Genomic DNA, 115,343 nt, shown 5'->3' with positions numbered 1-115,343 from the left:
GCCTCGGTGCTGATATCCTGAATATCCATGACGGTCCGGTCGATCTGCGGCGAGGCGACGAACGAACCGGTCTTGCGCTTGCGCACGATCATTCCCCGCTCGACCAGCGCGGTAAGAGCCTTGCTGACAGTCATCCGGGAGCAGCGATATTGCACGACGAGATCATGCTCGATGGGAATGCGGTGACCCGGCGGCCAATCACCGCTCATGATCTTGGTCTCAATATCCTTGAAAATCTTGTGGTGGATCGACACCAAGATGGCACCTCAAAATGCAGCAGAAACAAAAAGGAACGCCCTAGGTCATCGGCGGCCTACCCAGAAAGCTTCGCGCGTCTGTGCCGCGCTTTCAAGCGCGACCATCCGGCACAAATTTTGCCTTCCATGACTTTTGCGTTGACACTCCGGCTGTGGATATATCTATTTGTATAGTCAAATACGGGGCAAAGAAACCCGCCGGACAAAACTAAGTGACAAGTGGGAACATTGGCTCTTCTGCGGGAAGGGCAAAAACTGGAGAAAGATTATGAAGGCAAACTCGCTGTTTAAAGGCCTTGCTGCAGCCGCGCTCCTGTTCGGGGCTTCCTTGTCCGCCCACGCCGAAGATACGCTGGCGAGCGTCAAAGCGGCGGGAACACTCAAGGTTGGAACGGAAACGGCGTTCGCCCCATTCGACTTCATCGACGCTGGAGAACATGCCGGGCTGAATGTCGACCTGTTCGCTGAGATCGGCAAGGAACTGGGCGTTAGCATCGAATGGGTGACGCTTCCGTGGGAAGGGGTTCTGCCGGGGCTCGAAGCTGGAAAATTCGATATGGTCGCGGGGCCGGCGACCATCACCAAGGCTCGCCTGGAGCGCTATCGCTTCACACCCCCGATTGCCGAGGCAACCGTCGCGATTTTAAAGAAGGCGGGCGATACGACAATCAGCAAGCCGGAAGATATTGCTGGCAAGGCTATTGGTTCCGGCAAGGCAACCGCGCAGCTTGCCCAACTCAGCGCCTTCTCGGAGACCCTCCCGTCCAAGGTTGATATTCGGGAATATCCTGCTTTCACTGAGTCCTATGCCGATCTCGCGGCGGGCCGTATCGTCGGTGTCGCGAATTCGCTTCCGAACATCGCCTTTGTCGCCAGCCAGCGTAAGGACACGTTCGAAGTCGTTCTGCCGGCATTTGGTCAGAAGTCCTATTTCGGTTTCATCGGTCTCAAGGATGCCGGCCATGCTCCATTGATGGATGCGATCGATGCAGCCCTTCTGAAAATGAAGGCCGATGGCCGTCTGGCGGAATTGCAGAAGAAGTGGTTCGGAGCAAGCTTTGACACACCGGATTCTGTAAAAGACCCAGCGTTCTGATCAATCGTACGAGAACGACTGATGCGCCCGGCTTGTGCGGGGCGCATTCAACTCGCATTTCCGCGTGACCGCAAGCGGCGAACCTCAGTCCATGTCTATAAAACTCTTCGAACTGCTTCTACGTGCGTCGATCTACACCGTCGGCATTAGCATGGCGTCCATCCTCATCGGTTTCGCCATTGCCATCGGCCTGTCCGGAGCATTGTTGTCCCCGAAGAGGTTCTTCAAAGTTCCCGCTCAAATATTCATCAGCTTTTTCCGCGGTGTACCCCTGCTCGTGCAGTTGCTGCTTATCTATAACCTGCTGCCGGCGATCGGTGTCAACGTGCCGAGCATCGTTGCAGCCCTGGTGGGACTGTCCCTCTGCACGGCTGCCTATCAGGCGGAGAACCTTCGGGGCGGATTTGCCAGCGTGCCGCGCGGTCTGATCGAGTCGGCGGAGATGGTCGGATTGACGTCGGGTCAGATTTTTCGCCGCATAAAAGTTCCAATCGCGTTGCGGCTGACGTTTCCAGCACTCGTCAATGAGGCCATTCTCATCCTCAAGGCGTCTTCGCTCGTTTCGGTGGTTGGTATCGTCGAACTGACACGCATGGCGCAAGACCTAGCGGGCAGCACATTCCTCCCTCTCGAGATTTTTGCCTCGGCCGGCTTGATCTATTTCGTGATCAACTGGGGCGTGGCGCAGGCTGCAAGCATGATCGAGCGGACGCTCCCGGGAGTGCCTCGATGACCTTCGACACCCAGATAATCCTCGAGCAACTGCCTGCCATCGTGCGCGGTGCTGGCGTCACAATCGCCATCTGGATTTTTGGCACAGTGGCTGCCGGGCTCCTTGGCTTCGTCGTCGCGGTCGCAAGGCGCTACGGCGGTTTGGCGCTTGACAGATCCCTCGGTGTGATCGTCGGTATTCTGCGGGGGACGCCGTTCCTGATCCAGATATTTCTCCTTTATTACGGCGGTCCGCTTATCGGCCTGTCGCTGGATCCGGTGCCAGCTGGCCTTCTGGGCCTGTCTATCTACGGAGCGGCATATTTCAGCGAGATTTTTCGCTCGGGCTTCGCGGCCGTTCCCAAAGGACACATCGAGGCCGCTGAATGCGTGGGGCTTTCGCAGGCGCAGATTATAAGACGCATATTATTGCCTGAGATGACGATGCTCGTCCTGCCGCCCTCCGTAAATATGGCCGTCATTCTCATGAAGGAGACGGCGATCCTGTCGATTATCACCGTTCCGGAACTCACCCTTACCGTCAGCGCGATCGGTTCCCAGCAATATGCCTTCGTCGAATCTTTGTTCCTATTGGCGCTCTTCTATTGGGCGCTTGTGGAAATCACCAGCAAGGTCGGGCACTTGGCTGAAACAAAACTGTCTAGATTCAGGTTTTTCAACGTATGAGCATTCCAGCGATCGCAGTCAGAAGTCTCGTGAAAAAGTATGGTGACGCCTCCGTTCTCCACGGCATCGATCTCGACATACCTCAAGGACAGGTCTCGTGCCTGATCGGTCCGTCCGGTTCAGGCAAGAGCACCCTGCTACGATGCATGGCTTTCCTCGAAGAGGCCACGCATGGAACGATTACCATCAATGGCGAGGTGTTGGGTTTCACGGAAAGCGCTCAAGGCGTTCGCGAACGCCTGCCGGCTGAGACCAATCGAACTATCCGATCTCAAATCGGAATGGTTTTCCAGCAGTTCAATCTTTGGCCCCACATGACGGCTTTGGGAAATGTCAGCGAAGCATTGAAGACGGTTTACAAAATGAATCGGAAGGAGGCCGAAAAGCGCGCAATGGCGCAGTTGATGAAAGTCGGCCTCGAAAGTCGCGCGGGGCATTACCCCGCCCAGCTATCTGGAGGACAGCAGCAACGCGTCGCCATAGCGCGCGCTCTGGCGCTCAAACCGAAGATCATGCTCTTCGACGAGCCGACGTCGTCGCTCGATCCCGAACTTACCGGCGAAGTCCTGAACGTCATGCGTGATCTCGCCGCCGAGGGAATGACGATGGTCGTTGTATCCCATGAGATCGGCTTTGCCGCCACGGTCGGACAGCAAATCAGTTTTCTGGATCACGGCAGGCTGTTGTTCAGCGGGAGCCCGGAGGATGTGTTTCGTAAGCCGCGAAACGCGAGGCTGGAACAATTCCTCGACACTTATCTCGATCGAGGCACGTCAATGCTGCTATAGCAGACTCCAACGTCGCATCGTTGAGATGCGCAGCTTTGCCGCCTAAAAGCGGGTCAGAAGAATTGTCCCCGCAGCCTTTATCCCAGCATTGCGGGGTCTGACGCGCTGCTGTCACAACTGGCTTTTGCCAAATCGCTGTTTATTCCTTCCTAGCGACGAATATGCGGCCGATGGCATTGAGCGGAAGTTGAGCAGCTAGAATGGCTGTCGAACCGGTATGGTCGTAGTCGGGAGCGACCTCGACGAGGTCAATACCAACAATCTCGCCCCGCTTGGCCAAGCCGGCAATCAGTTCCAGCACCTCATAGTAAATGAAACCACCATGGCTTGGTGTTCCAGTTCCCGGGGCGATCGAAGGATCGAAGCCGTCGATATCGATCGAAAGATAATAGCGTTTTCCGGCTGGAATCCGGTCCACCACTCCTTCCACGCCAAGCTTGCGGATTTACCGCACGGAAAGGATGTCCGATCCATTGGCGCGGGCGTAATCATAACCCTCCTTGGCTGTCGAGGAGACATTGCGGATGCCGAGCTGTGACATGCCCGTGTGCGGGTCTTCGGCAAGATGCTCGGCTGGAGAGGGCGCGAGGGAGCTGGCGGAAACCCGTCGCCCGCTCGGCATAGTCTTCCAGCATTTTCACCTCTGGCGGGCGTACTGGCGGATGCGACCAATCTCGGGCCGAAGCGAATGGCGGGCGCATCCAAGGGGTCAGCGCTCACCAGATCGGCTGGATGCGCACCTTCCACGCCCGATCCGAGACATATCGTGCTGCGCAAGCGTCTATTACCGATGCACACACCCGGCATCCGCATTCCCGCCTTTGGGGCAACGGCACGACATCTTCGTCAGATGGCCAATTCTTCCGAGTAAGCGACCGAGCCGCAAAGCGCGGCGACATCAATTTGCATTACGGCAGTGAACCCGGATCGAAATTCTATAGCCATCTGTCAGATCAGTACGGCTACTTCAGCATTTTGCCCATCAGTCCGACCGAAAGCGAGGCGGCCTATGTGCTCGATGGGCTATTCGATCAGGACACGGTCCTCGACATCCATGAACACTTTACCGATACGGGCGGCGCGAGTGATCACATCTTCGGGCTGTTCGCCCTGATCGGCAAGCGGTTCGCACCGCGACTGCGCAATCTCAAAGATCGGAAGTTCCACACGTTCGAGAAGGGCGACGCATTTCCGGCACTGTCGAACCACATCGGGGCGCCGATCAACACCACCCTGATTCTCGACCATTGGGACGATCTGCTCCATCTGGCGGCGTCGATCATGACGCGGTCCGTGGTGCCGTCTACGATCCTGAAGAAGCTGTCCGCATCTCCAAGCCATCTCGCAAGGGCGCTGCGAGAACTCGGCCGTATCGAGCGGTCGCTGTTCATGATCGAATGGTACTCAAGTCCGGCATTGCGGCGGCGCTGCCAGGCCGGCCTCAACAAGGGCGAGGCCGCGCATAGGCTCAAGCGCGCTGTCTTTTTCCACGAGCGTGGCGAAATCCGTGATCGCTCGTTCGAAAGCCAAGCATTCCGCGCCTCTGGGCTCAATCTCGTCGTCAGCGCGATCGTGCATTGGAAACGGTCTATCTTGACCGCGCGGTCACACAGCTGAAAAGCAGGCCGAGACATTCCAGATACTCTGTTGAAGCACATCTCGCCACTCAGTTGGGAACATATCAACCTTACCGGCATCTACACCTGGGATGCGGAACATCAGATGCCGAGCGGATTTCGATCGCTCCGCCTTCCAGCTGGGCTACGGCGCGTCGCATAAGTTCCCGCTTCGTCCGCCCTTAGCGTACGATTTCGCACTCCTCTTGTTCCGCCCCCTTGTCGCTCCACGGGCCTGATCGCAAGTTCTTGGTTCGATTTCCCTCACCCAAGATTCCGAACAAGTCCTTTGAAAAGGCGATCCGGCCTGACCCCGCTCCGCTCTGCGCGACCTCACTGTGGGCACGAAGCAGAGCTCTCGGGGACTCGATTTAGCCGAATTGTGTCCCGGCGCCTGCGATTGCGGTCAGGTAGTTATTTTGCCAATGTTACAAAATCTTCCACCTGCGAGCGGATCGCGATCTCTGTTGGCAGCCGCTCCATGGAGCTTGCGCCGTAGAAGCCGTGGCAGCCTTTCGTGCGTGCCAGCACATAGTGCGCATCCGCCGGTGAAGATATCGGCCCACCGTGGCAGAGCACGATGACATCGCTGCGCACCGTCCGGGCGGCGTCGGACCATGTGTCGATCCTTTCGATGCAGTCGTCGAGGCTGAGCACGATCTCCGCACCGATCGAACCGCCCGTGGTCAGGCCAAGATGGCAGACCACGACATCGGCACCGGCTTCAGTCATCGCCACAGCATCAGCGCTGGAGAAGACATAGGGCGTGGTCAGCATGTCCTTGGCATGGGCGCGGGCGATTATATCGACCTCGTGATGGAAGCCCATGCCGGTTTCCTCCAGATTGGCGCGGAAGGTGCCGTCGATCAGGCCGACGGTCGGGAAATTCTGGATGCCGGCAAAACCAAGCGCTCTCAGTTCGTCGAGGAAGCGGTCGGCCAGCATGAAGGGGTCGGTGCCGTTGACGCCTGCAAGCACCGGCGTATGGCGGACGACGGGCAGAACCTCGCGCGCCATGTCCTTGACGATGTCATTGGCGTTGCCATAGGCGAGCAGGCCGGCGAGCGAGCCGCGCCCGGCCATGCGATAGCGGCCGGAATTGTAGATGACGATCAGGTCGATGCGGCCTGCCTCCTCGGCTTTGGCCGAAATGCCGGTTCCGGCTCCACCGCCGATAATCGGTTTGCCGGCGGCGATCTTGTCGCGCAGTCTTGCGAGTATTGTCTGGCGGTCTGGTCTGCTCATGCATTTATCCTCAGGCGGCGATGGCACGGAAATTCTCGGCGAGCGCCGAGGCGAAGGCGGGGTCATTGATATGGGCGTCGATCTCGATCAGCTGCCGGTTGGGGGCGGGCTTCCAGCCGCTGCGGACGGCCGCGAAAAGGCCGGCGTCGGCCTCCGGGTCGTGGAATGCCTGACCGGGTGCGTCTAGGGCCGACACACCGCCGAGCGGCAGCAGGAAGCGGACCGGGCCTTCCATTCTGTTCAGGCGCTCGACGATGAAAGCGCCGATCTTGCGGTTTTCTTCCGGCGTGGTCCGCATCAGCGTGACATTGGCATTGTGCACCTGCAGCCGCCGCTCGCGGAACTGCACCGGCACCGTGTCGCGCGCGCCGAAATTGACCATGTCGACGGCGCCGACCGAGCCGACATAGGGCAATCTGGTGCGGATTGCCGCGCCGAAACGGTCCTGCGTTGCCGGGAAGACTCCCCCGACGAGAAGGTCCGGCACTTCGGTCGTTGTCACATCGATGAGCCCCGAAACCAGCCGTGAATCGGCAAGCTTTTCCATCGATTGTCCGCCGATGCCGGTCGCGTGGAAGACATAGATCTCGTGGCTGTCCTCGAGGGCGGCGCGGACCTGCGTCACACAGGCCGTGGTTACGCCGAACATCGTCATTCCGAGTCCGGGCTTGTCGCTCGCGGCGTCTTCCACGGTATTCATCGCCATGCCGGCCGCGGCATGAGCGGCGTTGCCGATCACCTTGCGCGAGATGGCGTTGAGACCTGCGACATCGACGACCGAATACATCATGGCGAGATCGTTCGGCCCGACATAGGGTGCGGTATTGCCCGAGGCGACGGTCGACACCATGAGCTTCGGAACGCCGATCGGTAGGGAACGCATCGCAGCGGTAACGAGGGCGGTGTTGCCGGTACCGCCCAGCCCGAGCACCGCGCCTATATCCATACGGGTCGCAAGGAACGCGGTCAGCGCCTCAGACATTGCGGAAACCGCGGCTCCGCGGTCGTTCTGGCCGAGGACGGCGGGAGCGCCGTCCGGGTGATGCGACGCAACCTCAGCCGCGGAAATGTCGGCAAGCGCGCGAGCCCCTTGTGTGCCGACGTCCACGAGCAAGGCCTCCCCGCCGGCCGCCCGGATGGCCTCTTTTGCGTAGGCGAGCTCCTCACCCTTCGTGTCGCAAGTGCCGACAACGTAGACCTTTTTCATGTGCTCCTCCCGGGCTCGATTACGAAATTCTGAATTTCATTTTGCATATTGTATATTTTTTGCAATATTGCATACTCTTTCTCAGGAAGCCAGACGGAAATCGACCATGAACGCGCCGCGCCATCTCACGCTTCGTGAGCGGATCTATGAGGAAATCGTACGCCTGATCGTCGCCGGCGACCTGCCGAGCGGCGCGCCGATCGACGAGAAGGAGCTGACGGAGAAGCTGCAGGTCAGCCGCACGCCGTTCCGCGAGGCGATCGGTACGCTGGCGAAAGAGGGCCTGATCGAGATCAAGCCCTATCGCGGTTTTTTCGTGCGCAGCTTCACGCGCAAGGAGATCGACGACCTCTATGAATTGCGCAAGACGCTCGAATGCTTTGCCGTCGAACTTGCCGTTCCCCGGATGAGCGACCGCGACATTGCCGGTCTCGAGAAGGTCCTGGACGCTGCAGTGGAGGCCCTGCGCCGCCGCGATATGGAGACTTACGGTCTGCGCGACCGCGAATTCCACGAGACGATTGCCGAGCGTTCGGAAAATGCGGCGCTGATCGAAACGCTCTCGCGGCTCGCGCTGCAGATCCAGATCTGCCGCACCATCGCCAATGAAAGCCAGGAATTCGCCGAGCGTGCCGCGCAGGAGCGTGACGACATCCTCAAGGCGCTGCGTGCCCGCGATGCCGCTGCGGCCGCCGCGCTGATGTGCACGCATATCAGCGACGTGCAGTCCGCCGTGCTCGCCCGCCTCCCGAAGGGAATGGCGGAGCGGTGAGGGAACAATAGCCGGCGGGATGGAGGTCCCGGCCGGTCATGTGGGGAGGTGCCGGCCAACGGTGCCCGAAAAGGAGGAGAAGGTCATGAATATCATTACAAGGGCCGTGGCGGCCGCGGCATTTCTCGCCGCCGGTGCGGAAGTGCGCGCCGAAACCCTGCGCATGTGGGGGCCGGAGCAGATCACCGAGCCGCTGATCGCAGAACTGTGGAACGGCATCAAAGCCGATTTCGAAGCCAAGAATCCCGGCGTCACCGTCGAGTTCATCCCGCCGACCGGCACGATCAGCAACGGCGCGGTGCAAGCGGCCCTTCAATCCGATGTCGGCCCCGATGTCGTGCTGACCAATTCGGGCATCGGCCGCATCACCGTGGTCAAGAATGCCAAGCAGATCAGTCCGCTCACCGCCTATTACGAACAGCGCGGCTGGAAGGACAAGATCTATCCCTGGCTCTATGAGGAGCTGAAGGGCCAGTATGCCGGCGAGATCTACGAGGTGCCGGACGGCCTCGATGCACTCGGCATCTGGTACCACAAGGACATGTTCGCCGAGAACGGCTGGACGATTCCGGCCACCTGGAAGGACTTCGTCGTTCTGTTGAAGACGATCCAGGACAAGGGCATCCAGCCGCTGGCGGTCGGTCCGCGCACGCCCGGCAGTGCGGGCCATCTCTTCGGCAACATGCTTCAGTCGGCAAGCGGCACGCTCAATGTCGGCAAGGCGCTGCGCGGGGAACTCGCCTGGGACGATCCGGCCATGGTGGTCGGTGCGGTCCGGCTACGCGAACTCGTCGATGCCGGCTTCATCAAGAAGGAAATGGCGGGGCTCGATCTCGATGGCGCGTCGCGTCTCTGGTTCAACAAGCGCGCCGCCATGTTTGTGGCCGGCCCCTGGTTTACCGCCAATGCGCGCAAAGCCGGTTATGACCTAAACAATGCCGGTTATCTGCCCATGCCGTCGGATATTGCCGGCGAAGCCAAGCCCACGGGCGGTGTCGGCTGGAGCTGGCTGATCCCCTCCAATTCCAAGCAGCCTGAGCTCGCGCTCAAATGGATCGACTTCATGCTGTCGGACGACGTGATGAAGAAGCGGGCGCAGCACGCGGCCAGCACCATGCTCTATCCGCGCGCGCTCAACGACATCCAGCCCTCGACGCCTGTTCTCAAAGAGATCTTCGCGGCAGCCCCCAACGGCGTCGGCTACAATCCGAGCGTCTACCTGCCCGCCGATGTCACCGATACCTATTTCCAGGTGATCCAGGGTCTGGTGTCGGCGCAGATTTCGGGCGAGGACGGCATGAAGCAGATCCAGGGCAAGATGGCGGCGGTCCGCTAATCGCGGGCCGGTGCTGGTGACGGGAGTGGCAAGCGTGGCGGGAGTGCAGGCCTTGGACAATATCGCCGGCCGCGCGGCAGCAACCGCGCCGCGCAGGAAGTGGGGATTGGTCCCCGCCGGCCACGACAATACCGGAACGGCCTTCTGGCTCATGGCGCCGGCGATTGCGGTCTATGGCATCTTCACGCTTTTCCCGATCGCTGTCACCTTCTGGCTGAGCTTCACAGACTCCGCGGGCTTCAACACGCCGGCCAATTTCGTCGGTATGGAAAACTATCGCAAGGCCGCGCAGGACCCGATCGTCTGGCAGGCGCTGTGGCAGACCATCATCTGGCTGCTCTTTCACGCGGTGCTGGCGGGTGGCTTGGGTCTCGGGCTCGCGCTTGCCATCGCGCGGCTCAAGCGCAGCCAGGTTTTGTTCCGCACCGCTTTCTTCCTGCCGCATCTCGTGTCGCTTGCGGTGGTCGGCGTCATCTGGGCCAACATCTACGATCCCTTCTTCGGCCTTTTGAACACCGGCCTGACCGAAATCGGGCTCGGCAACTGGACGCAGGGCTGGCTCTCCGATCCCGCACTCGTCCTGTTCTCGGTCAACGTCGCGAGTTCGTGGCAGGGCTTCGGGCTCTATATGCTGCTCTTCATCGCGGGCCTGCAGGATATCGACCCAGCCCTCTATGACGCCGCCGAGGTCGACGGCGCCAATAGCTGGCAGAAGCTCATTCATGTGACGCTGCCGGGCCTGCGCGAAGTGATGACCTTCGTCATGTCGCTCGCCATGATCAATGGCCTCAAGGGTTTCGCCACGGTCTTCGTGATGACCAATGGCGGCCCCTTCTATCAGAGCGAACTGATCACGACCTACATCTACCGGCTCGCCTTCCAGGCGCAGGACCACGGGCTTGCCGCGGTGCTCTGCATCCTGCTCAGCCTGTTTGCGATCACCATCACCGTTGTGTTCAACCGCTGGCGCGCGAGGATGGCCCGATGAGCATGCGCAATCGTGAATGGCCGGTCGCGCTGGCTCTCGTTCCCATCCTTGTTCTCGTCTTGGCACCCTTCGCCTGGCTGCTTGTTTCGAGCCTCAAGAGCGAAGCTGAAATCGGCCGCGCGGATCCCTTCGAATGGCCGGCCGAGCTGATGTGGAAAAACTATCTCGATGCCTGGAAAATCGGCGGGTTCGGCGAACTGGTGGGCAACAGTTTCCTCAATGTCGTGGGCGTGGTGATCCTTATGCTCGTTACCTGCGCACCTGCCGGCTATGCACTGTCAAAAATCCGCTTTCCGGGGCGGGAATGGATATTCTATGCGCTGATCTTTGGCATGACGATCCCGATCCAGGCCACCGTCATTCCGCTCTATCAGGTGCTCTCGGGGCTCGGCCTCGTCAATTCGCTCGCGGGCATCGTCCTCGCCCAGGTGAGCAACGGCGTTCCCTTCGGCATCTTCCTGATGCGCAGTTTCTTCACAAATGTTCCGGACGAACTGGTCGAGGCGGCGCGGATCGATGGCGCTTCGCATTTCCAGATCCTCACCAAGATCTTCCTGCCGATCTCGACGCCTGCCGTCATGGCGCTCATCATCATCTCGGCGCTCTCGACCTGGAACGATTTCTTTCTGCCGCTGATCGTGCTGATCAGCCCCGACGTGCAGACGATCCCGCTCGGGCTCGTCCGTTTCGCCGGCACCTATGCCTCGGAGTACCGGCTGGTCTTTTCCGGCACGGTCATCTCCTTCCTGCCCATCATCCTGCTCTACATCCTGACCCAGCGCCGGTTCACCGAAGGACTGACGCAGGGCGCCATCAAGGGTTGACCATGCCGCATCATATCCAGCGCGAGATCCGCTATAATTTCGAATACGAAAACCGCGTCAAGGCCTGCTTCATCGGGGCGGGCGGGCACGCCTATCGCAACGTCTATCCCGCGCTCCGCTATGCGCCGGTGGAACTGACCGGCATCTGCGACCTCGATATCGGCCGCGCCGGTAAATTCGCAAAACTTTTCGGCGCCGAACGCGCCTATTCCGATCACCGCGAGATGCTGGAGAAGGAAAAGCCCGATCTCGTCTTCCTCGTCACATCCTATCATCCGGACGGACGCGTCCAAGCGACGGACCTTGCTATGGAGGCATTGTCCGCCGGCGCGCATGTCTGGATGGAGAAGCCGACGGCCGCCAGCCTTGCGGAGATCGAGGCGCTTCAGGCGGCCAGCGCCAAGGCGGGCCGCATGGTCATGACCGGGCTCAAGAAGACCTTCTTCCCGACGATCGAAAAGTTGCGCGATCTCATTGGCTCACCCAATTTCGGCGCGCTCACCTCGATCAATGTCCGTTATCCTCAGAGCCTGCCGCCGCTTGCCGAGCGCGGCGACCTCGTGAAGATGCAGAGCTTCCTCGACCACATCTATCACCCCGCCGCGATCCTCAATTTTCTCGGTGGCAGGATCGAACGCGTGAGCTACGAATGGGAGGGCCGCTCCGGGGCGACTGTCACCAATGTAAAATTCCAGTCCGGCGCGATCGGCACGCTGCACTTCGCCGCCGGCCAGTCGGGTGGCAGTTTATTCGAGCGGGTCGAGGTCATCGGCGAAGGCGCCAATGCAGTGGTCGAGAATGGCAGCAAGCTCACCTATTTCCGCCGCGCCGACCTGCCGTCCTATGGCCGCGCCGCAAGTTTCATCCAGCCGGACGACAATGCCGCGCTGGTTTTCGAGCCCGAGCATTCGCTGGGTCAGCTCTACAACAACAATCTCTTCTATCTCGGCTATGTCGGCGAAATCCTCCACCTGACCGATGCCATTCTCGCCGGCGAGCGGATCACCAAGGGCACGCTCGAGGTCGCGGCCGAGATCATGAAACTCTTCGAATTCTACCGGCATACCGACGCCGGTGTGGTGACCACGCTTTGACGCCGGAGGCCGACTCGATGCCGCAGAACGATCCCGTTTCCAAGAAGCTCGCTGGTCAGATCGTCCCGACCGCCTGGGGCGAACTCAACTGGAAGATCACCGACGAAGCCGTGCCCGGCGCCGAAATGACCTTCGGCACCTGCCGGATCAATCCCGGCGAGCGTAACGGGCTCCATTCCCATCCTGACTGCGAGGAAGTTCTCTATGTCGTATCGGGTCGCTGCGAGCATAAGCTCGGGGACGAGATGCACCTGCTCGAGCCGGGCGATGCCATCCGTATCCCCCGCAAGGTCCGGCATTGGGCGAAGTGCCTCGGCTCGGAGCCGCTCTTCGCCCTGATCTTCTTCTCGTCCGGCAAGCGGACCGCGATCAGCCATGAGGAAGAGGGGAGTTCGATTTCTTGAGGTGAGGATTCATTGCGCATAATTCACCGGACTCGCGGCCGAAGAATCTGGCAGGGATGGTTCAAATCCCACCAACGCTTTCAACAAGTCACGAGCAAAGAAAGGCAGATCCGAATAAGGGGGTTGTCGGTTCGAATCTCATCAAGACCCTCCACCTGGAATCCTCGCCCAACTCATTTCTTCGGGACGGCTTTCGGTTTCGGTTGATACAGACGCCGTTTGACGTTCGAGCGTAGAGCGTTGCGGAGATCCTTGTCCGCTATCGAAAGGTCAAACCATTCCGGATCAAAATAGCCTCCGCACCAACGAATAGTACATATTCGGGATCTTCCTCGTCGGCGATGATCTCCAGGAACCGCTCATATCCCGACACGCCACCAACATCTTCCGGCGGTCGCGCCCGTTCGCCGGCGACGCAGCTCCCGTGTTTGGGCGTAGCAGCGAGCGTCAAGAACTCCTCAACCGCGACGGTGTGCCGCCAGCCATCCCCGAAATCATAATGGTAGCTGAAGACGGCACCTTGCTCGGAGTCCCGCAAGCGAACCCGCTCTGATCGAAGACTCGAGGATCGTCATCGGAGGGGTTAAAGCAGACTGCCCTGTTCCACCGGCTCTCCGGATTTCGACACGATCGTCGATCCGGACGGTGTGCGTGAGGAAATGATCAGCGCGTCATTCGCTAACGGCTTGGCCAGTTCCTTGGCCTCATCCCAGGGTGCCCGCATCCAGGTGTCGGTCTCTTCCTTCGTCAGCAGCAGGACGGGAATGGCCTTCTCATGGATCGGCTTCACCAGGCTGTTGAGATCCGTGGTCAAAAACCCATAGAGATCGTCGGTCGTCAGGCCGTCCTTGACCTTTCGAACACTCTGCCATTGCGGCACGTGGATGCCCGGCAAGAACATCAGCGACTTTCCCTCGTCGCGTGCAAACCAGGCATTGGGCACCTTGCCGCCCTCCTCCTGGCTGGCCGGATCCGGTTCCGCGAAACTGGTGACCGGGACGAGGCATCTGTTTTCGACGCCGAGCCATCGCTTCCAGTGCGGAAAACTGAGCTTGCGCACATTGGTCGTACCGCGGTCGGCCTCCATGCGGATCAGCTCTTCGAGATCGAATGGCTTGCCCTTGGCTGCAAGTTTGTCGGCTTTTGCTTTGGCGGCCTTCTCGAGCGTGAAGCGCGGGGAGGGCAGTCCCCAGCGCGCATGGACCAGTTGTTTCTTCCCGTCGGCGGTATTGCGGACGATCGGCCCCATCTGGTCGGGGTTCATCTGGTAGGCCGGCATCAGGTTGATCAGGCTTTCGGCGTCCTAGGCCCACTTCGCGACCCAGTTCCTGTCTTCCATGCGATTAAAGGTGGCACATGCTAGATATCTACTCCGCCGAGCTCGAATGGACGACAATCTAGCGTAGGGCGCTGATTTCGCTAGTCGAGCCGGAAGACGTCGGCATTGTCCTGGCGTTCTCGCAAACCCTTGTAGGACGGATGGCGAAGCTTACCGTCCGTCGTCCAGGCGCGAAACTCGATCTCGGCGATCAGGGTCGGTTCGACCCAGACAATATCGGCACGTCCGGAATAAGGCAGGGGCGGCTGCTTTCGCCTCCAGCGCAGCTTGTCCAGCATCTTCCGCAACCTGATGGCCTCGGCTTCCTTGAAGCCCGTGCCGACGCTACCGGCGTGGACGAGATCGCCTCCGCGATAGGCAGCAAGCACCAACGAGCCAAAGCCGGTAGGGGATGCCGATGACACCTCATAGCCGACGATGAAGAAAGCCTGGCTCTGGACGCATTTGACTTTCACCCAATCCCCGGTCCGGCCGGAACGATAGGGCCGATCGAGGTGCTTGCCGACGATGCCTTCCAGGCCGAGGCGGCAGTGCTCAAGCAAGACGGCTGGTTCGGCGTCGAGTGTTTCCGATAGGCGAATGGCACTGTCTTTGCTGGTCAACGTGTCATCGAGGAGATGCCGGCGCGATCGGTATTCGACACCGCGCAGATCGTGTCCGTCGAAATAGATGAGATCGAAAGCGTAGAAGATGGCGCCGGAGGCCCGGTTGCCAGCTTGTCTGCCGGATGCGCCGAGCGATTGCTGCAGCGGCCCGAAATCCGGCCGCCCCTCTTCGTCGAGCACCACGGCCTCGCCATCGATGATCATCGTCGCCGGCCCGAGCGCTTGGGCGGCCTCTACGATCGCCGGAAACCGGTGTGTCCAGTCATGGCCGCCGCGGGTGAGGATCCGGATACCCTGCGGCTCGATGTGAACAGCGAGGCGATAGCCATCCCATTTCAGCTCCCAGCTCCACTCGTCTCCCGTCGGCGGATGGGCCTTCAATTGCGCCAGCGCGGGCTCGACCCGCTCTGGCATGGGATCGAAAGGGAGCTGTGGCTGGGCCGGATTGCGCTTCCTGCGCGGCCGCGACCGGATCGGGGCCTCGGTATCACGAAGGAGGGGTTTTGATCTCGGAGGCTTCTCCATGGCGGCAGTCCAGCAGAAAAGTCTTAAAGACACTGTGAGATATCGATTTTTTCCCCGCAATCCACGCCGGAGAGGTGCGGGCGCTACGAAAAAAACTCAGAGTTCAAACTGCCGACCGGGCGGGGCGACGAGTTTGCCCATGGTGGCGGAACAGATCCGCGGGATAGAGCGAAGCAAGTTGCAACCCCGCGCGACATATTCGTGCCTGACCTTCACATCGATACGCTGAAGGTGAAGAGCAGGAATTTTCATTGATATTCAGTTGGAAAGCGGGTCGCTGGTTCACACCCTTTCAACACTGGTCCAAAGCTGGCCCGGGCGGATGTCGGGATCGGCTCAACGCTCCTACTTGTCGGCCTCGGCGGCTCGGCAGCGTTCGATCTGTCGCTCGATGAGACTTCTGAACTTTTTCAGCGACGAGATCTGAATATCAACCCGACTTATTTTGTCCTGAAGGCTTTGCTGGATCTTCTCGTGATCTGCCGATCCCTCCGTCAGGGGCGATCGACCGTCACCTCTAATGATCGACCGCCCGAGCGCGCCGGGCGGCCGATGATGATCTTCGTTACAGAGTGATGTTGATATATTCCGAGCCAGCAGCGCCCACGCCCTTGTAAGCGGTCACCTCGATTTCAACGCGGAAATCCGGGCTGCCGAGTGGCGGGCAGGTGACCGTCCTGCCCCGTGGGCGGCGACGGAAGCAACACGTCCTCCCTTCTTCATTGCAGCGATCGAAGCTGAGAGGGTTTGATGGGATTGTTACTGATTGAGTTCGAGTTGCGCCTGTTCTTCCGTCGGCACGCTTGGCCGATCGTAGTCAGCGACGATAGTGTCACGCCCCAACCGGGGCACCAGCCGTTTGAATGGATACACCCGAAGTCCTGATGCCGCATCGAAAACATCCGCCGTCACCATGCCGGTCTTTCTAGGTCAGGACTGAGCCGGTTCCTGCCGCTGCTTTCTCTTACCAGCAGCTCGTAACGCAATAATAGGGGTTTAGAGGTTTCCTTCTCCTCTCGCATCAGGCGAAGCAAGGTTTGTGCCCCTAAAAATCCGAGCTGCCTGCGCGGTACGGAAATCGTGGTCAGCGGCGGACTGAAGGCTTCACCGACCGGGTGATTGTCGAAGCCGATAAAAGCGATTTGTTCCGGTATTTCTATCCCGCTTTCCTTGGCCACCTGGATGGCGCCGAAGGCAAGTTCGTCACTGGCGCATAAGATGGCATCGGGCAGATGTCGTCTGCTGAGGATGCTCCGCATGGCCTCGCGTCCGGCGGAAATATCGAAGGAGGCGAGATGTTGCACCTCACTGTGTTCATGGAGGCCCGCTTGGCGCATCGCGTTTCGATAGCCTTGCGCGCGGGCGGAAAAAATCGAGCTCTGCTCCGGCCCCGCCAAGTGAACGATGCGGTTGCGGCCGAGAAAAAGGAGATACTGCGTCGCTTCAACTGCCGCCTTCTCATTGTCGATGCCGACGAAGGCAATCGCCGGGTTTGCGACAGGCCTGGAGATCGCGACGATCCTGCGAGTGTATTGCGGAAGCTCTCCCAGCTCGGATGGCAGGCGGCCGTTGAGAAGGATGAGACCATCGGCGGTTCCGGTCATCAGCTGCCGGGCAAGTGCAACTTCCCTTTCTTCGCTTCCTTTCGTGCTCCCGACGATGACGCCGATATTGTGTTCTTCGAGAGCCTCTTCGATCCCCAGTATGACGTCCGGATGGGAGAAAGCGGCAATGTTCGGAACAATGACGAGGATCTGGTTGGCTTTTCGGGATCGGAGCATGCGAGCATTATGGTTCGCAACGTAACCGCTCTCCTTGGCGATCTCTGCAATTCGCGCACGCGTTTGTGGAGTCACAGCAGGCGATCCCGAGAGGGCCCGACTGACGGTGGACGGATTGACGCCAGCGAGCCGGGCGATATCAACGATCGTAATGCTCGCCTTGGCTCTTGCCGCCTGTCCTTTGGCTTTTGGGAGGGTCACAGGCAGTCAGTGTCGCTGTTTGAAAGGACGTAACCGTTTCCCTGGTCGGCTCGTAACCTCATTCAGGCTCCTCCTGAGCCTCGTCGAGATAAGGCGCGATGATCAGGTCACTCACAACAGACGCGTATCTCACCCGTTCCTCGGCATTCAGACCCTCGTCCGTAATGATGCGGTTGATCCTTTCGATCGGGATCGTACGATAAATCGCCCTGCTACCGAACCGGCTGCTGTCGATCAAAAGCGTCGTTTCAACCGACGCGTTGATCATAGCGCGTTGTAGCTGCACCAGTTCCAGTGACGTGTCGCTTGCACACTCGGTGTCGACCGCTTGCGAGGATAGGAACAGATGATCGCAACGCAGTTCGCGAACGAAATTGATCGCCGTTTCCCCGAGCAGCGAATAGGCGCCCGGACGACAGATGCCACCCGGTACCACGAGCTTGATATGGTCTTTGTTCACAAGGACATCCGCAACATGTACATCGTTCGTCACGACCGTCAGCGGCGTCGTCAGTTCGGCGATGACATAGGCGAACTGATGCAGGGTCGAGCGTGAATCGATGAAAATGCTCTGCTCCGGCTGGAGGAGCTTTGCGGCTGCCACCGCGATGGCGCGTTTTTCCTCGACGGCCGTCTGACGCGCTTCATCGACGAGCTGCTCAAAGGTCGTGCTGCGACGAACGCGCACGGCTCCTCCATGCGTTCTCCTCACGACACCCTGAGATGCCAGGAAATCGAGATCGCGGCGGATAGTCGAGATGGAGGTGTTGAGGCGCTTGGCGAGATCCTGGCTCGAGGCGACCTGGTTTGAGGAAAACCATTCCATGATTTTCTCGCGCCGCTCGGCGGGCAAAAAGTCTTCCGATTGCGGTGTTTCCGTCTCAGCCAAGAGCAGACCCTCTTTCTTTCTCAATGGAGCGCGACCTTACAGAAACAGCAGGGAAACTGAAAGCAGGGGCGATCGACCGCCACCTCTAATCGTCGACCGCCCGAGCGCGCCGGGCGGCCGATGATGATCTCGTTACAGAGTGACGTTGATATATTCCGAGCCGGCAGCGCCCACGCCCTTGTAGGCGGTCACCTCGATTTCAACGCGGAAATCCGGACCGCCGAGTGGCGGGCAGGTGACCGTGCTGCAAGGGTCGATGCCTCGGAACTTTTCGCCCACATAGGCCATAACGGCGGGAGCATCGGCAACGTTCGGAATGACGACGCGCGAACGCACGACGTCGGCAAGAGTTGCGCCAACCGCTGCAAGGGCGCCCTCGATATTATGGAAGCACTGCTTGGCCTGTTCGACCGGGTCGGTCGACATCTCGCGGGTCTTGTAATTGCGTCCGGCGGTGTTGGACACAAACACCCAGTTGTCGACAGCGACAACGCGCGAATAGCTTTCCTTTTCCTCATAGAGGCTGCCGGATTTGACTTTGGTCACCTTTACCATGGGTAAGATCCTTCCTTTGTGGGATTAAACGATCAGGCGGTTGCCGCCCGATGAGGTTTTTGCTCGGCGCCGAGGCGGTAGATCCGTTCGGCAAATTCGGCCGTGATGCGCTCTTGCTTGATGTCGCGGCGAATGGCCTCCAGGGACCGGCCGGAGGGCTCGCCGTAACCGCCGCCGCCGGGGGTCACCAGCTCGACCACCTGTCCCGCCTTCAACTGCACGGTTCCCGGCAGGTTCTGCTGGCCGTTTCCGAAATCAAAATGCGAACCGGTGGCCTGCAGACCGCCTTCAAGTCCCCAGGGATAGACTGACAGCCGTCCACCCTCGACGCTGAACCGGCAATCGGCTTCGATGCGATAGACGCGCCGCAGCCCCATGCCGCCGCGCCATGTGCCGGCCCCTGCCGAGCCGTTGACGAGTTCATAACGCAGGAGCGTCAGAGGATATTCCAGCTCGAGCGCTTCGACCGGAAGGTTGGACGTATTCGTCATGTGGACATGGACGCCGCTCAGCCCGTCTGCCGTTGGACGCGCCCCGCCACCGCCGCCGATGGTCTCGAGATAGACCCAGAGCGAACCATCTTCACGTGTGCCAGTGAAGAGAGCCCCGGTGCAGGCACCATTGCCTGCGGCCGTCACCCTGCCGGGCAGAGCTTTCGCCAGTGCGCCCTGGACAAGGTCGGCAACGCGTTGGCAAGCGGCGATACGTCCGTCGACAGCTGCAGGGTGCTTGCAGTTGAGCAGCGATCCGTGTGGCGCCTCCACGCTGATCGGCCGCGACAGACCGGCGTTCGGCAGGATGGTCGGGTCGATGACCGCCTTGACGGCATAGTAGCAGGTCGCCAGCAGGGCCGTGTAAATGACGTTCAGCCCGGCGGGGACCTGCGGCGGCGCGTCGAAGGCGATGTGCATCGCATCGCCACTGATGGCGATGTCCACCTTGAGCTCCATGATATCGGAGAACTGGTTGCTGTCGAAGTAGTCCGTGAAGCTGTAGACACCGTCGGGAATGGCGGCGATGCCGGCGCGCATCTTGCGCTCTGCATAGTCCTGGAGGGCGTCGCCGGCCGCCAGAACGAGATCCGCGCCGTATTTCGTGCAGAGATCCTGCATGCGCTGGACACAGAGCCGGTTGGCTGACATCTGGGCGCGCAGGTCCGACAACCGCTCGTGCGGGACCTGGCAGTTCAGCAGGAACATGTCCTGCAGATCCTTCTGCAACTGGCCTTGGCGATAGAGCCGCACGGGCGGGATGCGCAGACCTTCCTGATAGATATGGGCATGGCCGCGGTCGGCGAAGTCGGCATGGTGAGCGGTGTTGACGGCCCATCCAACCATCGTCTCGCCATGAAAGATGGGTTCTGCGAGTACGATATCCGGCAGATGCGTTGCGCCGCCCTCGTAGGCGTCGTTGCCCATGAACACGTCGCCCGGCTTGATATCGTCGGCGGCGAAGCGCTTGTTGATATGCGGGATAATGCCGATGAAGCTGCCGAGGTGCATCGGAATGTGCTCGGCCTGGCACAGGGTGTTTCCGTGCCGGTCGAAGAGGGCGGTCGAGCAATCGCGCCGCTCCTTGATGTTGGTCGAGTAGCTGGCACGCACCAGCGCCTCGCCCATCTCCTCGACGATCGATGTCAACGCGCTGCCGATGACTTCCACGGTGATCGGATCGATCTTGCTCATGCCCGTGTCTCCAGAATGAGGTTGAGATAGGGGTCGACTGTCGCCTGCGTGTCCGGGAGGATGACGGTGGTGGTGTCCATCTGCTCGACGATCGCCGGACCGGCAATGCGGTTGCCTGGTTTCAGTTTTTCACGGGCATAGACAGGGCAGGGCAGGAAATCTTTGGCCTCATCCATATAGACCTGCCGGGAGCCGATGACGGCGCCGTCACAGGACGGGCCAGCATCCGGCAATGAGGCGAGCTCGGCCTTGTTGACGACACCGGCCGCCTCGAGCCGCAACGTCACGATCTGGATCGCCTCGCCCTCGGCGATGAAGCCGAAGCGCTGCAGATGGGCCTGCTCGAAGCCCTTGACCAGCGCGGCAAGGGTATCCGGGCCCACCGTGCCCGCGGGTACAGAGACCTGCAGTTCATAGTTCTGGCCGACATAACGCATGTCGGCGGTCCGATTGACGACACGCCGCCCGGCCTCGATGTCTTCCTGATCAAACCAGGCTCCGGCCTGGGCTTCGAGCGCTTGGAAACCGCTGATCATCGGCTCGACGGCGTTCTCATCGACCTTCATCAGGCGAGAGATGGCGAAATCGGAACGCAGATCGGTCAAAAGCAGGCCAAGGGCGCAGAGCGTGCCGGGCGTGAGCGGCACGATGATGCAGCTCATGTCGAGTTCCTTGGCGAGCCGAGCAGCGTGAAGAGGCCCCGCGCCGCCGAATGCCATCAGCGCGTAGTCGCGCGGATCATGGCCGCGTTGCACGCTGATCAGACGGATCGCCTTTGCCATGTTCGCCGTGACGACGGAAATGATACCCTGTGCCGTCTCCATCAGGCCAAGGCCGAGCTGATCGGCCAGGCGCTGCACGGCCTCGATCGCGAGATCGCGCCGGACCTTCATGCGTCCGCCGAGGATTTCGACCGGATTGAGGGTCTGCAGGACGATGTTCGCATCGGTGACGGTCGCCTCCGTATTGCCGCGTCCGTAGCAGACCGGTCCGGGATCTGCCCCTGCCGAGCGCGGACCGACCTTCAAAAGGCCGCCGCTGTCGACAAAGGCGATCGAGCCGCCGCCGGCCCCGACGGTGTGGATGTCCAGCATCGGCGCCTTGATCGGATAGCCATGTACGTTGGCCTCTCCGGTAAGCTTGCAGATGCCGCCCTGCAGCAGCGCCACGTCGCTCGACGTTCCGCCGACGTCAAAGGTGATGATATTGTCGAAGCCGGCCAGTCGTCCGACCGCTTGGGCCGCCACGACGCCGGTGCTCGGGCCGGAAAGGACGGTGCGGACCGGAAGCTGCGCGGCCATGTCAAAGCCGATGACGCCGCCGTTCGACTGGGTCAGCTGCGGGGCGACTGGCACGCCGAGCTCGCTCAAGCGCAGTTTGAGCCTGTCGATATAGCGCTGCATCACCGGACCAAGATAGGCATTCACGACCGTCGTCGACATGCGCTCGTATTCGCGAAACTCCGGTGCCACCTGATGCGAGGCACTGACGAAGACATCAGGCATTTCTTCGCGGAGGATGTCGACTACGCGCTGCTCGTGGGCGCTGTTTAAGAAGCCATAGAGGAAACAAACCGCGATTGCCTTGACGTCCTCCTCGGCGAGCGTACGCACGGCCGCGCGCAGCTTTTCCTCGTCGAGCGAGCGATCCGTCGAGCCATCGCATTTGAGACGTTCGGGAACTTCCTGCCGGCGGTCGCGGCTGACGAGGGTTTCCGGTTTCTCGGCGTTCATGTCGTAGAGGCTGGGGCGCTTCTGGCGACCAATCTCCAACAGGTCGCGGAAGCCATCGGTGGTGATCAGCCCGGTTGCGACGCCTTTCAGCTCGATCAGGGCGTTCGTGGCAACGGTGGTTCCGTGACCGAGAAAGGCCACATGTGCCGCGGTGCTGCCGACGGTCGCGAGCCCCTCCGAGACGCCGCTTGCAATTCCGCGTGAAGGATCGTCCGGTGTCGACGGTACCTTCCAGATGTCGAGCTTGCCGGTTTCGTCGTCGAACAGGCAGACGTCGGTGAACGTGCCTCCGGAATCAACTCCAATTCTCAATGCCATGTCTTCACCCTCTGTGGCCAAGGTTTTAGCGAGCGGATCAGGCTGCCTTGGTCTTCTTGAAACGATCGAAACGGAATGGCGCGGGATCAACGCAGGGCCGCGCGCCGGTGACGATGTCGGCCATCAGCTTTCCGGCACCGGGACCGATGCCGAACCCATGTCCGGAGAAGCCGCTGGAAATGAAGAAGCCGGGAATGCCGCCGACCGGAGAGATGACCGGAACCGCATCCGGCGTCACGTCGATCAAGCCGGCCCAGCTCTGCGTGATCCGGCTCTCGGCAAAGGCCGGAAATGCCTTGACCAGATGTGCAAGGCCCTCCCGGTTGAAGCGCTCGAAAGGTACGGGATCGAGAATACGCACCTGTTCGAAAGGCGTGATCTCGTCTGGAGCCCAGTTGCCGGGGGTCCGCCACTCTTCGATGAACCGATTGCCCACCCGAAGTTTCAGCTCGCGCCAGCTCTTGATAAGGGTTGGCACGAAGTCGGCAAACAGGCGGAAGCTGTCAGGCACGATGGGCGCGATATTGGCGTTGCGCATGGCAATCGAAAAACTGCCGTCCAATCGTCGTCGGAAAGAGAAATTGTCCGCGCCGACCGGCAGCTCGGGCACGCCTTCTACCGAGGTGGCCCGTGCCACGGAACCGAGGATCTTCAGCTGCGGAAAATCAATACCCATGTTTCCGCTGAAGAGCCGCGACCAGGCGCCGCCAGCCAGGATGACGGAGGAGCAGGCGATGCGTCCGCGTTCCGTGATCACGCCGCTGACCATGCCTGCCGAGCGTTCGATGGCCCGGACCGCACAGCCCGTCATCACGTGGGCACCAGCGCGGATGGCGCCGCGGGCAATCGCCGGCGCTGCCTTAAACGGTTCGGCACGGCCGTCGGTGGAGGTATGCAGGGCGGCAGTGAACCCTCCGGTCATGCCGGGCAGGTGCTGGCCCAATTCTTCGCTTCTAAGCAGTCTGGAATCGAGGCCGAAATCGCGCGCATGCACCAGCCAGGCCTCATATTCGGCCTCCTGGCGCGCGTTGCGGCAAAGATAGGCGATGCCGGTCTGCCGGAACCCGGTTTCCTCGCCGGTGCGCGCGTTCATACCCTTCCACAGAGAAAGGCTTTGGATGGCAAGAGGCAGTTCGGAGGGGTCACGACCCATCTGCCGCACCCAGCCCCAGTTGCGGCCCGACTGTTCGCCCGCGATGAGCCCTTTTTCGCAAACCGCAACGGATACACCGCGTTCGGCCAGCTCCAGCGCCGTCGAGACGCCGACGATTCCGCCGCCGATGACGACGACATCCACCTTTGCGGGCAGGGCCTGCGTGGAGGGGACGGCGTCGGGAATGATACGTGACATGGTTCTATCTCGCCGGCATTGATCAGAGCATGTCTTCGAGTCGGCAATTCACCAGCATCTCAGCCATTGCTGCATTGTTGGGAAGCTCGATTGCGGTGCGCACGAGCGAGGCCAGGGTTTCCGGCTGGATCATCTCATCAGGGATGACCTTGTTCGTGTAGGCGCTCATTTCGGTGCGCACGAAGCTCGGGCATATCGCTGTTGCTCGCACCCCCTTTTCCCAGGCGACATGGCGAGTCGTATGGGTCAGCCCCATCAGCGCGAACTTGGTCATGTTGTAGCCGACGAAGGCGTTTCTGACGCGCTTTCCGGACAGCGAGACGACGTTGATGATACGTCCGGCGCCCGTCGCTTCGAGGTGGGGCATGCAAAGACGGGTGAGGCGCAGTGGCGCTTTTACATTGACGGCCCAGAGCCGGTCGAGCGCCTCGTCGTTGTCGTCCATGAGCGACACGCGCTCGCCGAGGCCGGCATTGTTGACGAGTGCGTCAATCCTTTGAAATTTCGCGGCAGCAGCTGCCACCCATTGCTCTGCCGTTGCCGGATCGTAGGCATCGAAATGGGCATAGTGCAGCCGATCGTTTTCCGGGCCGAGCTGCGCCTCCAGCGCCTTGACGTCGCGGGCGCCGAGGCTGAGCCGATAACCATGTTCGACGAGTTCGCGGGCGATTGCGAGCCCAATGCCGCGGCTCGCCCCTGAAATCAGCGCCACGCGTGAGTGATGTTCTGGTGTCATTGTCCATTCCCCCTGGCGTGACTGCCCGGTCGCGCATTCGTTTGCATTGACGGTAAGCGGGCTTTTCATTTCTGACAAGCCGGAATTTGGTAGAAATCTCAAAAAAGCTTCAAAAACTTCCATCCAAGAAAAGTTTCTCCCGAAATACAAACGTATGCTTGACGGAGTTTGGCGCTTTGTGCCTTAATAATTCAAAATATGCGCATAAGCGCTCAAAAACTACGGGAACGGGCTCTCCGGCAATGGAGGGCAGAAATCGCAGATCGGATCGCGGTATGCCGGGTAGGGAAATTCTGAAAATCGACAATCTTTCCGTCGCCTTCAAGACGGGCGAGGGCCTGCGCGCCGCGGTCAACGGCGTGTCACTTTCGCTGACATCCGGTGAAATTCTGGGCCTCGTCGGCGAAAGCGGCAGCGGGAAAACCATCCTGTCGCTGGCTGCGATGGGCCTCCTGCCGCGCAATGCGGTCGTGACGAGCGGACGTGTCGACTTCGCCGGCGCGAATTTGTTGACAGCGCGGCCCGACGTTCTGCGAAAGCTGCGCGGCAAGCGCATCTCGATGATCTTTCAGGATCCGATGGCGTCTCTCGACCCGGTGTTTTCCTGCGGAAGCCAGATCATTGAGGCGATCCTGCTGCACGAGCGGGTGAACCGCCGGCAGGCAGGCGAACGTGCCCGCGATCTGCTGGCCCGAGTCGGGATCTCCGATCCGGCGCGCTGCATGCGCTCCTATCCTCACGAACTCTCGGGCGGACAGTGCCAGCGTGTCATGATCGCCATGGCGGTCGCCTGCAAGCCGGATGTCATCATCGCCGATGAGCCGACGACAGCCCTTGACGTTACGGTACAGAAGCAGGTGCTTGGTCTGCTGCGCAGCCTCAATCAGGAAATCGGCGCCGCCATTCTGCTCATCACGCATGATCTTGGGGTCATCTACGAGGTCGCTGACCGCGTTGCCGTCATCTACCGAGGTGATCTCATGGAGGAGGCCACTACAGGCGATCTCTTTGTGTCGCCGCGCAGCGCGTACACCAAGGCGCTGATCGCCTCGATGCCGTCTGTCTCCGCACCGAAGAGCCGTCTGCCCGTGATTGGCAGGGATGACCGCGGTGCGATCTCAAGTATCGTCGAGGCCCGATCGGCACCTAGGGTGCGACCTGCGTCGGAGCCGGAAGGCGCGACGCTACTCGACATCCGGAACCTGACAAAGACCTTCTGGACTCGTGAGAGCGCCCTTTCAGCGCCGCAGGCATTTAGCGCCGTCGACGACGTCAGTCTCGCGATCCAGGCCCGCTCGACGCTCGGTCTTGTCGGTGAATCGGGCTGCGGAAAATCGACCTTGTCTCGGCTCGTCATGCGTTTGATGGAACCGGACAGCGGCTCCATCGAATTTGAGGGTCGCGATCTCGTCTCGCTTGACCGCGATCGATTGCGTGCAGCGCGCCGCGACTTCGCCCTGGTGTTCCAGAACCCTTATGGCTCTCTCAATCCGCGACAGACGGTGACCGACCTTGTCGCCGCGCCGATCGACATCCACGAGAAAGGACGCGATCGTGAGGCAACGGTCGCGAAGCTCCTCGACGCCGTCGGTTTGCCCCGCGACGCCATGCGCCGTTATCCTCACGAGTTCTCGGGTGGCCAACGTCAGCGCATTGTCATCGCCCGCGCTCTTGCCCTCAACCCGAAGCTTTTGATTTGCGACGAGGCCGTCTCGGCACTGGATGTGTCCGTTCAGGCGCAAGTCCTCAACCTGCTGCAGGATCTGCAGGACGAATTCGACCTGACTTACCTGTTCATCTCGCATGACATGTCCGTAGTCCGCCACGTCAGCGACACGATCGCAGTGATGCAGAAAGGCAAGATCGTCGAAACCGGCCCTGCCGCAGACGTTTTCGACAATCCCAAGGCTGAATACACCCGTACGCTTCTCAGCGCCGTGCCGAAGATCGGCACCGTGCAGCTAACCGCTCTGGAGGCGCGTTGATGGAGACCCTATCGACCTTTGTCATCACGCTGGGATCAAGGCTCATTACGGCGCTGGTCCAGCTATGGGTCATCGCGACCCTCGTATTTTCCATCATGTACATCATGCCAGGCGATCCGGTTCTGTTGCTGCTGGGGCCAGAGAGCAATCCCTCACCAGAAACAGTTGCCGCGATGCGTCAGCAGCTGGGCCTCGACCAGCCCGTCCTGTCCCAATATCTCAAATGGCTCGGCAATGCCGCCACCGGCGATCTCGGCAACTCTCTCGATGGCGTTCCGGTCGTCGAGTACGTGACCTCCAGCCTTCCCAAGACCACTGAGCTTGCCAGTGCTGCGATCGTCCTTGCGGCCATCATCGGCGTGCCGGTCGGCATTGCGGCCGCCCTGCGACGCGGTCGTTTTCTCGACGGTCTTTTGACGTCGCTCTCGACACTCGGCATTTCAGTGCCTGTCTATATTCTCGGGTCGCTTCTTATTCTGCTGCTGAGCCTCAAGCTCGGATGGCTTCCTTCGAGCGGCTACACCGACATTTCCCGAAACGCCTTCCTGCATTTTCAGAAGCTGACCTTACCGGCAGTTACTCTCGGCCTCGGGCTCGCCGCTTCGATCGCCCGCATGACGCGCTCTTCGATGTTAGAGATCCTGGGTCGTGATTTTGTGCGGTCTCTGCGGGCGAGGGGAATGCGCGAACGCCGCGTGATCTGGCTTCACGTCCTTCGCAATGCGGCGATCCCGATCGTCACGATCATCGGTCTGCAACTTGGCAACCTGATGGGTGGCACAGTCCTGGTCGAGGCCCTCTTCAACTGGCCGGGATTGAGCACTCTTCTCGTCACGGCCGTTTCGAACCGCAACTATCCCTTGGTCCAGGGAAGTATCCTGACCATCGCGGCACTGTTCATCCTGATTAATCTGTGCGTCGACATCCTCTACAGCCTGCTCGATCCACGCATCCGCCGGAAACGCGCATGAAGACGACCTTTCTTTTTCGCCGACCGCTCGTTGCCTCCAGTCTGCTTGTCGTGACGGCGGTACTCACGATTGCACTGGCCGGGCCTCTTCTCGCCCCGCACGATCCGCTTGCCATCAACCAGAACGCGGTCAACCAGGCGAGTTCGACGCAATACCTGCTCGGCACCGACGAGTTCGGCCGCGATATCTTATCGCGTCTCCTTGTCGGCATCCGTCCGACGATCCTGGTGGCGGTCATCTCTACCATCATCGCCGCGATTGGCGGCACGGCTTGCGGCATCGTCGGCGCCTACAGCCGGCCGGTATTCGCCTTCTTCATCATGCGCGGCGTCGATATCATGCTGAGCTTCCCGGCAATCCTGCTGGCTTTGCTGGCCGTCGGCTTCTGGCGCAGCGGCGTCGTGAGCCTCAGTGTTGTCATCGGCATCATCTTCATCCCGCAGTTTGCGCGCGTTGCGCAATCGGCGGCCCTCCAGGTGATCAGGCAGGAATTCGTCGAAGCCGAGCACGCCATGGGCGCGCGATATCTTCGCGTCGTCTTGCGGGCGATCCTGCCCAATATTCTATCGCCACTGGTTGTTCAGGCAACATTGACGATCGCCGCGGCGATCCTGCTCGAATCCGGCCTGAGTTTTCTCGGTCTCGGCATCGTGCCACCCGAACCATCATGGGGGCAGATGATCGGGACGGCGCGCGGCTATCTCAGCCAGAATCCCATGTATGTTGTCTGGCCCTCCGTGTGCCTCGCGCTCACTGTTCTCGCCATCAACGTCCTCGGCGATGCGCTTCGTGACCATCTCGATCCGAGACTTCGCGAAAACTGACAATCTTCAACAAAGAAAGGGAACATCATGAAGAGAATTCTCCAAATGGCTCTCGCTGCGAGCCTTCTGGGTCTGACCGCGACCAGTGCGCTCGCAGGCGGCACCCTCTACTTCGGCCTTTCGGGAGAGCCGTCGACCCTCGATACAGTAATCCAGCCCGGTACATCCGGCCGCACAGTCAAGCTGGCGATCCATCGCGGACTTGTAAATTATGGTGTCGACGGAAAGATCACACCGGAGCTTGCCGAAAGCTACGACGTCAGCCCCGACGCAAAGGAATTCACCTTCCATCTGCGAAAGGCCACCTTCCATGATGGTTCTCCCGTAACCGCTGCCGATGTGAAAGCCTCTCTGGAGAGAATTCTCGACCCTAAGGGAAAAGCCGCCTTCCGCAACGAGCTTTCGATCACTTCTAAGATCGAAACGCCGGACGAAAAGACCGTGGAGCTGACCCTTTCGAGCCCATCGGTTGCGCTCGTCGACTATCTTGCACTGCCAGAATCCGTCATCGTGCCGGCGGCGTGGCTCGCAAAGAATGCCGATAATCCGACCGCCTCGCCGATCGGTGCCGGCCCCTTTAAATTCGCCGGCTGGACGCGCGGGCGAGAGATCGTCGTCGAAAAATATGACGGCTACTACAAGCCCGGCAAACCGGATTTGGACGAGGTCCACTACGTCTTCTACAGCGATGAGAATACGCGCGTGAACGCGCTGAAATCGGGAGACGTCGACATCATCGACTATGTTCCGGCCAAGGACGCTGCCGATCTTGAAAAAGGGCCTGACACGGAGCTTTTGAGGAACACCGGTCCCTTCATGGGACTGCAGTTCAATACGAAGTTCGAACCGTTTTCGAAGCCGGAAGTTCGCCAGGCGATCGCCTATGCCGTCGACCGCAGTGTGATCATCAATACCGCCTTCAACGGCCTGGGCAGCCCGATTTACGGTATCGCCATTCCGAAAGGTTACATGGGCTATTCCGAAGCCAAGGCAAACTATTTCTCGCATGACATCGAGAAGGCCAAGGCACTGCTTGCCAAGGCCGGATACCCAAACGGCTTCGAGGCGCGACTGCTCGCGTCGTCGCAATACAGTTTCCATCAGAATACGGCGGTCGCCATTCAGTCCGAGCTTGCAAAAATCGGCATCAAGGTAAACCTTGACCTCCCGGACTGGGCGAGCCGCATGGCCAAGGCGACTGCTGCTGATTACGATTTTACTGTGCTCGGCAGCCTTGGCGAGATTACCGATGCCGACTGGCTGAGCAATTACTATTACGGCGGCGACAAGCTCGTCCGGACCAACAATTCCCCGTACTTCAACGATCCGCAGATCAACGAACTGCTCGACAAAGGCAGGGCAACCATAAACAAGGACGAGAGGGCGAAAGTCTACGATGCCTTCGTCGACAGAGCGCTCGAATTGTCGCCGCTCGTCTACTTCATGTGGCGCGAACAGAACTACGCCGTCAGGAAGGGCGTGACCGGTTTTACCAACATGCCCGGCTTCCTGACATTCCAGTCAGGTCTCAGCATCGAGAACACCAAGATTGAATGATAGGAAAGGCTGCCGGACGCGATAGGCGTTCGGCAGCTCCGCATCTGCGGCGGTGCATCACGATCGATGTACGTTGTGGGAGAATAACGTTTCCCGAGAAGGGTGGCGGGTGACTGAGATCATCTCCGCACATGCTCCGACTACAATTCTCTAACCCAGAGGCGTCGCAGGTTCGAAACTTATCAGTGGGCCGCCGGCACGGAGTTTTCACTGAAAATTATCGGTCGCCACAGGGGCAGCGGTTCGATTCCTTTCAAGGCGATCAATTCAGCAAGGCAGCTTTCAGTCCGAGCCGGGCAATGTGGCCAGTCGACTCGCGAGCGCCGGGTGCGTGTTTTCCAAGAGACAAAGCCCCGCGATGCGACGGTGGTGTCGTGATAACGCTGCAGCAAGGCGGTACTATTGCCTAATGCTGTCTAATCGCGCCAAGTCGAACTAACGCATACCCCGCGCCTCCAATTTGAATTAAAAGGTCTGCTCTCATTTCCCCGTCGGTGACGACCTTGATTTTGGTCCATTTGTCTATCTTGGTATCGAGTGGGAGAGGCAAGCCTTCGCGCAGCAAGAGGGTAAGCTCAGGTGCTCTTTCCGACTTATAGATGCAAATCCTCATCGCACGGCGCTCTAACTGCACAGATTTGTGACAGTTATATTGCAGTGCGTTATTAACTATTGCAATGCCACAAAAACTTTCTCCGCAAATGTCGCCTTGCGGAGGAGAAAAGCCCTGACTGAGTCATTTGTTGTCTATGGGCATCGGGCTTAGGATCTATCCCGATCGAAGAAAGCGCACGGCGGCGATGTTTGCAATCAGCGCAGGCAAAAGCGCGGCCACAAAACGGAGATCGCAACGTTGTCAAGCTGAGCTGCGCCGGCAGTGCCGAGACCGGTAATTTATCCGGGGTCGAAACGGGTTGTTAGGCTTGAGCAGTCCATCAGTGTCGCTTTGTCCGGAGAGAAGGCAATGGCAGTGGAATGGACGATTACGATCGAGGGCAGGAATGAATTCGGCGACATCTGCCGGAAAGAGGTCCGCATCGACAAGAGCTGGGAACGTCTGTTTGACGGCGACATCGGCTTGTCGATCGATGACGGCAAGAAGATCATGGCGGCGTTGCAGAGCGCGGCCGTAAACCATGAGGCGGAAACCTATTCCCTTTTTCGTCGGGTCTGTCCAGATTGCCACACGTTCCGGCCAGTTAAGGATTATACGAGGCGCCGGATCCGAACTGTTTTTGGGACGGTGGAAGTGCGCAATCCCCGCTGGATGCTGTGCCGGGATTGCAATCCGGGTATGGTCGTTGGGTTCGCGCCGCTGAAGGAGTTCTGCGCAGATCGGGCAACGCCCGAACTGATGGAACTGACAGCGCGGATAGGAAGCATGATGCCGTACAGGCAGGCAGCGAAGATGCTGGCCGAGTTCTTGCCCGTCGAGCCGACCGAGAGGCATGCAACCGTGCGCAAGCGCACCATCAGGATCGGTGAGCGGTTGGACGCGGCAGATGCAGGAGAAGAACGTCGCGCAAGGAGTCAAGCGAACGAACGACGCCAGCTTGAAATGCAGTTGCCCGGTGATCGCCGCAAAGAGTTCGTCATTAGTATCGACACAGCGCATGTTCGCAGCGCCGATCCCAATCAGCTCGAAGCTTCGAGCTCGTCGTGGCCAGATGTGGTCGCGGCGGTCGGGGCGAAAGGGGCGGACGCTATTTCGTTACTGGCAGCACCGACCAATCGGCGATCCGGGACCGAGCGCTCTACACTCTCCAGCGAGAAGGGTATTGCGGCTTTGGCGACGTCACCGTGATCTCGGATGGCGCTGAAATTCTGAAACGCCTGCCACGCGCCATGCCGAAGCCTACCACCCACATCATTGACTGGTTCCACATCGCCATGAAGATCCACCCCATGCAGCAAATCGCCGATCACATCGTTCGATCCGATTCGGGCCTTTTTGACGCGCTCCCCTCCATCGACAAGGACATCAGAGCTGTGAAGTGGCGTCTGTGGCACGGACACGTCGATCGCGCAATCCGCGACCTGGAACGGCTTTTGACGAAACTGAAGGATTGGCAAGGAGAATGCCCGCTTTCGGTTGTACGGCTTCATAGCCTGGGTTCTCAGATCCTGACCTATGTCCATTCAAATCGCGGTGCGATTGTCAATTATGGCAAGCGCTATCGGGCCGGCCTTCGCGTCGCCTCGACCCGAGCCGAGTCGGCCGTGAACTCACTCGTCGGCAAGCGGATGGTCAAGAAACAACAAATGCGCTGGTCCTCCAAGGGTGCCCACCTGCTAATGCAGGTCCGCACGGCAGATCTAAACGGCGAGCTTCGCGATCGACTGCGTGCACAATTCAGGCAGCCAGAGCCGAACGTGCCACCACTCTTCAAACCCAAACCACCCCTCCTGCGCGCCGCTTAACCCCATTGAAGTTACCGGTCTCGCATGAAAACCCTTTGGTCACGGGTGCCTCCCGCACTGCAGTTATTGCAAGTGTTCCGTGCTGCCACCGGCCGCCAAATGCGCAGAAGCCCCGACGGCGGCATCACCATCAAATCGGCCGTGGCTGTCTTTGGTTGATAAAGGCCGCGTACGATTTCGCACTCCTCTTGTTCCGCCCCCAATGTTCATGGGCCGACTTGCCAGCTCTCTGTTTCTGTCACATATGAGCAAAACAAGCCTCAAATGTGCATCAAACAGGAGTTCACATGGCTCGCCGTCCCCTTCAGCGCGTGCAAGCAGCCCTCGTCGCACGACGTTTCTACGTCCATAATCACAGCAAATCACAGATTGCGGATGAACTCGGGATCTCCCGGTTTAAAGTCGCGCGTCTGATTGACACCGCCATCGATGAGGGGATTATCAAATTCGTCATCAACGACCAGGGCGGTCTTAATACGGAATTGGCAGAAGCTGTCCGCCATAAATTCGGGCTCAAAGCAGTGCTCGTTCTTGACGGTCCAGACCTGCCTGCGAGTGCCCTGGTCGAGCCGATAGGACTGCTCGCGGCGGAACTCCTCGAGGAGACCCTTGTCGATGGACAGCTTCTAGGCGTCGCATGGGGAAGAACACTTGCTGCGACCGCTCGGGCGTTGACACAGCTTCCCAAGGTTGACGTCATACAGGCGGCAGGAAGTCCAAACGGGCTAGAATACTCCCAAAATCCGGTCGAACTCGTTCACCGTTTTGCGCGTGCGAGCGGCGGTGTCGCCTATCCCGTATACGGGCCGATGTGGGCGGAAGATCTGCAGCTTATAAGAAAGTTGCGGGAGGAGTCTTCAATCTCCGCGGTTGTTTCCCGATACGACAACATCGACGTTCTCGTTGTGGGCATCGGATCGTGGAACCCTGCGGAATCTTGCCTCTGTTCGGGCTTTCCGGATGCTTGGCGAGAAGCTGCGCTTTCCAATGGCGTATGCGCCGATCTCTGCGCGACGTTGATCGACTTCAATGGCAACGCCGTTGCGAATATGCTTGACGACATGGGTCTGAGCATAAGCACCCAACAGCTACGCAAAATTCCGGAAGTGATCGGAATCGGTGGCGGCGAAGAAAAAGCAGAGGCGATTGCTGCGGTTCTTCGAGGGGGCTGGCTTCGGGTCTTGGTGACCGACGCCGGGGTGGCGAGGAAGCTGATTTCCTGAGATTTTTCGGCATAGTCTGGGATTTTTGCAACGCAACATGAAGCCCAGGCAGAAAACGTAAATGCCACTTACCGCTCAAATGAGCACAGCAGTGCTCACTTGACGATCTTGTGAAGCTATTTTATGTGTTTCTCAACAACTAGGGAGACCATCATGCAGGCAGACCAAGAGTGGCTTGAAAGGGCAAGAAGCGTCATCCGTTCAGATGCCAACGCAATTTTGGGGGCGCTAAACGGCGTTGATCAAAGTTTTCTCGCTGTGGCTAAGCTCCTCGCAACATGCGCAGGCAAAGTCCTCGTCACCGGAAGCGGAACATCGGGGGCCATCGCCAGCCGTGCCGCTCATCTCCTCTCCGTCGGTGGAACGCCTGCCTTTCACCTGCCGCCATCCGACGGGCTGCATGGCGGACTCGGTGTGCTTCAGCCGCAGGACATCGTGCTTGCCCTGTCGAAAGGTGGAAGCTCAGCCGAATTGAACGAGTTCTGTACCCGGGCGAGAACGCTCTGTGGTTCCCTTGTCTCCATTACAGCTTCGCCCGAAAGCGAGTTGGCCCTAATGTCTGACCATGTCATTCGGCTCACGCTACCAGAGGGTACTGATCTCGGGTCCGTTGTCGCCACGGGTAGTTCGCTTGCCTCCGCAGCGGTCACCGACGCTCTCGTTGAAGTCTGCCGTATCGCTCGTGGTTACGGCTGGGACAAGATCTTGTTCACGCATCCCTCCGGTGCTGTCGGACGTGACTCGGAAGAGAGCCTCAAACGGCTGGTCCAGCCTGGAGCCTGATGGACATGCAACGCGATCTCGTCGCCGGTGTTGATTCCTCCACGCAGTCCTGCACAGTCATGCTGCGTCGGTTGAGCGATGGTGCAGTCGTAGCTGAGGCGCGTGCAGCCCACCCCCCCACCACGCCACCGGTAAGCGAACAGTCACCGGAGTCATGGTGGTCTGCCCTCAGCGAGGCCTTGTATCAGATTCGTCCATATCTCGGCAGGGTCGCTGCAATATCGGTTGGAGGGCAGGGGCACGGCCTCGTACTTCTCGGCAACGACGGCCTGTCGCTTCGTCCCGCGAAACTTTGGAACGACACGGAGGCCGCCCCCGATGCGACCGCGCTTATTGGAAAGCTGAGTGCGCAAGAATGGGCGGACCGAACAGGCTCCGTCCCGGCCGCGGCGTTGACCGTATCAAAGCTCGCTTGGACTGAACGCACACACCCGGGTCTAATTTCAAAAGCCCGTCACATTCTCCTTCCATCCGATTACCTAATTTACAGGCTTGGCGGACGCGCCGTCACGGAACGCGGCGTTGCCTCTGGGACCGGATACTTTAATCCGTTCAGCAATCAATGGGATCACGCCTTGGCGAGACTGGCGGTCGACGGGATCGATTGGGACAGAGTCCTGCCAGACATCACTGGATCCAGCGACCGTGCCGGGGTCGTCGGCACTTCAACTCAACTTGGCGAACTCAGCGGTGCAGTGGTCGGCGCAGGTACTGGTGACAACATGACCGCTGCACTGGGGATGGGCGTTCGCGAGGGCGATACGGTGATCTCGCTGGGCACCAGCGGGACGATCTACGGGATTACGAGGTCCGGCATTCGCGACGGGACCGGGGCCATCAACGGCTATGCGGACGCGACCGAAGCCTTCATGCCGATGGTTACCACGTTGAATTCTGCCAAGGTTACTGACGCGTTCCGGCGCATCCTCGGAATCGCTGTCGACGAGTTCGACCGCGTGGCAATCGATTGTCCGGCGGGGGCAGGTGGCCTGACATTGGTGCCCTATCTCGACGGCGAGCGTACGCCGGACCTTCCAGAAGCAACGGGTTTTCTAACCGGGATCCGTAGTGACGTTACGCCGGGACAGGTGGCGCGTGCGGCTGTAGAGGGGGTACTATGCGGCCTACTTGAAGGCGGCGACCTTTTGCAACGTGCCGGGCTTGATGGCGATGGCCGCCTGATAGTCACGGGAGGCGCTTCGCGTTCTAAGGCATACCGCCAGACGCTCGCAAATCTCACAGGGAGGCAGGTTTGGACTTGTCCGCTCGTGGAATCTGCAGCAGCGGGAGCCGCGGTCCAAGCCGCTGCGGCACTGATGAACGCATCGGCTCAGGAGGTAGCGGCAGCTTGGGCTCCGCCCCTGGATGTCGTCGCAGAACCCGAGAGTGATGCTTTCGGCAACGCTGAGCAGATCAGAGAAAATTATCGCAAGGCATGTTCGCGGGCTTAATCGCCGGCGGGATTTCAAGGAGGAGGAAATGGCATTGATTGCAACTTCACAGAGCGAAACCAAACAGGGCCTCCGCGTCCCGGCCGAAGCCGGCATCGCGTTTGTCTTGCTGGTTGTTCTGATCGCCGGGTCGCTGGCGTCTCCGAATTTTATGACCATGTCCAATATGTTCGTGTTGCTACTGAACGGAGCGGTGATCGGATTTCTCTGCCTCGGTCAGTCATTTGTGCTTTTCACAGGCGGGATTGACCTCTCCTGCGGGTCGGTCGTTGCGATGACATGCGTGATCGCGGCCGTGCTAATGGAGACCCTCGGTCTGCCTTGGCCGATCGCTGCGGTTCTGGTTCTTGGGGCAGGGGCACTCGCCGGGGCGATCAACGGTCTTATCATCGACAAAACAGGCGTCCCGCCATTCATCGTTACCTTCGCCATGATGGGGGTCGCCGCCTCCATTCCGCAGATCATCACAGGTGCGGAATCGATCCGTGTCATGCAGCTTGGTTACAGAATGATTGGCCAGTCACGGATTTTCGGGGTTCCCTTTCCCGTGATAGCTCTGGGTATCGCAATTGCGGTCGCGGCAATCTTCATTAAGCGCACCGTGACAGGGACACACATTTTCGCGGTGGGTGGAAATGCTGAGGCCGCACGGCTAGCTGGCGTCAACACATCGCGTATCACCGTCTTGGTGTATGCGATTTCGGGTCTCTGTGGCGCGTGTGGCGGGCTGATCTACGGGTCCCGTCTCATGACAGGCTACCCGACCGCGGGACGTGGCGACGAACTCTTCTTTTCCATTGCCGGAGCGGTCGTGGGCGGCGTCAGCCTGTTCGGCGGCATCGGATCGATCTACGGAGCCATGATCGGCGCGACCTTGATCGCAACCATATCCAATCTCATGAACGTATTGAATGTAAACGCGTACTGGCAGCCTCTCGTAATCGGCGTGATCATACTGATCGGTGTGACGTTCGACACGCTGCGCTCGTCGAGCCGCTTGTCGCTGCCATGGAAAAAATTGCTGAAACGCAGGATTTCGAACGGCTAGCTCCCGTCGAAGGTGAGACGGACACCATCGGGTGACGCCTCAGGTGAAGGACTATCATCTTAAAAAGGAGAACGAGATGAGTGTATTGTGGAGGAGTGTCAGAGCTGCGGCGGCGGGCGTGTCGGTGCTGGTAATGGCAAATATGGCTCAGGCGCAGGATGCTAAGGTACTTGGCGTCGCATTGCCGAATCTGACGAACCCGTACTACGTCGCCATGAAGAAGAGCTTTGAGGAGAACGGAAAGGCCCAAGGCTTCGACGTCAAGGTCATGATCGCCGATAATGATGACGCGAAACAACTTTCACAGATTCAAAGTCTCGTGCAGCAGCGTGTTGCGGCTGTCGCACTCAATTGCGTTTCGTCCGGTCCTTGCGTGGCGTCTGTATCCGAACTGAACCAGGCGAAAATCCCGGTCTTCACGATTAACTTGCTCCCCGATCCGGAAGCGTTGAAGGCCGAAAACCTGATCGTCGTTCAGGCTGTTCAGACCGATCAGAAGGCTGGCGGCACGTTCATCGGCGAGCAACTGCTCAAGGACCTTGGGGAGGGCGGCAAAGCCGTAGTTGGGATCGTCGGTGAACCGACCTCGGTGTCTGCCAACACCCGCGACGACGGCTTCAAGGAAGCGGTCGCGGCCAACCCCGACGTCAAGGTTGTCGCGCTGGTCAATGGCAAGGTCGAGGAGACTACATCTCTCAAGGTCACGACGGAGATGCTTCAGGGCAATCCCGAGATCACCGTGGTCTATTCCGATACCGAACCGGCAGCCCTCGGAGCGTTGGCGGCAATCCAGCAGCTCGGCCGCGACGATATCAAACTCTATGCATTCGTCGACAAGCTTGGAGTCCAGTACATCGAAGAGAACGTCATTCTCAAGGCGGGCGCCATCCAAGAGCCGGCCAAGCTTGCCCAGATCCAGGTCGAGAACATCAAAAAGCACCTCGCTGGCGAAAAGCTTGAACCTGTAATCGATAGCCCGCCCCTGCTTGTCAACAAGGATAACGCGGCACAGACGGCTGACAAAGCCTATTAAGTGATGTGACGCTTTCCGTGGCATGCACATGGTCTTGCCACGGAAATTCTTATGAGGAGGTGGGAAATGTCGTCCGGTGAAACCTTTAAAGCCTCAGGCATAACGAAGTCCTTTGCGGGAGTCAGTGTGTTGCACGGCGTCGATTTTGCCGTCAGGCCCGGAACGATCCACGGACTTTTGGGGCACAATGGAGCTGGTAAATCCACTTTGCTGAAGATCCTTGCCGGGGCCCAGCCGCAGGAAGGTGGATCCCTCGCCATTGGAGATGTGGTCAGCAGTTTCGCATCACCGCGTGATGCATTGGCCAAAGGCATCGCCTGTGTCTATCAGGAGCTGCGCCTTATCCCGAACCTGACCGTCGCCGAAAACCTCTTTTTGGGGCGCGAGGTGAACACGGGCGGTTGGAAACGAACGCGTGAGATGAATGCCTACACGCAGAAACTGTTGGCCGAGCATGGACTGAACATCGGTGCGACCCGAGCGGTCGGAACACTGTCCCACCCGGAAAAGCAGATCGTGGAAGTAATCGCAAACCTCGACTGGAAGGCAAGATTTCTGCTTCTAGACGAGCCGACGACTGCCCTGGACGGCAATCAAGCCGAACAGCTTTTAAAAGAAGTCCGCCGTATCGCCATCAAGCGGCAGATCGGTGTCGTTCTCGTTTCGCATAAACTCGACGACGTGCTTGCTGTATGCGACGAAATCACGGTCCTCTCAGGCGGCAGGGTGGTGTTGCACGAACCGACAGGCTCCCTTGAAAAACAGGCGGTGGTAGACGCTATCATCGGGGATACCCATGCACCCAAGAAGACCCTGCCCAAGGATAGTCGCGGCCGCACTCCTGGAAAGGCTTTTCTAAAAGTGACTGATCTGTCCGGCCCCAGGCTCGCCCATGTCAACGTCGAGGCGAGATCAGGCGAGGTATTGGGTCTTTACGGCCTCGTGGGATCAGGCAGGACACGTTTTCTGCGTTCCCTTTACGGCATGGAGCCTATTGACGCGGGCGAGATTGTGGTTGACGGGGCTGTCTTCAATCCCGCAAACCCTCGGTCGGCTTTGGACAAGGGGATAGCGCTTCTTACCGAGGAGCGGAAGATCGATGGTTTCGTCCCCCTCATGTCGGCGTATCAGAATGTGGTTCTGGCGACGCTCAAGCGGTATCGGAGCGCTGGTTTCGTGAGCCGCGAGAAAGCCGAGAGGTCATCAATCGCTACGCTGTCCAGGATCGGAACCCGCGGAAATCTCGGGGGCCCGGTGAGGTCACTGTCCGGCGGTAATCAGCAAAAGGTGCTTCTAGGGCGGATTATCGAGCAGGACGCAAAGTTAATCCTCCTTGATGAGCCGACCAAAGGCGTAGACATAGGTGCCAAAGCCGATATCTACGCGATCATCCGCAACCTCGCAGACGAAGGCAGATGTATCGTTGTCGTGTCGAGCGAAGAAGAGGAATTGATGGAAATCTCGGACCGGATTGCCGTTTTCCATCATGGCCGCTGCAACAAGGAGCCGATCCCGGTTGGTGAAATCTCCATGGGAGATTTGCGCCAGGCGGCTTGGGCATCGGACGTAGCGTCGTGAAGATTTCCACTTCTCTTTACGCAGCCGATCCTCTCAATTTGACTGACGTCTGTTGGTTTCCACTGATGGGTCGGATGCCCCTCCCATCGGCATCGTAGCGTGCCATGATGGTGATGGTTTACGTCACCTACAATGGAGGATGTGGCTCAGCGCCAAAGGCTGCCTCCAACTCAAATGATCCCGGACGGTGATCCCGATACGAAGCCGGACACTCATTCCAGTCTCGTTCCGGACACGGTTCCGATCTGAAGTCGGCCATTTTGACGTTCCTTAGGGTCGGTTTGATCTTTTGTTCGAGGTCAAGTCAGGCCGTTTCAGCACCTGTCATCGATCGCTGTTTACGCACGCTCTCGCCGCTGAGTTCGACGCGGCAGGCATTGTACGAGGCGGTCCAGGATGGCATCGGCGGTGGTTGTATTGCCGATCATTTCATACCAATGATCCGCGGGAAACTGGCTGGTAACGATCGTCGATCGCTTCTCGTATCGATCCTCGACGATTTCCAGGAGATCGCGGGGCTGCTCGTCGTTGAGTTTCTCCGGTCCCCAGTCATTCAGGACGAGCAGATCCTGGCCAAGTTTTGAGGCCCTCGGCATATCGGCCATCGCCAGCGCAAGTTTGGCAAATAGCCTAGGGACACGATGATAGGCGACTGAGAAATCCTCCCGGCACGCTTTGTGACCGAGCGCGCAGGCATCCGCGATGAACGCTGGCATGTCTGGTCGCAGGGAGAGTGGCATTGATTCTCCTGAAGCCTGGGAAATCTGATGTTTCGTCGGACGGGGAACTTCATTTCAGTCAGGAGAGGTCTAAGCGAAACGCCTAGTCAGAGAACTAAAGGCCCCCGGGCTTGAGCCGTCGAGTCTTTGTGACTACATTTGGAAAGAAGCTCAGAGCATTCACAGGAGAGCCGGCGCGTTTATGGCGTCCCAGCGAACGGAAGCAATATGCCCAGACATCTCGCCCCATTGATGCATCGAAGTAAGGGAAAGCCGAGAACCTTTGATCGAGCGGCCGCCCTTAATAAAGCGCTGAATGTTTTCTGGCAGTGCGGCTACGAGCCGGCATCGATTGCGGATCTGTGCACCGCGATGGGCATCAATCCCCCTAGCCTTTATGCCGCATTTGGCAATAAGGCCCAGTTGTTTCTCGAGGCGGTCAACTACTACGAGAACGTCTACTGGGAGGCTGCGTGGCGTCACTTGGAAGAGGAGCCTGACATCGAGCTAGCAGTTTCGGGTTTGTTCCAGCAAGCTTGTGCAATTTTGACGTCCCAGGATGCCCCGTGTGGCTGCATCGTCATCTTGGGCGCCACGAACGTGTCGCAAGAAGGGCAGCAAGTGAATGAGGCTTTGAAAGCGTTGCGGCAAGAAGGGAAAGATTGCTTTCTCCTGCGCTTGAAGAAGGCGGTCGACGACGGGCAGTTGGCAATTGGAAGTGATATAGATGCGTTGGCGTCAGCGCTGAACACCTTGTTGGAAGGTATGTCGATATCTGCTCGGGACGGGAGGAGCCAGGAAGAGTTGGAGAAGATATCGAACCTTGCAATGAGAATGCTTCCGGCGGTGCACCGCACCTCGGACAAAGCCGAAAAAATTGTGAGTATTGGGCATGCTCGCTAGGCGCAAGTCGAGCGAAGTTTAGATCGTAGTTTGGGCGAGCAGAGGCGCCGCAAGAAGTTTGCCTACCGATCATTTGTCCCAAAGATGGAATAGCTTGGACACGATCTGCCACTTCCCTTCCAGCTTGATCAGGGAGTGGAAATCCGTGTACTCTCCGTCGCACGCTGTTTGATTAAGCTCTATTCGCACTACGGCAGTCGACGGGGTCATGTCCAACACATCGACATGGACGGCGACGTCCGGGGCCTGCCCATATTGAGCAAAGTAGCTGACCAATGTTTGAATCGAGCCGCCATATAGCGCGCCATCATCAATGCCGAACATTGTGCCGTCCGCATGGAACCCGGTTAGCACAGTTTCCAAGTTTCCTCGCCTGATGCCCTCAACGTAGGTCGTCATCACGAGAGCTACAATCTCATTACGATCCTCGATCGTGCCGCGAACGACGCCTTTACCCATCATTCCTGTCCCCGTTTTTCTGCAAGCGCACCGATCTTGAATGACATGGATGAGATATGGCCCAACCATTGGAGCCAGTATATCTCTCATAACACCAATGGGACAAACAATCATTGTGCGGCGCGGGAAGTTCCTTGACAGTTGGGCGGAGCGTCATGAGGGAGCGCTGCAGGTGAGGGCTGTTTGTTCACTCAACGGCTCGCCGGTTTAGCGAGCCGTTGAGCTCTGGGTATCCGGAGAATTACATACTAGCTAAGACGGCTTGGTAGCGCTTGGGCGCCCTCACCCTCATGTATGCGGCACCGACGCTTCCAACAAAAAATGCGACGATCAGCAGCAGGACGATGGTCACGTTAACGGCGTTGAAGCCCTCGCTCCCTGTGAGGGCGGAGAGATTCGTTACAGCGACGTAGAGAAAGCCGAGCAGTCCCAAGAAGCCAAGAAGTGGAGCGACACGTGTTTTCCAAATGCTGATCTTCTCCTGCCGTCCGGAGAAGAAAAGGATTACCGACAGCGAGGACATGGCGACAATAGTCATGTAGCCCAGCGTGCCGGCTGCCGCTCCCCAAGTGTAAACTTGCGTTACAGGATCCATGTGAATGATCGCGGCCACGCCAAGCACGACAAGAGAGATCACGCTTAGAACGCCGGATGCGATGTAGGGCGAAGAATGCTGCGCGTGGACCTTGCCCAGCGGGGCCATAAGGACGCCACAGCCACCGAGAATGTACTTATAGCGCGCAACGATGTTGTGGATCGATAGCACCGCTGCAAAAAGGCTTGTTATCAACAAGACCTGCCCCGCATCGTGGAAGAAGGTGCCTAGATATTTTCCAACCTGGTCAAGATACATTCCTCCAGCATTTTCTGTAGCGATCTTAACAACTTGATCGATTCCCTCGGCAACTATGACGCTGTAGAAAGAGACGAAATAGAGCAGCGAGATGAACACCACTGCAATATATGTTGCAAGTGGGATGGAACGCTCGGGGTCTAGTGCCGCTTCGCGATAAACGACGGTCGACTCAAAACCAATGAACCCGAAGACCGCAAAGAGGATACCCAGACCAGGTGATCCGGAGAGAAACGTTCCAACACTGAACGATGCAGTCTCAAGTCCTGAAGCGCCTGCCGAGCCGAACACCGCGACGTCGAGCAGCAGGATAACGCCTATCTCCATCAATAGAGCGACACCCAGGATTTTCGTGCTCACCTCGATATTGCGGTAGCCAAGGTAGCCGACAAGTGCCACGATTCCTATCGTGCAGGCCCACCAGGGCACTAGGATCCCAAACAAATTCTGTAGGGCGTCGCTAATCACAAAACCGATGTAAGCTTCGAGCGCAATCAGAATCACCGTATAGGAGAAAATCGCCAGGGATGCTGCACCGACCCCGGTAATCCGGCCCATTCCCTTCAGAATATAGGCGTAAAATGCTCCCGCGTTGGTAATAAACTTCGACATCTCGACGAAGCCCACGGAGAATAGAAGCATCACCAGACCGACGACGAGCGCATCCGTCGGTGCTGCAGCACCATTGCCGAAACCTATAATCAGAGGACTGACTCCGGCCATGACAGTGAGTGGTGCGGCAGTTGCCACAACCATCATAGCAATTCCGATTGGGCCGAGATTTCCCTTAAGTGTGGACGCACGAGGATCTACGTCATGCAAAGCGACCGAGCTCATTTTTAAACTCCCAGTTTAAGTTTGGCTGTTGGCGTTTTGCCGGCAAAGACAGGCCTACTGACTCGATTGGGGATTATCCCTTCTTGGGTGGCAGGGCTTTATGTTGACGGCTTGTGGGCTGCGATCCTCCAGGCGCTTTTCGTTCGCGTGTCCGCGGAGTCGCAAGCGCCCGGAGGTTGAGTCTGATTACTTGTCGTATGCGTGGAACAGCTTGGAAATCACCTGCCACTTTCCGTCAATTTTCATGAGGGTGTGATAGTCGGTGTAGTCGTAGCCGCAGCCGGCACCCTCGAGTTCGATCCGGACCGAAGCCGTCGTCGTGGTCAATTCCAGCACGTCGATACGAGCCGTCATGTTTTTGCCGGCGCCGTAGGTGTCGACATAGCCCTTGAGGTTGTGAATGGATCCACCCAGGAGCTGGCCCTCAAAAAATCCGTACATCGTCGCGTCTGGATGGAACGACGTCATGATCGTTTCGAAATTGCCCTCGACGAGCCCCTTTACATAGCCGTTTTGAATCACGGAAACGACCGCATTGATTTCTTCGATCGAGCGGATGTTTTTGTTGATAGTCATGCTGGAACCTTTCGTTCGTTGCTGCTGGGCGCGCGCCAGCTATGCCTACTTTATGGGGTGAGTAGGTCGGTTAGATCGGATGCTCAAAGTTAGTCGGTTGCGGATGTCCGCATTGACGCTCTTTAGGGCGCGTCGTTACGGCCCATCTGGGCGTCGTCTGTAGCGATTGCTACTGTAGCGATCCTTACAGATGAACCGCAAATGCGTCAATTAAAAATTGGCGAAAATATCGGCGCTCTATATTCTTGCATATTTCTTGTGCATTTGCTCTGAGACAAATACCGGCGTGGCTGCTTTTTTGGACTGCAGAGACTTACCTTGCTTCTGGGATGGCAGTTCTCAGATGGTCAAGGAAGTTTCCCGTCTTTTCGGGAGGTCGTCGACGAGATGTCTCGATCTGGCATTTCATTGTAGCCGACGTTGCAAGCTTATCTCGATTGCTAACCGCGTAGAAATCTCAGCATGCTCCTCGTTCACATTACGTCGCATGGGAAGGCGACGCAGAAATATTGACGATGAAACAGTGTTTCAAAGATCAATGTAGCTTGAAGCAAAACGTCATCGCCCAATGCTCGCCTCTTTGGCCTGTGCGCCCGAATGTCGAAGAAGAATGTTGCGGCTCTCGTGACTGACGGTTTCGTCCGCGACCTGGACGGTGTCCTGGGCACGAACCTTCCCGTGTGGTGCTCGGGGGCCGCAGCCCCTCCGTCTGCCCCCGAGGATCTAAGCGAGGCTCAGAGGCAGCTACCCGAAAGAAAGGGAGATAAAAACTTGGGTCTCACAATGCCGACCGCTTGGCGCTACGGCTCATCTGGCGCCATGCCGCTCTTTGCGGTCAACGCCTTCAACACACTTATTCATACCATCGCCGCCTAGTCGGAATTGTCGTGGTCGATCTTCGAGGTCTTCAAGGCAAAGTTCACGGGCGGCTCGTCCTGGAGTTCGAGCGAAAGCTGGGCGATCAGCGATCTGCATACGGCGATGATGCGTGCTGGAGACAACGCCGACCTAACAAGCAATGGGACGCCGTCTAACTGGGCACGTAACTTCAGGATTTATATTACATGGATTGAGGCGTAACTGGCTGGGAAGCCTTGGACTTTCGAGTGCTACCTTGGCTTTGACGGGCTGATGGAACAGCGTCTTTGTTTCGGCAAAGATCGCATCGATCAGCCCGAGCGGCATGCCGTGGCCGCAGCAGTAGAAAAAGCCCTTGTCGATGCAGGCGGCCCGCAATGCGGCACCCACGGCCTTGCGGTCGTCGAGGCTGGACGAGGAAAGGCCGGAAACGTCGATGACGGGCAGGGAGGCGGCATCGAGCCGCCGGGCGTTCAGCATGGAATTCATGGTCGATCTCCAGAAATGGCTAACAGGAAGCGGCGGCGACCGGCAGAGCCGCCGCCTTCGGGGATCAGAGCCGGTTGGCGGCAATACGCTGCTGCAGATAATCGTACGCCGTGATGGGTTCGTAGCGCTTTTCCGGTCCTTGGATGATCGCGTTACGGTTCGCCTGGCAGAAGAAGGCGAGCGAAAAGCGTGGACCGAGGGACTCGCCCTCTTTCGGCATGCGCACCCGATGCAGCGTGGAGAGCAGCTTGTCATCACTCCAGCGCATCAGCATGTCGCCGATATTGCAGGTGACGACGCCCGGCAAAGGCTCGACATCCGTCCATTCCAGCTTGTCGGACTCTTTACCCGGGCAAAGCTGCAGCCCGCCCTGGCCTGGGTGCTGGTGAAGCAGTGTCAGGCAGTCGAAATCGGTATGAGCGCCGGCGCGCCAGTATTTCAGGTCCTCTGCCGCGGCGTTCTCCATACCGAGATAATGGAGCAGGCGCAGCGTGCTGAGATAATCGGGCGACTGAGGGTCATGGGCTTCAGTGAAGAAATCCACCGTGAAGCCGAGCTTCATACGAAAGCACTCCAGCACCTTCATGCCGAGGGCCCAATTGTAACGCTCGAAGGCCAGCATGACGGCCTTGAAGCCGGACAATTCCTCGCCGGCCGGCCAGAGGTCGCCCATGCGCGGCAGGGTGATCTGGTAGGACTCCTTTTGATCCGCGGTGCCCGTCGAGGGGCGGATCTGCGCCTTGTATTCCCAGCCGGCATTGGAGCCGGGGTGCAGTGGATATTTGCCTTTCACCTCCGCCGGAAGGGCGAAGAACCGTTCCGACATTGCGAAGGCTTCATCGATGGCCTGCTGCGGAATGCCGTGATTGACAAGCTGAAAGAAACCGCTGCTGGTGGAGGCTTCCCAAAGCCGGTCGGCGATCTCCGACTTGCGGTTCTCGTAGTCGCTCATATCGATACGCGGGACGGTGCGCGCCTTTTCGAGCCCCGCGCCGCCGAATCCTTTTTCCTTGTTCAACTCCGCGAGCGTGTATTCGTTGTGAACTGCACTGGTCTGCATGACAGTCTCCATTGGTTCTGCCTGCCGCATGGGCGGTCAAGCCGTTTTGCAAAGGAGCAATGACCCGCGCGCTCGGCGCTGACTGCTTCTACTCCCGGTCTTTTGCTATATGGGCGGGCGGCTCTCAGATGCCGTGCTTGCCTCCTCTCGTCATTGCCATATTCATCGCCCTTCCTTCGGCAGGCTCCAGGGGAAAAGGACGCGCTGGACGATCGCCACCGCTTGGAACAGCACGAGCGACATGATCACCAGGATCACGAGGCCGGCCCAGGCCTCCGGAAGCTTGAAGAAGGAGGTGGAGAACTGGATGAAATAGCCGATCCCCTTTTCGGCAGCGACGAATTCGGCAACCACCGCGCCGATCACCGCAAGCGTGATGGAAATCTTCAAGGCCGAGAAGATATAGGGCACGGCATAAGGAAGTCGGATCTGGGTGACCTCGCGCCATGCGGGGGCTCTTAGACTCTTCGACAACTCGATCAGCTCCTCCGGCGTCGCCATCAGGCCCGTCGCGGTCGAGACCACCAGCGGAAAGAAGGTAATCAGACAGGTAATGACGATGCGCGGCGCATCGTCGGAGCCGAGGATGACAATCATGATCGGTGCGATCGCAACCACCGGCACGGACTGGACCACCACGAGCAGCGGATAGAACGCGCGGGACAGCAGTTTGGATCGCACCAGCATGATGGCGATCGGCAGCGAGATCGCGATCGAGAGGACGTATCCGATCATTGCGATCCTGAGCGTCGCCCAGATATGGTCCGTCCAACGGGCGAGGTCGATCTGTTCGAAGCCGCTGAGGATTCGGATGGGGGAAGGGAGGATGAAGCTCGGGATCGCGAAGACATCCGCCGCGAGCTGCCAGAGGATCACGATGAGCGCGAAGGTCGCCGCTGGCAGGAAGAAGGGCATGTCGATGAGTGAGCGAAAGGACGAGGGTTGCTTCACGATATCGCCTCCGGTCGCTTGAGCAGCAGTTTGCGCAGGTGCCTGACATAATCCTGCATCTCGGCGGAACTCGACGTTTCCATGCCGCGCGGGCGGGGAATCTCGATCGGGATGTCCTCGATCACGCGGCCAGGACGTCCGCTCATGACCAGCACGCGGTCGGCAAGCAGGACCGCTTCGCTGATCGAATGCGTGATGAAGAGCACGGTCTTCGGCTGGGCCTCCCAGATGTGCAAGAGTTCGAAGCCCATTTCCTCGCGGGTCAGCGCGTCGAGCGCCGAAAAGGGCTCGTCCATCAAGAGGATGTCTGGATTCATATGGAGCGCGCGGGCAATTCCGACGCGCTGCTGCATGCCGCCGGAAAGTTCGGCCGGCAGCCGCTTTTCAAACCCGGCCAGTCCCACCTTGGCCAGGAGCTCGCGTGCCCGATCCCGATCCGCGCGCGAAACCCTGCCCGTTTTGTGCTTCACCGGAAAGACGACATTGTCCTCGGCCGAGGCCCAGGGAAGCAGGGTCGGCTTCTGGAAGACGATGCCGATGTCGTCGCGCGGCTCCATGATCGGATAACCGAAGGCATTCACTTCACCGCTTGTCGGTCTCAGAAGCCCGGCGATCAGGCGCAGAAGCGTGGACTTGCCGCAGCCGGAGGGGCCGAGGACCGCCACGAACTGGTGACGGTCTACGGAAAAATCCACGCCACGAAGCGCCTCGAGCGTGCCGGAGCTGGTTTGGTAGACCTGTCCGAGCCCCTTGAAGGAAAGCGCCGGCGGACCGATGGCCGGGATGGGGTTCATCATGTTCATCAGGGCAGGAAGGTCGTGTTGACGATTCTGGTCGGATCGAGTGCCGCCTTGTCGAGGTTTTGCGCCGCTGAAACGCGCTCCCAGGTTGCCGCAAGCCGCTTCGGTTCGAAGACGCCGAGACCGTCCTTTTCGGTGATATCGTTGAACTCCAGCGTCATTGTGTCGACGATCGCGCCCTTCACGTCGGCGATCGTCAGCTCTGGCACGACCTTGACGACGGCCGCGGCTGCGCCGTCCGGATCCTGCTTGACGTATTCCAGCGACTTTTTGAATGCCTTCACGAAACGCTTGGCAACGTCCGGACGTTCGGTGATGAACTTGTCGGAGGCGAGCAGGCAGGCCGAATAGAGCTCGAGGCCAGCGGCATCCCAGGTGAAGATGTCGAGTTCCTTGCCGGCTGCTTTCGCCTGGGTTGTGAAAATCGCCACGTTAGTCGTCCAGGCGATAATCGCATCGGTGGCGCCGGTCATCAGCATCGGGCCGAGCGCGCCGGGGTCGGTTTTGGTCAGCGTGATGTCGCTTTCGACAAGACTGACATCCTTCAGCACCAGCGGCAGGAAGACGTTCGACGAGGTGAAGGGAGAGGTTGCGACCTTCTTGTTTTTCACGTCCTCGATCTTCTTAATGTCGCCGCCTTTCAGCACGAAGAAAGCGTGCGGTCCCTTGTTGAAGATCGACATGATCGCCGTGATGCCGACTTTCTCGGTGACCTTCGCGGCCATCAGCGCGCCGATATCGGCGGAGCCGACATCCGATGTGCCGGCAGCGAGACGGGTGATCGCTTCGGAGGAACCACGGCCCGGCTCTATCGACACTTCGATTCCTTCTTCGGCACAGAAATCCTTTTCGATACAGACATAGATCGGCGCTTTGTCGCCGCCCGGCAGCCAATCGAGCTGGAAGACCACCTTATCGGCCGCTTGGGCGTTGGAGATAAGCGTGCCGGCGATCAGCAGTGTTGCCGGCAGGATCTGCGACAGCTTTCGAAGCATCAGTTATTCCCCTCATTGTTGGACGAGCCGAAGCAAAGCGCACAGCGGCCTGCCATGCACGTGCAGAATTCGGACGTGGTTCGGATGATTTCGAGCAGCAGCAAGAAGCACGGCAGCCTCCTTCAGAAACCGTTCCCCGAGCAATGTCCCGAGCCACCGGCTCTGACCGCTTCTACTCGAAACAAACGATGCAATCGGCGTGCCAGATAAAAGCCAGCAGTTTCCACGGGTTCGTCACTTTAACTTCATCCGGTCTGCTTCCGGAACTAGCATGCTGTGCAAAATATGTGCAGACCATTGGGCGGCCTGTTTTTGCAGCATTTTCTCTTGCTGCCCTCGGGCCCGTGCGGTTAAAAAAGGCGAACGACAGGGGAAGACATGGGCGACCAAAAACGCGATCTGAAACTGCTTCGCCGGACGATAGAACTTGCACGGACATCCCGCGCCAGAGGCGATCATCCCTTCGGGGCCCTGCTTGCCGACGCCGATGGAAACATTCTGCTTGAAGCGATGAACACGTGCGGTACGCAGAGCGACCGCACCGGCCATGCGGAACGCAATCTGATGACGACCGCGTCCAAAGCCTATACCGACGAGTTTCTGGCCGAATGCACGATGTATACGAGCGCGGAGCCGTGTGCCATGTGCGCGGGGTCCGTCTATTGGACTGGGGTCGGCCGCGTTGTGCATGGAATGAGCGAGAAGACGCTGAAGGCCCTGATCGGTCCGGACCCCGAAAACTTGACGATGGATCTGCCCTGCCGTGAGGTTTTCGCTGCCGGGCAGCGCAAAGTCGCCGTTGAAGGCCCCCTCCTTGAAGAAGAATCCGCTACCGTTCATGACGGATTCTGGGTCGCATCCGGACGATGATGAAGTTGAGTGTCGCAATTGTGAAAGCGCTCGGCCTGGCAGCAGAGGTCTGAAGGGTGACGCAACGTCTTTGCGGTCTCCGTTGCGGACCTACTTATCCGGCAGGTGCTGTCACATCGCAGATCACAGGGTATCGTCCTCGAGGGTTGCCAGGATGGTCAGGGCCCGTCCTGACCGTCGCAAGACGATCTTCTCGTCCTGCCTCACCGCCCCAAGGTTCGCGTAGTGAGCCAGCAGCCTCCTTCCGTCTGCGTCCAATCGACACGGCCATGGCCGCAATCCAATGCCACTTTGGCAACTGCGCGCATTAGTTGGCTTCCGATTCCGTGGCCTCTGAACTTCGCTGATACGGATAGCTCTTTAAGAAAAAGACCGGATTTCAACCCAGGACCAGGATCGAACGGTCGCTGCTGCCGTGGGAACGGCACAAGTGTCAAGCGAAGCGAGGAATTGACCCCGCCTATTGCCTCACCGAAGAATGTTACCGAACGATTTGGCGGGTGGAAGAACCGGCGTCATCCAGTCGCCATTGAGGATCTCAAGGGCGGACTCCTGACGCCAGGCTTTCACCGCCATCTGCACCGTCCGCAGGCTTTTGTTCGTGAACCGTGTCTGATCGACGTTCATCAGCCGCTGCAGCACGACGGCTCCCGAGAGTGTCGGCTCAGCCTCCAGCCATGCCCGAATCTGAGCTTCATACGGCCCAAGCATGGTCGGCCTCTTCGGATAGGGTTTGGTCCGCCGATATGACCTTTTATGCGTAGGTCGCACCTCGCCAGCTTTCCAAGCCGTCTTCAGATTAGCGGTGAAGCGCTGCAGGTCGATGACGACAGGTTCCTCAGGCGTTACTTGCACTCCACGCCGATCGACGCGTCTTCCCAAATCCTCCTGCGCCGCACGGATGCCAGTGAAGAGCATTACCGGGTCCGCCGTTGCTAACATCGCGCGCAGCCGCTCCTTGTCGATCTCGGCCACCTCGAGATGGGCCAATACGCGTTCGACCGGCGGCACTGGCGGGTGATAGCGCTTGATCACACGGGCGCCGATGCGGGTCTTCTCTCGCAGCTTGAATGAAGGTTGGAAGAGATTGACGTGCAGCCGCACCGAGTCATAGAGGCGAACAAGTGCTGCCGTGGCTTCGGCACCCACGAACCTGCCATAGCCGACCAGCCGTCGAACGATGGCGCCGTTCTTCTGCTCGACCCATGCCTGATCATTCTTCCGATAGGCACGGGAACGGGTCACTTCCAACCCTTGACTTCGGCACCAAGAGACCACGAGTTCATTCATGAAGGCACTGTCATTGTCGAAGTCGACGCCCAGCAGCGGAAAGGGAAACAGCGACCTGGCACATTTAATGGCAGCGATCACGAGACCGCTTTCTCGCGTCCGCACCGGCACGCATTCGGTCCAACCCGTGGCGATATCAGTCAGCAACCATTGTCTGTACGAAGCTGCCGGATGAAGAGGTGCCGGAATGGGCCACGAAGTCGACCTCGACATAACCTGGCGGCGGATCGTTCCAGTCCCCGAACGTTCGCACAGGAACCGACCGCCGAACCGCAGAACTCATTCCGGCACGGCGGCGTTGTCCGCCCCGGGCCACAGCACGCACTTCCGACAGGAGGCGATCCATGGTCGCTGCGCTGATTGTCAGCAGCTTGTCGCGAAGCTCGATATCAAGATCCAGCCGGCCATGCCGCTCAAGAGCCGGCAGCAAGATGGGGATCAGCGGCTTGAGGCGTTTCGAGCAGAGGCGGTCGGATGCTTCCCACAATGCTACCAGTGCCTCCCGAACATCGGCGCCATAGCGCACGGGATATTGTCTAGTGGGTGGCGAACCCGTCGCTCGACGGCGGAGCACTCGGATCGCATGTTTGCGATGATAACCGGTAACTGCGACGAACTCGTCCAGAATCCGTTGCTTGTCGGCTCGGTAGCTCGATCGATATCGCTCGACAATCGCTTCGACCAATTCCGACCGTGTCGCCATGCTAACCCGCCTCGCCATCCATCCTCCGAACCAGGATGACAACAACGGCTTCATCCCCTCGGGACGGGGACCTTATCGGTAGCAATCAACGTGAGGCAATGCGGGGTCAGTTTCTCATTTCGCCCGACAACAAGCGATAGAGAAAAGAGGAACAGTGTCATGCCTGCCATTCTCACGGCCTAAGAACATCATGCATCTCGTCCGCCGGTTCGGCCAAAGGATCGGCTCCGGCCTCGACGAGCTGACGCTGACGACCAACGGCTCGCAGCTTTCCCGTCACGCCGAGGAGCTCCATGATTGCGGCGTGCGCCGCATCAACGTCTCGCTGGATTCGCTCGACCCCGACAAGTTCCGCAAGATCACCCGCTGGGGCGATTTCGCCAAGGTCATGGAAGGCATCGACGCCGCGCAGAAAGGGGTCGGGACAAGAGCAGTTCAAAATCCTGCGCTAACTGCCTCCATAGCCATGCGAGAGAACGACCAGTGGGCGAGCGCCGGGTCCCGGAACCGCATCTCTTACGGCATTAACAGTGCGCCGTGAAGGGCGGGAGGTTATCATGCAATAAAGATAGCCTTCTAAACTGGCTGGTTCTTGACCGGTGACTGTAATGTCACCCCTCTACAGAGAGTAGTAGACGGAAGGGGATCGAAAAGCTCGGCCGAGCGTCGTCGGTTGGGTGTCATCAGCAGATCGATCTTAAATGAAACGGATACGGCCCATCAGCCGTAGGCCGGGCTACCACAGTGTCTATGGTGAGGCAACGAAGTGAGTGCTGGAAGCCTCCGTATTTACCGAATAACGCCCTTAAATCGTGATGGCGAGAGGGCCAAGCAATCTGAAGCGGCGGGGCTTGTAGTTCTCCGCTGCTGGGTGCGGTCACCGCATCCGAGGAAGGGGCACTCTCGATAGCCTTTCCTCCCGAATTGTCAGGGGTAGAGCTCACCACCTAACGGCACAAAGGTCGGGAATCGGAACACGGGAACTCGGATCGCCCGCCTAGCAGGAACTGGGCTAGCCGCGACGGCCGGAGAAGGACGAACCCGAGGGCGGAGCTTCCGTAGTAGTCGGAGTGCGGGAAAGCCGCATACATGGCGAAGGGAAGCAGGAAGACGATAGACTTGTATGACGGAGGAATGATCTGTGGACATGGATCGCCGGGCGGATCTCGCCTGGATACTCGGCGTTCAGCGTAAACTCTATCAGTGGAGTAAGGCACATCCCGACGAAAGATGGCGCGACATGTGGGGTTGGCTAACGGACTGACGAAGGAGCAGGCATCGGAGATGCTGACGCAACTGACGTTCTATGCCGGTTGACCGAACGTCTTCTCCCCCGTTCCTGTTGCCAAGGACGTTTTCGAAAAGCGACCAGGTTGACAGTCCGACCGCCTCGATCGCGCCGGTTTCCGCTTGGAGCTTGGACTGGCGCAGCCGGGTTTGGATCGTCACCCGCTATCCCCGGTCACGCAGCGCTTCCAGTATGACGGTGAATGCCGCGGAAGCCTGTCGGCGGCTTGGATAAACCAGATGATATCCCGGATAGTAAGGGCACCAGTCCCCCAGCACCTCGACCACACGTCCGGCATCGACCTCTGGTATTGCTAGACCTTCGGGGACAAAACCAAGCCCATAGCCGTCAATGGCCATGTTGAGGATCTGGGTAATGCCGTTGCAGGTCATCTGGCCGTCGACACGCACACGCAGTTCCTGGCCATCCTTCTCGAACTCCCAGACATAGACGCCACCGCGCGTCGGAAGTCGCAGATTGATGCAGTTATGATTCGTCAGGTCCCGGGGAACGATAGGTGCCGGGCATCGCTTGAGGTAATCGGGCGAGCCGACAACGATCATCCGCTGCTCGGGGCTTATTCGCACCGCGATCATTCCCTGCGACACGATCTCGCCCAGACGCACGCCTGCGTCGAACCGCTCGGCAACGATGTCCGTCAGTCCGTAGTCGATAATGAATTCTACCTTGATATCGGGATATTCGTGCAGAACCTTTCGGAGCTTTGGCCACAGGATATGGTCGATGGCGAAGTCTTCCGCGGTGATACGAATGGTCCCGGCGGGTTTTTCCCTCAGATCCGTCAACGCGATCAGTTCGCCTTCGATTTCCTCGAACCGTGGGCCGATCGTCGTCAACAGCCGTTCTCCTTCCGGTGTCGGCGCGACGCTTCGTGTCGTGCGCGTCAGTAGTCGAAGTCCAAGGCGCTCCTCGAGGCCACGGACCGTGTGGCTCAAGCCCGACTGTGACATCCCGAGCTTGGCGGCCGCCTTGGTGAAGCTCCGCTCACGCGCAACCACCAAGAAAGCAAGCAGATCATTGACGTTCTCACGCAGCATTCATGAACTCCCTGCATAAGTGATATACGTTATTGTACCACGGAAAAACGGCACGACAGCCCTCAATTCATGCGTGGAGCCCATATGTCCTTGCAGGATTTGCCCTCTAATCCTTCTCAATAAGGGACGCTATCTTCCTTCACATCGACGTTTGTGAACAGGAATGAGCGCATGGCGATCACCCGAAACGGCTCCATCCCCTCGGGCAAGGGGCCGGCGGACTGGTTTACCGGAACGGTTCGCATCGACCCGTTGTTTGCGGCCAACGACGCACGGCGTGGCATGGCAGGGGCCGTTACCTTCGAGCCCGGCGCGCGAACCGCATGGCACACGCATCCGCTTGGCCAGACTTTGATCGTGACGGCAGGCTTCGGTCGCGTGCAAGGCGAAGGCGGTCCGATCGAGGAAATCCACCCCGGTGATGTGGTCTGGTGCGCACCGGGCGAAAAGCTTTGGCACGGCGCATCGCCAACCACCGTGATGACGCATATCGCCATCGACCGGGCCTACGAATGCGTCGTGGCACAGGACGCCGCTATCGCTTTGTCATCGACATGGCGGCCGGCCGCAAACCTGATCTCGAACGCAAGTCCGCCTTGGAGCTTCTTCCATGGCGGCATCATTCATCGAATTGGAAAGAAAGGACGGAATATGAAACAGCTCACGCTCAACGCCATTGCTCTCGCCCTCGTCGCATCGACGTCAGCCCATGCTGAGTCCATGCAATTCATGCCTGGTGGCTCGCGGCCTTCGATGAAGGGTCCGGAGGCGAACTTTACGGGCTCGGTTACGGTAGATCCGCTCTATTCCAACAACGAACATACGAGCAATACCGGTGGCCACGTCACATTCGAGCCGGGTGCACGCTCGGCATGGCACACGCATCCGGCTGGGCAGGTTCTGATCGTCACGACAGGGACTGGCTGGGTGCAGGAAGAAGGCGGCGAAAAGCGCGTCATGCGACCGGGCGACGTTATCTGGACGCCTCCTGGCGTCAAGCATTGGCACGGTGCCACCGACACCAACGGCGTCGGACACATCGCCATCACCAACATGAAGGATGGCAAAAACGTCGATTGGATGGAGAAGGTCTCGGACGAGCAATATCTCGACTGACGCAGCAACTTCCAAGGGGATATTCCGATGAGATACCTGAAAGCAGCAGGCAAGGTGATTGCCTTGGCCACCTTCCTGTCATCGTCAGTGGCATGGGGACAGGATACCGACGTCGCGTCGCCAATCTCCGGAACGACGAGTTCGGACTGGACGGTCGACGTGATCGTCGAGGGCCTCGACTATCCCTGGGACATCGAACAGGCGGGCGATCGAATCCTTCTGACGGAGGCGGCCGGCGACGTCGTCATCATTGAAAATGGGCGTCTGACGCGCCATCCGGTGAAGACCTCCGACCCCATCGCCCGAGAGGGTGGTGGGGGCCTGCTCGGAATGGCGCTGTCGAAAGACTTCCGGAGCAATGGTACGGCCTATTTCTATCACACCTACAACTCCGACGCCGGGTTGACCAATAAGGTCATAGAGGCGCGCTTCGATGGAAGCACTTGGCAGGAGACACATGTCCTCGTCGATGGAATTCCGGGTCATCGGCTTTACAACGGCGGACGCATCGCCATCGGCCCCGACGACAACCTGTATGTCACGACCGGATGGACGGAGAACCGGCAACGGCCACAGGATCTGAATAGCCTTGCCGGCAAGGTTCTGCGGATGACGCTGGACGGCAAGGTTCCGGACGACAATCCGTTCCCCGGCTCCTACGTCTATTCCTACGGCCATCGCAATCCGCAAGGACTTGCCTGGGACGACGGAGGTCGGCTCCTCGTTGCCGAACACGGACAATCGGCCCACGACGAAATCAACCTTGTGACCCCTGGAACCAACTACGGCTGGCCACTCATTTCCGGAGATGACCAACGGCAGGGTATGGCAAAACCAATGCTTCATTCTGGCAACGAGACCTGGGCTCCGTCCGGTATCGCCTTTGCGGGCAAGGAACTGCTTGTCACGGCACTCGCGTCAAAAGCGCTCTACGCCTTCGATGAGAGAGGGGGCAGGTTAAGGCCGATCTTCAGCTCAGGCGACCGGCTGAGAGACGTGCTGCCCGTCGGCGAGGACATTTACGTCATCACGACCAATAGGTCGCCGCGCGCTGAAGGGCCGTCGCAAGACCGCCTGCTGAAATTGTCACGCGCGAAATAACCAATGTCTGCTCGGCCCGTGCCGTCCAATCCTTGCAATGCCTGGGCGCTGTGTCCGTTCATTCACGAAACAGAGAGGAAATATCATGACCTTCTCATTCGAAAATCAGGTGGCACTCGTCACGGGCGCTGCATCCGGAATGGGGCTTGCCACCGCCAAGGCGTTCGCGGCGGCTGGCGCGGCGGTAACGCTGGCGGATGTCAATGAAGATGCCGTTCGCACTGCCGCCGAAGAACTCGCTGCCGCTGGCCACAAGGTGATCGGCATACGATGCGACGTCGCCAAGATGGCAGATGTTGAGGCAATGGTGGACGAGACGGTGGCGACGTTCGGCCGCCTCGACGCCGCGTTCAACAATGCCGGTGTTCAGAGCCCGGTTGCCGAAACAGCGGACGCCAATCCGGAAGACTACGACTTCGTGATGGGCGTGAACCTTCGCGGCATTTGGAACTGCATGAAGTACGAATTGATCCAGATGCGCGAGCAAGGAAATGGAACCATTGTCAACAACTCGTCGCTCGGCGGTCTGGTCGGCATCGCCGAGCGTGGCATCTACCATGCGTCCAAGCACGGCGTCGTCGGACTGACCAGAAGCGCTGGGTTGGAATACGCTTCGAAGGGAATCCGGATCAATGCCGTATGCCCTGGCATCATTGCGACCCCGATGGTTACTGGCATGCTGGAAACGCAGCCCGAGGCCATGGACGTCATGATGAAGGACGTTCCGATCGGCCGTCTCGGCCGTGCAGAAGAGATCGCCGATGCGGTCCTGTGGCTGTCCAGTCCCGCTTCAACCTTTGTCATCGGACACGCGCTGCCGGTCGATGGCGGCTATACCGTACGCTGACGCCTTGCCGATGCCGCGCGATAGCGCCTGTGATTGCCTGGAAACAGCGCATGAAGGTCGTTTTATGAAATATAGTGTTGATGCTGTGGCCGTGGAATCGGAAGGTGCTTCGGAGCGGTCGGGGCTTTGGCTCATGATTGTTCTCGGCACGCTGCTGGCGTTCGCGTCGCTCTCGACCGACCTTTATCTGCCCGCCATGCCAGCCATGAGTGTGGCGTTGGCAGCAACCCAGGGGACATTGCAATACACCGTCTCGGGCTATCTGATCGGCTTCAGTGTCGGACAGTTGTTCTGGGGACCGATTGCCGACAGGTGCGGGCGGCGCATTCCTATCGCGATAGGTCTGGTCCTCTTCATGGCTGGCTCCGCCGGTTGCGCCCTATCGACCGACGTCGTTCAACTGATCTCCTGCCGGGTCCTTCAAGCTGTTGGAGCTTGTGCCAGCGTCGTGCTCGCCCGCGCCATGGTTCGCGACCTCTACGGCCGTGACCGCGCGGCCGGGGTTCTATCGACCCTGATGACCGTCATGGCCGTCGCGCCGCTTCTTGGTCCGAGCGTCGGCGGACTGATTCTTAAAGTGGCACCATGGCAGGCTATCTTCTGGACACTCGTCCTCATCGGCCTTCTTACGCTTGCGGCCCTCTTTACACTCCCGGAAACCCTGCCGCCGGAACGGCGGAACGCCGAGCCGCTGTCAACCGCTTTCGCCGCCTACGGAAGCCTCGTTGGTGATGTCAGGCTACTGGGCTATGCCGGGGCACTCGGGTTCTTCTATGCCGGCGTCTTTGCCGGCATCTCGAGCTCGTCTTTTGCTTATATCAATTATCATCACCTGTCTCCGCAGCTCTACGGGCTGGTCTTTGCCGTCGGAACAATCGGGCTGATGGCCACAAATTTTGCAAATTCGCGCTTGGTCACGCGGTTTGGCGGTGATCGCATGCTGAAAGTGGGGACAATAGGGGCGGCGGTGACGGGAGCGATCCTGGCATTTGTCACGGCGACCGATTTCGGCGGTCTGTTCGGAGTGGCCGCGAGCCTGTGGTTGTTTACGGCAATGAACGGCTTCGTTACCGCCAATGCGATTTCAGGGGCGCTGGCTGATTTTCCAATGCGTGCTGGTGCCGTATCTGCACTGATGGGCGCAATCCAATATGGAAGCGGCGTCATCGGCTCAGCGGTCGCCGGAACGTTTGCCGACGGGAAACCTTGCCGATGGGATGGGTAATCGCGATTGGCGGCGTCGGAAGTCTCGCGTTTGGCCTGCTCGTTCATAGGCGCGTGTAGTTGGCCTAAGCGGAGTTGTTAGTTGGGCGGCTCTCTTCTCAAAATGTTTCGGAAGAAAGAATGCCGTTCAATATTGATCAGGCGTTACAAGGTCCTGCGCACCTTGCCCCTGAAATTCGGGCAAGATGCCGCAGATTCCCCATCGTCGCCGACAACGCACAGTCCGCCATATCCGCGGTCTCGCTCAACGGCTTTTCAAGCGCTATGGCGCGTACCGAGCGATCATCAGATAATTGACTTATCATCCGGATGGCTGCGGTGTTCCAGTCAATTGACCTTGGAGCAGTCGCTATCGTGACGACGCGTTCGCTTTAAGGCGAGCAATGGCGGGTTCCGGACGGCAGAACGATGAACTGCTAAGCGACAGCCCCGGTCGCTATACGCACGTTCGGGTCACTTGCGAGAGTGTCCTCAGTGAGACCCAGACGAGTTTGGCGTCGGACCCTGAAATCCAGCGTCATCTAGGATCGCAGAGATTCAAAACGCGGGAATTCGCGACGTGAGCGGCAATCAGCCAGATCACGTCTTGTTCAAAAAATGTTGCGACGCAATATGCTGCGAGACTCTTTTTTTGCTCGCGTTCTGCCCTCTATTGTGCACCTGCGAACAGATCGCTTCTGCAACCCGCCGGATGAGAGACATCCTCCCAGTCCGACGTCCGGCCAGAAAGAGGATCCGATATATGGGTGACTTCCTGAAAGGTATCTCCAGTTTTCGTGGCGCCGTGTTTCCGAATCATTCGGCGCTTTACCGCAAGCTGGCGCGCGAAGGCCAGCAGCCACATGCCCTGATGATATCTTGTGCCGACAGCCGAGTGATGCCGGAAACGATAACACAGTCCGGTCCCGGCGATCTCTTCGTCTGCCGCAATGCCGGCAATATCGTTCCCCCCTTCTCGACCCTCAATGGTGGGGTCTCTTCCGCAATCGAATATGCCATCCTGGCGCTCGGCGTCAGCGACATTGTCGTTTGCGGTCACTCCGATTGCGGGGCGATGAAAGGGCTGTGCCACCCGCAAATGCTGGAACCAATGCCGAATGTCGCAGCCTGGCTGCGGCACAGCCACGCCGCCTATTCGATTGTTTGCCAAGCCTATCCCGACGATCTCTCCGAAACTGACCGCGTGCGTGCGGTAGCAATGGAAAACGTCGTCGTGCAGCTCGACCATTTAAAGACCCATCCGTCGGTGGCTGCGAAGCTTGCGACCAACGAGATCACGCTGCACGGCTGGTTCTTCGACATCGGGACGGGCGAGGTCCAAGTCTATGACGGGGTTTTGGCGACGTTTACCGAGGTGCAGGAGGGCGAGCCGCTGCCGGTCGCCATCACAGGACGAGACCACCCGCATGTCATGCCGCGGGTTGCCGCAACGCTTGGCGGGGAGTAGTGCCATGATAAACAACGGCTCTGCATTCTCGCGCGACCTCGCTTCGTCTCTGGTGGTTTTTCTTGTCGCCATTCCGCTCTGCCTGGGAATTGCGATCGCCTCCGGGGTACCAGCGGCCATGGGGCTTATCTCCGGTATCATAGGAGGCCTCGTTGTCGGCCTGCTGGCAGGCTCGCCTCTTCAGGTCTCCGGGCCTGCCGCCGGTCTTGCCGTCATCGTCTTCGGCTTCGTCGAACAGTACGGCGTTGCCATGCTCGGTCCCGTGCTGCTCATCGTCGGCCTCCTGCAGATCTTGGCGGGTTTCCTCAGGATCGGCTCCTGGTTCAGAGCAATTTCGCCGGCCGTCGTTCATGGCATGCTGGCCGGCATCGGCATTTTGATCATCCTCGGACAGGTCCATGTGCTCATGGATGCCAAACCTGCCGCCGGCGGCATCGAGAATGTCACCGCGATAAACGAGAGTGTCGGTAGATTGTGGGCCGCCAGCGTGACCAACGAGGCCGTCGCGCTACTGGTCGGTCTAATCGCCCTCCTCGCCATGGTCTGCTGGGAACAATTCCGGCCCAAATGGCTGGCGCTGGTTCCGGGGGCGCTTGTCGGGGTTGCTGCCGCGACGGTCCTGACGACCACTCTTGAACTCCCGATTGCCCGTGTGGAAGTGCCTGCCTCACTGGCAGAGAGCATATCGATACCGACGGCCGAGAATTTTGGCCAGCTAGCGCAGCCCGGCATTATCTTGACGATCCTGATGATTGCCGTCATTGCGAGCGCCGAAACGCTTCTTTCGGCGGCCGCTGTCGACCGCATGCATGACGGGGGACGCACGCGCTTCAACAGGGAGCTTTTCGCCCAAGGCGTCGGTAACGGGCTTTGCGGATTGCTCGGGGCATTGCCTATCACCGGTGTCATCGTCCGTTCATCGGCCAACGTCCAGGCTGGGGCTCGCACGCGGGCCTCGGCAGTATTGCATGGCGTGTGGATCCTCGGCCTTGTTGCGCTTTTGCCGGGATTGCTGGAAATGGTACCCTTGACGGCGCTCGCCGCCGTGCTGCTCGTCACCGGCTGGCGGCTGATCAGCCTGCACCATGTGCGCCACCTGTTCGAACACCATGGTCTCATGCCGGTTGGAATCTGGGCCGTCACGGTGGCCATGGTCGTCCTGCAGGACCTGCTGGTCGGGGTGGCGCTCGGCCTTGCGCTGTCGATCCTCGAAATTCTTCCTTATCTGCGCCGAAAGCTCGCAATCAGGCATTCCGAGGTCGACGATGAAATTCATGTCCGACTGGGCGGAGCGGTCACCTGCAAGGACGTGCCGGTGTTGCTTAGCACGCTCGAAGGGCTGCCCGAAGGCCGTAAAGTCAGTATTATCGGCAAACACCTGCTCTACATGGATCACACCAGTGCAGAGACCATCAGCGAATGGCTCAGGCGCGAGACGAAATCCGGCCGAACAGTAGAGATTCATCCGCCTCAGGCGGCGCGTCATCCTCGCCTTAAGCCGCTATTTGCACGTTTCTCTGCAGAAGTCGCCTGATTGTTCGCGGGAGGGCAATTCTTCCGTTGCCCTCCCGTCTTACATCGCCCAACGGCAAAGTCAATTCGGTCGGGCGAGCTCCTCGACATGGACGATGTCTATGAACGCGTCGCGGTTATTGCCACGCGGCCCGGCGACGTTGTTGGTCATTCCGTTTGCGCGTGGAAGGTTCGACAGGACCGGGTGTGTTTCTGCGCGCAAGTCACAAGCTCGTCGAGGGATTGATCCGGATCATTGTTTGGGCATGCGCAACAACGACCCGCTGCTCCACTCCCCGATTGCAATGGCGGCTATGACTCAAGCGCGCTTGCAGATATGGTGGTGCGGTTGATCCCTCATGGTTTTTCGAAGCTTTTGGATCATAGGGCGTTTGTCGTCGCACCCAAACACGTTCGTCTCGTGATTGAGTACAGGCAGGCAAACATAGACCAACCCATTACATTGCCGATGGTCGCTGAGGCCGTCGGAACGTCTGTGAGGGCGTTGGAGACGGGCTTTCGCGCTTTCAAGGAAAAACCGCCCGGGCCCTACTTGCGAACCATGCGTTTGCAAGCGGCCCGGCGCGACCTCATGGATCCCACAAACCAACAGACGGTGGCTCAATCCCATTGCGATGGGGCTTTGTTCATCCCGGACGCTTTTCAGGGACCTACAAGGCCAGCTACGGTGGAAACCCGTCGGAGACCAAACGAATGTCGGCAATGGCGTGACCGCCGCCACCGGTTATTGCGCCCGCCACGCGGCATCCTCTTCACCGCACGCTCATACCTTGTCGGAACGAGCGCTCGGTCGCAGATAACGCGGATTTGGCACAGGCCTCGCAATCTGAGACGGCGAGGACCAGTCCGTTTCAATAGAGATCCATTTGATCCCAAGAGAAAGTCTGCTCGCTATTCGCGACAGCATCAAGCCTTTGGGCAAGCACATCGATTGCTACGCGCATTCTCATCGGCAGATACTGGGTGGCGGGCCAAACTGCATATGTTTCCAGAGGCGGCGAGGCACAGTCCTGAAGCAGGACAACAAGGCGCCCTGTGCGAATGTGGCAGGAAACAAGCCATTTGGGTAGCCACGCGATCCCCATTCCTTGAACCGCCGCGTCGGTGATTGCTTCTTGGCTGTCAAATTGCAGCCGCCATTTCAACTGTGCATCTTGTAGCTGGCCGTCGCCATTCCGCAGCGTCCAAGGATAAGGCTGGTCGTTGCGCCAATAAACCAGAGCATCGTGCTGAAGAAGCTCAGCAATTTCGACAGGCGTGCCGTGTTCTGCGAGATAGGCCGGCGCCGCACAGACGACCTTATTCTGAAGGGCAATCCTTCTCGTGACCAACCCGCTAGCGACACCGGGGGCCTTGTTGCGAATTGCGAGATCATATCCTTCGGCAATTATGTCGACGACCTGGTCGCTGAACCGCAGATCCAGTTCCAGCTTCGGATGGTCCCGAGCCAGTTCCAGCAGGATCGGTTCGACGCAGTAGCGGCCGAACAGGACGGGCATTGATACCTTCAGTCGGCCGGCCACTTCGTGTCTGCCTGATTCCAGCAACGCCTCGCCAGCACGGAGTTCCTCAAGGGCTCGCAGGCAGCGTTCATAGTAAATCGCGCCATATTCCGTAAGAGACTGGCTGCGGGTCGACCGGTTGAAGAGACGAACACGGAGGCGTGTTTCCAAACGTGCAATCGTCTTGCCGACGGCCGAACGCGTCAAAGCAAGCCTATCGGCTGCCCTAGCAAAGCTTCCCGCCTCCACCGCTTCAACGAAGACAGCCACACCATCCAGACTTTCTCTCATTTTATCCGCTTCGCATTGTAGCGTCACATTCTACATGAATGGGAACAAACATCGCCACCGTAGTATAAGATTCTACAGTATCACATAAGAGTTTTCTAGCCGAGAAATCGCCTCTCTAAATCCTGCCGGGCAGGGAAGGGAACGAATTCTTTCGCATTCAATCAGCCGCCGGTCCATGGCGATCAAGTTTTACGGGTCCAAAGGAAGTATCAAATGCAGATTGCAATCGTCTATGACAGCGGCTTCGGCCATACCGCAAAGCAGGCGCAGGCCATTGCGGAGGGCGTCGGCCGAGTATCGGGAGTCGAGGCCAGGCTCATCGCGGTCACCGATGGTGACGTTTCCTGGGAAGTCCTGGAAGCAAGCGATGCCATCATCTTCGGCTCCCCGACCTACAACGGCATGGTCAGCGCTCGCCTGAAGAAATTCATGGAGGATTCGACCCGTCAGGCCTGGATACCACAGTCGTGGCGCAACAAGATTGCCGCAGGCTTCACGAATTCGGGGGCCATGCATGGCGACAAGCTCAACTCCTTGATTTCCATGGCACTGTTTGCGGCTCAGCACGGCATGATCTGGGTTGGTCTCGACCTATTTCCGGGTCGATCCAATGACGAACCAAACCGTGTGGGTGGCTGGCTCGGTGCCATGGCCCAGTCAAATGATGAATCACCGGAATTGTCCCCCATCGAAAGTGACTTGAAGACAGCCGCGCATCTTGGCCAGCGCGTCGCTGAAATCACCTACCAATTCAGTCAGGGTCAGGTCTAACGTCAGGAACGTCTGTCATGGAAGTCCTTGGCTATTCAGCCGCATCACCAACGGATACGCTCTCGCCTCACCGATTTTCCAGGAGAGAGCCGCGCTCGGATGACGTTGTTATCGATGTGCTCTATTGCGGGGTCTGTCACACCGACCTGCACATCGCCCGCAATCACGGCGGCTTCACGAACTATCCCGTCGTCCCCGGCCATGAAGTCGTCGGGCGTGTAACAGCGGTTGGTCGAGATGTCAGCCGCTTCAAGCCTGGAGATCATGTCGGCATCGGCTGCATGGTCGACTCGTGCAGGCATTGCAAGCCGCGCCTCAGAGGGCTTGAGCAATTCTGCGAAGAAGTTCCGACCTCCACCTACAACGGTGTCGATCGACATGATCGTCTGACGACATTCGGTGGCTACTCCGACAGGATGGTCGTTTCGGAAGACTTCGTCTTAAGCATACCGGATGGAATCGACCTGGCGGGCACGGCCCCACTTCTGTGCGCAGGCATCACCACCTGGTCGCCGTTGCACTACTGGCACATCGGTGAGGAAAGCCGCGTGGCCGTCGTCGGCCTGGGCGGCCTAGGTTCCATGGCGATCACGCTTGCGAAGGCGCTGGGCGCCGAGTGACGTTTTCACCCGCTCCGCAGGGAAGGAAGGTGATGCACGCGATCTCGGAGCGGATCACGTTGTCCTGTCGAGCGACCCGCAACAGATGGCGGCTGTTGCAGGCAGATTCGATCTCATTGTCGACACGGTGCCCTATAGGCATGACATCAACCCGTATCTCTCCACGTTGTCCCTGGAGGGAGCGTTGGTGCTCTTGGGGTACATGGGGCCTGCTTGATCCGCCTGCGAACGCTGGCGGGCTGGTCCGGGGCCGCAAGATCGTCATGGGTTCTTTCATCGGCGGAATCGCCGAGACGCAGGAGATGCTCGACTTCTGCGGCGCGCACGGGATCACCTCCCAGATCGAAGTGATCCGCATGCAAGAAGTCAATGATGCCTACGCACGCATGCTGAGAGGCGACGTCAAGTATCGGTTCGTGATCGATATGGCATCCTTACACTCCGAAGGAGGAGCAAATGCCTGACCAAATCAAACCTGTTCTTTGTGTGGTAACCAGCCATCCGATTAAGGGTGATAGCGGCCAACCGACGGGTTTCTGGCTAAGTGAGCTCACCCATCCGCTGGCGGTATTGCAGGATTTCGGCATAAACACGGAACTGGCGTCGGTTCGAGGCGGACAGCCTCCCATCGATGGCTTCGACCTATCCGATGCAGTGAATGCGCGCTTCTGGAAAGATCCCGTCTTTCGCAGCGCGCTCGCCAATTCCCCGAACCTGGCAGAGCTCGACCCCTCCGCTATTCCGCGATCTTCTTTGCCGGCGGTCACGGGACAATGTGGGACTACGCCGACAACATGGCTGTGCAACGGGTCATTCCCGCAATCTACGAAGCTGGCGGCATCGTGGCCGCGGTGTGCCATGGCCCGGCTGCGCTCGTGAACGCTAGACTGGGTGACGGCTCTTATCTGGTTGCCGGCAAGCGCTTGGCATCATTCACCGACGAGGAGGAGGAGGAAGTGCAGGCAACGAAGATCGTGCCGTTCCTGCTGGCCCCGACGTTGAAAGCTCGTGGCGCGCTGCACCAACCGGCGCCGAACTGGTCGGCCAATGTCGTCGTCGACGGGCGGCTGGTGATCGGCCAGAACCCCGCATCGGCACACGGCGTTGGTGAAGCTATTCGCAGCGTGATCGGCCAAGTCGGCGATTGGAAGGCTGGTTCGTCACCATCTCAAGCGCGACACAATTATCCGCGGCGCAACAAGAAACCCTCGTCGTCTCGCTGACCGATAAAGTGTTGCATTCATAAAAGGAAAACGGAAATGTCCAACGCCAACCATACCGACACCGCCCCGCTGTTTCAAGCGGTTGGCTCCGTCGCCCCGGTTTTGGTCAAGTACACCCAGGAAGCGATCATCGAGGAACTTTGGAGTCGTCCTGGCCTTTCGCCGCGCGACCGCAGCATTGTAACGCTTTCGGCACTGATTTCACGCAATGCCACTATCGCGTTGCCGCACTACTTCAATAAGGCGCTCGACAGCGGATTGAAGCCAAGCGAGCTTTCCGAACTCATCACTCATCTCGCTTTTTACGCGAGCTGGCCCTATGCTTTTGCGTCGGTCATGGTGTTGAAGGAAATCTTTGCCCAGCGCGGGATCGGCATCGACCAGCTTCCGGACGTATCGCCCAGCCTACTTTCGATCGAGGAAGCATTGCCCGACGAAAGCACCCGCGTTGCATTCATCGCCGAAAGCGTGGCACCCGGTTCGCAGGCTGTTCAGCACTTTACCGACGATCTTCTTTATCATCAGGTTTGGTTGCGTCCTGGCCTTGCGCCGCGTGATCGCGGGCTGGCGACCGTTGCGACGCTTGCGGCTCTCGGGCAGACGGCGTTCCTGTCTTTCTATATGAATCGCGCGGTAATCAAAGGTGTCACCAAAGAGGAGATCGGCGAGGCGCTCGCCCACATCGCATTTTATGCCGGCTGGGGCAACGCGATCCAGGCAGCTGGCGTCGTGAAGTCCATCTTTGAGAATTCGCCGAACTGATTTCGCTTGACGCTGCCACCGCAGGCCCATGACTTCCAAGCGTTTCATGGGCCAGTGCCAAATACCTCACGTTCACGAGCCTACACGTCTGATCAGGAAACCACGCCAAGCTGTGCGTTTAAAGAGGCCAGATGATGAAGATTATCGCAAAGAACTTCTTCGCGTCGTGCTGTCTACAAACGCGAATACTTCGATAGGCTCTCCAAGGCCCTTTAACGGGAAAAAACCGAGATTCTCTACCACGGCTTCGCAGCCCGCCATATCAACGAAGGCTTTGGACATCAGCACGGGACGTTTTGTTTCTTTCGTCAAGCTCTCCAGACGAGACGCTGCATTGACGGCTGGGCCGATCACCGTGAAGTCGAGACGCCTGCGCGAGCCGATATTTCCATACATGACGTCGCCGACATGGACGCCGATCCCGTAGTTGAGAACGTTGCGTCCTTCGGAAAGGTGATTCTCGTTTAGCCGGTCCACGGCGGCGTTCGCCTCGCTGATTGCCAGGAGCAGATCGTCGCAGGCCGTTGGATTGGTGAGTGGGAAAACGGCGAGAAGGCCATCTCCCATGAATTTCAGAATTTCGCCGCCGCGCCTCTCAATCGGCTCTGACATAGCGTCAAAGTAGTCGTTGAGCAGTTCGATGACGTTATCGCGTGGCCAAAGGTCCGATATTTTCGTGAAATCGCGAAGATCACAGACCAGGATCGCTGCCTCGACCGTTACGCCGCTGCTACGAGTGATCGCGCCGGCCAGGATCTGCTCGCTTGCGTGCGGCCCCACATAGGTTTCCAAAAGTGTTCGGGCAAGGCGGTTCTTCAGCCTGATTTCACTGACGAGCGCCAGTGCCGCGAGAAGGTCTTTGAGGCAGACAATGTCATCGGGCGTGAACCCCCCGGGTCTTTCGCTGGCGAAGGTGACGGCATGCCGTTTGTCCAGCGTGTGCTCGAGGGGCCAAACAATATAGTCGGTAAGACCATCGGCGCGCAGTTCACGGTAGAGCGGGCAATGAACAACCCCCTCCGGCGTTCCCTCGAGACGCCACCGCACCTCACTTGCTCCACTATGGATCTCGTTAATAGGGCTGTTGAGATACTGTGAGGTCTCCAAAAGACCGTGGTCGAAAGTTCGTATCTCTGCCTCGCGCATGCCCTTTCGCCACAAAATGCGAGAACCAAGCCATTGCGGATGATGTATTCTGAAGTGAAGCGTCCCCCGCGCCACAGGTATACCGGCATCGATGAGCCTCTCGCACATCTCCGCAAAAATCTTGTCGATGAAGCGTTCGCTCCGCGCCTCGATAACGAGCCAGTCAAGAATCCTGGTGCGTCGAATTGGCCAACTGCCGTCATTCGAGCCCAGGTTTGAAGAAGATTGCATTGTAACTCCGGGGCATCTGCGTGCCGATCAAGCACTTAATGGCTGGCCTCAGCGGCGCTGATCACTCGATCCGCCGACAAAGTGGATTGCCGCGAATGTCACTGTGGTGGCCCCTCGATGATATAGCGTGCGGTCTGCCAGCCCGCTGACGCAACGGCCTCAAAGCAGAATAGGCTGGAGAATTGGACCGCGCCTGCGCCTTTGCCATGCTGTCAAACGCAAGTCGTCCCATGGGGTGGCTCCTTCAAGCTTGGAAATGTCAAATAAAACCTGCCAGGCGGGTGGCTTTCATGCAAAATCCTCCTCAATACTGATTTCTGAACAACCATTGGTCGATGCAAGCTCTTCCGATCGGGCCTACCGAGTTGCAAACTCCAGCGAAACAGGCGAGTTGAGTTAACCCATCACGTACCACCATTGCTGGAACCCTCTGAGATCGCGCGCCACTACCTTAAAGCCACTGCTCGCTCGGCGTTGCATCACGATTCGCTCAATTCCGGGTTCCTCGACTAGACGCCCTGATCGAAGTTGCATGACAAGTAGTGAGTGTTACCGCAGAATGAAGGCCATTGATGGCGACATTATTTCCCGTTTTTGTAGCCTTTGACGCTACAAAGAGACGAGCGCCGGTCCGCGGAGCCAAGAAAGTGCGCATCTCCTCCACCGACCAAACAAGACCTCAATCATCCGGCATCGCAAAATGACAGGGTTGTCTCCAGCGAGCGACAATCCGGCGACACTGTCTCACTCCAGATTTATGAATCCGACTCATAAGACCATCCACAAATGCACGGCTAATGTACAGTCGAGGAATCTGCTATCGTCGCGCACCAAACGGGCAATCGATAGGGAGAACATCAAATGCTGGGAACAATGCTCTATGCGCCGGGCGACGTGCGCTGTGAAGAGGTTGCCGAACCGCAGATTATTCACCCCACCGACGCCATCATTCGGCTTTCCGCCAGTTGCATATGCGGTTCCGACCTTTGGCCTTTCCGTGGCCTGAACGACATCAAGGCACCCATGGCGATGGGTCACGAATATTGCGGCATCGTCGAAGAAGTTGGCTCCGCGGTCACGACCGTCCGGCCTGGCCAATTTGTGGTTGGTTCGTTCTGCATATCTGACAACACCTGCCCTCATTGCCGCTTCGGCTTCCAATCGTCGTGCGAGCAGCGCGAATTCATGAGCGGCGCACAGGCACCTCTCGCACGTGTCCCGCTTGCAGACGGCACTCTGGTTGCGACAGCGACACTGCCCTCGGACGACCTGATTGCAAGCCTTCTGGCAACCTCAGACGTGCTCGGCACCGGCTGGTACGCCGCCGATGCAGCCCGAGTCCAGCCTGGCTCAACTGTCGTGGTCGTGGGTGACGGCGCAGTCGGCCTGATGGGCGTGCTGTCGGCCAAGCAGATGGGTGCAGAACGGATCATTGCCATGAGCCGCCACAAGACCCGGCAGGATCTCGCCCTTGAATTCGGCGCCACCGACATCATCGCCGAGCGCGGCGATTCCGGTGTTGCCCGGATCAAAGAACTCACCAAAGGCGTGGGAGCGGATTCGGTTCTGGAATGCGTTGGTACTCAGGAATCGATGATGCAGGCTATGAATTGCGCGCGTCCCGGCGGTTCCATTGGCTTTGTTGGCGTGCCGCATGGCGTGCAGCTCGATGGTGAAGGGCTCTTCTTCGGACAGAAGAGCCTGCTTGGCGGACCCGCACCCGTGCGCCGTTTCCTTCCCTATCTAATGGACATTGTGCTTGAGCGCCAGATAGAGCCTGGCAAGGTATTCGATTTGACGCTTCCGCTCACGGATGTCGCGGAAGGCTACCGTGCAATGGACGAGCGTAGGGCGATCAAAACGATGTTGCGCTTCAACTGAACACAAATCGGGGACACGTAGAACTGCGTATCCGTCCGGTAAGAACAACCGGCCGGATACGCAAATTACGCTTAAGAGCCGAGCCAATCTTACCGCGTCTGCGTTCAAGATACTTAATTGACGCTGCCGATGTCGGCGAACGGCAGTAGTGGCGCAACGTCGAACGTCCTGGTAAGGAGGCCGACGTCGTGCTCTTGCCGGTCGATTGTGGTCAGCCATTCTGCCGCACCACCGACCGTGAACCATCTGTCCCCGAAATAGGCCAGCGGTTTGTACCTCTTTGCTGCGCGTGCTGCGCAATTTTCTCGCCAGCCTGGACATTGTTCAGTCGCCTGGACTCGTTGCTATTCGCTTCAGGCCGCCCGACATACTTTCAGCGGTTGTTCAGGTACCGGGCCACGATTGGGCTGACGCTCAACGTGTATCAGTCATGAGTTTCAAGTCCTCGGGCTAGACCATCTGAAATCGTCGGCGGCATTGCCACCGTCACGCCATTCATGAATCAGAGCGATAACTTCAAGAAACGAGGCCCACCTAATCATCTCTTGATTGCCGCACTACGTTCCAAAAAGGCGCGGTCCCTCCGCGCTCAAAGATACCGAAGGAATGAAGTGGAGCAGGATATGCAGGGCCCCATCCAACTTGAAATCTCCCGCCGGAACTTACTTATTTCGTCGGCTGCGACAGTCGCAGTGGCGACTGCCGCGGCTGGTGAAGCGGCTGCACAAGCGGCAGGAAATGCAATGCAACATACGTCGAAGGTGTCGCTGACGGTGAACGGCGAAAGCCGCAGTCTCGATATCGACAATCGAACAACGCTGCTCGACGCGCTGCGCGAGCACCTCCATCTGACCGGCACCAAGAAGGGCTGCGACCATGGCCAATGCGGTGCATGCACCGTCATGGTCGACGGCCGCCGCGTCAATTCCTGTCTGACACTCGCCGTCATGCACGAGGGCGATGAGGTCACCACAATCGAGGGCCTCGGAAAGCCGGGCGAGCTTCACCCGATGCAAGCTGCTTTCGTCAAGCATGACGGCTTCCAATGCGGATACTGTACGCCTGGACAGATATGTTCCTCCGTCGCGGTGCTCGAGGAGATCAAGGCGAACATCCCAAGCCACGTCATGGGCGACCTAACCGCACAGGCGGCCATCACTCCCACCGAAATCCGCGAGCGCATGAGCGGCAACATCTGTCGCTGCGGCGCCTATTCCAACATCGTCGATGCCATCGTCGAAGCCGCGGGGACAAAAGCATGAGAGCCTTTAGGTATGAACGTGCCTCGTCCGTCGAAGCCGCGGCCAAGGCGGTCGCCTCCAATCCGCAAGCCAAGTTCATTGCCGGCGGCACGAACCTTCTCGACTTGATGAAGCTCGAGATCGAGACGCCGACGCATCTGATCGACGTGAACGGCCTCGGCCTGGACAAGATCGAAGCCACTCCGGAGGGTGGGCTGCGCATCGGCGCGCTTGTCCGCAACACGGACCTCGCCGCGCATGAGACTGTACGTCGCGACTATGGGCTTGTGTCCCGGGCGCTCGTCGCAGGTGCCTCTGGACAACTGCGCAACAAGGCGACAACGGCCGGCAACCTCCTGCAGCGCACGCGCTGTCCGTATTTCTACGATATCAACCAGCCGTGCAACAAGCGCCAACCGGGCAGCGGCTGTTCGGCCATCGGCGGCTTCAGCCGCCAACATGCCGTCGTCGGCACCAGCCAAGCCTGTATCGCCACCCATCCGAGCGACATGGCGATCGCCATGCGGGCGCTGGACGCAGTCGTCGAGACGGTAAAGGCTGACGGCAGCCGTCGATCCATCCCGATCGCCGACTTCCATCGCCTGCCGGGCGACACGCCCCATATCGAGACCGCCCTCGAGAGCGGAGAATTCATCACCGCGGTCGTGCTGCCGCCACCGATCGGCGGCCGGCAAATCTACCGCAAGGTCCGCGACCGCGCGTCTTATGCCTTCGCGATCGTCTCGGTCGGTGCCGTCATCCAGACCGACGGCACCGGACGCGTCGCCGTTGGTGGCGTTGCCCACAAGCCGTGGCGCATCGAGGCGGCCGAAGCCGAACTGCCGAAAGGCGCACGGGCGGCGGCGGGCATACTGCTCGCAGACGCCCGTCCCACCGAACAGAACCGTTTCAAGGTCGACCTGGTCGAGCGCACGCTCGGCGCGATCATTGCCGAAGCCAGGGGGTAACTCATGCAGTTCGATACACCAGCGACGACCAATCCGATCGACCGCCTCAAGGTCGTCGGTCAGCCCATCCCCCGCATCGACGGCCATCTCAAGACGACCGGCCGCGCGATGTATGCCTACGAGTGGCATGATCCGAACACGCCGTACGCCTATGGCTACCCCGTCGGCGCGGCGATTGCCAAGGGGCGGATCAAGTCGATGGACGTCTCCGCGGCGAAGAAGGCGCCGGGCGTGATCGCCGTGGTGACCGCACCGGACATCGGAGAACGGAAGAAGGGGAGGTTCAATACCGCGAAGCTCTTCGGCGGCGATGAGGTGCAGCACTACCACCAGGCGATAGCGGTCGTTGTCGCCGAGACCTTCGAACAGGCCCGCGCCGCCGCCGCGCTTGTCAAGGTCGACTACGCGGAAGAAAGGGGAGCCTTCGATCTGCGCCAGGCCATGGACTCGGCAGTAAAGCCCGAGTCAGGTGATCCGGACTCCGCTGCGGGCGACTTCGATGCCGCTTTCAGAGCCGCTCCGGTCACGTTCGAGGAGACCTACACGACGCCCGACCAGTCCCACGCAATGATGGAGCCGCATGCCTCCATCGCCGCCTGGGACGGCGACGAATTGACGGTCTGGACTTCAAGCCAGATGATTGACTGGTGGCGGTCTGACCTAGCAACGACCCTCGACATCGACAAGGAGAAGATCCACCTGATGTCACCGTTCATCGGCGGCGGTTTCGGCAGCAAGCTGTTCCTGCGAGCGGACGCCGTGCTTGCCGCCTTCGCAGCAAAGGCGGCCAACCGTCCGGTAAAGGTCGCGCTTCCGCGACCGTTCGTGATGAACAACACGACGCACCGTCCAGCGACGATTCAGCGCATCCGTATCGGAACCCAGCAGGATGGAAAGATCACCGCGATTGCCCATGAAAGCTGGTCTGGTGACCTTGAAGGCGGAGGCCCTGAGGCGGCGGTCATGCAAACACGGCTGCTCTACGCCGGAGCAAACCGCATGACCACAACGCGGCTGGCGACGCTTGATCTGCCCGAGGGCAACGCTATGCGCGCTCCGGGCGAGGCGCCCGGGCTTATGGCGCTGGAGATTGCCATGGACGAAGTGGCCGAGAAACTCGGCATCGATCCGGTCGAATTCCGGATTATCAACGACACCCAGGTCGATCCTGAAAAGCCGGAGCGACCGTTTTCTCACCGTGACCTCGTCGGATGTCTCAAGCTCGGGGCGGAACGTTTCGGATGGAAGAACCGAGGACGGCCGGGCTCACGCCGCGAGGGAAACTGGCTTATCGGCATGGGTGTTGGTGTAGCGTTCCGCAACAATCTTCTTCTTCCGTCAGGAGCGCGTGTCCGCCTCGACCGGGAAGGCGTCGTCACAGTCGAGACCGACATGACCGACATCGGCACGGGCAGCTACACCATCATCGCGCAGACAGCGGCGGAGATGATGGGCGTTACCGTCGACAAGGTCGGCGTCCAGCTCGGCGATTCCCGCTTTCCGGTCTCTTCGGGTTCTGGCGGCCAGTTCGGCGCGAACTGTTCGACCGCCGGCGTTTACGCCGCTTGCGTCAAGCTCCGCGAGGCCGTGGCCCAGAAACTCGGCTTCAACTCCGAGGACGTCATCTTCGAGAACGGCGAGGTTCGCTCCGGTAACCGCTCGGTACCGCTCGGCGAAGCGGCGGGTGCCGATGGTCTTGTCGGCGAGGACGCGATCCAATGGGGTAAGCTGTCGGAGACGCACCAGCAGTCGACCTTCGGCGCGCACTTCGTCGAGGTCGGCGTCGATGTCGCCACCGGCGAGAGCCGGATCCGGCGGATGCTGGCGGTGTGCGCGGCTGGACGCATCCTGAACCCGATCACCGCGCGCAGCCAGGTGATCGGAGCGATGACCATGGGTGCCGGCGGGGCGCTTTCTGAAGAACTGGCAGTCGACACGCGCCGCGGCTTCTTTGTCAATCACGATCTCGCCGGCTACGAGGTGGCGGTACACGCCGACATCCCGCACCAGGAGGTAATCTTCATGGACGAGACCGACCCGATGTCGTCGCCAACGAAGGCAAAGGGCATCGGCGAGCTCGGCTTGTGCGGCGTTTCCGCCGCAATCGCCAACGCCATCCATAATGCGACGGGTGTCAGGGTCCGGCACTATCCGATCACGCTTGACAAGCTGATTGGCGGCCTCCCGGACGTCGCATGACGCAATTGGCGGCGGAAGTTCACCAACCCGCCGTCAACTTCCCAAAGGATTTTCGCATTGACCGAAATCTTCGCTCCCGTTTCCCTGCCGACACCGGCAAGGGCGCTCTTGAACGACGATCCTGTCGAGGTCCTTCGCTTCGCCGTCGACGCCTATCGTAACGGCGGCGTGGCGCTTGCTACGCTCATCGAGATCCGCGGCGGTGCGGCACGTGCCCTTGGTTCCCATGTTGTGGTGGCAGCTGACGGTCGCTTCTGCGGCTACGTTTCCGGCGGATGCGTCGAGGCCGCCGTCGCGGCAGAAGCTCTTCTCGCCATGGAGGCGGGATGTGATCGGACCGTGATGTTCGGCGACGGCTCTCCCTTCTTGGACATCGTTCTTCCCTGCGGTGGCGGAATCACGGTCGCGATCCATCTTCTGCAGGAGATCGCAGGCATCGAGCACGTACTCGAATGTCTCAGGCAACGCCGGCCGGCCGGACTTCGCTACTCGCCCCAAAGCCAGTCGCTGACAGTCGTCGAACCGGCAGAGCGGGCAAGCCGGCAAGGCACCGATTTTCTGGTGGTGTATCGACCGAATACACGCCTTGTCATCTCTGGGCAGACGGTCGAAGCGGAGGCTGTTGCGCGCCTCGCTAGGGCTTCTGGCTATCAGGTGTTCGTCCGAGAGCCGGGGGAAGGGCCGACACGCTTTGGCACGCAGATTGATGCGTACGCCGCCGTTGTCCTCCTCCATCACGACCTCGACCAAGAGGAGCCAATTCTCGATGTCGCTCTGAAATCTTCGGCCTTTTATATAGGCGCGTTGGGAAGCACACGGACACACCGGAGGCGCATCGATCGTTTGAAAGAATTCGGATACGGCGAGGGTGAACTTCACCGTATCAAGGCGCCGATCGGTGTTTTTGGGCCAACACGAGATTCGGCATCGCTGGCGCTGTCGGTCCTAGCAGACGTTGCAGCCGCACGGCTCATGGTGCATGCATGATGCCTGCTGGAACAGCCGCATGGGCTTATCGACATGGCCGCTGCCCAGGTGCGCGCGATCATAGGCGAAGATGCAATGATCGATGGACCGCTGTCATTTTCGCCGGACGGTTTATCGCATACTAAAAGGGTGCTCGCGCTAACCCCGCACATAGCGCGGGCAGGCGCTCCGCGAGTGCCACGTCGAGCTCCCAGACAGGTCCAGTTTGTTATGTGGCGAAACAACGCTGCGATACCGAATTTATGAATCAGGCTCATGATAACATGCGGGTTAATCGCACTAATCCAGGTCGAACAATGTGCTCATACTGTTTCAAAATCCATTAGGCGGAGGAGAGAACATGTGTGGGCAATGTGTGTCAAAAAATATCGATGCAGAGCGGGGATTCAGTAAATGGGACGTCATCTTACCGCAGGCAAAGAGCGCGCAGCGTTACGACCATAAGGAGGGAATTGTGCCGCGCATTCTGCATATGCTGAGAAGGTGGCGGCGGCACCGAGACAGTCTGACTTATCTCAATCGGTTGCCCTCGCGGGAGTTACGTGACATCGGCATTGACCCCCATGATATTCGCTTAGCCGGCCCAAAGGTGGAGAGATCCATCTGACAGGTGAGTTTTTAGGGATGCCCTTTGAATTCGACTCATTCCGGGTAGGGAACGTCCGGTTTGCAGGTCAGTCCCGGCAGTTCAGCGCGGCTCTGCGCGCGGCCGTCCCCAACTCCATTTAAGGCAAGTTGGCGGCGTCCCGGGCGGTGCATGGCAATTGCGATCTCGGTTGGACGAAAATCTGTCAGCAGCGTCGCTAAATCTGACAGCCGAAGATCTCTTCTATTTCTTGCTCTTGAACGGGCGAGCGGAACTCATCTTTGAATGTCATATCAGAACAAGGGTTGAACATGGCAAACGATCGTTTTCGAGTTGGCATAGTTGGTTTGACAGCCGAAAGGAGCTGGGCCGCGGTGGCGCATCTGCCCGCGCTTCGTGCACTAGCAGACACCTTCGAGGTTGCAGGAGTAGCGAATTCTAACCACGCCAGCGCCCAGGCAGCAGCTTCGGCCTGCAACATCCCCCGCGCCTTCAACGACGTTGCCGAATTGGCACATTCGTCCGACATCGACGTTGTTTCCGTGACTGTGAAGGTCCCTCATCATTTTGAGCTCGTCAAAACTGTGATCGCAGCCGGGAAGCACGTCTTTTGCGAATGGCCACTTGGCAACGGTCTCGCAGAGGCCGAGGAGCTAGCGTCTCTCGCCGAGGCCAAGGGTGTTCTTGCCATTGTTGGCACGCAGGCTCGCGTCGCTCCGGAGATCCTGTATTTGCGCAAGCTGCTTGCTGACGGCTTTGTCGGAGATGTTCTATCCACGACGCTGACCGCAAGGGGTGGCGGCTGGGGCGGCACCGTCGCTAGCGAACAGACGTATGGATACCTGCTGGATCGGGCCAATGGTGCAACGATGCTCACCATTCCAGTGGCGCATACTCTCGCCGCGATGCGTGATGTGCTCGGCGACATCATCGAACTGTCGGCCGTGGTCGCCAACCGGCGCCACGAGGCACGTGCTCTCGATACCGGCAACTTTTTACCAATGAGCGCGGCCGACCAGGTGGTACTTAGCGGATTGCTTGCAAACGGGGCGCCACTGTCCATCCATTATCGCGGCGGTGCGCCACGCAGTGGCGACGGTCTAGTCTGGGAAATCAATGGGACGGACGGCGACATTGTCCTCTCGGGCCCTTATGGTCACGCGCAGCAGATCCGCATATCACTTGCGGGCAGCCAAGGGGAGGCACCGCTTCAGCCGCTGGCGGTCCCTTCCAGCTGTTTCGAAGCGTTGCCCGAGGAACCCTTCTCAGGCAACGTCGCCCGCCTCTATGCACGCATGGCAAATGATCTCAGGAACGGCACTCACACTGCGCCGACTTTCGCAGATGGTGTCGAACTCCACCGCCTGATCGATGCAATCGAGACGGCCGGCAGGAATGGGCAGCGAGTTCGACCAGAAGCTCCTAATCGGCTGCTTGGTGATTGACACTTGCGCAAATATGAAAGGAACTTTCATGCCAAATGAAACACCTGTCTGGTTCATTACAGGGTGCTCGACCGGTTTCGGTCGCGAGATTGCAAAACTCGTCCTCAAACGGGGTTGGCGCGTTGCACTGACCGCGCGCGATGTCGCAAAGATCGCAGATCTGGTCGGGCCTTATGGTGATAAGGCTCTGGTGATATCCCTTGACGTCAATGATGAAGGGATGATCGAACAGGCTGTTAGCGATGCCGATACCCATTTCGGGCGGATCGACGTTCTGGTCAACAACGCTGGGTACGGCTATTTCTCGGCGATTGAAGAGGGTGAGGACGCAGAAATCCGCAGACAGTTTGAGACCAATGTTTTTGGTCTGGCTTCGCTCGTTCGCAAGGTACTTCCTGGCATGCGCCGGCGCCGGCATGGACACATAATCAACTTCTCTTCGATCGGCGGCCTCAATGCTTATCCGGCGCTCGGCTACTACAACGCCACAAAATTTGCCGTCGAGGCGATCTCCGAGGCGTTGGCGCAGGAAGTAGGGCCACTCGGCATCAAGGTCACGTTGATCGAGCCGGGCGGTTTCCGCACAGATTGGGCAGGCAGGTCCGTCATTGAATCCGCGACCGTGATCGATGATTATGCTGGGACCGCTGGTGCGAGGCGCCAAGGTTTGCGATCTATCTCCGGAAAGCAGGCAGGCGATCCCGCGCGGGCGGCGGCGGCCGTGGTCAAGGTGTTCGAAGCTGACAATCCTCCTCTGCGTCTGCTTCTTGGGTCCGACGCTTATGAGCGTGGCATGGCGCGGCTCGACATGCTGCGCGAGAACTTTGAGACGTGGCGAGATGTCAGTGTCAGCACCGACTTCGTCGATGACGGTCAGAATTAATTCGCTTCCCCGCCATCAGCCACGTCCATCACGCAGAGCCGCGGTCCACATTGCCTGACACAAGCAACGAATACGAATCTCGCCGCCTTTCATCAGCTTCGCCATGTCCGTGAAAACTGCATGCGTGCACGACCTTCTGGGGCGAGGTCGTGTGTGACCTCGCTTCGGCGCCTCAGGCAAAAGCAAGACATTGATGAGTCATTCTCATAGCTGCATGCGTTCGCAGCCGTCTAATCTGCGACCGTGCGGCCTGTTATGCTTCAAGCTTCATTAAACGCCTTGCTGCCAATCGTTTCACCGTGGGTCTATATGCGAGAGGAACGCTATGAAAACCGTAAGCAACCTGACACGAAGGAGTTTGATAGCAATGGCCCTGACGAGCTCAATGCCAGGGTTGGCTGCGGCTCAAACACAGCCAAAATGCTCAAAGGCCGGAGCTTGGCCATGAAAGTAGAATTTTCTTTTGCTGATTTTGTGTTTACGGCAACCCTTGACGATAATCCGACGGCCCGTGACTTCGCCTCGATGATGCCTCTGGATCTAACGATTGACGACTACTCCAACAATGAAAAGATCGCATATCTACCCCGGAAGCTTACCGAAGGAGGAAGGGGCAATTTCGATGATGAGTCTCTTGGAGATCTTTGTTACTACGTCCCGTGGGGAAATCTTGTTTTCTACTACGCGAGCTATCGCTCCTCCACCGATCTGATCCGGCTTGGTCGACTCAACAACGGTTTCGAGCCGTTACTCACGCGCGGAAAATTTCCGCTGAAGGGCAGGCTTCTGAGCTGAAAATCAACGAGGCTTGTGACCGCGTTGCGATGATGCTGAACACTCTGAGCCGTTGTCCGCACATCGCACGCCGCTCCCCCGCCGCCAAGCTCATCCGAGAGCATATTGTAGTGGTCAAAGGAAATTGAACGTGCTGATGCAGACCATGTCGCGCGAAGATAGAGCGGGCAGCTGGAGCGCTGTCGTTGCGATGTCGCTTTGTGTGTTCGTGCTGATTGCATCGGAGTTTCTGCCCGTCAGCCGCGGGATCACCCGTTCAAATCATGGCAGTGGGCACTCACCCTGTCAGCACACAGTTTCACTGCGAATGTCCGCCACAATCACTGGCCGCATGGACCGCGACGCCAGGCTGTGTACCGCTCTTCGAAAAGCATAGAGGACCTGGCTCATATCTGCGGTTTCTTGAGGAAGTATACCCGCTGATGCAGAGCATGAACATGATGACCAAGCGCTTGTACGATAACCTATAGCGAACGGACCCCGGAATTAGACTTGCATGTGCAAGCGCAGAATAACTCCACTTGCAAGAGACTGGGAAAACCGCAGCGAGAGCAAACAACCCGCAACTGACATCTTTCGCGCGGCGTTTTCTGGGACACACGGCTTGCCCGTTGACGGTAGACGTTTCCACATAAAGATCAACGCGTCGAAAGTGTTCCGATGGGCAGCTTTCCAGGCTCCCAGCGCTATTTGCCGGAGAGCAGGGCTTCCTTCAATTTTGCCGCTGCCCGTGCTTCCTCGGCGAAGGCTTTCACAAGCCGCTCGTTTGTTGTCAGCCTAGGGAAGATCAACCCCACGCCCCGGAAGGGCGCTCCTTCCAGCGGAAGCTTCCGTAGCGATAGGCCCTCCGGCCATGGCGGGAGCCAGTTGGGGACTAAGGAGACACCCAAACCCTTGTTCACAAGCACGGCTATCGCCTCGAGTGAATCCAGTTCGTACTTATCCTGGGGGCTAAGCTTTAAACGTCTCAGGTATGCTTCGCCCGACCTTCCGCCCCATTGCTTTCGATCGTAGCGGATGAATGGTGCGCGTTTTAGGAGGGCGATGGGATCGCTGTCGATCTCACTTGTGCTGCTTAGTACAATGAGTGGGTCTTTCCTAAGCTCGTACCACGTGTATTCCTTGGGAATGGCAAAGGGAGGCTCGACCAATATCGCTGCATCCAAGCTCCCTTCGCCCATTTTTTGATACAAGTCGGATGACTGCCCTGGCTGCACTTCCACTTGTATCCCTGGGCGTTTCGCCTTCATGGACGAGAGTATCTCGGGAAGCAGCCCCGTCGTCATCGAATGAATGACGCCCACGCGAACGGTACCTATCTCTTCGTTCTGATTGGCTAGGCCGGACAGGCTTTCTGCCGCGTCTACAATGCGCCTGGCTGCCTCGACAACCGCTGTCCCCGCCTCAGTGGCGCGCATGGAGTGACCGGCTCGTCGGACCAACACTGCCCCAATTTCGTCCTCCAGCGCCCGCAGACGTTGCACGACTGCCGACGGCGTCAGGCTTTCCTTTCGAGCGGCAGCGGCGATAGAGTTCAAGTCAATTACCGAGAGGAGTGTTTTGAGAAACCGCGTCTCCATCATTTAGGCTTTCTACATTTCAAACACGCGAAGACACATGTTTTCTTACGGTGGCACGCATGTCAATCTCTCGCTGAAACTAACGTCATAGGATTAGCGATGACTTTGCGATTTGACCAAAGCAGCCTCTCCCAGCGGCTGAAAACTGTGAAGCCTTCGCCGACAATTGCGATAACTCGCTTGGCGGCCGAGCTTCGACGCGGCGGAGCGGACATCATCGCGCTGTCGCAAGGCGAACCAGATTTCGATACGCCCGATCACATCAAGGCGGCCGCCAAGAAGGCAATCGACAATGGCGTAACGAAATACACTGACGTCGATGGAACGCCTGAACTCAAGCGCGCGATTGTTCAGAAATTCAGGAACGAGAATGACCTTGAATACGAGGCGGCTAACATTTCCGTTGGGACCGGTGGAAAACAGGTGATCTTCAACGCCTTCTCCTCAACGTTGGACGAAGGTGACGAGGTAATCATTCCCGCCCCTTACTGGGTGTCATATCCGGATATGGTTTTGCTCACCGGCGGGGTTCCCGTAACGCTCTCCTGTGGTGAGAACAGTGGATTCAAACTCACCGCGGCAGTCTTAGAGAGCGCCATCACGCCACGAACGAAATGGCTGGTTCTCAATTCGCCGAGCAACCCGACTGGATCGGGGTACTCCGCGGACGAACTGAAAGCGATTGCTGAGGTCCTATTGCAGCATCCACGCGTTCTGGTGCTGACGGATGATATGTATGAGCACATCCGATACGACGGCTGGGAGTTCACAACAATCGCTTCGGTGGAGCCACGTCTTCGGGAACGCGTTCTAACCTGCAACGGTGTCTCCAAGGCCTATGCCATGACCGGATGGCGCATTGGTTATGCAGGCGGCCCGGCCGACCTGATTAAAGCAATGGCGACGATTCAGTCGCAAAGCACCACCAATCCGAGTTCGGTCTCGCAGGCGGCTGCCGTCGCCGCTCTTACCGGTCCTCTGGACTTCCTCGCAGAACGCAATGCCGTATTCCAAGAGCGGCGCGATCTGTGTCTCTCGGCGTTTAACTCCACAGATGGATTGAGCTGCCGCACGCCAGACGGTGCGTTCTACCTCTTTCCATCGTGCGCAGGGGTAATCGGCAAGCGGCAGCCCAATGGGCAGCTGATCGAGAATGACGTGGGCTTCGCAACCTATCTGCTGGAGTCAGCGGGTGTGGCAGTCGTCCCCGGTTCGGCCTTTGGACTCGGACCGTATTTCCGAATTTCATTTGCCACTTCGACAAATCGCCTTCGCGATGCCTGCACCCGTATTGGCGATGCGTGTGCGGCACTTCAATAGACACAAGAGGAAAGACTGAAATGGATTTGGGAATTTCCGGAAAATGCGCCGTTGTTCTGGGCGCTGGGGGCGGCCTTGGTGGTGCAATTGCCCATACTCTTGCGGCAGAGGGTGCAAAGGTAGTCGTCGCGGATATTGATGGCGATGCAGCGGAAAGAGCAGCGGCTGACATCAGATTGGCAGGTGGCGAGGCCTTCTCGATCAAGTGGGACATCAGCGATCTATCGGTAATCGACAGGAATGTCTCGCTGATTGAAAGCCGGTACGGCAACGTAGCCATACTCGTGAACAATACTGGTGGTCCGCCTCCGACCACGGTCTCAGGTCAATCCTCTGAGCAATGGTCAAGGTTTTTTCAAGCGATGGTTCTGTCGGTTATTGCGCTCACAGACAGAGTGCTTCCCAAAATGCGGGAGGCAGGTTGGGGCCGGATCATCACCTCGACCTCCTCGGGAGTAGTCGCACCCATCCCGAACTTGGGTCTGTCCAACGCGCTCCGTTCCACTCTCGTTGGCTGGTCGAAGACCCTCGCGAAGGAGGTCGGTGGGGATGGCATCACATCCAACATCGTTCTTCCCGGTCGCATAGCAACACCACGCATCTCGTTCCTCGATGAACAAAGGGCCAAGCGGGAGGGGCGTTCCGTCGAGGACGTATCTGCCGAGAGCACGGCATCTATACCAGTAGGACGATACGGCAAGCCGCAAGAATACGGCGACGTGGTCGCCTTTCTCGCCAGTGAACGCGCGTCCTTCCTCACCGGAAGCATCATCCGCGTCGACGGCGGAATGATTGCAAGCATCTAACAACTGAACATTTTAAGAGGAAGAGCAATGGCTACCGATGCAGAAATCAAAACCATCCTGGCAGGCGTCACAACTGCAACGCTGACGACGATCCTGCTGAAGAAAGGACTTCGCAACGTCTGGATTCGCGGAGCTATGCCGATCAAGCCCGGACAGGGACGTATTATTGGGCGCGCCTTCACCCTGCGCTTCGTACCCGCCCGCGAAGATCTGGCTACGCCGGAATCCTGGTCGTCCCCCAAGTCTACACGCGCGGCGATCGAAGCCATGCCCGATGGCTGCATCGCAGTCGTTGACGCTATGGGCATCACCGATGCCGGTATCTTCGGAGACATTTTGTGTGCCCGTATGGCGAAGAAGAACGTTGCGGCTCTTGTGACCGACGGTGTTGTCCGCGATCTGGATGGGGTGCTTGGCACGAACCTTCCGGTATGGTGCTCGGGAGCAGCTGCTCCGCCGTCCGTTGCCGGCCTCACCTTTGTGGATTGGGACCAGCCTGTAGGGTGCGGTGGCGTTGCCATCTTCCCGAACGACATCATTGTCGTTGATAACGACGGAGGCGTTGTTATCCCAGCAGCGCTGATCGACGATATCCTCGAGCTTGCACCCGAACAAGAACGCCTTGAAGGCTGGATCATGCAGGAGGTCAACAAGGGTGCGGCGCTGCCCGGTCTCTATCCTGCGAATGCCGAGAACAAGGCTCGCTACGAAGAGTGGAAGAAGCAGTCGGGCAATTGATCACGACTTTGGCGAGTCTCGGATTGTCTCTCCGGTGATCCATTTGTCTCTCCGGTGATCCATCTCCTTTTCGCCAAGAGACGCCGCGCCTTTCCCATCGGCGCGGCGGAATACGGCGAGCCTTCAAGCTCGACGAGTTGGTGTCTTTCGAAGCAGTGGCGCGGCCATAAATTCCGCGCCATCGCGGTAGGCTCTGAATGCGTCCGCCTTCCTGCCGCGACCACCACCATCATTTGGTTGGTCGGCAACATCTCGGCAAAGAGGATGCGTCCCAACCGAACCTGTTTGCGCGCGAAAACAACATCTTGATCCCTCCGCCTGAACAACAGCTGGTTCGCGACGACAAATGCCCTCCGCCGCTTCGCAGATCGCAATGCAAAGCTTAAGGCGGCAGACGGCGGGCCGTACCCGTTACTTCCCGACATCTGGCGACCTATTTGTGGTTGCCGCGGAAAAGGCAACGGGATGAAACGTTTTTGAACCGGTGGCCGGCCCGTATCGAGCTCGACAGACGCAAGACATTGATGAGTCATTCTCATAACTGCATGCGTTCGCAATCGACTAATCCACCATTGTCCTCACTGCTAGACTGATGATGCACCATTCAAAACACATGCAAATCGCTCGCCGCCAGCAATTAACATGAGGGAGACGCAATGAAAGCTGGAAACAATCTGACGCGCAGGAGCCTGATTGCGATGGCCTTAACAAGCTCCGTGCCTGGGATCCCAATGGCTCAGACACCGCCAACATTGCTAAAAGTTCGGAACTCAAACATGAAACTAGAATTTGCTTTCGCTGATTTTGTTTTTACCGCAACCCTCTACGACAATCCGTCGGCCCATGACCTGGTTTCGATGATGCCGTTGGATCTGACTATCGACGATTATTCCAACAATGAAAAGATCGCCTACCTGCCGCGAAAGCTCACCGAACAAGGAAGCGGCGCGTTCGAGAACGAGGCCGCGGGAGACCTTTGTTACTACGCTCCCTGGGGAAATCTTGTTTTCTACTACGCGAGCTATCGCTACTCGGCCGGACTGATCCGGCTCGGCCGCCTCGACAAGGGTTTTGAGCCGCTGCTCGCTCGAGGCAAGTTTCCGCTGCGGGCAAGGCTTTCGAGCTAAAGTCGAATAGGACCACGGCAGGATCGCCCGCCGCGGTGGATCCCGAACCACAGGACGGAGCGGGCTCGGATATCGCACGAGATACGCTTACTACACTGTCTTTTCAGAGCGCTGCGACAACAGCTCTTCGTGGAGATGTGCAGCGTTGCGGCCAAAGGAGAGCGAACATGCTGATGCAATCCGTATCGAGCAAAGAGAGACCGGCCAACTGGAGCGCTGTCGTTGCGATGTCGCTTTGTGTGTTCGTGCTGATTGCGTCCGAATTCCTGCCCATCAGCCTTCTGACCCCGATCGCCAGTGAGCTGGCCTTGACCGAAGGACAAGCCGGCCAAGCCATTTCGGTTTCTGGTATATTCGCAGTCCTGACGAGCCTGTTCATTTCCTTCTTTTCGCGAGGCCTCGATCGAAAAGTCGTACTTCTTTCCTTGACTGGGCTTATGCTTGTGTCGGGCGCTGTTGTCGCCTTTGCTCCCAACTTTGCCGTCCTTATGGCGGGTAGGGCGCTTCTCGGCATTGTGATTGGCGGCTTCTGGTCAATGTCGACGGCAACCGTGATGCGGCTTGTCCCCGAAACCGACGTTCCAAAGGCCCTCGCCTTCCTGAACGGTGGCAACGCCTTGGCTGCAACGATTGCAGCTCCTCTAGGAAGCTTTTTGGGTGGATTGATCGGCTGGCGCGGCGCGTTCTTCTGCGTGGTTCCATTTGCTGCGACCGCTGTCTGTTGGCTTGCGATGACGCTACCCCGGATGCAAGGCGGAAGCGCGTCCGGTGTGACAGCGACGTTTCGCCTTCTCGGGCGGCCCGTCGTGACCATCGGTATGGCAGCGATCCTCTTTCTTTTTATGGGGCAATTCGCGTTGTTCACCTACTTGCGCCCATTTTTGGAAACCGTCACCCGTGTCGATGTCTCCACGCTGTCGTTACTCCTGCTCGTCGTTGGCGTTGCGGGCCTTGTCGGCACCCTGTTCATTGGCCCGGTCTTGAACAAAAGTCTGTATGGCGTGCTCGTCCTGGCGCCTGTGTTAATGGCTATAGTCGCCATCGGTCTTGTTCTCTTTGGTGGATGGGTTTTGGCCGCGGCCATGCTGCTTGGCGCCTGGGGTCTCGTAACCTCGGGGCCGGTCGGCTGGGGTGTCTGGCTTTCACGCTCGCTCCCGCGCGATGCTGAGGCTGGCGGCGGACTGATGGTCGCTACCATCCAGTTTGCGATCACCCTTGGTGCGACCGCGGGCGGCCTCCTGTTTGACGCAAGCGGTTACGAAGCCACGTTCCTGACAAGTGCCGGTATTCTGCTCGCCGGGGGCCTTCTCGCTTACGCCTCTTATAGGGCGGCCCGAAAGACCTTTTGAAAACGCAAACCATCCAGCGACCTCGTATCGCGGCGTCACCGGCCGCTGGCGCGTGACGCAGGCTTCCTAATGGGACGGCCTGTTTTGCGTCGGAAAAACCAGGCGCCCGCACCGGGGTATAACATGGGAGAATACCCATAATGGCAGGAAAGAACGTCTACAACTCATTGATAATACACATTAATATTGATGTGACAAAATGATGTTGTTGCTTTCTTTGCCGGAAACCACCGTTCCCCGTCCGTTGACAAAAATCTACGCCCTACCAATACCGTTGACCAGCGAGCTCGGGGAGATGCTCGCAAGCCGATCCGATCCGGACGAATTGACCCGGAAGATGACGGGATCGCCAAGTCGGCGCTTGCGCCAAAGAGGGAGGAAGAAATGAATCGATTTAAAGGTCGGACCGTGATGGTCACCGGAGCGGGCAGCGGCATCGGTGCTGCCTGTGTGCGCCGTCTGCACGCCGAGGGCGCAGATGTGGTCGCCGCCGATATTACCCAGGAAGCCGTGGATAAGATCGTGTCGGAATTCGGTGGTAGCCCGCGCGTCAAGGGGGCGGTGCTGGATGTGTGCGACCAGGCGGCGGCACTGACTCTGGCAGCAGAAACCCGCATACGGCTCGGTCGGCTGAACGGCCTCGTCAACTGCGCCGGGATTACCGGCGTCGCCAACATCCTGGATGTCGAACCCGAAAAGCTCGAGCGCGTCTTGGCAGTCAATTTCGGTGGCACCGTGAACATGTGCCAGGCCTTTGTGCGAACCGTGCGAGACGATAAGGAGCCACGTGCCATCGTCAACATTTCGTCCGGGGCAGGCGTGATGGGCGTGCCAAACCGGCTGCCCTATGTGGCGTCGAAATTCGCTGTCTCGGGCATTACCAAGTCGATGTCGCCGGAACTGGGGCCGCTGGGCATCCGGGTCAACGCCGTGGCGCCGGGCATGACCAAGACACCGCTGGTCGAATACATGCTTCAGGACCCCGAGGCCGTGGCTCGCATCAACGCCGCTCATCCCATCGGGCGCATGGGCGAACCCGAGGAGATTGCCGCCGTGATCGTCTTCCTGCTGACCGACGATGCCAGCTTCATGACCGGGGCTGTGGTCTCTGTCGATGGCGGCCAGACGGCCTGTTTGTAACGGCGCGGCATTCGCGCCCGTCCTGGCCGCAACGCCAAATCCAGGCGGGTCCATGATTGACCAAGCGGCAGACCTGTCGGCGACCCCCGGACAAGCCGACAGTCTCCGTGATGGTTGATAAAGGGGTGAAGCGCCCGGCTGCATAATATCTTCGGGAGGAGGATAGGATGAAAGACGACGAAACAAGGGAACGAGATGGGCGGGACGGGGCAATCTTCGTCTCGGTCCGTGACTTATCCAAAAGCTTCGGACCCAGCAAGGTGCTGCGCGATGTCAGCCTGGACATCCGCGCGGGCGAGATCCTTGTCCTGCTTGGACCTAACGGGGCAGGAAAATCGACCTTTCTCAACATTATCGGCGGCACGCTACCGCCGAGCTCAGGCACGCTGACACTGGACGCTCAGGCAATCGATTTCGACAATTACATCGCCGGTTCGTCGCGAGCGCAGGGCATTCAGCGGGTGTTCCAGGAACTTTCGACCTTTCCGAACCTGACAGTGGGCGAAAATCTGGCCCTGACCTCGGATAAGAAGATCGCGGCGTCGCGGCGCGACTTGATGCGGAGCGCGCGCGAACGCATGAAGGTCTTTCCCAGCAATCGCATCGATGTGGGCGCCGAAGTTTCGGGGCTGTCCGTGGCCGAACGCCAGATGGTCGAAATCGCCCGCGCCATGACCGAACCCGGCACGCGCCTGGTGATCCTGGATGAGCCAACTTCGGCACTGTCATCGCAAGAGGCCGACCAGCTGGCCGATCTGATCACCCGCAAGGCGGCCGCGGGCGTGGCGATCATCTATGTCACCCACAAGCTCGAAGAGGCGCTGAGGCTTGCCCATCGCGTGGTGGTCCTGCGCGACGGCAAGCTGCATTTCGATGGCGACGGGCGCAATCTGACCCATGATCAACTTCTCGGCCTGCCGGGCGCCACGGCCGATAAGGCCATCCCCGCCGAGCCACAAGCGATCGCCGAGACGCATCGCGATCTGCTGACGGTCCAAAACCTTTCCGGCCCGCGGCTGCACGACATCCGTATCCGCGTGGGCGAAGGCGAGATTGTCGGCATTGCCGGGCTGGAAGGGGCGGGACAACGCGAGCTTCTGCAGGCCGTCTTCGCGGTACGCAGTCGCGATGCGGGCGCGATCCGTTCGGTCGGCGACATGGCCTATGTCAGCGGAGACCGCAAGCGCGAAGGTCTTCTGCCGCTGTGGAACGTCGAGGACAATGTCGCCATCTCGGCCGCGCCCCGTTCCTCGCGCTTCGGTCTGGTGGATCTTACTGCGCTGAAAACAACGGCACAGGAATGGTTATCGGAATTGGGCCTTGCTCACCGCGCCAATTCACCAATCGTGAGCCTGAGCGGCGGCAATCAGCAGCGCGCGCTGCTGGGCCGGGCTTTGGCCAGCGAGGCGCCATTGCTGCTTCTGGACGATCCGACCCGGGGTGTCGATGCAAATGCGAAGGCCTCAATCTACGCCATCCTCGACAAGCTCAAGGACAAGGGCCGCAGCGCAATCCTCTATTCGACCGAAGTCGCCGAATTCCACAAATGCGACCGGGTGTATGTTATGGCGCGCGGTCATGTCGTAGCCGAGTTCAGTGGTGCCGAGGCGACAGAAGAGCGGATCGTTCAAGCTTCGTTCATGCATCCCGGCGAGGGGGGCTCAGCGGCCGCTCAGGAGACGAGGCAAATGAACCGCAGCGCCTTCGGGAAAGCTGCACTGGCGCGGCTGATCTCATGGCGATCCCTGCCGGCAGCGCTCCTGATGCTGGCAATGTTCGCACTGGCCTTTTGGCAGCAGCCCAACGCGCTTAGTACCTTCGGTCTCGAACTACTGTTGCAGGCGTCGATGCCGCTCGCCCTCGCGGTCATCGCGCAGATGCTGTTTTTACTTGGCGGCGACATCGACCTTGGCCTCGGCTTTGCCATTGGCCTCGCCAATGTGCTGGCGGCCACCTACCTGGTCGATGCCCCCGCACTGGGGCTATTGGCACTGGCCGGGTTGATCGCAGGCTATGTGCTACTGGCGCTGATCGTCGAGCTTCTGGGCGTTTCATCGGTGGTGGCGACACTCGGCGCCTCGTTTGTCTGGCTCGGCATAGGGCTGATGGTGCGCGAGACTCCGGGGGGACATTCCCCGGAATGGCTGGCCGCGGTAACGCATGTCAAGCTTTGGCCGCTTCCGCTGCCCTTCTATGTGCTGGCGACGGCGGCGCTACTTGGGCTGTGGATCTGTCAGGGCTGGGGCTACAGCATCCAGCTACGCGCTTTGGGACATAACCGGCGGACCTATGTGTCGCTTGGCTTTTCTGCGCTGGCGGGACGGATAACACTTTATGCGCTGGCCGGGGTCTTTGCCGTCCTGTCGGGATTGCTTCTGACCGCCACTACGGGCGCGGGCAATGTTCACGTCGCTTCCAACTTCACCCTCGCGACCATAGCTGCCGTGGTGGTCGGCGGGGCAAGCTTCGCGGGTGGACTGGTTTCTCCGATCGGGGCGGTGATGGCGGTGGTGGGTATTTCGCTGATCACCACCAACCTCGGCTTCCTTGGGATCAGCTCGGAATATTCAACCGCAATCGGTGGCTTGGCGCTGATCACTGCACTGAGTTTCCGTTCCGTTACGAGGTCGACGGCATCATGACCCAATCGACGACAACCACCAATCCTTCCGCCCCACTGCCGGAGGCACCGGGCAGCAGCTGGCGCCGGCTGTTGCGTCAGTCCTGGTTGGGCGCGCTGATTGCAGCGGTTCTATTGTGGCTGCTTGCGGGGTTGGTCACGGGAACGCTGTCATTGTCCTTCGTCTTGGCCAATGCGACCATCGCCGGCTTCCTGACATTGGCCGGAACGGCGCAGATGACAGTGATTGCGAGCGGGCCGGGGAATTTCGACCTGTCGCTGCCCTATGTCATAACGTTTGGCGCCTATGTGATGTCGGCGGGCTTGCTGGGCGAAGGCAACATCCTGGGCTCCCTGGCGCTGACGTTGCTAGCCGGGGCCTTGGCCGGGGCTTTGAATGCTGCACTGATCGTGCGGCTACGCATCCCCGCCATCGTCGCGACGCTGGCATCCGGCTATATTATCTACAGCTTAATCGTCGCCATCCAAAGTGGGGGCTTCAGCCGCGTCGGCGGACTGTTTGAGGCGACACTGCGGTGGCGCGTCGCGGGAATTTCAGGCGCGCTGGTGATCACCGCGCTTACCCTCGCCCTTCTCGGACTTCTACTTTCGCGCACGGTCTTCGGCCTTCAGCTGCACGCTATGGGCCAGAATGGGGAGGCGGCGCGGCTGGCCGGCGTGCGGCGTGGGTGGCTGACACTCGGTACATTTGTGCTTTCGGGTGTATTGGCTGCCTGGCTGGGTGCCCTGCTGGCCACCTATCAGGGCGGTGTCTCGGCTGATCTGGGCCGCAGTTATTTGCTGGGCTCCGTCGCAGCGGTCGTCGTCGGCGGCACGCGGATTACCGGGGGCGTCACCTCCGTCTTCGGGACTGCGCTCGGCGCTCTGGTGCTGACGCTCGCCCAATCCGACCTGGTGCTTCTGCAACTAAGCATTGGAGCCCAATACGTCATCCAGGGGCTGATTGTCCTGGGTACCGTTTGTCTGGTGGCCGCCCGGTCATCGGACCGCAGGTAGCCCGCAACAGGCGGACGCCGCGATCAACAACAAGGAGGAAAGAATGCAACAGGGTATCGTGAAAAGACGGACCGTGCTGGCCGGCAGTCTCGTGCTCGCGGCAGCGCTCGTCGCCGGGTCGGCCATGGCAGAGGACAAGATCACTATCGGTGTGGCCATGCCGTTTCAGGGCAATGGTTGGCAGAAGGGTTTTCTTGCCGCCGCGCAATGGGCTGCGACCGAACTCAACGCCAAGGGCAGGAACATAGAGCTGACCGTGGTGGATGCCGCAGGCGATCCGCAGACCCAGATCCAGCAGGTCAACAACATGACACTGCAGGGGGTGGATTTCATCATTCTCGAGCCATTGTCAGACACGGCACTAAACGGCGCCATCGACAATGCCGTCAATGCCGGCATTCCGGTGCTGACCACCGCGCTCGGCTCGGTCACCAACCCGAAGGCGATCGACCTGCAGTTCGACTACAACGAATTGGGCGAGAAATATGTCGGCTATATCGCCGAACGGACAGGCGGCAAGGGAAACGCGGTGAACATTCGCGGCCTAGCTGGAAACGCGGCGGAACAGGCGATCCAGGATGCCTATGTCCGTGCGCTCGCGAAATATCCCGATATCAAGATTGTGGCCGAAGTCTATGGCGACTGGAACCAATCGGTCGCTCAGCAGCGCGTTTCCGCCATTCTCCCAACGCTGCCCGACGTGGACATCATATTTTCCCAGGGCGTTGCGGCGTTCGGCGCGGCTCAGGCCTTCATGGCGGCGGGCCGCGAGGTTCCGCTGCAGGTCTATGGCTTCGATGGTGTGGACGCAAACCTGCTGCTCGATCTGAACGCGAAGTCAGGCTATCAGTCGGTGGCGATCAATGTCGATCCAGGCGTTGGCGGTGTGGCTGTCAACGTCGCTGTGGCTAAGCTCAGTGGCGTTGACGTGCCGATGAAGATGATCTCGCCGATCCCCACGATCACGCTGGAGGATCTAAAGACCGCCTACAAAGGCATGGCCGACAGCGATATAGTTTGGGTGAAGTACCAGTATGACTGGACGCTGGCGAATGTGATCCACGCCAAGTAGCTGGCGCGCTGGCTTAGGGCCGGGTCGACCGATCCCATCAAAGGCCTGCCGTTAACAGCGATGCCGCGCCATTTGGGCGAAAGCCCGGCCAACGCGGCGTTGCTAACCATGGCGGGTCTATCCTTGCGATCGGTCCGTCGCCGGCGCCCAGACTAAGGTGACTGCCGGAGCAGCATTGCGGTCGCCTCGTTCCTGTGGCAACACCCGGCGGTTTTCCCGGTAATGTTCGCCGTTCCTGTGGTCTCCTGGTCACCGGCGCGATTGCTGGCTTGCAGGGCAGGCGGGACCTCGCGTTCCTCAGGACGTCACGACCGCAGCCGATTCCCCGTCGCCGCGCTCGTGCGTCTGGGCCTAGCCGACCACCTCCCGGTTCAGATCAGATCACGAAAAAGAGCTGGCATACCGGACTGCAATTAAAAAATATCACGACAAGACGGCGAAGGAGCAGAATAATGTCTGAACACTACGAAATCGTGGACAAGCACTTCCAGGAGAAAGTCGCGGCGCTTTTCCCGCCGGAAGAGCTGTTCAGCGGCGGCCTCTTCACCGAAGGCCCCGCCTATTTCCCTGCGGGACGCTATCTTCTGTTCACCGACATTCCGAACGACCGCATCCTGCGCCTGGACGAGACCGATGGCTCGATCAGCGTGTTCCGGCAGGATTGCGGCCATCCGAACGGCCAGACCGTGGACCTTGAGGGCCGCTTGCTGAGCTGCGAGCACCGCCATCGCCGCGTCAGCCGAACCGAGCATGACGGCAGCGTCATCACCATCGCCGATCGCTGGCAGGGCAAGCGGCTGAACTCGCCCAATGACGCCGTCGTCACTTCGGACGGGGCGGTCTGGTTCACCGATCCGCCCTATGGCATCCTGCACGATCTCGACGGCATGAAGGCAGAGCCCGAGATCGACGGCTGCCATGTCTACCGCGTAGACCCGATGACCGGAAAGGTCGAGGCCAAGATTACCGACATGGTCATGCCCAACGGTCTGGCCTTTTCCAAGGACGAAAGCACTCTCTATGTCGTGGATAGCGGCAAGAGCCACCATGAGGACGGCCCAGCCCATCTGCGCGCCTTCAAGGTGGATACTGGCAACCGCGTCAGCGGTGGCGCGGTCTTGGCTGACTGCCCGGTTGGCATCTTTGACGGTCTGAGGCTGGACAGCGACGATCATATCTGGATTAGCACAGGCGACGGCGTCTATTGCTATGGGTCGGGCGGCGCGCTACTGGGCAAAATCAAGCTTGGAAAGATTGTCGGCAACCTGACCTTTGCCGGTCCCCGGCGCAACATGATGTATGTTTGCGCCACGAACGCGCTTTATCGCATCAGGCTCAAGATCAACGGCCGGACCCGCTAGAGGTCCCGGTCGGGTTCGCCGTCCGCCGTGATTTCAGGGGCGCTAAGGACGATCGGGCCGCGAACGGGCCGATGCCGACATAGCGGTCGGCTTTGGCGTAACAGGTCTGCCAGACCGACTGCCCGCGTAGTCGATGACTGAACACACTCGCTGTGGCTGTGACGCGACGGAAACGCCGAAGAGTCCACGCAAGAACCAAGTTTGAAGATCGATCCCAAAAAGGTGCTCATTTTAGTAGCGACTGCCGAGCACAACAGTCTCAAAGTGCTGCTGGTGCGCTTCAGGTCATGCCAGCGGTCGTTTTCGGCTCTAGGAGATGAACCAGGCAAGTCGTGAACTCAAAGGAACGCTCCTGGAAGGTCTTGGCGCCCACCGCCGCCCTCACGGTTCAGCGATGGGCAACCGAACTATTGGTCTACAAAGTGATTCCGAGTTCGCGGATCAATGGCTGCAAGAGCGCCTTGTCGTCATGCCAGCGTTTCAGGAAGGTTTGCGGATCGCTGGCCGGCATGCCCAGGCCGAGTTCTTCGTAACGCGCTTTCACATTCGGATCCTGCAACGCGAACGCAAGCGCATCGCTGAGACGGTTGACCAGTTCATCGGGCGTGTCATGAGGCACGATCATTCCCTGCCACGCCCCGGCGGTGAATCCCGGAAGGGCCTTTTCGCCAAACGTCGGAAGATCTGGCAGGGCCGCCAGCCGGGATGCGGAGAATGTTGCCAGCGGCTTCAGATCGCCAGAACGGATGACCTCCCGGGCGGTGGTATAGTCGATGACGATGGAGGGAACGACGCCCGCAAGAACGTCATTCAGCGCCGGTGCCATGCCACGATAGGTAATGTGCTCAAGCTTCACCCCGGCCTCGCGCGCTAACCGCTCCATTGCAAGATGCAGCGGGCTTCCCACGCCAGGGCTTGCATAGGCTACCGGCTCGGAAGCAGTTTTCGCATGATCGATGAACTCCGCCACCGTCTGGTACGGCTGAGCTTTTCCGACGGCCAGGAGGATGTTGATGTCGGCATAGACGCCGACGGGGCGAAAATCCTTTTCCGGATCATATTGCAGGTTCTTGTAGGCGACCGGGTTGATGATCAATGTCCCATTATCGGCCGCGCCGATCGTCAGACCATCGGGGCGGGAGTTCGCCAAAGCCGCCGCTCCGATTGCACTGCCGGCGCCCGGACGGTTATCGACGATGATCGTCTGCTCGAGCTTTTTGGACATCGGCCCACTGAGCAGTCGTGCGATCACGTCAGTCGATCCTCCCGGAGGATATCCGACAATCCAGCGAATCACTTCCGACGAACTGGTTGCACTGGCTCGCGTGGCCACTAGACCCAGCGCGCCCAGCGCAAGTCCGCCAGCGATGAACCCACGTCTCGTTGTGTCTCTCAATACCATTTGCCCCTCCCGAAAAGTTAAATGCGCAGCAAGCCGTCTTGCTGCGACCTCACACGATTATGCTGGAAACGCCGGCGAGCGGTGCTCCAAACTCCTCCTACTCTTCACGATAGCTGCGGTCTCGAGGAAGATACAAGGCACGATTCTCTTGGGGTATAACACAGACTTATATGACGCCTGACACCAGAACTGGTGTGAAGTCCACGGGCGGTCCACCAGGCATTACTCCGAAGCGAGTTGATAAAGGAGCGGGTTTCCCGTCATCGCGGGCGCTGGCAATCGGACAAAGCAGGCTCCTCCAATTTGGAAAATCCCCGGGGCAAGGCTCCAATCTGGCTAATCGTACAGGGATGCATTGCAGCGAATGCTTTTCGAATAACTCAAAGTTATACCCGCTTTCTCCTGATGATTGCCGCGCGGCAATCCCAAAGGTAAACGGCAGAGACAAAGTCAATTGATCCAGACATCCGCTCGGTTTCGACCGCTTGTGATCGTCAGAGCCGGCATAACAGGGGTTGTGTTTGGTTATGCGGGTCGCCCTGAGGAGAAGGCACATGGCCTATGTTATTATGTTCGTTGATGATCCCGAAGTTCTGGAAAAGAAAAAACAACTTCGTTCAACTCATCTGGAATACGTGATCAAGAATGCCCATCGTATTATCGCAAGCGGCGGCCTCTTTCCTGACGATGACGATTTTCCCAACGGCGGCCTCATTATCCTAGACACCGACGATCGGCAGGAAGCTATTAACTACATCGAAAATGATCCGTTCTTCTTGAACGGGATTTTCAGCAATTACACCGTAAGCCGCTGGAAGAAAGCGATCTTCAATTTCGAGCGCGTCTCGATCTGATCCGATCATGCAGATCGGGATCGCCGGATTTGTAGTTCCGTCAAGATGAAAATGGAGCGCTCGTGCCTCCATCTGCATTTTTGGGCTGCACTGTCTTTATCTTTTCCGGCCCGAGGAAGAGGCAGTGCTGGTGATGCCTTGCATCACGGTGAAGCCGAGGTTGGCATCAACGGCTGGCCGCTATCGGAACCATACCCTGTGGTCAGAGAAGACCGCGTCGCATCACTACGCTGCCGGGCGAGGCGCAGGTTCGACCGCGTGACGTAACCAGACCAATCCGCCTTCCAGCGTTTCACAGGCAATAAGCCGAAGAGCTTGGCCCGCGCCAGGACGTTGATCGCCTTCGGCGCCATCCCAGTCGACGATGCCTGGCGTCCCGGCGACGCCGTCGACGCCGGGAAAGATCAAGGTGCTGAATTCATCGATCAGCCGTTGAGCAAGGAACGCCCCGTTAATCCTGCCGCCCCCTTCCAAAAGCAGCTTCTTGACGCCGAAGACGGACGCGAGCTGTGCCATGGCGCCAGGCAGATCATCGCCTTGTGGCCCGGCGAAAACATAGGAAACCCCATCCTTTCGCAGTTCACTGAGGTAGACGTCCGAGACGTGTTCGCCCAAGACCGCGACGACATGATCCCCGCCGATATTGTCACCGCCATAGTGCACTCGCCCGGACGGGTCGATGGCGACGGCCAGGTTTCGACCGTTCCGATTGGCGACATGAGGCTTGCGCTCTACTGGTAGGACATTACCAACGGTTCGCTCATGTCCCTTGGCGATTTCGGCCATCGTCACCCGCCCAACGATCCACCCTTCAGCATCAAACCGGGACGCCACCTGCTCGTAGTGCCCGCGCAATATGTCGGCCGAAATGCCAGCCGCAACTGATGTGAACCGGCTGGGATGAAGGCGGCCATCAATCGAGGTGACCATATGGCAGATTATATAAGGGCGCATAGCGAACGGAACTCCCGGATTGCCTGGAAGCACGACACGTTGGAACAGTACGGTCGTGCGCCCTTATTATCTCAAAGTCGAGAAGCGCTGTTTAGAGCCCAAATTACGCACACGCTCATGAGTGCGGCTCATAAGTGCGGCGCCTTTTCCAAAAAAATCCTTGCGCTCCGGACAGGTCCTTTGCTGCGGTGGAGCGAGCGTGGTCGGCGGAATGCGCCGATCCTGTGATTGATGAATCTGCCTCATATCTACAAGCGCTCAGGGACGGCTAATTGCGCACCGGGTGATCTGTTATGTCTGCGCAGATCAATGCCTCGGAACGCTCCCTCTGCAGTTTCAGGCGACCGGAGCAGTCAAGCTCTTTCGTTGAGCTACGCGGGTCTTCGGAGTTTCGTCGCGGGGTCGCAGAAAAGTTTGGCGGACGTTTGGTCGCGAGATTTCCATCTGTCGAAACCGCAAAGGCTGCCCTTCGATTGAAGCCGGGGGCGGAACCAGAAAGAGAACCCGGGGATCCCTGGAGACAACCCCAGAGCCTGTGCCCCGAGAGGATGCGTAGAAAGATGAGACTTGTGGGACGGTTCAGGTTGGTATCGATCGCAGGCGCGATCGTTTTTGTCGGTAGTTACCTGATGGCGCCCGAAGGATCGGGACCGACCCCCGCTTTTGCGGAGGCGAACGCAGTGACGTTTCCGCCGCTCGACCAGCTGGAGCACTACACGACGGTGCGGCGTGGGATAACAAGGGAGCATATGCTTACCAGCAGGGCTGCACTCGACGCGATCAAGGCTGGCGAGCAAGTTCCAACTGGCACGCATGTGGTTTTGGTTGACTATCAGAGCGACGTCCTAACCCGCTATCTCGTCGCGCAGAAGACGGGCGAGGGTATCGACGACTGGCAATACCAATGGTTCTGGCCGGATCAGGCGATCAAGGCAGATGAGAACATCACCCAATGTTATTCGTGCCACCAGCGATCCCGCCGCGAGCGGCAGTTCATGTTCACCTTCAGCGACGCGCTCGGTTTCAAGTGAAGGCGCCCGGGTTGGAAAGGAGCCTACCAACGTGACAAACATCCTTGTTGCCCGCCTCGCGCTGCCGGCCGCAATGGCGATACTGCTTCTCCTCTCGCTTGCCTATTGGTGGCTCGAAAACCTGCCGCATGAATTATTCGGGACCGGGCTGTTCGCATTGCTCGCATGGCACATTGCAGTCAACCGGCTCTGGTTCAAGAACCTGTTTCGAGGACGTTATGATACGCGCCGCACACTCATCCTCGTGCTCCATCTACTGCTGATCGCGAACATGCTGGTCCTGCTCGTCACGAGCATCGTGATCTCACGATCAGTGTTTGAGTTCCTCCCCATTCCCGACATCATCTATCTGCGCGACATCCATTGGTTCTCGGCCTATTGGGCGATGATCATCGTGGGCGTCCATCTCGGGCTGCACTGGGGCCGCGTGATGGCGATGGTCGGTTCGTCTCTGGGGGTCTCCCAAGAGAATACGATGAGGACGCTGGTGCTTCGCGCCACCGCGTTTCTATTCGCCGGCTTTGGCGTCTGGAGCTTCTCGGTGCTCGGCGTTGGGACCAAGCTGACGTTCAACTATAGCCTGGATTTCTGGGACTTCACGGCCTCGGTGACGCCGTTCTTCGGATATTGGGCGGGCGTGGTTAGCCTTCCTGCTGTCGTCACTCACTATGTCATGGTGTGGTGGCGGAGGCGGCGCCGTGCTGCGCCACCCGACAGGCAGCAGGCCCGCATTGCGGAAAATGAAGTGTTGAAGGAAGCGACAGGCGCATGAGTGCGCTCCATTGGTTGGCACTGTCTGACGCTATTCCCGATGGCGTAACGCGTCGAGCACAGCGATGAAGGCCGGGGAGGACTGACGGCGGCTCGGATAGTAAAGGTGGTAGCCATCCCAGTATGGAGAAAATTTCTGCAGGACGCGCACAAGCCGCCCATCCTCGACGTAAGGCAGAATCACCTCCTCTGGAATATACGCAAGGCCGAAGCCGTCCAGCGCCGCTTCGAGGATATCGAAGGTGTTGTTGAAGCTCATCTGGCCATCGACACGAATTCTGAGTTCCCGGCCATCTTCCTCAAATTCCCAGGCATACAGTCCGCCGGAGCTCGGGAGTCGGAAATTGATACAGGTGTAGTCAACGAGGTCTTTGGGATGGTTCGGTTTTAGATGGCTGGCGAAGTAAGAAGGAGCGCCAACGACGGCGAGGCAGAAGTCTGGGCCGATCCGGGCGGAAATCATGTCTTTGGCGAGGTGCTCGCCCATGCGTACCCCGGCATCGTAACGCTCGGTGACGATATCCGTCAGCCCGTTGTCGAGAACGAGTTCGACTCGGATATCTGGATAATCCGGGAGGAGCTTTCGCAGCTTGGGCCACAGGACATACTTGATCGCATAGTCGGCAGCCGTAATGCGGATCGTGCCTGCCGGTTTGTCGCGCAGGGCGCTGAGCGCGTCGACCTGGACCTCGATCTCGTCGAAATGCGGACCGATGCCTTCAAGCAGGCGCTCGCCAGCTGCAGTCAGCGACACGGCGCGAGTGGTGCGGGTCAAAAGCCGAACGCCAAGTTTAGCTTCAAGGTGGCGAATTGTATGGCTCAAGGCGGATTGCGAAACGCCGAATTTGGCGGCAGCTCTGGTGAAACTGCGTTCCCTCGCAACAGCCAAGAAAGCCATCAGGTCGTTAATGCTCTCGCGTGGCAATCATGAATCCTTTTCATATGATGATGCCCGTTATAGCGCTAAAAAGATGATTAGGACAGCGGCCGGATCGTGGCTCTTGGTAACGTCAGCATCACGATGGGATCACATTTTCGAAGGCTGAAACCGTCGCAAAGCTGGGGGAGACAGCATAGCTATGGACCAATGGGAGAGACAAAGAAATGACGTCACGGCAAAACGGATCTCTTGTGGTGGACAAGAGAGTGACAGTGGGCGAATTTCGGGTGTTTGTGATGCGCACCGGGTATCTCACAGACTGCGAAAAACGTGCTAGCGGTTGGGTCATTGCGGCTAAAAAGCGATGGCAGAAAAAGCCTGATGCCTCTTGGGACCACCCGTATATGCTGCAGGACGAGCACGATCCGGTGGTCCTGGTGAGTTGGTATGATGCGATAAGCTTCGCGAACTGGAAGAGTGCCCGCGAGGGCTTGTCCACAGCCTACACGCTCGTTCAGACAGAGGGCCACCGGACAGTCGAGCTGAACCCTGCTGCAGGTGGCTATCGTCTGCCGACTGAAACCGAATGGGAACGAGCAGCGTCCGCCGGGATGATCGACGAATTTCCTTCCGTCGCCGTCTCCACGCGAAATGTCAGCATGCCACCTCGTGCGTGGTGGGTAGGAGAATCATTATCAGACAAACTCGAATGGTGCTGGGATCTGGCCGGAACGGTTCCCGACGAGGGCGGACCTAGCGCACGCACACCGGTTTCCGGCGCGTCGCGAGTATGCCGAGGATCCGGCGCCGGAAAAGAAGAGCAGATGCCGGGATGTCGCGGCGAATGCGACCCGCTAACCGCAACGAGTACGCTTGGTTTCAGATTGGTCAAGGGCCAGTTGCACCGCGGGCAGGAACCCCTCGCTCGATTGATGAGCTGACCTCATGTCAACATGCGGTTTATGCAACCTAGTACCGTAGCATCCGCACTCCTATCTCGAGGCGCAAGGATGACGACACCTTGGCTTGGATCGAAAGCGGTAAGGAGGTTCTAGTGTCTTACAACCCACACGACTACATCATCGATGGTCGCCGCATTTGCGCGGGATTTGCCTTGGCCACCGTCGTCTTGATCGGATTGTTTGCGATCAGCATCCCCTCGACCTCCGGCGAGACCGATGTCGTGGGAGAGGCCTATAACATGTATAGCGGAGGGCGTTTCGCTCCCGTGGTGAACTGTCAGGATGAGCAGGTTTCAGTCGCGCAGCCCCGGAGTATTGTATTATTCGAGTCATAGAACACACTTTGGTCGCTGGAGCCGTTTCGTCCCCGACGTCATTCATGAATATAACTCATAACAACAAGCGATTATCGCGCTCTAATGCGCAGCCAGGCAATCGGCTAACGTCGAATTCGACTTTAATTCCCGACCGCCTTGACTGAGAAGTTCCGAAACCGCGGATGGAACGAAACTTTGGACCGAAGCGTCTCGCTGAACATCGGCAAATTTGCGAAATCGAGACGCGCGGCTGGTGGCTGCAAGACTATGCACTACGCAACAACATCTGAGGAGTGATCCATGGAACTGACCATCAACGGTTCGACGCACCAAATCGAGATCGAGGCGGATACGCCACTGCTTTGGGTTTTACGGGACGAACTGGAGATGACCGGCACCAAGTACGGATGCGGGCTAGCCCAGTGCGGTGCCTGCACTGTTCTCGTCGACGGACAGCCGATACGATCCTGCGTAACGCCTGTGGAGAGCGTAGCCGGTGCTTCAATCATGACGATCGAGGCGATCAGTGACGATCCCGTGGGCAAGAAAGTCGTCGAGGCATGGGTTTCCCAACAGGTCCCACAATGTGGCTACTGTCAGTCCGGTCAGGTCATGGCGGCCACGGCGCTGTTGAAGCAAAGCCCGCAGCCGAGCGACGCTGATATCGCGGGTGCGATGATCAATCTGTGTCGGTGCGGAACCTACAACGCGATCGCGGCTGCCGTCCGGCAGGCCGCCCAAGCTTGATGTGGGGGGATTTCATGAACGACATGCTAGCAGGTGCCGCTGACCTCATGACTGACGAGGACGGCAAGCCATTCAACCTCTCCCGGCGCGGCTTCCTTGGCGCATCGCTCGGCGCATTGGTATTGGCGGTTTCGTTCCCGGCCGGACGTGCCAGGGCGCAGGCCGCGGCCCGCAACCATTGCTCCCGGCACGCGGGTGCGCGCCTTTCTGGAAATCCGTCCCGACAGCACCGTGCTGTTGCGCAGTGCCTTCATCGAGGGTGGACAAGGCGTCTTTACCGCAATGGCGCAGATCGTCGGTGAAGAGCTGGATGTAGATCCTGTCCGGTTCGTGGTGGAAGCGGCCCCTCCCGGTCCAGACTACCTTCTGATCGGTGGCTTCCGTTTCACCGGTGGCAGCATGTCGGTGCGCATGAGCTACGACCCGATGCGCAAGCTCGGCGCTTCGGCCCGCCAAATGTTGCTGCAGGCCGCCGCGACACGACTGGAGGTGCCTGTAGCCGAATTGTCGACGGAACCGGGCCTGGTTAGACACGCAGCCTCCGGGCGAACGATCGCCTATGGCGAGATCGCCGCCGCCGCCGCCGAGCTGCCCGTCCCGACCGAGGTCGGGCTGCGCGATCGCAAGGATTTCCGTTGGATTGGTAAGCCGGTTGCCCGACTCGACGTGCGCGACAAGTCAACCGGCAAGGCGCATTATTCTATCGATCAGAGGGTTGACGGCATGCTTTATGCCGCCGTCCAGCACGCCCGTCGTTTGGGTATGGAGCCGGGGCAGATCGTCAACGAAGCACAAGTTCGCAGCATGCCGGGCGTCCACTCCGTCCACCGGCTGCCTGGCGCCGTCGCGGTGCTTGCCAACAGCTGGTGGCGCGCTCGCCGCGCCGTCGAAGCCCTTCAGGTAACCTGGAGTGAGCCAGCAGGCCAAACGCCGCACGCCATGCCTGCGGATTATTCGTCCGAGGCTCATATGGCGATGCTGAAGACCGCGCCAGGCGAAGGTGTCGCCTTCGAAACCTTCGGAGACGTCGCAGGCGCGCTGAGCGGAGCCCAGCGCACGTTGGAGGCGACCTATGACGCACCCTATCTGGCACACGCTCAGCTCGAGCCGCCCTCAGCACTCGCCCGATGGAACGAAGATGGGACCCTTGAACTGTGGCTTCCCAACCATGGCGCCGGAAATGTTCCAGGCGGATGCCGCGAAGGTGGCGGGCATAGCACCGGAAAAGGTCATCATCCATTCGCAGATCCTCGGTGGCTTCTTCGGCCGCCATTTCCTCTATCAGACGGCCAATCCATATCCTCAAGCCATCATTCTGGCGAAGGCGGCCGGTCGTCCGGTCAAGCTGATCTGGAGCCGCGAGGAGGAATTTCTGCGGGACGCGTTGAGGCCGATGGCGGCCGTGCGCTTTCGCGCAGGTCTTGACGCCAGCGGGGTGCCGGTCGCGTTGCATGCAGTCGCCGTCGGCGAAGGTGCTACCGGGCGTTGGTTCGGCCGTCAGCCGGACAAGGTCGACAGTTCGGCGGTCGAGGGCATCGCGGGGAAAGTCTATGCGATCGCGAACCGGCGCATCGGCCAGATTCATGTCGACGACCCGACAATCATCGGGTTTTGGCGTTCCGTCGGCCATTCGATGAATGACTTTTTCTATGAGACATTTTTCGACGAGATGGCCGACGCAGGTTCGCAGGATCCCTACGAGTTGCGGCATCGCCTTCTGGCGGATAGCCCCAGGCAGAAAACATTGTTGGAGGCGGTGGCCGATCTTTCGGGAGGATGGCGGCGTGGTCCCTTCACCGCCGAGGACGGGACGCGACGCGCGCGTGGCGTTGCCATGGCTTCGCCGTTCGGAAGCGAGGTTGCAACAATTGCGGAGGTGTCTCTTCGGCAGGGCGAGGTCGTGGTTCACGATGTCTGGGTGGCAATCGATCCTGGCAGCATCGTCAACCCGGCCGTTATCGAAGCCCAGGTAAACTCGGCCGTTGCCCTCGGCCTGTCGTCTGCGCTGATCGAGGAGGTTGTCTATGAAGAGGGCGTGCCGAAAGCGCGCAACTATGACGGCTATCCGATTCTGACGCCGGACCGGATGCCTCGCGTTCATGTGCGGATCGTTGAGAGCGGGGCGCCGATGGGCGGCATCGGAGAGCCAGGCTTGCCGGGCGTCCCTCCGGCGGTGGCGAATGCCGTGGCGGTTCTGACCGGCCAGCGCATTCGGAGCCTGCCTCTTTCCAAAACCCGATTCGCCGACAGCATTTGAGCCGGATATCTGACCTTCCTAGCACTTTCCTCGTTGGGCCATCGCCCCGAGCGAGAAGTCAAACACGATAATGGTTGACCTACATTGAGAAAGCTTTCCGTATTTCTGGCTATCGTGCTGCTGGCCGCCGTTGGAATATTCTGGTTTGCCACCAGAATTCCGTCATCCCCCTTTGATGGTGTGGCGAGTCCCCGTGAAACGCTTCCCGTCGAACGCGGTGAATATGTCGCCCGCCTGGCAGACTGCGTCGCTTGCCACACCACCGAGCATGGTGCCCCTTTTGCGGGTGGCCTTGCGATGGGCACGCCGCTCGGCACAATCTTCACAACGAACATCACCCCCGATCGAGCAACCGGGATCGGGAACTTTACGCTTGCCGAGTTCGATAATGCCGTGCGGCGCGGCGTTGCTCCGGATGGACGCCGTCTTTATCCGGCAATGCCCCACCCGTCCTATGCGAAGATGAGTGATGACGACATCCGGGCTCTCTACGACTATTTCATGAACCACGTGCAGCCGGTCCAGAAGACCAACCAGGAAAGCACGATCCCATGGCCGCTCGATATGCGTTGGCCGCTGGCGTTTTGGAACCTCGTGTTCACTGAATCTCGTTCCTATCAGCCGGACCCGGCCGCAGACGCGTTATGGAATCGTGGCGCGTACCTGGTGCAGGGACCGGGGCACTGCGGCAGTTGCCATACGCCGCGCGGTCTTGGTTTCCAAGAAGTTGCGCTTGATCAAAGCGATAAGCGCTTCCTGTCGGGCGCTCTGATTGACGGATGGTATGCGCCGAGCCTTCGTAATGATCACAATACAGGCCTTGGGCGCTGGAGTGAGCAGGACGTCGTCGCATACCTGAAAAATGGCCGCAATCAGCACGGTGTCGTGTTCGGATCGATGATGGAGGCGTTCAACAATTCCACGCAATTCATGACCGATCAGGATCTCGCGGGGATCGCCCGCTATCTGAAATCCCTGCCGGGCGATACATCGCGTGACGGGGCGCCCTGGTCTCATAATGGCACCACGCTCCCAGCGTCCGCCGCAAGTGCTGCGACGACCGCGCCTGGCGCACAGACCTATATGGCACGTTGCAGTTTCTGTCATGGGCGTGACGGTATGGGCCGAGGCGACTCAATCGCGCCTCTTGCAGGCGTCAGTTCTGTCCTGTCTGCGGAAAATGCTTCGACCATCAACATTACCCTCAATGGTTCGGGACGTGTCGTCGCAGCCGGCGTGCCGGATGCCTATCGCATGCCGACATTCCGCGACCAACTGAGCGACCAGGAGATTGCCGATCTGCTGACCTTCGTCCGCTCGTCCTGGGGCAACCACGCAGGACCTGTCACCCCTGCGCAGGTCCGGGCGATGCGCGAACACACCAACCCGGCAAGCAGCGATCCTATCATCCTTCAAATGAGATGAGCGAAGGCGGCTTGTTCGCCTGGGTCGCCATGCCTCTGGGGAACAGTCGGCGTAGTCAGTATCGATTGGTGCCCGTCCTTTTAAGGTGTCCAAATTGAAGTTGATAATCTACGCATTGGTTGCATCGCTTCTAAGTGCGGGGGCAAATGTTGCCCTCGCTCAGACGACAGAACATGCCGCAGGCGAAAGGCTGTTTCAACTACGCTGCGGCGCCTGCCACCAGATCACGACACCACCCAACGGCATCGGCCCGAATCTGCAGGGTGTCGTTGGTCGCGTGGCCGGCAGTGTCCAACAGTTCAACTATTCGTCCGCCCTGAGGGATTCCGGTATCATCTGGAATGCGCAGACGCTGGAGACCTGGCTCAGCAATCCGACGGCAATGGTTCGCGGCACACGGATGATACAGCGTTTCAACAATGCCGAAGAGCGACGCTCGATCATCGAGTTTCTGAGCGCTCTAGGGGCGGAGCTTCTCTCGCAAAGGCGATGGTGGCGGCCGCATGAGCCACGCGGTTGCGACAGGATATATGTGAGAGATTGGAACATGAAGAAGGGGCGCCTCCCAGAGGGGCGCCCCTTCTCGCACGCTTGGCGTTCCACGTCTCGACACCGATACCTGTGGGAGGATTCAGATACTCCGGTCGAAAGGTCCGCCACGCGTTTCTCGAAAAACCAAATGGTCTGTGGCTGAGCCGCATGCGGCATCGTAAGCGTGCCAAAAGCTCGACTTTTGAAATTGGGTTGCCGCGTGACTGTCGCTCAACGCAGATAATCATTTATATCCATCGTGAGCGGTAACATCTGCATCGGACCAAGTTGCATTGTTATCTACCAGATCAGCGGTAACATCCCCCGGCTCTAAGTCCGATTCTCAGCATATTTGTTGTTCCCACTTGCCGTATCGGCCATTGTCACTGGCCGGCGCGCAACAGGAATAGTAGACACTGGAGGGCACAAGAGACTTTAGGGGCTCTCCAGATGCCTGTTCAGGTCACAATCCGTAGCCCGGACCGGTCAGGCAGCGATGAGGTGCTGGTCGAAAAAGGAGCTGAGCTTGTCAAACGGAATGACATTCACGCGGTCGTAAAGATCGACGTGGCCGGCGCCGGGGACAATGACAAGCTCCTTCGGCTCAACAGCGCGCATATAGGCATCTTCGCTGAACTCGCGGGAGTGAGCAACCTCGCCAGAGATGAACAGCATCGGCCGGGGAGAGATTGTCTCGATGTCGTTGAAGGGATAGAAATTCATGAACTTGACGTTGCTGGTCAAGGTCGGATGTGTCGTGGTGAGAGGCGTCGCGCCTTCGGGGGTGACTTCGCCTCTCGGCGTGCGGTAGAAATCGTAGAATTCACGCTGAATTGCGTGAGTGTCCGCGGTCAGTTCATTCACCGTCCCGCCGGTGTACTGGATTTCGCCGCCGGTGAATTCCACATAGCGCTGCTCGGCTGCGGCTGCGATGATTTGCTTTCGCTGCTCGACAGTCTGCGAGTGGTTGAGCGCGTTGCGGGTAACAGAGCCCATGTCGTACATGCTGACCGTCGCGATGGCTTTCATGCGCGAGTCGATTTTCGCAGCACTGATGACAAAGCTCCCGCTGCCGCAGATCCCGATCGCACCTATCCGATTGCGATCGACGAATGGCTGGGTGCTCAGGAAATCGACCCCAGCACTGAAACTCTCGGCATAGACCTCCGGCGAAACCAGGTTGCGGACTTGGCCTTCACTCTCGCCCCAGAAAGGTAAATCGATGGACATCGCGACGAATCCCTGTTCAGCCATTTTCGTGGCATAGAGATTTGCGCTTTGCTCCTTTACCGCACCCATGGGATGCCCAACGATGATCGTCGGATTCTTCGCATTCCGGTCAAGATTATTGGGAATGTAGAGGTTCCCAGCGACGTTCATCTGATACTGAGTCTTGAACGTAACCTTCTGCAAGCTCACCTTGTCGCTGGTATAGAAGTTATCCGCGCCGTTTGACATATCTTGCGCCACTGCCAGGGGCATGCCGACCGTCATCGTGGCGACGCCGGCACCGGTGAGTTTCAGCAGGTTGCGCCGGTCGACGTCAAGACCGCTCCCGTTGTCCAGCTCAACAGGGTCATGGTTCTCGTTCATCGGTTTATCTCCATATGGGGTTCGTGACGTCAGACATGTAATTCGGCTGAGATGGCTTTATTAGCGCCCGCGTTTCGCTCGTTGTTATGAGATCAGCTCATGAATGGGTGCATCGTAGCTGTGTAGCGAGCGTCAAACAGGCGTCATTGACGTCGGTATCAGGACCGACCATGAGGCTTGACGACGGGAGAACAGTTTCGACGGATCTGCCATCATAGATGTCGCGATTTTGTTGGGTGAGGCGTTCGAGGACCCAAGGCCGGCTTCTTCACCGCGACCGCTTAATCTTCTGGTGTCAGCCGCAGAAGCTTGCCGGGATTGCTATCCTCGATGATCCAGACCGCTCCGTCCGGCGCCACTGCCACATCGCGAATACGCGCAGCCATATCCCAGCGCTCGGCCTCATCCGGCTGGCCCTCGGAATCGAAACCCACCCGCACCAACGACCGGATTGCGAGACCACCGATCAGGGCAGATCCTTGCCATTGGGGGAACAACTCGCCCTTGTAAAAGGCGAGCCCAGCAGGCGCGATCACTGGGGTCCAATAGAGCGCCGGCCCGGAAAATTCCGGCCGGGTGGTGTGGCGAGGGATGGGCGAGCCGTTGTAATTGTCGCCGTTGGAAACCAAGGGCCAGCCATAGTTTCGGCCGGGCTCGATGAGGTTTAGCTCGTCGCCGCCCCGCGGTCCCATTTCGTGGAGCCAGAGTCGGCCATCGGGCGCGAACGCCAGACCATAGGGATGCGATGACCCGCGCTCCATGTCTGGGCCGGCACCCGACCTTCATCGGCATGCGGATTATCCGCTGGCGCGCTGCCATCGAGGTTGAGGCGCAACACCTTACCCCGCGCCTGGCCGGGATCCTGCGCGCTCATCGACTGCATTCGGTCTCCCGCAGTCAGATACAAATGCGCACCTTGTGGGTCAAAGGCAATGATACCACCGGGCTGACCACCACCGCCCGCCGGGGTCTGCCGCCAGATGACGGCGCTGTCAGCGAGCTTTGCACCGTTTTGCGATATTGCCAGTGTCGCGCGGGATAAAACGAGCCTGCTGCCGCCATCGTCGGGCTCGGTGTAGGTGACGTAGATTCGGGAACTAGCCGCGAAGTCCGGAGAGACGGCGATGTCCAGAAGACCATTCTGGCCGGCTGCTGCGACAGCGGGCACATTGGCGATTTCGGTCTTCTCGCCGGCCTTAGTCACCAAAAAGATTTTCCCAAGCTTCTCGGTCACGAGCATCTGAGGAAGGCAATTGCCCAAGGCGTGCTGAACTCTGCGATGGCCTGACTGAAGAAAGGCCGCGTGCGGCTCTCCGCGCGCTGTCCAGCGTTGATGCTTTGTGCATGGGCGCTAGGATGAAGAAGGAACGCTGCGACCAGCGTTGCCGATGCCATGATTGTCTTGCACAGTATCATGATGCCTCCGTCTCGCGATGACTGAAGCACAAATAGGAGGGACGCGAGCGCTGGATTAGCGCGCAAACGCGCTTGTCGTCATGAGCGGTGTTCATAAATGAACCGAAGACTCGACATCGGAATCGTTAGCGACCAAGCCAAGCACCTCGGGGCTCACAGTCTCGCTCCCTTCGAGGAGGCTAAGCGCTGCCAGGGACGGGACGCAGTCGGTCAGTCGGTGCCTTCGACCGCGTTCTCGCGCGGGAGAAGCCAGGATCGGCGAAGTGACTTGTTCCAGCGATCAAGGAAGACAGGCGTTGGAAACGTCGTCGTTTGGCAAGAAACTGTTCGATTGCTGCCCGCGCGAGCACGATCGTCTAGGGCAGGGAAGTTTGTTCGCGCATTGCTCGGCTCTGCTCGATCGCTCGCAGTCGCCAGCATTTTCATACCGTGACGATGCGGGTTGTCGATGAGCAGTTGAGGATGGCTTCTCCCATCCCCTTACCCCGTTTCAACGAGTTGGATCTAACCCCCTCAGAAGCTGGTTATCACCACGTAACCTGACGTTGCGTACTTATCCATATCCAGGAGCACTCCGCTGACCTCGCTGATGTTGACCTGTCTGGTGACCAGAGAGCGTGGCTTCAATCGCCCGTTTGCGACGAGGTTGAGTAGTTCGGGAAAGGTCGAATGCGGATTGCCATTGCTTCCAGCCACGGACACTTCCATACAGACCATATCGTCAACCGGGAACGACACCTTTCCTTGGTCCTCCTTGCCGGTGAGGCCCACCAGAACCAACCGTCCCCCCTTGCGCAGGCATTTGACAGCGGGGACGGAAGTCCGGCTTCCGCCCAGCGCATCGATGGCGACATGCGGTCCAAGTCCACCCATTTCCGTGCGAATTTTTGCCGCTACCTCTTCGGCTGACAATCCCTTTGCCGAAATCGCCAATTTGGCCCCGAGCTTGCGAGCTAGTGATAGTTTTTCTTCATCGATATCAACCGCGATGGCAATTCCACCGATCGCGGTGCAAATTTCAATGGCGGCCAGCCCAACGCCACCACATCCGAAGACCGCCAGATACTCGCCGGAGCGCACGAGGCCGCGATCGCGCACCGCCCGCCATGCCGTCATATAGCGGCAGCCAAGTGCAGCAGCCGAGAGTTCGTCAACGTCATCCGGCAGCTTTATGCAGTTCAGGTCCGCGGTCGGGATGCGGGCATATTCGGCCCAGCCACCGCCACCCGGCACAAAAACCGGATTCAGAGCATTGTCGCATATGTTTTGATGGCCTTTCTCACAATACGGGCAGTGCCCGCATGCGAGATTGAAGGGAATGGTGACCCTCTGACCGACCTTCACCGTTTTGACCGCCGAGCCGACCGCCGCAACCACGGCACCGATTTCATGTCCGAGAACCGCTGGCGTCGGAAGGTCCACCAGCCAACGCCAATCCCCATTCCAAAAATGCCAGTCGCTCCGGCAAATTCCACTCGCAGAAATTTTGACAAGCGCCTCGTCAACTCCAATTTCAGGAATTGGAACGGATCTGACCTCAAGCGGCTGCCGCACCCTGTGCATAACCGCTGCTCGCATGGTCGAGGGAAGTGATGTGTGTATGCTTGTCATCGAATGACCTTTCTATCCACGGAAGGACAGGGAGCGCCGAAGGCGCAACGAACCGCGTTTTCCCACAAGCAATCTTCAGCAAGGTCGCAGTCGAGTTGGTTTTCTCAACCGTGTGACCGGCGTTTATAGCGGCAGGAACTGCGTTCGCGTGTGAATGCGAGAAAGTGACGCGTCGTCTCCAGGTTAACTGTTGACCAGCTGAAGCTGCGTATACTCCTCTAGACCGTCCACCCCGAAACCAGATTGCTTCGCGCCTCCAAACGGCAAGTGGACGGCCGCATCATCATGCTTGTTGATCCAAACGGAGCCCGCATCAATCTGTTTTGCCACTTCAACCGCTCGATCCCGGTTGGACGACCAGACGGAGCCGCCCAGCCCATAGCACGTCGCATTGGCCCGCCTTATGGCATCCGAGATCTCGGTATATTTTATGACCGGCAGAATAGGTCCGAATTGTTCTTCGTCGACGATCCGGCAACCTTCCTGGACATCTCGAACGATTGTCGGCTCGATAAAATAGCCGGCGCGCTCGATCACCTTACCGCCGGTCAAAACCGTTCCGTTTTCTTTCGCATCGGCGAGGAATTCCTTCAGTTTTTCCAGCTGCGCCTTATTCTGCACCGGGCCCAAGGTCGTTCCCTGTTCCAGCCCGTCGCCGACGACGGCTTTCTCAGCAAGTGCGACGAGTTCCTTGCACACCTCGTCATATTGTGACTCGTGAACATAAAGCCGCTTGATCGCGACGCAAACCTGTCCGTTGTTTGCGAAAGCCTTTGCAAATATCCCAGAAGCAACGGTTTGGGGGTCGGCATCGTCCAAGACGATGGCAGGATCGTTGCCGCCCAATTCCAGTGTCAGGCGCTTAATGGTGTCCGCGGCACTGCCCATGATTTTCTTGCCGGTCGCGGTAGATCCGGTAAACGTAATCTTCGCAATGTCCGGATGTGTTGTCAGTGCTTGGCCGAGGTCGTTGTTGTCAACAATAATGTTCAGAACACCGGGAGGGAGAATATCCTTCACGAGCTCCCCGAAGCGCAACATCGTCAGCGGCGTGGTCGGAGCCACTTTCGCGACAACCGTGTTGCCAGCAAGCAAGGCCGGCGCAATCTTCAGCACCGGAGTGACGATGGGAAAATTCCACGGGGTGATCGCCGCCACGACTCCCAAAGGCTTGCGGATGATTTCGGCATGGCGGCGGTCGCTGTCTTCAAGTACCTCCGGTGGAAATTCGAGGCCTGAGATATGCCGGAATGCGGCTGCCGTGTAGAGCACCTCTCCCGTTGCATCGCGCAGAGGCTTGCCCTGTTCCATGGTCAGCAGTCTGGCAAGCTCTTCAGAATGACTTTCCACGACATCAGCCAGCTTGGATAACGTCTCTTGTCGCTTCTTAAACGATGTCGCAGCCCAGATCGGAAACGCATTTTTTGCGGCGGCGACGGCGGCATTGAGCTGCGCAAGAGAAGCACGGGAACAAACCGCTACGATTTCCTCGGTTGCTGGATTGATGACCTCCAATTCGAGGTCACCTTTCTTCAGAGTTCCATCAATCAGCAATTCATACATGGCCATACCTCCTAAATTCTGACCTGAAACCCAAGCGTTGGGCAACGTGCTTCATCAGCGCCAGCGACTAAAGCATCCCAAAGGACAGGTTGATGCTTCAATCACAGGCGGCGACGTACTGTGCTATGCGCGTTGGCTATTCTCGCTTGAAGGCGCCAAAGCGCAGCGAGGGCGGCATGGTCCTCATTCCAGCCGAATGCCAGTCCTCCCGGCCGTTTACTGTCGCTGCGTTTCACAATCAAATTCCACGCATTCTTCAGCTAGTGCAGGAAATGGCGTGACGCAATCGACGAATTCAAACCGACAGGGGAGGGTATAAACAGAACTTATCTCCACGGGCTCTGCGATGCAGTCAGCTTGCTTGCCGCCGGTTCGTCGCGCACCACCGCAACAGGTGGTAAGGCGTTCACGCTGATTTGCTCGAGGAATAGACAGAATGGCTCAATCCCGCGGCCTCGCGCAGTTCTTTCCAAGCTGCGGCGGCGGAGTTGAAATATCCTCTGGGGACGGCGAGACGCCGCCGGTCGCGCAGCCGTTAAAAAGGGCCTATCGGTTTTCATGAGCGCAGTTCATAACTCCTATCAGGAATGAGCCCCTTATTTCCGATAGATCGGGACCTATCCTTTACGCAGGCTGCCTTGTCGAGCAACGACCTGAATAGAGGAACCATTCCATGAAATTACTTGCCGCGTCCGCGCTGTGCTTGTCCCTTGCTGTCACCCCGGTCCTTGCCGAAGAGACTCGAACATTCGTTCAATCCGTGTCCAGGACGGATATTCAACGCGTTTCTCCAGCCCTCGACAAATATGTCAACGCCACTCTGCTTGGCGAGGTATGGAAGCGGCCGGGCCTTAGTCCGCGCGACCGTAGCATCGTCACAGTCGCGGCACTGATTGCGAAGAACCAGTCGGTCGAGATGCCGTTCTATTTCAACCTTGCACTCGACAACGGCGTCAAGCCGGACGAGCTGTCGGAAATCATCACGCACCTCGCATTCTACTCCGGCTTTCCAAATGCGGTCTCGGCAGTCTCTGCAGCAAGGGATGTCTTCGAAAAGCGCGGCATCGGATCTGACCAGCTTCCACTGGCATCGCCGGAATTGCTGGCTCTCGACCAACTGGCGGAAAACGATCGCGCAAAGCGCGTTCAGGAAAGTGTCGGGCCGGTCTCGCAAGGTGTCGTCGACTACACTGACAAGCTCTTTAAAGATGTCTGGCAGCGGCCCGGTCTAGCACCTCGCGACCGCAGCCTCGTGACGGTTTCGTCCTTGGTCGTGAACGGCCAAACGGCCCAGATCTCCGTTCATCTCAACAAGGCGATGGACAACGGGATCACAAAGGAGGAGGCATCCGAGGTGCTGACGCAGCTCGCCTTCTATGGGGGATGGCCAAACGTCTTCTCGGCGGTACCGGTGTTCAAGGATGTCTTCGAAAAACGTTCTGGCTGACGCTGATGGCTTAACGCCACTATCGATGGCGCAAAGCGTCCAGAACGACGGAAAATGCGAGCGACGGCTGCCGTCGGCTCGGGTAGTAGAGGTGGTAGCCGGTCCACGCGGGCGTCCAGTCCTGCAGGACTCGGACAAGGCGTCCGGCGTCGATATAAGGCTGGGCAAGGGTTTCCGGCATGTAGCCCAGGCCGTAGCCGTCCAGACAGGCGGCCAAGACCTGATTGATTCCGTTGAACGTCGCCTGTCCCTCGACCCTCACGCGTATCTCCTCGTTGTTTTTCTCGAACTCCCACACATAGTTTCCGCCGTGGGTCGGCAGGCGGAGGTTCACACATTTATGCGACGTCAGGTCCTGAGGAACAATCGGAGGTTCACGTCCCTCGAAATAGGACGCAGATCCGACGACCGCAAAGGCCTGGTCGGGAGCGATGCGCACGGCGATCATCCCGTTCGCCACCGTCTGGCCGAGACGGACGCCAGCATCGAAGCGTTCGGTCACGATGTCCGTAAGCCCGTAGTCCGTCATTATCTCGATGTTAATGTCGGGATAGTCGACCAGCACTTTCGACACCTTCGGCCAAAGATATGTATCGATTGCGAAGTCCACGGCCGTGAGCCGAACGGTGCCGGCCGGCTTTTCGCGAAACTCGGTCACCGCTTGAAGTTCATCTTCAATTTCCTGGAACCGCGGACCAAGCTTTTCGAGAAGCCGTTCTCCCGCTGTTGTAGGCGTGACGCTCCGCGTCGTGCGCGTCAACAGTCTGACGCCCATCCGTTCTTCCAATTGCCGCACAGAGTGACTGAGGGCCGACTGCGAAACGCCCAGCTGGGCTGCCGCACGGGTAAAGTTCCGTTCTCTCGCAACGGCGACGAAGAAGAGCAGATCCGTAATGTTCTCGCGTAACATTTATGAACACTCCTCATATGTGTTTGCCGTTTTTATCAGATTATCCCATGGCCAACCACCGTCTATAGTCAAAGCCAGTTCACGGAACGCACTGCGACTGATCAAAACGAGTTTATCAAAATGTCATCCGAACTCCTCACCTCGACGGCAGTCTCACGACCGATCGGCATTGTTCTCCTTCCAATTATGCTGGCTGTCTTTATCGCCTTCCTCGTAATCGGCCTTGCGCTTCCAGTCCTGCCGCTTCATGTGCATAGCGGTCTGGGGCTCGGCGGCTTCGCCGTCGGGCTGGTCGCGGGGGGACAGTTCGCGGCATCGCTCGTGTCGCGGGTGTGGGCAGGCGATTTTGCAGATAGCAAAGGAGCCAAGCAAGCCGTCGTTTACGGCCTGGTCGGTGCGAGCGCTGCAGGGTTGCTCTACATGCTCTCTCTGGCGTTCGTCTCAACGCCCGCGGTGTCGGCGACGATCCTCCTCGGCGGTCGCGCCCTCCTTGGGGGCGCCGAGAGCTTCATCATCACCGGGGCGGTGAGCTGGGGCCTTGTTCTTGGGGGACCGTCGAACACGGGAAAGGTTATCGCCTGGGTCGGCACGGCCATGTATGCCGCCTTCGCGGTTGGGGCTCCGCTCGGCGGTGCGCTTTACGGTGCCTTCGGCTTCACCTCCATCGCTCTTGCCACCGCCGCGGTCCCCTTTCTCACTCTAGCGGCCGTTCTTCCCCTCCAGCCGGTACCTCCACAGCGAAGAACGCCAGCTTCTGTGCGCACCGTCCTCAGCGCAATCTGGGTGCCGGGATTGGGACTGGCAATGAGCAGCTTCGGCTTTGGTGCGATGATGACATTCGCATCGCTGCTTTTTGCCGAAAGGGACTGGAGCCCGGTGTGGCTGGGGGTAACGGGCTTTGCTGCTTCGTTTGTCCTTGCGCGGCTCTTTTTCGGCCACCTGACGGATCTACTTGGCGGCGCTCGCGTCGCGCTCGCCTGCCTTATCATCGAGGCCGCCGGTCTCGCTTTGATCTGGCTCGCGCCATGGAAGGGCGTCGCCTTTGCCGGTGCGCTGCTTACAGGATTTGGCTATTCGCTCGTCTATCCAGGGTTCGGCGTTGAGGCTGTCCGACGCGCTCCTGCCGAAAGCCGTGGATTGGCGATGGGAACCTATACTGCCTTCCTTGATCTGGCGCTCGGCCTGTCCAGTCCTGTTCTCGGACTTCTGTCGGGGCAAGCCGGAACCGGCAGCGTCTTTCTCGCGAGCACCATCGTCGTCGCCTGCGCCACCATCGTCGCGGTATGGCTGATGAGGCGGCGACCCGCAGCTGCATGATTTATCGACAGCGCTCATAACAGCATGCGCGGAATCGAACCTAATCGCGGAGAAACCGCGCCCTAAATTGAACAACGCAGAAAGGGAAGACCATGGAGAT

General features: G+C 58.9%; 93 protein-coding genes and 15 pseudogenes (1 of these 108 running past the window's edge). 69 read left to right on the top strand and 39 right to left on the bottom strand.

All coding sequences use genetic code 11. The features are described 5' to 3' along the window. Positions 1 to 257, bottom strand: the 5' end (the start) of a protein-coding gene (locus ACZ9DP_RS01410) for a UTRA domain-containing protein (protein ID WP_476199851.1). The gene continues 451 nt to the left of window position 1, outside the view; only the first 257 of its 708 coding nucleotides appear in the window; the start codon lies at positions 255 to 257; its stop codon lies beyond the left edge, outside the window. 268 nt (positions 258 to 525) lie between these two features. Here ACZ9DP_RS01410 and ACZ9DP_RS01405 point away from each other — a divergent pair, with 268 nt between their 5' ends. The 4 genes from ACZ9DP_RS01405 (at position 526) to ACZ9DP_RS01390 (ending at position 3,539) form a co-directional block, all read left to right on the top strand. Next, entirely contained in the window at positions 526 to 1,353 is an 828-nt protein-coding gene (locus ACZ9DP_RS01405) for a transporter substrate-binding domain-containing protein (protein ID WP_476199850.1), read from the top strand. Between the two features lie 91 nt (positions 1,354 to 1,444). Beyond that, on the top strand, positions 1,445 to 2,086 hold the full coding sequence (locus ACZ9DP_RS01400; protein ID WP_476199848.1) for an amino acid ABC transporter permease: 642 nt from the start codon (positions 1,445 to 1,447) through the stop codon (positions 2,084 to 2,086). Further along, positions 2,083 to 2,751 (top strand): amino acid ABC transporter permease, encoded by a 669-nt coding sequence (locus ACZ9DP_RS01395; protein WP_476199846.1) that lies wholly within the window; start codon positions 2,083 to 2,085, stop codon positions 2,749 to 2,751. Before ACZ9DP_RS01400 ends, ACZ9DP_RS01395 begins: the two co-directional genes overlap by 4 nt. After that, entirely contained in the window at positions 2,748 to 3,539 is a 792-nt protein-coding gene (locus ACZ9DP_RS01390) for an amino acid ABC transporter ATP-binding protein (protein WP_074071205.1), read from the top strand. Before ACZ9DP_RS01395 ends, ACZ9DP_RS01390 begins: the two co-directional genes overlap by 4 nt. 139 nt (positions 3,540 to 3,678) lie before the next feature. Here the strand turns inward: ACZ9DP_RS01390 and ACZ9DP_RS01385 are convergent. Then, positions 3,679 to 4,092: pseudogene (locus ACZ9DP_RS01385) on the bottom strand (arginase family protein); the annotation flags it as partial. 179 nt (positions 4,093 to 4,271) lie between these two features. Between ACZ9DP_RS01385 and ACZ9DP_RS01380 the strand changes: the two are divergent. Beyond that, positions 4,272 to 5,318: pseudogene (locus ACZ9DP_RS01380) on the top strand (Tn3 family transposase). 251 nt (positions 5,319 to 5,569) lie between these two features. On the opposite strand, the gene ACZ9DP_RS01375 reads toward ACZ9DP_RS01380, so the two are convergent. Both ACZ9DP_RS01375 and ACZ9DP_RS01370 read right to left on the bottom strand, forming a co-directional pair. Beyond that, on the bottom strand, positions 5,570 to 6,400 hold the full coding sequence (locus ACZ9DP_RS01375; protein ID WP_476199845.1) for a phosphoenolpyruvate hydrolase family protein: 831 nt from the start codon (positions 6,398 to 6,400) through the stop codon (positions 5,570 to 5,572). Between the two features lie 10 nt (positions 6,401 to 6,410). Beyond that, a complete protein-coding gene (locus tag ACZ9DP_RS01370) occupies positions 6,411 to 7,607 on the bottom strand; it encodes a Tm-1-like ATP-binding domain-containing protein (RefSeq protein ID WP_476199844.1) in 1,197 nt (398 codons plus the stop codon). Positions 7,608 to 7,713: 106 nt separating this feature from the next. Here ACZ9DP_RS01370 and ACZ9DP_RS01365 point away from each other — a divergent pair, with 106 nt between their 5' ends. From ACZ9DP_RS01365 to ACZ9DP_RS01340, 6 genes are all read left to right on the top strand, one after another. Further along, the gene (locus ACZ9DP_RS01365) at positions 7,714 to 8,379 is read left to right on the top strand and encodes a GntR family transcriptional regulator (RefSeq protein WP_476199843.1); all 666 of its coding nucleotides are present in this window, start codon (positions 7,714 to 7,716) and stop codon (positions 8,377 to 8,379) included. Between the two features lie 85 nt (positions 8,380 to 8,464). Then, positions 8,465 to 9,715, top strand: a complete 1,251-nt coding sequence (locus ACZ9DP_RS01360) for an ABC transporter substrate-binding protein (protein WP_476199841.1) — start codon at positions 8,465 to 8,467, stop codon at positions 9,713 to 9,715. Positions 9,716 to 9,821: 106 nt separating this feature from the next. Then, positions 9,822 to 10,703 (top strand): carbohydrate ABC transporter permease, encoded by an 882-nt coding sequence (locus ACZ9DP_RS01355; RefSeq protein WP_476202140.1) that lies wholly within the window; start codon positions 9,822 to 9,824, stop codon positions 10,701 to 10,703. Next, complete coding sequence (locus ACZ9DP_RS01350; protein WP_476199839.1) at positions 10,700 to 11,527, top strand: carbohydrate ABC transporter permease; 828 nt, start codon at positions 10,700 to 10,702, stop codon at positions 11,525 to 11,527. Before ACZ9DP_RS01355 ends, ACZ9DP_RS01350 begins: the two co-directional genes overlap by 4 nt. Before the next feature lie 2 nt (positions 11,528 to 11,529). Then, positions 11,530 to 12,621: a Gfo/Idh/MocA family protein gene (locus ACZ9DP_RS01345; protein WP_476199837.1), complete on the top strand. Its 1,092-nt coding sequence runs from the start codon at positions 11,530 to 11,532 to the stop codon at positions 12,619 to 12,621. A gap of 17 nt (positions 12,622 to 12,638) precedes the next feature. Beyond that, on the top strand, positions 12,639 to 13,025 hold the full coding sequence (locus ACZ9DP_RS01340; protein ID WP_476199835.1) for a cupin domain-containing protein: 387 nt from the start codon (positions 12,639 to 12,641) through the stop codon (positions 13,023 to 13,025). 173 nt (positions 13,026 to 13,198) lie between these two features. Here ACZ9DP_RS01340 and ACZ9DP_RS01335 read toward each other — a convergent pair. From ACZ9DP_RS01335 to ACZ9DP_RS01285, 11 genes and pseudogenes are all read right to left on the bottom strand, one after another. After that, positions 13,199 to 13,604, bottom strand: a pseudogene (locus ACZ9DP_RS01335) (plasmid pRiA4b ORF-3 family protein); the annotation flags it as partial. A 4-nt stretch (positions 13,605 to 13,608) separates the two neighbouring features. Beyond that, positions 13,609 to 14,304, bottom strand: coding sequence for an SOS response-associated peptidase family protein (locus ACZ9DP_RS01330; protein WP_476199833.1), 696 nt, complete (start codon positions 14,302 to 14,304; stop codon positions 13,609 to 13,611). A gap of 140 nt (positions 14,305 to 14,444) precedes the next feature. Then, positions 14,445 to 15,494 carry a non-homologous end-joining DNA ligase gene (gene ligD, locus ACZ9DP_RS01325; protein ID WP_476199832.1) on the bottom strand — a complete coding sequence of 350 codons (1,050 nt, stop codon included), beginning with the start codon at positions 15,492 to 15,494 and terminating at the stop codon, positions 14,445 to 14,447. Positions 15,495 to 16,253: 759 nt separating this feature from the next. Further along, the gene (locus tag ACZ9DP_RS01320; protein WP_476199831.1) at positions 16,254 to 16,409 is read right to left on the bottom strand and encodes a hypothetical protein; all 156 of its coding nucleotides are present in this window, start codon (positions 16,407 to 16,409) and stop codon (positions 16,254 to 16,256) included. Further along, complete coding sequence (locus ACZ9DP_RS01315; RefSeq protein WP_476199829.1) at positions 16,403 to 17,476, bottom strand: LacI family DNA-binding transcriptional regulator; 1,074 nt, start codon at positions 17,474 to 17,476, stop codon at positions 16,403 to 16,405. The genes ACZ9DP_RS01320 and ACZ9DP_RS01315 overlap by 7 nt, the downstream gene beginning before the upstream one ends. A gap of 58 nt (positions 17,477 to 17,534) precedes the next feature. Then, complete coding sequence (locus ACZ9DP_RS01310) at positions 17,535 to 18,365, bottom strand: DeoR/GlpR family DNA-binding transcription regulator (RefSeq protein WP_476199827.1); 831 nt, start codon at positions 18,363 to 18,365, stop codon at positions 17,535 to 17,537. A 132-nt stretch (positions 18,366 to 18,497) separates the two neighbouring features. Continuing rightward, complete coding sequence (locus ACZ9DP_RS01305; RefSeq protein WP_047522366.1) at positions 18,498 to 18,920, bottom strand: RidA family protein; 423 nt, start codon at positions 18,918 to 18,920, stop codon at positions 18,498 to 18,500. A gap of 32 nt (positions 18,921 to 18,952) precedes the next feature. Further along, positions 18,953 to 20,605, bottom strand: a complete 1,653-nt coding sequence (locus ACZ9DP_RS01300; RefSeq protein ID WP_476199826.1) for a hydantoinase B/oxoprolinase family protein — start codon at positions 20,603 to 20,605, stop codon at positions 18,953 to 18,955. Further along, positions 20,602 to 22,656 carry a hydantoinase/oxoprolinase family protein gene (locus ACZ9DP_RS01295; protein ID WP_476199825.1) on the bottom strand — a complete coding sequence of 685 codons (2,055 nt, stop codon included), beginning with the start codon at positions 22,654 to 22,656 and terminating at the stop codon, positions 20,602 to 20,604. Before ACZ9DP_RS01295 ends, ACZ9DP_RS01300 begins: the two co-directional genes overlap by 4 nt. Before the next feature lie 37 nt (positions 22,657 to 22,693). After that, a complete protein-coding gene (locus tag ACZ9DP_RS01290; RefSeq protein WP_476199823.1) occupies positions 22,694 to 24,007 on the bottom strand; it encodes an NAD(P)/FAD-dependent oxidoreductase in 1,314 nt (437 codons plus the stop codon). A 22-nt stretch (positions 24,008 to 24,029) separates the two neighbouring features. After that, complete coding sequence (locus tag ACZ9DP_RS01285) at positions 24,030 to 24,743, bottom strand: SDR family NAD(P)-dependent oxidoreductase (RefSeq protein WP_476199821.1); 714 nt, start codon at positions 24,741 to 24,743, stop codon at positions 24,030 to 24,032. A gap of 275 nt (positions 24,744 to 25,018) precedes the next feature. Between ACZ9DP_RS01285 and ACZ9DP_RS01280 the strand changes: the two genes are divergently transcribed. From ACZ9DP_RS01280 to ACZ9DP_RS01225, 12 genes and pseudogenes are all read left to right on the top strand, one after another. Beyond that, a complete protein-coding gene (locus ACZ9DP_RS01280) occupies positions 25,019 to 26,728 on the top strand; it encodes an ABC transporter ATP-binding protein (protein WP_476199819.1) in 1,710 nt (569 codons plus the stop codon). After that, positions 26,728 to 27,699: an ABC transporter permease gene (locus ACZ9DP_RS01275; protein WP_476199818.1), complete on the top strand. Its 972-nt coding sequence runs from the start codon at positions 26,728 to 26,730 to the stop codon at positions 27,697 to 27,699. Before ACZ9DP_RS01280 ends, ACZ9DP_RS01275 begins: the two co-directional genes overlap by 1 nt. Further along, entirely contained in the window at positions 27,696 to 28,523 is an 828-nt protein-coding gene (locus tag ACZ9DP_RS01270; RefSeq protein WP_476199816.1) for an ABC transporter permease, read from the top strand. Before ACZ9DP_RS01275 ends, ACZ9DP_RS01270 begins: the two co-directional genes overlap by 4 nt. A 27-nt stretch (positions 28,524 to 28,550) precedes the next feature. Continuing rightward, on the top strand, positions 28,551 to 30,080 hold the full coding sequence (locus ACZ9DP_RS01265) for an ABC transporter substrate-binding protein (RefSeq protein WP_476199814.1): 1,530 nt from the start codon (positions 28,551 to 28,553) through the stop codon (positions 30,078 to 30,080). Between the two features lie 964 nt (positions 30,081 to 31,044). Further along, positions 31,045 to 32,501, top strand: a pseudogene (locus ACZ9DP_RS01260) (ISKra4 family transposase). 15 nt (positions 32,502 to 32,516) lie between these two features. Continuing rightward, positions 32,517 to 32,660 (top strand): annotated as a pseudogene (locus tag ACZ9DP_RS01255) (IS1595 family transposase); the annotation flags it as partial. Between the two features lie 128 nt (positions 32,661 to 32,788). Beyond that, positions 32,789 to 33,724, top strand: coding sequence for a sugar-binding transcriptional regulator (locus ACZ9DP_RS01250; protein ID WP_476199812.1), 936 nt, complete (start codon positions 32,789 to 32,791; stop codon positions 33,722 to 33,724). A 153-nt stretch (positions 33,725 to 33,877) separates the two neighbouring features. Then, positions 33,878 to 34,507, top strand: a complete 630-nt coding sequence (locus ACZ9DP_RS01245) for an SIS domain-containing protein (RefSeq protein ID WP_476199810.1) — start codon at positions 33,878 to 33,880, stop codon at positions 34,505 to 34,507. Beyond that, complete coding sequence (locus ACZ9DP_RS01240) at positions 34,507 to 35,958, top strand: xylulokinase (protein ID WP_476199808.1); 1,452 nt, start codon at positions 34,507 to 34,509, stop codon at positions 35,956 to 35,958. The genes ACZ9DP_RS01245 and ACZ9DP_RS01240 overlap by 1 nt, the downstream gene beginning before the upstream one ends. 28 nt (positions 35,959 to 35,986) lie before the next feature. Next, positions 35,987 to 37,006: an ABC transporter permease gene (locus tag ACZ9DP_RS01235; protein WP_476199807.1), complete on the top strand. Its 1,020-nt coding sequence runs from the start codon at positions 35,987 to 35,989 to the stop codon at positions 37,004 to 37,006. Between the two features lie 76 nt (positions 37,007 to 37,082). Further along, the gene (locus ACZ9DP_RS01230) at positions 37,083 to 38,039 is read left to right on the top strand and encodes a substrate-binding domain-containing protein (protein ID WP_476199805.1); all 957 of its coding nucleotides are present in this window, start codon (positions 37,083 to 37,085) and stop codon (positions 38,037 to 38,039) included. Positions 38,040 to 38,105: 66 nt separating this feature from the next. Continuing rightward, positions 38,106 to 39,617, top strand: a complete 1,512-nt coding sequence (locus tag ACZ9DP_RS01225) for a sugar ABC transporter ATP-binding protein (RefSeq protein WP_476199804.1) — start codon at positions 38,106 to 38,108, stop codon at positions 39,615 to 39,617. Between the two features lie 304 nt (positions 39,618 to 39,921). On the opposite strand, the pseudogene ACZ9DP_RS01220 reads toward ACZ9DP_RS01225, so the two are convergent. Beyond that, a pseudogene (locus tag ACZ9DP_RS01220) lies at positions 39,922 to 40,312 on the bottom strand (ATP-binding protein); the annotation flags it as partial. A 252-nt stretch (positions 40,313 to 40,564) separates the two neighbouring features. Between ACZ9DP_RS01220 and ACZ9DP_RS01215 the strand changes: the two are divergent. Beyond that, positions 40,565 to 41,239 carry a TetR/AcrR family transcriptional regulator gene (locus ACZ9DP_RS01215; protein ID WP_476199803.1) on the top strand — a complete coding sequence of 225 codons (675 nt, stop codon included), beginning with the start codon at positions 40,565 to 40,567 and terminating at the stop codon, positions 41,237 to 41,239. A 69-nt stretch (positions 41,240 to 41,308) separates the two neighbouring features. Here the strand turns inward: ACZ9DP_RS01215 and ACZ9DP_RS01210 are convergent, their stop codons facing one another. From ACZ9DP_RS01210 to ACZ9DP_RS01200, 3 genes are all read right to left on the bottom strand, one after another. Next, the gene (locus ACZ9DP_RS01210; RefSeq protein WP_476199802.1) at positions 41,309 to 41,698 is read right to left on the bottom strand and encodes a nuclear transport factor 2 family protein; all 390 of its coding nucleotides are present in this window, start codon (positions 41,696 to 41,698) and stop codon (positions 41,309 to 41,311) included. Between the two features lie 241 nt (positions 41,699 to 41,939). Continuing rightward, positions 41,940 to 43,388: an APC family permease gene (locus tag ACZ9DP_RS01205; RefSeq protein WP_476199800.1), complete on the bottom strand. Its 1,449-nt coding sequence runs from the start codon at positions 43,386 to 43,388 to the stop codon at positions 41,940 to 41,942. Between the two features lie 186 nt (positions 43,389 to 43,574). Further along, a complete protein-coding gene (locus ACZ9DP_RS01200) occupies positions 43,575 to 43,964 on the bottom strand; it encodes a nuclear transport factor 2 family protein (RefSeq protein ID WP_476199799.1) in 390 nt (129 codons plus the stop codon). Between the two features lie 567 nt (positions 43,965 to 44,531). On the opposite strand from ACZ9DP_RS01200, the pseudogene ACZ9DP_RS01195 reads away from it, so the two are divergent. Beyond that, positions 44,532 to 44,675, top strand: a pseudogene (locus ACZ9DP_RS01195) (RraA family protein); the annotation flags it as partial. Between the two features lie 297 nt (positions 44,676 to 44,972). Here the strand turns inward: ACZ9DP_RS01195 and ACZ9DP_RS01190 are convergent. The 5 genes from ACZ9DP_RS01190 to ACZ9DP_RS01170 all read right to left on the bottom strand — a co-directional run bounded on the left by ACZ9DP_RS01190 (position 44,973) and on the right by ACZ9DP_RS01170 (position 49,117). After that, the gene (locus tag ACZ9DP_RS01190; RefSeq protein ID WP_476199797.1) at positions 44,973 to 45,311 is read right to left on the bottom strand and encodes a 2-oxoglutarate and iron-dependent oxygenase domain-containing protein; all 339 of its coding nucleotides are present in this window, start codon (positions 45,309 to 45,311) and stop codon (positions 44,973 to 44,975) included. Between the two features lie 64 nt (positions 45,312 to 45,375). Beyond that, positions 45,376 to 46,371 (bottom strand): isopenicillin N synthase family dioxygenase, encoded by a 996-nt coding sequence (locus tag ACZ9DP_RS01185; RefSeq protein ID WP_476199796.1) that lies wholly within the window; start codon positions 46,369 to 46,371, stop codon positions 45,376 to 45,378. A gap of 162 nt (positions 46,372 to 46,533) precedes the next feature. Next, on the bottom strand, positions 46,534 to 47,286 hold the full coding sequence (locus tag ACZ9DP_RS01180) for an ABC transporter permease (protein ID WP_476202138.1): 753 nt from the start codon (positions 47,284 to 47,286) through the stop codon (positions 46,534 to 46,536). A 32-nt stretch (positions 47,287 to 47,318) separates the two neighbouring features. Further along, on the bottom strand, positions 47,319 to 48,098 hold the full coding sequence (locus ACZ9DP_RS01175; RefSeq protein WP_476202136.1) for an ABC transporter ATP-binding protein: 780 nt from the start codon (positions 48,096 to 48,098) through the stop codon (positions 47,319 to 47,321). A gap of 26 nt (positions 48,099 to 48,124) precedes the next feature. After that, positions 48,125 to 49,117: an ABC transporter substrate-binding protein gene (locus ACZ9DP_RS01170; protein ID WP_476199794.1), complete on the bottom strand. Its 993-nt coding sequence runs from the start codon at positions 49,115 to 49,117 to the stop codon at positions 48,125 to 48,127. A 378-nt stretch (positions 49,118 to 49,495) separates the two neighbouring features. Between ACZ9DP_RS01170 and ACZ9DP_RS01165 the strand changes: the two genes are divergently transcribed. Further along, positions 49,496 to 49,987 carry a nucleoside deaminase gene (locus ACZ9DP_RS01165; RefSeq protein ID WP_476199793.1) on the top strand — a complete coding sequence of 164 codons (492 nt, stop codon included), beginning with the start codon at positions 49,496 to 49,498 and terminating at the stop codon, positions 49,985 to 49,987. Positions 49,988 to 50,190: 203 nt separating this feature from the next. Here ACZ9DP_RS01165 and ACZ9DP_RS01160 read toward each other — a convergent pair whose 3' ends face one another. Beyond that, entirely contained in the window at positions 50,191 to 50,415 is a 225-nt protein-coding gene (locus ACZ9DP_RS01160) for a GNAT family N-acetyltransferase (RefSeq protein ID WP_476202135.1), read from the bottom strand. Between the two features lie 40 nt (positions 50,416 to 50,455). Continuing rightward, positions 50,456 to 52,034 (bottom strand): annotated as a pseudogene (locus tag ACZ9DP_RS01155) (integrase catalytic domain-containing protein). A 127-nt stretch (positions 52,035 to 52,161) separates the two neighbouring features. On the opposite strand from ACZ9DP_RS01155, the pseudogene ACZ9DP_RS01150 reads away from it, so the two are divergent. After that, positions 52,162 to 52,395 (top strand): annotated as a pseudogene (locus ACZ9DP_RS01150) (radical SAM protein); the annotation flags it as partial. A gap of 1,037 nt (positions 52,396 to 53,432) precedes the next feature. On the opposite strand, the gene ACZ9DP_RS01145 reads toward ACZ9DP_RS01150, so the two are convergent. Beyond that, positions 53,433 to 54,326, bottom strand: coding sequence for a LysR family transcriptional regulator (locus ACZ9DP_RS01145; protein ID WP_476199792.1), 894 nt, complete (start codon positions 54,324 to 54,326; stop codon positions 53,433 to 53,435). A gap of 171 nt (positions 54,327 to 54,497) precedes the next feature. Here ACZ9DP_RS01145 and ACZ9DP_RS01140 point away from each other — a divergent pair. The 7 genes and pseudogenes from ACZ9DP_RS01140 to ACZ9DP_RS01110 form a co-directional block, all read left to right on the top strand. Beyond that, positions 54,498 to 54,824 (top strand): annotated as a pseudogene (locus ACZ9DP_RS01140) ((R)-mandelonitrile lyase); the annotation flags it as partial. 222 nt (positions 54,825 to 55,046) lie between these two features. Next, positions 55,047 to 55,442 (top strand): (R)-mandelonitrile lyase, encoded by a 396-nt coding sequence (locus ACZ9DP_RS01135; protein WP_476202134.1) that lies wholly within the window; start codon positions 55,047 to 55,049, stop codon positions 55,440 to 55,442. Between the two features lie 27 nt (positions 55,443 to 55,469). Continuing rightward, positions 55,470 to 56,543, top strand: a complete 1,074-nt coding sequence (locus tag ACZ9DP_RS01130) for a PQQ-dependent sugar dehydrogenase (protein ID WP_476199791.1) — start codon at positions 55,470 to 55,472, stop codon at positions 56,541 to 56,543. Between the two features lie 85 nt (positions 56,544 to 56,628). Then, entirely contained in the window at positions 56,629 to 57,390 is a 762-nt protein-coding gene (locus tag ACZ9DP_RS01125; protein WP_476199789.1) for an SDR family oxidoreductase, read from the top strand. A gap of 64 nt (positions 57,391 to 57,454) precedes the next feature. Next, on the top strand, positions 57,455 to 58,615 hold the full coding sequence (locus ACZ9DP_RS01120; protein WP_476199787.1) for a multidrug effflux MFS transporter: 1,161 nt from the start codon (positions 57,455 to 57,457) through the stop codon (positions 58,613 to 58,615). Between the two features lie 741 nt (positions 58,616 to 59,356). Continuing rightward, the gene (locus tag ACZ9DP_RS01115) at positions 59,357 to 60,061 is read left to right on the top strand and encodes a carbonic anhydrase (protein WP_194731526.1); all 705 of its coding nucleotides are present in this window, start codon (positions 59,357 to 59,359) and stop codon (positions 60,059 to 60,061) included. Between the two features lie 4 nt (positions 60,062 to 60,065). Further along, positions 60,066 to 61,595 carry a SulP family inorganic anion transporter gene (locus ACZ9DP_RS01110; protein WP_476199785.1) on the top strand — a complete coding sequence of 510 codons (1,530 nt, stop codon included), beginning with the start codon at positions 60,066 to 60,068 and terminating at the stop codon, positions 61,593 to 61,595. 60 nt (positions 61,596 to 61,655) lie between these two features. On the opposite strand, the gene ACZ9DP_RS01105 is transcribed toward ACZ9DP_RS01110, so the two are convergent. After that, positions 61,656 to 61,796 (bottom strand): hypothetical protein, encoded by a 141-nt coding sequence (locus ACZ9DP_RS01105; RefSeq protein WP_476199784.1) that lies wholly within the window; start codon positions 61,794 to 61,796, stop codon positions 61,656 to 61,658. Positions 61,797 to 61,833: 37 nt separating this feature from the next. Here ACZ9DP_RS01105 and ACZ9DP_RS01100 point away from each other — a divergent pair. Beyond that, positions 61,834 to 62,305, top strand: a pseudogene (locus ACZ9DP_RS01100) (helix-turn-helix transcriptional regulator); the annotation flags it as partial. 140 nt (positions 62,306 to 62,445) lie between these two features. On the opposite strand, the gene ACZ9DP_RS01095 reads toward ACZ9DP_RS01100, so the two are convergent. Further along, entirely contained in the window at positions 62,446 to 63,387 is a 942-nt protein-coding gene (locus ACZ9DP_RS01095; RefSeq protein ID WP_476199783.1) for a LysR family transcriptional regulator, read from the bottom strand. A 213-nt stretch (positions 63,388 to 63,600) separates the two neighbouring features. Between ACZ9DP_RS01095 and ACZ9DP_RS01090 the strand changes: the two genes are divergently transcribed. The 4 genes and pseudogenes from ACZ9DP_RS01090 (at position 63,601) to ACZ9DP_RS01075 (ending at position 66,763) form a co-directional block, all read left to right on the top strand. Further along, positions 63,601 to 64,158, top strand: coding sequence for a flavodoxin family protein (locus tag ACZ9DP_RS01090; RefSeq protein WP_476199782.1), 558 nt, complete (start codon positions 63,601 to 63,603; stop codon positions 64,156 to 64,158). A 17-nt stretch (positions 64,159 to 64,175) separates the two neighbouring features. Further along, a pseudogene (locus tag ACZ9DP_RS01085) lies at positions 64,176 to 65,242 on the top strand (NAD(P)-dependent alcohol dehydrogenase). Then, positions 65,235 to 65,908 (top strand): annotated as a pseudogene (locus ACZ9DP_RS01080) (type 1 glutamine amidotransferase domain-containing protein); the annotation flags it as partial. The pseudogenes ACZ9DP_RS01085 and ACZ9DP_RS01080, both read left to right, overlap by 8 nt. Positions 65,909 to 66,037: 129 nt before the next feature. Further along, on the top strand, positions 66,038 to 66,763 hold the full coding sequence (locus tag ACZ9DP_RS01075) for a carboxymuconolactone decarboxylase family protein (RefSeq protein ID WP_476199780.1): 726 nt from the start codon (positions 66,038 to 66,040) through the stop codon (positions 66,761 to 66,763). 141 nt (positions 66,764 to 66,904) lie between these two features. On the opposite strand, the gene ACZ9DP_RS01070 is transcribed toward ACZ9DP_RS01075, so the two are convergent. After that, on the bottom strand, positions 66,905 to 68,140 hold the full coding sequence (locus ACZ9DP_RS01070) for an adenylate/guanylate cyclase domain-containing protein (RefSeq protein WP_476199779.1): 1,236 nt from the start codon (positions 68,138 to 68,140) through the stop codon (positions 66,905 to 66,907). A gap of 861 nt (positions 68,141 to 69,001) precedes the next feature. On the opposite strand from ACZ9DP_RS01070, the gene ACZ9DP_RS01065 reads away from it, so the two are divergent. The 9 genes from ACZ9DP_RS01065 to ACZ9DP_RS01025 all read left to right on the top strand — a co-directional run bounded on the left by ACZ9DP_RS01065 (position 69,002) and on the right by ACZ9DP_RS01025 (position 79,125). After that, on the top strand, positions 69,002 to 70,021 hold the full coding sequence (locus tag ACZ9DP_RS01065) for a zinc-dependent alcohol dehydrogenase family protein (protein WP_476199778.1): 1,020 nt from the start codon (positions 69,002 to 69,004) through the stop codon (positions 70,019 to 70,021). Positions 70,022 to 70,644: 623 nt separating this feature from the next. Next, positions 70,645 to 71,283 carry an aldehyde dehydrogenase iron-sulfur subunit PaoA gene (paoA, locus tag ACZ9DP_RS01060; protein WP_476199776.1) on the top strand — a complete coding sequence of 213 codons (639 nt, stop codon included), beginning with the start codon at positions 70,645 to 70,647 and terminating at the stop codon, positions 71,281 to 71,283. Next, on the top strand, positions 71,280 to 72,230 hold the full coding sequence (locus ACZ9DP_RS01055) for an FAD binding domain-containing protein (protein WP_476199774.1): 951 nt from the start codon (positions 71,280 to 71,282) through the stop codon (positions 72,228 to 72,230). Before paoA ends, ACZ9DP_RS01055 begins: the two co-directional genes overlap by 4 nt. A 3-nt stretch (positions 72,231 to 72,233) precedes the next feature. Beyond that, entirely contained in the window at positions 72,234 to 74,429 is a 2,196-nt protein-coding gene (gene paoC, locus ACZ9DP_RS01050) for an aldehyde oxidoreductase molybdenum-binding subunit PaoC (protein ID WP_476199773.1), read from the top strand. Between the two features lie 57 nt (positions 74,430 to 74,486). Then, on the top strand, positions 74,487 to 75,416 hold the full coding sequence (locus ACZ9DP_RS01045; RefSeq protein WP_476199772.1) for an XdhC family protein: 930 nt from the start codon (positions 74,487 to 74,489) through the stop codon (positions 75,414 to 75,416). A gap of 340 nt (positions 75,417 to 75,756) precedes the next feature. Beyond that, positions 75,757 to 76,023, top strand: coding sequence for a DUF1127 domain-containing protein (locus ACZ9DP_RS01040; RefSeq protein ID WP_476202132.1), 267 nt, complete (start codon positions 75,757 to 75,759; stop codon positions 76,021 to 76,023). A gap of 290 nt (positions 76,024 to 76,313) precedes the next feature. Then, the gene (locus ACZ9DP_RS01035; protein WP_476199770.1) at positions 76,314 to 77,447 is read left to right on the top strand and encodes a Gfo/Idh/MocA family protein; all 1,134 of its coding nucleotides are present in this window, start codon (positions 76,314 to 76,316) and stop codon (positions 77,445 to 77,447) included. A gap of 28 nt (positions 77,448 to 77,475) precedes the next feature. Beyond that, complete coding sequence (locus ACZ9DP_RS01030; RefSeq protein ID WP_476202130.1) at positions 77,476 to 78,330, top strand: oxidoreductase; 855 nt, start codon at positions 77,476 to 77,478, stop codon at positions 78,328 to 78,330. 255 nt (positions 78,331 to 78,585) lie between these two features. Further along, entirely contained in the window at positions 78,586 to 79,125 is a 540-nt protein-coding gene (locus tag ACZ9DP_RS01025; protein ID WP_476199769.1) for a cyclophilin-like fold protein, read from the top strand. A 686-nt stretch (positions 79,126 to 79,811) separates the two neighbouring features. Here ACZ9DP_RS01025 and ACZ9DP_RS01020 read toward each other — a convergent pair. Continuing rightward, positions 79,812 to 80,708 (bottom strand): LysR substrate-binding domain-containing protein, encoded by an 897-nt coding sequence (locus tag ACZ9DP_RS01020; protein ID WP_476199767.1) that lies wholly within the window; start codon positions 80,706 to 80,708, stop codon positions 79,812 to 79,814. A 96-nt stretch (positions 80,709 to 80,804) separates the two neighbouring features. On the opposite strand from ACZ9DP_RS01020, the gene ACZ9DP_RS01015 reads away from it, so the two are divergent. From ACZ9DP_RS01015 to ACZ9DP_RS00970, 10 genes are all read left to right on the top strand, one after another. Then, positions 80,805 to 82,025, top strand: coding sequence for a pyridoxal phosphate-dependent aminotransferase (locus ACZ9DP_RS01015; RefSeq protein WP_476199766.1), 1,221 nt, complete (start codon positions 80,805 to 80,807; stop codon positions 82,023 to 82,025). Between the two features lie 20 nt (positions 82,026 to 82,045). Continuing rightward, positions 82,046 to 82,831 carry an SDR family oxidoreductase gene (locus tag ACZ9DP_RS01010; protein ID WP_476199765.1) on the top strand — a complete coding sequence of 262 codons (786 nt, stop codon included), beginning with the start codon at positions 82,046 to 82,048 and terminating at the stop codon, positions 82,829 to 82,831. A 27-nt stretch (positions 82,832 to 82,858) separates the two neighbouring features. Further along, positions 82,859 to 83,569, top strand: coding sequence for a ribonuclease activity regulator RraA (locus tag ACZ9DP_RS01005; RefSeq protein ID WP_476199764.1), 711 nt, complete (start codon positions 82,859 to 82,861; stop codon positions 83,567 to 83,569). A gap of 656 nt (positions 83,570 to 84,225) precedes the next feature. Beyond that, positions 84,226 to 84,696: a cyclophilin-like fold protein gene (locus tag ACZ9DP_RS01000; protein WP_476199762.1), complete on the top strand. Its 471-nt coding sequence runs from the start codon at positions 84,226 to 84,228 to the stop codon at positions 84,694 to 84,696. A 167-nt stretch (positions 84,697 to 84,863) separates the two neighbouring features. Beyond that, complete coding sequence (locus ACZ9DP_RS00995) at positions 84,864 to 86,045, top strand: MFS transporter (protein WP_476199761.1); 1,182 nt, start codon at positions 84,864 to 84,866, stop codon at positions 86,043 to 86,045. 384 nt (positions 86,046 to 86,429) lie between these two features. Beyond that, positions 86,430 to 87,185: an SDR family NAD(P)-dependent oxidoreductase gene (locus ACZ9DP_RS00990; RefSeq protein WP_476199759.1), complete on the top strand. Its 756-nt coding sequence runs from the start codon at positions 86,430 to 86,432 to the stop codon at positions 87,183 to 87,185. Positions 87,186 to 87,352: 167 nt separating this feature from the next. Further along, a complete protein-coding gene (locus ACZ9DP_RS00985) occupies positions 87,353 to 89,827 on the top strand; it encodes an ATP-binding cassette domain-containing protein (protein ID WP_476199758.1) in 2,475 nt (824 codons plus the stop codon). Further along, on the top strand, positions 89,824 to 90,822 hold the full coding sequence (locus ACZ9DP_RS00980; RefSeq protein ID WP_476199756.1) for an ABC transporter permease: 999 nt from the start codon (positions 89,824 to 89,826) through the stop codon (positions 90,820 to 90,822). The genes ACZ9DP_RS00985 and ACZ9DP_RS00980 overlap by 4 nt, the downstream gene beginning before the upstream one ends. A 43-nt stretch (positions 90,823 to 90,865) precedes the next feature. Beyond that, positions 90,866 to 91,894 (top strand): substrate-binding domain-containing protein, encoded by a 1,029-nt coding sequence (locus tag ACZ9DP_RS00975; RefSeq protein ID WP_476199755.1) that lies wholly within the window; start codon positions 90,866 to 90,868, stop codon positions 91,892 to 91,894. Between the two features lie 452 nt (positions 91,895 to 92,346). After that, positions 92,347 to 93,255 carry an SMP-30/gluconolactonase/LRE family protein gene (locus ACZ9DP_RS00970; RefSeq protein ID WP_476199754.1) on the top strand — a complete coding sequence of 303 codons (909 nt, stop codon included), beginning with the start codon at positions 92,347 to 92,349 and terminating at the stop codon, positions 93,253 to 93,255. Positions 93,256 to 93,670: 415 nt separating this feature from the next. Here the strand turns inward: ACZ9DP_RS00970 and ACZ9DP_RS00965 are convergent, their stop codons facing one another. Then, positions 93,671 to 94,507, bottom strand: coding sequence for a Bug family tripartite tricarboxylate transporter substrate binding protein (locus ACZ9DP_RS00965; RefSeq protein ID WP_476199753.1), 837 nt, complete (start codon positions 94,505 to 94,507; stop codon positions 93,671 to 93,673). 704 nt (positions 94,508 to 95,211) lie between these two features. On the opposite strand from ACZ9DP_RS00965, the gene ACZ9DP_RS00960 reads away from it, so the two are divergent. After that, the gene (locus ACZ9DP_RS00960; RefSeq protein WP_476199751.1) at positions 95,212 to 95,511 is read left to right on the top strand and encodes a YciI family protein; all 300 of its coding nucleotides are present in this window, start codon (positions 95,212 to 95,214) and stop codon (positions 95,509 to 95,511) included. 225 nt (positions 95,512 to 95,736) lie between these two features. On the opposite strand, the gene ACZ9DP_RS00955 is transcribed toward ACZ9DP_RS00960, so the two are convergent. Beyond that, positions 95,737 to 96,465: a dihydrofolate reductase family protein gene (locus ACZ9DP_RS00955; RefSeq protein ID WP_476199750.1), complete on the bottom strand. Its 729-nt coding sequence runs from the start codon at positions 96,463 to 96,465 to the stop codon at positions 95,737 to 95,739. 560 nt (positions 96,466 to 97,025) lie between these two features. On the opposite strand from ACZ9DP_RS00955, the gene ACZ9DP_RS00950 reads away from it, so the two are divergent. Together ACZ9DP_RS00950 and ACZ9DP_RS00945 are read left to right on the top strand one after the other, a co-directional pair. Continuing rightward, positions 97,026 to 97,496 (top strand): hypothetical protein, encoded by a 471-nt coding sequence (locus ACZ9DP_RS00950; RefSeq protein WP_476199749.1) that lies wholly within the window; start codon positions 97,026 to 97,028, stop codon positions 97,494 to 97,496. A 31-nt stretch (positions 97,497 to 97,527) separates the two neighbouring features. Then, positions 97,528 to 98,268, top strand: a complete 741-nt coding sequence (locus tag ACZ9DP_RS00945) for a DUF4405 domain-containing protein (protein WP_476199747.1) — start codon at positions 97,528 to 97,530, stop codon at positions 98,266 to 98,268. A gap of 30 nt (positions 98,269 to 98,298) precedes the next feature. On the opposite strand, the gene ACZ9DP_RS00940 is transcribed toward ACZ9DP_RS00945, so the two are convergent. Beyond that, positions 98,299 to 99,192 carry a LysR family transcriptional regulator gene (locus ACZ9DP_RS00940; protein ID WP_476199746.1) on the bottom strand — a complete coding sequence of 298 codons (894 nt, stop codon included), beginning with the start codon at positions 99,190 to 99,192 and terminating at the stop codon, positions 98,299 to 98,301. A 179-nt stretch (positions 99,193 to 99,371) separates the two neighbouring features. On the opposite strand from ACZ9DP_RS00940, the gene ACZ9DP_RS00935 reads away from it, so the two are divergent. The 6 genes and pseudogenes from ACZ9DP_RS00935 to ACZ9DP_RS00910 all read left to right on the top strand — a co-directional run bounded on the left by ACZ9DP_RS00935 (position 99,372) and on the right by ACZ9DP_RS00910 (position 105,549). Beyond that, complete coding sequence (locus ACZ9DP_RS00935; RefSeq protein ID WP_476199744.1) at positions 99,372 to 100,088, top strand: formylglycine-generating enzyme family protein; 717 nt, start codon at positions 99,372 to 99,374, stop codon at positions 100,086 to 100,088. A 113-nt stretch (positions 100,089 to 100,201) separates the two neighbouring features. Further along, a complete protein-coding gene (locus ACZ9DP_RS00930) occupies positions 100,202 to 100,444 on the top strand; it encodes a hypothetical protein (protein WP_476199742.1) in 243 nt (80 codons plus the stop codon). A 282-nt stretch (positions 100,445 to 100,726) separates the two neighbouring features. Further along, on the top strand, positions 100,727 to 101,173 hold the full coding sequence (locus ACZ9DP_RS00925) for a (2Fe-2S)-binding protein (RefSeq protein ID WP_476199741.1): 447 nt from the start codon (positions 100,727 to 100,729) through the stop codon (positions 101,171 to 101,173). A gap of 14 nt (positions 101,174 to 101,187) precedes the next feature. After that, positions 101,188 to 103,430 (top strand): annotated as a pseudogene (locus ACZ9DP_RS00920) (xanthine dehydrogenase family protein molybdopterin-binding subunit). Positions 103,431 to 103,514: 84 nt separating this feature from the next. Continuing rightward, the gene (locus ACZ9DP_RS00915) at positions 103,515 to 104,855 is read left to right on the top strand and encodes a c-type cytochrome (protein ID WP_476199740.1); all 1,341 of its coding nucleotides are present in this window, start codon (positions 103,515 to 103,517) and stop codon (positions 104,853 to 104,855) included. A gap of 94 nt (positions 104,856 to 104,949) precedes the next feature. Further along, entirely contained in the window at positions 104,950 to 105,549 is a 600-nt protein-coding gene (locus tag ACZ9DP_RS00910) for a c-type cytochrome (RefSeq protein ID WP_476199739.1), read from the top strand. A 323-nt stretch (positions 105,550 to 105,872) separates the two neighbouring features. Here ACZ9DP_RS00910 and ACZ9DP_RS00905 read toward each other — a convergent pair whose 3' ends face one another. From ACZ9DP_RS00905 to ACZ9DP_RS00890, 4 genes and pseudogenes are all read right to left on the bottom strand, one after another. After that, on the bottom strand, positions 105,873 to 106,979 hold the full coding sequence (locus ACZ9DP_RS00905) for an alpha/beta hydrolase (RefSeq protein ID WP_476199738.1): 1,107 nt from the start codon (positions 106,977 to 106,979) through the stop codon (positions 105,873 to 105,875). Between the two features lie 281 nt (positions 106,980 to 107,260). Beyond that, positions 107,261 to 108,374 (bottom strand): annotated as a pseudogene (locus tag ACZ9DP_RS00900) (PQQ-dependent sugar dehydrogenase). Between the two features lie 534 nt (positions 108,375 to 108,908). Continuing rightward, positions 108,909 to 109,949, bottom strand: a complete 1,041-nt coding sequence (locus tag ACZ9DP_RS00895) for an alcohol dehydrogenase catalytic domain-containing protein (RefSeq protein ID WP_476199737.1) — start codon at positions 109,947 to 109,949, stop codon at positions 108,909 to 108,911. 240 nt (positions 109,950 to 110,189) lie between these two features. Then, a complete protein-coding gene (locus tag ACZ9DP_RS00890) occupies positions 110,190 to 111,575 on the bottom strand; it encodes an aldehyde dehydrogenase family protein (protein ID WP_476199736.1) in 1,386 nt (461 codons plus the stop codon). 667 nt (positions 111,576 to 112,242) lie between these two features. Here ACZ9DP_RS00890 and ACZ9DP_RS00885 point away from each other — a divergent pair. Beyond that, positions 112,243 to 113,016: a carboxymuconolactone decarboxylase family protein gene (locus ACZ9DP_RS00885; RefSeq protein WP_476199735.1), complete on the top strand. Its 774-nt coding sequence runs from the start codon at positions 112,243 to 112,245 to the stop codon at positions 113,014 to 113,016. 19 nt (positions 113,017 to 113,035) lie between these two features. On the opposite strand, the gene ACZ9DP_RS00880 is transcribed toward ACZ9DP_RS00885, so the two are convergent. Further along, positions 113,036 to 113,926 (bottom strand): LysR family transcriptional regulator, encoded by an 891-nt coding sequence (locus ACZ9DP_RS00880; protein WP_476199734.1) that lies wholly within the window; start codon positions 113,924 to 113,926, stop codon positions 113,036 to 113,038. Positions 113,927 to 114,046: 120 nt separating this feature from the next. Between ACZ9DP_RS00880 and ACZ9DP_RS00875 the strand changes: the two genes are divergently transcribed. Beyond that, a complete protein-coding gene (locus ACZ9DP_RS00875; RefSeq protein WP_476199733.1) occupies positions 114,047 to 115,243 on the top strand; it encodes an arabinose transporter in 1,197 nt (398 codons plus the stop codon). Positions 115,244 to 115,343: the final 100 nt, after the last annotated feature.

The organism is Rhizobium sp. USDA 4016 (assembly GCF_056279705.1).
Note: the sequence above shows the minus strand (reverse complement) of the source record. Positions and strands in the feature narration are given on the sequence as shown.

Bases quoted from the DNA above. Each gene is read 5' to 3' on its own strand.
- ACZ9DP_RS01245 (WP_476199810.1), top strand. From the start codon at position 33,878: ATGCAGGCAGACCAAGAGTGGCTTGAAAGGGCAAGAAGCGTCATCCGT.
- ACZ9DP_RS01130 (WP_476199791.1), top strand. From the start codon at position 55,470: ATGAGATACCTGAAAGCAGCAGGCAAGGTGATTGCCTTGGCCACCTTC.
- ACZ9DP_RS00905 (WP_476199738.1), bottom strand. From the start codon at position 106,979: ATGAACGAGAACCATGACCCTGTTGAGCTGGACAACGGGAGCGGTCTT.
- ACZ9DP_RS01200 (WP_476199799.1), bottom strand. From the start codon at position 43,964: ATGACTATCAACAAAAACATCCGCTCGATCGAAGAAATCAATGCGGTC.
- ACZ9DP_RS01090 (WP_476199782.1), top strand. From the start codon at position 63,601: ATGCAGATTGCAATCGTCTATGACAGCGGCTTCGGCCATACCGCAAAG.
- ACZ9DP_RS00995 (WP_476199761.1), top strand. From the start codon at position 84,864: ATGCTGATGCAATCCGTATCGAGCAAAGAGAGACCGGCCAACTGGAGC.
- ACZ9DP_RS01165 (WP_476199793.1), top strand. From the start codon at position 49,496: ATGGGCGACCAAAAACGCGATCTGAAACTGCTTCGCCGGACGATAGAA.
- ACZ9DP_RS01020 (WP_476199767.1), bottom strand. From the start codon at position 80,708: ATGATGGAGACGCGGTTTCTCAAAACACTCCTCTCGGTAATTGACTTG.
- ACZ9DP_RS00960 (WP_476199751.1), top strand. From the start codon at position 95,212: ATGGCCTATGTTATTATGTTCGTTGATGATCCCGAAGTTCTGGAAAAG.
- ACZ9DP_RS01185 (WP_476199796.1), bottom strand. From the start codon at position 46,371: ATGCAGACCAGTGCAGTTCACAACGAATACACGCTCGCGGAGTTGAAC.
- ACZ9DP_RS00950 (WP_476199749.1), top strand. From the start codon at position 97,026: ATGAGACTTGTGGGACGGTTCAGGTTGGTATCGATCGCAGGCGCGATC.
- ACZ9DP_RS01145 (WP_476199792.1), bottom strand. From the start codon at position 54,326: ATGCTGCGTGAGAACGTCAATGATCTGCTTGCTTTCTTGGTGGTTGCG.
- ACZ9DP_RS01235 (WP_476199807.1), top strand. From the start codon at position 35,987: ATGGCATTGATTGCAACTTCACAGAGCGAAACCAAACAGGGCCTCCGC.
- ACZ9DP_RS01030 (WP_476202130.1), top strand. From the start codon at position 77,476: ATGCCAAATGAAACACCTGTCTGGTTCATTACAGGGTGCTCGACCGGT.
- ACZ9DP_RS00875 (WP_476199733.1), top strand. From the start codon at position 114,047: ATGTCATCCGAACTCCTCACCTCGACGGCAGTCTCACGACCGATCGGC.
- ACZ9DP_RS00885 (WP_476199735.1), top strand. From the start codon at position 112,243: ATGAAATTACTTGCCGCGTCCGCGCTGTGCTTGTCCCTTGCTGTCACC.
- paoA (WP_476199776.1), top strand. From the start codon at position 70,645: ATGCAGGGCCCCATCCAACTTGAAATCTCCCGCCGGAACTTACTTATT.
- ACZ9DP_RS00890 (WP_476199736.1), bottom strand. From the start codon at position 111,575: ATGGCCATGTATGAATTGCTGATTGATGGAACTCTGAAGAAAGGTGAC.
- paoC (WP_476199773.1), top strand. From the start codon at position 72,234: ATGCAGTTCGATACACCAGCGACGACCAATCCGATCGACCGCCTCAAG.
- ACZ9DP_RS01390 (WP_074071205.1), top strand. From the start codon at position 2,748: ATGAGCATTCCAGCGATCGCAGTCAGAAGTCTCGTGAAAAAGTATGGT.
- ACZ9DP_RS01295 (WP_476199825.1), bottom strand. From the start codon at position 22,656: ATGGCATTGAGAATTGGAGTTGATTCCGGAGGCACGTTCACCGACGTC.
- ACZ9DP_RS01240 (WP_476199808.1), top strand. From the start codon at position 34,507: ATGGACATGCAACGCGATCTCGTCGCCGGTGTTGATTCCTCCACGCAG.
- ACZ9DP_RS01205 (WP_476199800.1), bottom strand. From the start codon at position 43,388: ATGAGCTCGGTCGCTTTGCATGACGTAGATCCTCGTGCGTCCACACTT.
- ACZ9DP_RS01055 (WP_476199774.1), top strand. From the start codon at position 71,280: ATGAGAGCCTTTAGGTATGAACGTGCCTCGTCCGTCGAAGCCGCGGCC.
- ACZ9DP_RS01040 (WP_476202132.1), top strand. From the start codon at position 75,757: ATGTGTGGGCAATGTGTGTCAAAAAATATCGATGCAGAGCGGGGATTC.
- ACZ9DP_RS01265 (WP_476199814.1), top strand. From the start codon at position 28,551: ATGAAGAGAATTCTCCAAATGGCTCTCGCTGCGAGCCTTCTGGGTCTG.
- ACZ9DP_RS00970 (WP_476199754.1), top strand. From the start codon at position 92,347: ATGTCTGAACACTACGAAATCGTGGACAAGCACTTCCAGGAGAAAGTC.
- ACZ9DP_RS01270 (WP_476199816.1), top strand. From the start codon at position 27,696: ATGAAGACGACCTTTCTTTTTCGCCGACCGCTCGTTGCCTCCAGTCTG.
- ACZ9DP_RS00935 (WP_476199744.1), top strand. From the start codon at position 99,372: ATGACGTCACGGCAAAACGGATCTCTTGTGGTGGACAAGAGAGTGACA.
- ACZ9DP_RS01350 (WP_476199839.1), top strand. From the start codon at position 10,700: ATGAGCATGCGCAATCGTGAATGGCCGGTCGCGCTGGCTCTCGTTCCC.
- ACZ9DP_RS01190 (WP_476199797.1), bottom strand. From the start codon at position 45,311: ATGAATTCCATGCTGAACGCCCGGCGGCTCGATGCCGCCTCCCTGCCC.
- ACZ9DP_RS01110 (WP_476199785.1), top strand. From the start codon at position 60,066: ATGATAAACAACGGCTCTGCATTCTCGCGCGACCTCGCTTCGTCTCTG.
- ACZ9DP_RS01125 (WP_476199789.1), top strand. From the start codon at position 56,629: ATGACCTTCTCATTCGAAAATCAGGTGGCACTCGTCACGGGCGCTGCA.
- ACZ9DP_RS01010 (WP_476199765.1), top strand. From the start codon at position 82,046: ATGGATTTGGGAATTTCCGGAAAATGCGCCGTTGTTCTGGGCGCTGGG.
- ACZ9DP_RS01000 (WP_476199762.1), top strand. From the start codon at position 84,226: ATGAAAGCTGGAAACAATCTGACGCGCAGGAGCCTGATTGCGATGGCC.
- ACZ9DP_RS01210 (WP_476199802.1), bottom strand. From the start codon at position 41,698: ATGGGTAAAGGCGTCGTTCGCGGCACGATCGAGGATCGTAATGAGATT.
- ACZ9DP_RS01230 (WP_476199805.1), top strand. From the start codon at position 37,083: ATGAGTGTATTGTGGAGGAGTGTCAGAGCTGCGGCGGCGGGCGTGTCG.
- ACZ9DP_RS01290 (WP_476199823.1), bottom strand. From the start codon at position 24,007: ATGTCACGTATCATTCCCGACGCCGTCCCCTCCACGCAGGCCCTGCCC.
- ACZ9DP_RS00980 (WP_476199756.1), top strand. From the start codon at position 89,824: ATGACCCAATCGACGACAACCACCAATCCTTCCGCCCCACTGCCGGAG.
- ACZ9DP_RS00975 (WP_476199755.1), top strand. From the start codon at position 90,866: ATGCAACAGGGTATCGTGAAAAGACGGACCGTGCTGGCCGGCAGTCTC.
- ACZ9DP_RS01340 (WP_476199835.1), top strand. From the start codon at position 12,639: ATGCCGCAGAACGATCCCGTTTCCAAGAAGCTCGCTGGTCAGATCGTC.
- ACZ9DP_RS00925 (WP_476199741.1), top strand. From the start codon at position 100,727: ATGGAACTGACCATCAACGGTTCGACGCACCAAATCGAGATCGAGGCG.
- ACZ9DP_RS01370 (WP_476199844.1), bottom strand. From the start codon at position 7,607: ATGAAAAAGGTCTACGTTGTCGGCACTTGCGACACGAAGGGTGAGGAG.
- ACZ9DP_RS01320 (WP_476199831.1), bottom strand. From the start codon at position 16,409: ATGGTGACGGCGGATGTTTTCGATGCGGCATCAGGACTTCGGGTGTAT.
- ACZ9DP_RS01400 (WP_476199848.1), top strand. From the start codon at position 1,445: ATGTCTATAAAACTCTTCGAACTGCTTCTACGTGCGTCGATCTACACC.
- ACZ9DP_RS01375 (WP_476199845.1), bottom strand. From the start codon at position 6,400: ATGAGCAGACCAGACCGCCAGACAATACTCGCAAGACTGCGCGACAAG.
- ACZ9DP_RS00880 (WP_476199734.1), bottom strand. From the start codon at position 113,926: ATGTTACGCGAGAACATTACGGATCTGCTCTTCTTCGTCGCCGTTGCG.
- ACZ9DP_RS01035 (WP_476199770.1), top strand. From the start codon at position 76,314: ATGGCAAACGATCGTTTTCGAGTTGGCATAGTTGGTTTGACAGCCGAA.
- ACZ9DP_RS01065 (WP_476199778.1), top strand. From the start codon at position 69,002: ATGCTGGGAACAATGCTCTATGCGCCGGGCGACGTGCGCTGTGAAGAG.
- ACZ9DP_RS01095 (WP_476199783.1), bottom strand. From the start codon at position 63,387: ATGAGAGAAAGTCTGGATGGTGTGGCTGTCTTCGTTGAAGCGGTGGAG.
- ACZ9DP_RS00985 (WP_476199758.1), top strand. From the start codon at position 87,353: ATGAAAGACGACGAAACAAGGGAACGAGATGGGCGGGACGGGGCAATC.
- ACZ9DP_RS01135 (WP_476202134.1), top strand. From the start codon at position 55,047: ATGCAATTCATGCCTGGTGGCTCGCGGCCTTCGATGAAGGGTCCGGAG.
- ACZ9DP_RS01015 (WP_476199766.1), top strand. From the start codon at position 80,805: ATGACTTTGCGATTTGACCAAAGCAGCCTCTCCCAGCGGCTGAAAACT.
- ACZ9DP_RS01300 (WP_476199826.1), bottom strand. From the start codon at position 20,605: ATGAGCAAGATCGATCCGATCACCGTGGAAGTCATCGGCAGCGCGTTG.
- ACZ9DP_RS01250 (WP_476199812.1), top strand. From the start codon at position 32,789: ATGGCTCGCCGTCCCCTTCAGCGCGTGCAAGCAGCCCTCGTCGCACGA.
- ACZ9DP_RS01180 (WP_476202138.1), bottom strand. From the start codon at position 47,286: ATGCCCTTCTTCCTGCCAGCGGCGACCTTCGCGCTCATCGTGATCCTC.
- ACZ9DP_RS01395 (WP_476199846.1), top strand. From the start codon at position 2,083: ATGACCTTCGACACCCAGATAATCCTCGAGCAACTGCCTGCCATCGTG.
- ACZ9DP_RS01365 (WP_476199843.1), top strand. From the start codon at position 7,714: ATGAACGCGCCGCGCCATCTCACGCTTCGTGAGCGGATCTATGAGGAA.
- ACZ9DP_RS01330 (WP_476199833.1), bottom strand. From the start codon at position 14,304: ATGCCGGCCTACCAGATGAACCCCGACCAGATGGGGCCGATCGTCCGC.
- ACZ9DP_RS01215 (WP_476199803.1), top strand. From the start codon at position 40,565: ATGCCCAGACATCTCGCCCCATTGATGCATCGAAGTAAGGGAAAGCCG.
- ACZ9DP_RS01345 (WP_476199837.1), top strand. From the start codon at position 11,530: ATGCCGCATCATATCCAGCGCGAGATCCGCTATAATTTCGAATACGAA.
- ACZ9DP_RS01305 (WP_047522366.1), bottom strand. From the start codon at position 18,920: ATGGTAAAGGTGACCAAAGTCAAATCCGGCAGCCTCTATGAGGAAAAG.
- ligD (WP_476199832.1), bottom strand. From the start codon at position 15,494: ATGGAGAAGCCTCCGAGATCAAAACCCCTCCTTCGTGATACCGAGGCC.
- ACZ9DP_RS01075 (WP_476199780.1), top strand. From the start codon at position 66,038: ATGTCCAACGCCAACCATACCGACACCGCCCCGCTGTTTCAAGCGGTT.
- ACZ9DP_RS01285 (WP_476199821.1), bottom strand. From the start codon at position 24,743: ATGACACCAGAACATCACTCACGCGTGGCGCTGATTTCAGGGGCGAGC.
- ACZ9DP_RS01170 (WP_476199794.1), bottom strand. From the start codon at position 49,117: ATGCTTCGAAAGCTGTCGCAGATCCTGCCGGCAACACTGCTGATCGCC.
- ACZ9DP_RS01280 (WP_476199819.1), top strand. From the start codon at position 25,019: ATGCCGGGTAGGGAAATTCTGAAAATCGACAATCTTTCCGTCGCCTTC.
- ACZ9DP_RS01360 (WP_476199841.1), top strand. From the start codon at position 8,465: ATGAATATCATTACAAGGGCCGTGGCGGCCGCGGCATTTCTCGCCGCC.
- ACZ9DP_RS01405 (WP_476199850.1), top strand. From the start codon at position 526: ATGAAGGCAAACTCGCTGTTTAAAGGCCTTGCTGCAGCCGCGCTCCTG.
- ACZ9DP_RS01225 (WP_476199804.1), top strand. From the start codon at position 38,106: ATGTCGTCCGGTGAAACCTTTAAAGCCTCAGGCATAACGAAGTCCTTT.
- ACZ9DP_RS01115 (WP_194731526.1), top strand. From the start codon at position 59,357: ATGGGTGACTTCCTGAAAGGTATCTCCAGTTTTCGTGGCGCCGTGTTT.
- ACZ9DP_RS01070 (WP_476199779.1), bottom strand. From the start codon at position 68,140: ATGCAATCTTCTTCAAACCTGGGCTCGAATGACGGCAGTTGGCCAATT.
- ACZ9DP_RS01005 (WP_476199764.1), top strand. From the start codon at position 82,859: ATGGCTACCGATGCAGAAATCAAAACCATCCTGGCAGGCGTCACAACT.
- ACZ9DP_RS00990 (WP_476199759.1), top strand. From the start codon at position 86,430: ATGAATCGATTTAAAGGTCGGACCGTGATGGTCACCGGAGCGGGCAGC.
- ACZ9DP_RS01025 (WP_476199769.1), top strand. From the start codon at position 78,586: ATGCTTCAAGCTTCATTAAACGCCTTGCTGCCAATCGTTTCACCGTGG.
- ACZ9DP_RS01120 (WP_476199787.1), top strand. From the start codon at position 57,455: ATGAAATATAGTGTTGATGCTGTGGCCGTGGAATCGGAAGGTGCTTCG.
- ACZ9DP_RS01275 (WP_476199818.1), top strand. From the start codon at position 26,728: ATGGAGACCCTATCGACCTTTGTCATCACGCTGGGATCAAGGCTCATT.
- ACZ9DP_RS00955 (WP_476199750.1), bottom strand. From the start codon at position 96,465: ATGCGCCCTTATATAATCTGCCATATGGTCACCTCGATTGATGGCCGC.